Here is a 115,343-nt window from a genome sequence, read left to right as displayed (position 1 = left end):
CTTCGCATAGATTTGTTTTACTTCTGGCTTATGCCTCAAGTGGTCTGCCTCTTCCACATACTCCTGCCAGATATGACGCGTTACTACCTTTTGGTGATCCTTGCTTTCTGTGCATTACGCTAAAAAAGGGCAGATGGCGCAAATCTGTTTGGGGGATTTATATTCACGATATCCCTCTTTCGTTGTGGTCGAATACTTCAGGACCTCTCCGGCAGGACACAAATAACAGTCGTAAAATTCGTCATAAACATAGTCATATTTACGGAAGAATCCATCCTTCGTCCTTTTGGTCGGGTATAAGGCAAAGCCGTTGAGAGTTTAATCAAGATAACAGGGTCAATGCTTGGGCGTCCTACTTCCGAATACACATCCTTCACCAAGTCATAAATGAAAGAAAAATCAATGGCAGCTTCCATCTTACGGACTAAATGTTCCTGAGGAACTAGCTGGTCTAAAGCAACCATTTCTAATTGATCACTTGGATTGGATTATTTTTCGAAAGGATCTTTATCACCTCAAGCGTTATATATCTCTATTTTAAAATAGACTTCGGTATAGTTCTACGTTAAGTTGAGAATACACTGTTGATTGGAGTGGAAGGCGCGTAGACTCCTCCGAAAATGCTACCGCATTTCCATCGTGCGTGGGTCTATTCGGAGAAGCTCTTCAGGTCCTGCGGGATCAGCTGGACAGGTGAGACCCCGCAGACGCCAACGGCGGTGAGGAGGCTCACCGCCAGCCCGGCGGAAAGCGAAGCGCCTGGAACGGAAATCAACATCCCCCATTGCAGCTCAACCAAAAAAAAAGACTGCAGACAAGCTCGATTTCCATCGAGTTTGTCTACAGTCTGAGAGAAAGGGAAAAGCCTTTCTCTTTTCTGATTATCTTTCTAAGCCTATATTAATTATTTGGTGCTGTTTTCGTTGCTCAATCGGTCTTTCTCCGATTCCTCTGCTGCTATTCTTAACTCCGCAAAAAATAGCTGGTCATTGCATACCATGCTATGCTCCTGCTCGTCATTCCTGACCTGGGTTTGTTGCTCTCGTTCATGTCGATCCATTTTGTTGGTCCTCCTTCATGGTGTTTCTCTTTCATTTCCCTTTTTGTAAGTATTCATGCAGTAATCTTGAGTTTTCTTGTGTGAACTGAAATATGTAGCTTTTCACGTTCACTTTTATGTAAGTATTTTACATAGAACGGCTTTTCATTCAGAACCTTTTCATGAACCGTAATGAAATGGGAACGCTAAACAAAAAACTTGAGGGAAATAATGAGTGAACTAAAGTCTATTTATCAGTTTAATGATGACGAACAGTACTTGAAAATTGAATTTGAGAACCAGCATTCCAATTTGAATTGGTCTGTACTCGTTTTTGATGAAAATTGGAGTGATCTTATCTCCACAGCAGCGGGGCTATCCGAACTTATGGCTGAGAGTGTTGCGTATGCTTATGAAGCCCTGGGGATTCGTGGAAGGATTGCCATCATGGTTGGTCTAAAGCAGGATGCCCTGGCAGAAATGATTGAAACATCATTGTTCCATTTGCAAGCTTTGCTTTTCTCTTCGGCCGTTGTTTCCCTTGAAGGTATGAGTTCTCTTGAAAGCTACGGTTTTACTACAGTGAATCTGGAGAATGGGCAGGATATCTTCATTCTGTCTTCTAATGAAGGAGGCAGTGATGCTTGCCGTTTTTTGTAGAATGCAGACTCGTATATAAACATACAAAAAGGTGAAATGATGTAGGAGTAATATAAAGGAGTGATACAATGGGTGAAAAAGAGCTTCAGAGTATGTTTGAATGGGCCGGTCTGAGTGATATATACGAACAACACGGCTATAAAATGTGGCTTAGCGGTCTTGAGGATAACATTGACTCTGAATTATTGGATCGGTTTGCAGATGCCTATTCTTTCGAGAATGCTGAGTCGATGTTCTATGATGAGTTTTTGTTTCATTTAAGGATCTTTAAGGGAATCAGCAAACATAACGAGCTTCCGCCACGGTATTGGTGAGCTGTTGCTGAATAGAAGAAGCCGGAGAGGAGATGGAGCGGTGAATACGATCTTAGACCATTTGCGGGAAGGGCTTGAAGTGATTTTTGTTGGCTTTAATCCAAGTATCCGATCATCGGAAACGGGCCATCATTACGCAAATCCGAATAATCGATTTTGGAAAATTCTTTTTGAAGCGGGGATTACCCCGAGAAAATATGATTCTGCTGAGGATTACAAGCTTCTCGAAATAGGTTATGGAATGACGAACATAGTGGCACGCCCAACGAAGGCTGCGGATGAAATCACAAAGGAGGAATACCAGGAGGGAAGAGAAGAGCTAAAGCGGAAAATTGAGGTTTACCGGCCTAAGATCGTCTGTTACGTCGGAAAAGGGGTTTATCAGCAATATAGCGGCAAGAAGGATATTCCCTGGGGGGAGCAGGAGTATTCTGTCGTTCCGGGGACGATTGATTTCGTCGCCCCTTCTTCAAGCGGGCTTGTAAGGATGAAGATGGAAGAAGTGGTTGGCATCTATAGCCATCTTCCGCTTCTGGTCAATCGTTAAAAAAGTAAATATACGAAACAATGCGAAAACAATCTTTAAAATCAGCCTGAAAAGACCCCGTAAATAAACCCCAGGGTCCTTTGTGCAAGTTGGTTCATCCTGAATCGGACAGGGACATCGATAACCGGATCATATCCCTGCACTGAATCCCATTTTCATAAATGGGTTCAGCGTAATTTCTTATGAAAAAATCACGCTCAATTCCAGTAATACGGAAGCCGGCTTTTTGGTATAGGGCGAGCTGATTGATGCTTGAATTGCCTGTCCCGATCTCGATTTGCTGATAACCTGATTTCCTCGCTACCTTCACACCATGCTTCAAGAGACTTGTTCCGATTCCTTTCCCCTGCATCGTCTCCTTGACTGCTAGATTCACAATTTCTAATTTTCCATCTGTCAGCGGCAGAAGAACGATCACCCCTACAGGTGGGCCGGTCTGGGCTTCTGCAATATAGCATGTACCGGCCTTAACATAGGCTGACACCAACTCTTCGGAAGGGTCGGCAAGCAGGAGCAGGTCCCAGGGAGGCTGCTCGTGATTACTCAGTTTTCTGATTCTCATCATTTTTCACCTTTTTTACAGCGAGCATATAGAGGAGTAAAAACAACAAATATCCAATCGCTCCACCTATTGTATTTAGGATGATATCATCAACATCGAAACTTCCTACATGGGTTGCAAATTGCAGCCCTTCCACAAGTGAGGTGGCCAGGAATACGGATCCTAGCGTTCGCCAAAAACCAATGCATCTTTTAAACAGCAAAGGCAGGAAAAATCCCAGCGGCATGAAAGCGAGGATGTTGCCAAAAAGGTTGGAAATCCAGATGCTTTGATTGATATGGGAAGATGCCTTTATGTAGTCTGAAATTGTTTTAAACGGAATGAGGTTATAGTTTTCAGCTCCTGCGGTGTTGATTTCATATGCAGCCTGTCTGTATGGACTTAAAAACAGAAGGGTCAGCGCCAGGAGAATATAGATGATAAACAATGTGTAGGATAGGTAAATTGCCCATTTTCTATACTTAAAATCTATTAAATTCAGCATGTATACTCCTTTACAGAAAAATGTAATTTTACCAATCTATTAAATGAGCAAACATAAATAAAAACCTTACGAGAGCAAGGTTTGAAAATTTCATCATTCAGCCTGCAAAAGCAGGGCCCCTGCCGTCCGTACAGTGGTTAAGTGTCCCGCAACAAGCGAAGGTTCGGCAGAGGCAGTTATATTTTAACACACTGGTGTTGAAAAAATACAATTCAAAGGTGTGGAAACTTTTATTTTTATTTTGAAAAGTGTTATGATAACAATGATTTTATCAAAGGAGATGATTCACATGGCTAAAAAAGGATACATACAAATGCAAAATGGTGAGAAAATCGAATTCGAACTTTATCCAAACGAAGCACCTGGAACAGTTGCTAACTTTGAAAAGCTCGCAAACGAAGGTTTCTATAATGGCTTGAACTTCCACCGTGTCATTCCTGGATTTGTCAGCCAGGGAGGCTGCCCGCACGGAACAGGGACAGGGGGACCGGGTTACACAATCAAGTGTGAAACAGAAGGAAACCCGCATACACACGTTCCTGGCGCGCTTTCAATGGCACACGCAGGAAAAGATACAGGCGGAAGCCAGTTCTTCATCGTTCATGAGTCACAGCCGCATCTGAATGGTGTTCACACTGTATTCGGTAAAGTGACTTCCGGTCTGGAAGCTGCCAAAGCGATGAGAAATGGCGATGTAATGGAAAAGGTCGTCGTAACAGAAGAATAAGCAACTGAAAAGAGCCGCGTAGAAAGGGTACAATTATGCCCCTGATCTATGGGCTCTTTTTGTACTTATTTACCCATTGAACCGAACGTATGCTCTTGTTAAAATGAAAAGGAAAGTCTTAATGAAGGGAACAGTCTAATTTTGAAGAGATTTGACTATACTATCTAATTTTAATAATATTAGATTATATAATCTAAAATCTAATGTTGGGTGGTATGGCAATGGTGCCTGCTTCTGTTTTCATCATGGATATTTCCAAGTCCTCTTCGGCAGCATCCGGGGATGAATTAAGCAATTATATATCGGGATTGGAACACTGGGTGAGGGATTGGTTCCAAGGAAATCGATCCATCCAGGTGAAGCATCGATCCGGGGATGAGCTGATCCTGATTGCCGAAGGGTATGCTACAGCGTTTACCGTCGCTTTTTATATCAGTCGTATTTGGAAATATGAGAATCACCAGCCGTACTTCGGTCTTGCTTTTGGGAGCATTGAAAAGAACGTGGATCAGATTGATATCGAAAAATGGATCCACCCTTTGGTTAAACAGGCTAGAATCGCCAACGACAAACTGAAAAAGCAAAAAGACAGAGAGTCATTTTTGTTTAAGGTTGAGCATCCGGAGGACGAGCTTTTAATCCTGCTGAATGGTATGGTTTCGCTCCAGCATGAATTGACTATTCAGCAAACGGAAATCCAGCGGCTTGTTTGCTCCCTTTACCTAATATATGGGAAACAGAACGCTGTAGCCGAACTTTTGGGCCGCTCTGCCCCAACGATATACAGCCACTTTAAAAAAGGGCACAGTGAGCAGATCCTCAATAGTTATCGGAAAATTAAATTGGCATTGAACTTGATTCAATCAAGAAGTAACAATGTTACAGAACCACACGATCAAGAGGATGACATAAGAAAGTATATCAGGGACAGGGTGGAAAAAATCTTCAGCCTTTAGTGGAAAGGAGCTATTATGCTTTTTTTGAGTTTAATCATAGCGCATTTACTAGCTGATTTTTACCTTCAGACAGACAAAATGGTACAAGAAAAGCTGAAGAATATTAAAAAGCATATTCTCCATCACTACCTGTTGACCACAGTTGTTTTGTCAGCAGGCTGGTTTCTTTCAGGTGATCACCAGCCTCTGCTCAGGGCTGTTGTTTGGCCTGCCATGTTCATTGCAGGAACGCATTTAGTCATTGACCTTGTAAAAATAAAAATGGTTGATGAGTACACAAACCGGGAAAACTTCAGTAAATTATGGTTTTTTATTTTGGATCAGCTGCTCCACCTTGTGATGATTATGATTGCCATTCAGTTATTCTACGGAATGCCGCTTGTTTCAAATTTTAGCAGATTCATAGAATTGCTGTTCGAGGAAGGACGGCAGTTAAGCACGGGGAGCTCAATCTTGTTTTTTGTGGTTATTTTAATTTTAGGAACTTCTGTCAGCGGACATTTGATTAGGATTCTGCTGGGCTCATTGCCTGGACAGCTGTTGACTTTTGAAGGGAAATACACGTTTAAAAATGAATTGAAGGAATCTGGGTATCCAAAGAAAAGAATGAGTGATCAAGGTCTTTCAGAGCAATATAGCTATATGGTTTTCAATAAACACGATATGTCTCGCGGAAAGCTGATCGGCTATATTGAAAGGCTCCTGGTCATCCTGCTCACGTACTATGGATCCTATCCGGCAATCGCCTTCATTGTTACCGCAAAATCAATTGCGCGCTTCAAGCAAATGGATGATCGGGACTGGGCTGAATATTTCCTGCTGGGGACATTAACCTCTATGTTCCTGGGAATCGTCTTAGGAATCTTGTTACGAGAAGTGTTGAATTAAAGGAATAAGGTGGCAGCCATATTGGTGCGCCATTTTTTGTTATTCGAAGAAGGAACATGTAATGGAGTTGGTGCTGGATGAATATCATTCTTTTCCATAGAGATTTGCGAATTTCTGATCATCAGCCGTTAACTGCGGCAGCTGACAGGGGTGAGGTATTGCCGTTATATGTTTTTGAGCCTTCCGAATGGGAAGGGTCCATTCTTTCAAAAAGACATTATCAATTTGTTGTTGAAAGCCTTGCTGAGCTGTCAAAGCAGCTGCAGCAACGTAACGGCCAGCTTTTTTTTGCGCAAGATGAACTGGAGGCAGTTTTGGGGGTTTTGCTGGAGACATATGAATCGATCCATGTATTTTCCCATGCCGACTCCCTGGTTCTGGATAAAGTCACGAAATGGGTAAAACAACACACCCAGACTTTGACAACCTATGGTCTGGAACCCAAAAAGGGGTCAGCAAGGGGCTTCAAAAGAGTCTATGAAACCTATATGGCTCAACCGCTGATACCTGCTCCTGAGGAAATCCATTCACCTTCGCATGTTCCGGAAATCCTGTTTACCGATTTAAAGAAGCTCAAAACAATGAATAGTAAAGGCAGCAAGATCCGTTTTGGGCAGCAGGGTGGAGAACTGCAGGCAGTTGAAACCCTCGATACATTTCTCGATCAAAGATATTTAAGCTATATGGAAAACCTTCAGAATCCTTTAGCCTCATCCCAATCATCCTCCAGGCTTTCTGCCTTTATCGTCTGGGGGAATATATCGGTGAGGACGATTTTCCAAAAAACAACACAAAAACTAGATATGATTGAGTGTGACAAGGAGAGGCTGCAGCTTGAACAGTTTTTATCGGGGCTTTATACGCGGGTGAAAATCTGCAGCTTACCTCAAGCAGAGGTTACTGGCGATAGCAAGATTGAAAGAATATGGAATGATGAATGGTACCTGCGTTGGCTTGAAGGTAAAACAGGTATTCCGATCATCGATGCTTCGATGAGATGTTTGTATAAGACCGGATGGCTCAATTTCACGCTGAGAGGGCTGGTGATCTCATTCGTATCCAATATCCTCCTGCTGGATAGTGAGAAACCATCCGCAAAACTGGCTGGATTATATTTGGATTACGAGCCGGCGATCCATGATTTCTATTATCAGCAAATATCAGGGTTGAAAGGCTGGCCGAAAATTCAAAATCCGGTGAAACTCGGCCGTCAGCTGGATCCGGATGGCTCGTTTATCCGCAGGTACATACCGGAATTGGACGGGATTTCAAGTAAGTACATCCACGAACCATGGCTCTATCCAGGCTTCTATAAGCTTGGATACGAGGCGCCGATGGTGGATGTGATCAAGGCAATGAAGAACGCTAGGATTCAGTCCAAGGAAATGAAGAATACGACAGCATCACGTGAAAAGAAGAAAGGTGAAGCAGAGCAATTATCCTTTGACCTCTGAAGAAGAGTTTTCTGCTTGGATTTTTGCATTTAAGTACGTTAAGGAAACCCCTATAAGAGTAATCACACCACCTATTACCGTCAATGGTGATGGGACCTCTCCAAGCCACATCCAGGCGATAAGGAAGGCAGCTGTTGGTGTCAGATATAGAGAATTTGCTGCTTCCGCTGCACCGGATTCCGCTGTTATATAAGCTATAGCAAAATAGGCGATCACGGTTGGAAACAGCCCGAGGTAAATAGTGCTAAACGTAGCGCCAGGGGATGCTGCAGCAATCTCCTGGCCCAAACCACCGGCAAAGAGGCTCATAAAGATTGTTGCGGCCCATATAGTGTAAGCAGTAAACGGCAATGCTCCGTATTTAGCCAAATAGTTCTGTTGAAACACGAAGTAAATGGATTCTGATAGGGAAGCAATCAAAATCAAACTGACCCCGATTCCTAATCCAAATCCTCCGCCCGACCCAAAAGAGATCAAGAAGATTCCTATCATACTGATCCCAGCTCCGAACCAGTAATTTTTACCGGTCCGTTCCCCGAAGAATAACCTCCCTAGAAGTCCGATAAATAACGGGGAAGTAGAGACCAGCAGGCTGGCAGCACCGGCGCTGACACTTTTTTCCCCGAAACTCAGTGCTGTTTGGTATACCGCGAAACCGAGAAACCCAAACAGGAATATGACTGGCAAGTCCTTTATTTCAGGAAGTATCATTTTTGTAAGAACTGCATAGAAAACAAGGGCAATGGAACCAATCAGCAACCTTAAGAATGAAAGGTGTTCTGGAGAATATCCTTCAAGTCCATGCCTGATTCCTGCGAATGCCGAACCCCAAAATAAAATGACAAGAACATGTGCTGCTGCTATTTTTACATTCAAGTGAATCACCTCTCTAAAACCATCCAATTTAATCCTGATACAACTTTTTCTTTTAAATATAACGGGGTCTTGTTAAAATGTATCCAACCAGTAGGGGTATTATAAAACCAACCAATTTTGAATGGAGCTTAGAAATGAAAACACCTAAATACAAGGTGATTATTGAATATATCAAAAGTCAAATCACAAATGGAACCTGGCCTGTGGGCAGCAGGCTCCCCAGCCAGCGGGAACTTGCCAGGCAATTTGAAGTAAACAGAAGCACGGTCATCACTGCGCTGGATGAGCTGGCAGCTGATGGCCTTATAGAGGGCATGCATGGCATGGGAACGATCGTTGTGAATAATACATGGACCCTCATGTCAGTAAATGCGCCGGTGAACTGGAATGAACAAGTGCAACTGGGTACCCATCAGGCGAGTATTGGTACAGTACAGGCCATCAACAAGGCAGAATCTGACGGAAACTTGATCCAGCTCAGCAAGGGGGAATTATCAAGAGACTTGTTCCCTTTGGAAGAAATGAGAGCTGTGATGACAAAGGTCGGTCAGGAGCTCCAGCCTTTTGGGTATGAAGATCCTAAAGGAAATCCGGAACTAAGGAGAGCGATCAGTACGCATCTGAAATCAAAAGGCATTGAGGTGCCTGCCTCGTCCGTTCTGGTGGTGTCAGGCGCATTGCAGGCGCTGCATCTGATTTCCATTGGCTTATTAGAAAGAGGATCAACCGTATATCTTGAAAACCCTTCATACCTATATTCACTTTCTACGTTCCAGTCTGCTGGAATGAGGCTTCGTGGGATCACACTGGACAAGCAAGGGATCATACCTGAGCTGTTAGAAGGGACTCAAAAATCTGTATTGTACACTCAGCCAACGTTTCATAATCCAACAGGTATATTGATGGAGGAAGAAAGAAGGCTCGAATTGCTAAAGTTTGCTGAAAGTGAACAGCTCCCTATTATCGAGGATGATGTGTATGGCGATTTATGGATAGACTCGCCTCCACCACCGCCAATCAAGTCCAATGACAGGCACGGAAATGTCTTGTATCTTGGAAGTCTGTCAAAGAGCCTGAATCCAGGTTTGCGAATTGGATGGGTTGTTGGTCCGGAAGCGGTAATTGACCGGCTGGCTGATTTGAAAATGCAAACGGACTATGGCTCCAGCTCATTATCACAGCGAGTGGCCGCTGAGTGGCTGTCAAGCGGGTTATACGAACGGCACGTGTTAAAGGTGAGGACGCAGCTGAAGGAGAGGAGAGACGCGGCATTATCAGCATTGGAAAATAATTTGTCTAAATATGCTGAGTGGGAAGTACCAAAGGGCGGATTTTTTATCTGGGTTAAAATAAAGAAAGAAATCTCCTTGCAGGATCTGTATCGGAAAGCACTCTCGGAGGGAGTCTTAATCAATCCCGGGCGGATTTATACCACACAGAACATGCCCTGTTTCCGCCTTTCTTTTGCCAACGCTCCGATTGCAGATATAGAAAAAGGAGTCGCCATATTAGAATCCCTGCTCGAAGACTGATAGAATGGTAGAATATGATTTTTTCAGCAAAAAGGAGAAATTGCATAGATGAAATTTGTATCCTGGAATGTCAATGGAATAAGAGCTTGTACAAATAAAGGGTTTTTGGATTATTTTAAGGAAGCTAACGCAGATATCTTCTGCCTGCAGGAAACGAAACTGCAGGCAGGTCAAATAAATCTTGAATTAGAGGGCTATCATCAGTTCTGGAATTATGCAGAAAAGAAGGGCTATTCCGGGACAGCTGTTTTTACGAAGGAAGAACCCATTTCTGTAAAATATGGCATTGGTTCAGTTGAACACGATCATGAGGGCAGAGCAATCACGCTGGAGTTTGAAAAATTTCATCTCGTAAATGTTTACACTCCAAACTCCCAGCGAGATTTGGCAAGGCTTGGTTATCGCATTGCCTGGGAAGACAGGCTGAGAGAATATTTGCTTGACCTGGACCAGGATAAGCCGGTGATCTTGTGCGGAGATTTGAACGTGGCCCACCGTGAAGTCGATCTTAAAAATCCTAAACCGAACCGGGGGAATTCCGGATTCACTGATGAAGAAAGAGGAAAAATGACTGAACTTCTCAGCAGCGGATTCGTTGACTCCTTCCGCCATCTTCATCCGGACGCCACGGATGTCTACACCTGGTGGTCCTATATGAACAAGGTAAGAGAAAGGAATATTGGCTGGCGAATTGATTATTTCATTGTTTCAGAGAAGCTGGCTCCTGCAATCACAGCAGCAGATGCAGCATGCTTCGTGCTGGGCAGTGACCACTGTCCTGTTACACTCGAATTGAATATCAATGAATGAAGATCACCCCTGGGACTTGGACCAGGGGTTTTTTGTTACACTGGAAAAGCTGTGTGCAGCAGAAGGAAGGAGGATTTTATGGGAATTGCCAAACAGATGAACCAGACCTCCATTTGCATCATCTCAGTCCTCCAATTTTTTAAGTATGGCTTAATGCCTTAGGGTGTCATTTGAGTATAACCTTTATGGATACACTATTTTTGAAGAATTTAAGAATTATTGAATCATTTTCTTTTGATTTTCATTTAAATGTTATATACTATAAATCAATAAGGATAACACATTTAAAAATTCCTTGATAATGTAACATAATTATTATTGGGGGTACGTTGGTGGTGAGTTCTATGAAACTAACAAAACGGCAGGAAGAAATCGTTCAAATAGTAAAAGAGGATGGTCCGATTACCGGAGAGCAGATTGCTGAAAAGCTGAAGCTTACCAGGGCAACACTCCGTCCGGATTTGGCTATCCTTACGATGGCGGGGAGCCTGGAGGCAAGGCCGAGGGTAGGCTATTTCTTCAATAAAGAGAAAGAAAAGCGATTCGAAGCATCAGCAATTCTTGATATGAAAGTGAATGATTACAAAGGCCATCCAATTGTCGTCCAAAAATCATCTTCTGTTTACGATGCGATTGTGCAAATGTTCCTGGAGGATGTAGGTACCCTGTATGCTGTTGACTCTGAAGGATGCCTGGCCGGGGTGATTTCCAGGAAGGATTTGCTCAGGGCGGCAATCGGGAACAAGAACCTGGAGGATCTCCCTGTAAGCGTGATCATGACAAGGATGCCGAATATTATTATGGTCAAACCTGAAGAGACTTTGCTGCAGGCAGCCAAAAAGCTTGTTATGAACAGAATCGATTCTCTGCCAGTTGTCCGGGAACTCAACAACAAGCCAGATACATATGAGGTCATCGGACGTATTACGAAAACGACCATTACAAAGGTTTATCTGGAAATCGCTGAGCAAAAATCTGTCTAGGATGTGAGTGTATTTTGGAGATGAAGGAAGTTGTCTATGTTGTATCCGATTCAGTCGGGGAAACAGCAGAATTTGTTGTAAAAGCTGTGGCAACACAGTTTAATGGCGGTCAGGTTGATATTAGAAGAAATTCCTATGTCGAGGATGAAGAGGACATTGAGGATATCATCATGGTTGCCAGGCAGGGCCATTCCATCATTGCTTACACTATCGTTGTCCCAGCTCTAAAAGCATATCTGGATAAAAGGGCCAAAGAAGAGGGGATTTATGCAGTCGACTTGTTGAATCCGCTGATGAATGCTTTTGAAAAAAAGTTCAACAAGGAGCCAAATCATCGTCCTGGCATGATGAGGAAGCTTGATGATGAATACTTCAGGAAGATCGAAGCGATTGAATTTGCCGTTAAGTATGATGATGGCAGGGACCCCCGAGGTATTTTAAGAGCTGATATAGTCCTGGTCGGCGTATCAAGGACCTCAAAAACGCCGTTATCGATGTACCTGGCGCATAAGCGTTACAAGGTAGCCAATGTGCCGATTGTCCCTGAGGTAAAGCCTCCTGATGAATTGTTCCAAATCCCAAGAAGCAAATGTGTAGGGTTGATTATTTCTCCGGATAAGCTGAATGAAATCAGGACAGAGAGACTTAAAGCACTCGGGCTTGGTGCAAGGGCAAATTATGCAAGCTACGAACGCATTTTAGAAGAATTGGATTACGCAGAAAAGATCATGAAGCGTGTCGGCTGCCCGGTCATCAACGTTTCAAATAAAGCGATTGAAGAAACTGCAGGATTAATACTCGATATTCTAAAAAGTGAGAGGAGTTTTGGCTGATGTCTAAATTTGTTTATCTTTTTAATGAAGGAAACAGCGGAATGAAAGAAATCCTTGGAGGTAAAGGTGCCAACCTCGCGGAAATGACACGCATTGGCCTGCCTGTCCCATTTGGTTTCACCATTTCTACGGAAGCATGCAATGCATATTATGATGCAGGGAAGACCATTCCAGCTGAAGTACAGGCACAAGTACTGGAAGCGCTTGGTGAGCTGGAAGAAAAGACAGGCAAAAAGCTTGGCAATCCAGAAAATCCTCTGCTGGTTTCAGTCCGCTCCGGTGCGGTTTTCTCAATGCCGGGCATGATGGACACAGTCCTGAATCTGGGCATGAACGATGAAACAGTTGAAGGCATGGCGCAGCTTACGAATAATGCTCGATTTGCCTACGATTCTTATCGCCGTTTTATCCAGATGTTCAGTGACGTAGTTTTGGATGTCGATGTCTTCTTCTTCGAACGCTTCCTTGAAGAAACAAGGGAAGCAAAAGGATATTCAGCTGATCCTGAATTGTCAGCCGAGGATTGGAAGGAAGTCATCGAAGGGTACAAAAATATCGTACAAAAACATACAAGAAAGCCATTCCCTCAGGATCCTAAGGAACAATTGTTTCTTTCCATTAATGCTGTATTCGATTCATGGAACAATCAGCGGGCGATTGTATACCGCCGCTTGAATAAAATTCCTTCGCACCTTGGAACGGCTGTCAATATCCAGAGTATGGTCTTCGGTAATATGGGTGACGATTCAGGAACAGGTGTGGCCTTCACACGCGACCCGTCTACAGGTGAACACATTCTGTACGGCGAATACCTGATCAATGCCCAGGGAGAGGACGTCGTAGCGGGAATCCGTACACCTCAGCCAATCCAGACCCTCAAGGATGAAATGCCTGAAGTCTATCAGCAATTTGTCGAGACATGCCAGCGGCTTGAAAAGCATTACGAAGATATGCAGGACATAGAATTCACGGTTGAACGCGGTAATCTCTTCATCCTGCAGACCCGAACAGGAAAAAGAACAGCGCAAGCAGCAATCCGGATTGCTACTGAATTGGTGAAAGAGGGCATTATCGATAAAAAGTCTGCCCTGCTCCGAGTGGATCAAGAGCAGCTGGACCAGCTTCTTCACCGCAGGATCGATGAGGATTTTGAACGTAATCAGCTTGCCAAAGGGCTGCCAGCATCACCTGGAGCAGCTACCGGTAAGGTTGTATTCGATGCAGATGAAGCGGAGCTGCTTGCAAATGAAGGTCAAAAGGTCATCCTTGTCCGCCCTGAAACGACTCCGGATGATATCCACGGCATTATCGCTGCCCAGGCAGTGGTTACGAGCCGAGGTGGAATGACCAGCCATGCTGCCGTTGTAGCACGCGGAATGGGGAAAGCTTGTATTTGCGGATGTGAAGCGATGAAAATTGACCTTCACGAGAAACAATTCCTCGTTGGTGAAGTGATTGTGAACCATGGCGATATCATTACTATTGATGGAGGAACTGGCGAAATCATGCTTGGTGAGATTCCGATGATCGAGCCTGAACTGTCTGATGAATTCCAGCTTCTCCTTTCATGGGCGGACGAAGAACGAAAAATCGGAGTGCGCGCCAACGCCGATAACCCGGAGGATTCTGCCAAGGCGCTTGAATTTGGTGCTGGCGGTATCGGTTTGTGCCGTACAGAGCATATGTTCATGGACGCTGCCAGGGTGCCGATCGTCCAGAAAATGATTCTTGCCGAGACTTTCGAGGAGCGGAATGCCGCTTTGGATGAACTACTCCCAATGCAGCAGGGTGATTTTGAAGGCATCCTCGAGGTTATGCAGGGACTGCCTGTGACCATCCGTTTGCTGGATCCTCCATTACATGAGTTCTTGCCTGATAAGGAAGAACTGCTGGTAGAGATTACAAAGCTGCAAATCCTGAATCCTGAGGCAAAGGAACTCAAGGAAAAGGAAGCGCTGCTTAAAAAAGTAAGACAGCTTGATGAATTTAACCCGATGCTTGGCCACCGCGGCTGCCGTCTCGGCATGATCCATCCTGAAATCTATGAGATGCAAGCGCGAGCCATCTTCTATGCTGTAGCGAAGCTGGCTGAGAAAGGGATCGAGGTCCAGCCGGAAATCATGATTCCGCTTGTAGGACATGTAAATGAGCTGAAGGAAATGCGTGAACTAGTCAATGCTGCGGCACTTAGCATCAAAGAGGAAACAGGCAAGGATTTTGAATACACTGTGGGCACAATGATCGAGATTCCGCGAGCAGCACTGACTGCGGACCAGATCGCTGAGGAGGCTGATTTCTTCTCATTCGGTACGAATGACCTGACTCAGACGACATTTGGATACAGTCGTGATGACGCGGAAGGCAAGTTCCTTCAGGCTTATATCGAACAGAAAGTCCTTCCTGAAAATCCGTTTGCGGTCCTTGATCGTGAGGGTGTGGGCAAACTAGTTGAAACGGGAGTCCAACTTGGCCGCAAGACAAAGCCGGGCCTCAAGACAGGTATTTGCGGTGAGCATGGCGGAGAGAAGAGTTCGATTGAATTCTGCTACAACGCCGGACTTGACTATGTCAGCTGTTCACCATACCGTGTACCGTTAGCCCGGTTGGCAGCAGCACAGGCAACAATCCGACACGAAAAAAATAATGAAAGAGAAGTTGTTTCTGCAAAATAACCCGATAAATAGGAGCACGTGAAAAGGCGTGCTCCTATTAATTTTTTGGCAATGTCTCCTCTAACTGTCCTTATCAATAGGTAACTGATGGAAAACAGGGTATACTATAAAATATAAGTTAAATCCTTAGGTCTTCTGGTGTTTCAACTCACCGTTTAGAAGGCGTGAGACCAAACCAGAAAGGATGAAGGATATGAATATGCATTTATATCAGGCAAAAGCAGGAGATGGCAGTAAAAAGAAAGGCTTAAGGAGGACAAAATCGTATTTCACGACTCCAGAAGAAGCGGTTTCGGAGGCTTTTGCTTTGAAGGGTGAAATGGACTCCAGGTATGCAAATGAAATTGAATGGGATTATAAAGGATCGATCACGGGGAAATCTGATAAATTAAAATTTCTCAAAGGGTACTTGAATGGCAATAAGGAAAGCACTGCGTTTTATCTGGAGATTCTCCGAGTTGAGCATGATGAACAGATTGTACCGGCCTCTCCTATCAAGCCGAAAAGTGTAACGAAAGAGGATCGGAAAGTATTTAAAAAGGTAGTGGAAATGATACAGTTGAAGAACGCATAAGTCAAGCCGTTCCTCTTTTTTTATTGAAGTATATGATTGTGGAAGGGCACGCACAGAATTTGTGCGGCCTTTTCTTTATATTTTACCATCCAGGGTGATCAGAGATGAAGGAAATGGAAATGATCCATCAGCAAGCTGTAGAGAACACAAAGAATAAAATCATGGAGGATATTGAGAGGTTCCTTGGCGAACAGGACTCCTTGCCTCAATTTGAGGATTATATGGAAAAAAGAAAAACGTATATCCGCCAAATCTGGCATAACGTCTGGTTGACAAAGGCAACGAACGATTTCTCCAAACGGGACAAGAAGGCTTTTTTAAGTGAGAGAGGGTTTGTGGTAGAAGGAGTGGACCGCAAATTAATCAATAAGCTGTTCAGAAATGAAGTGAGGGACTTTGACCCTTTTGATACGGAAAAATGGGCGCGAAAGTCGATCAGCTTTGAGAAATGGAATGACCAGTATGAACAGGCAAGAAAAAATTTTAAAAGGAAACAAGAAGAAAACCGCCTTCTCGAAAAGAAAGCAGGTATACGGGAACAGATTTATGATGTCGCCAGGAGGGTTTTAAACGAATATCAAGAGTCAGCTTACCTGAAAATCAGATATGAGATGGCAAAGGAACTGCAAAAGGTTTTAAGGGAGAATCCTAAATATCAAGATATTGAAACCTACATGCTGGAAGAGAGGTTGACTGAGATCGGTCCTTTCGTTCCAGAGGATTACAGGACGATGGCAGATTTCTTTGATGAATTGACTGGCCAAATCCATCAGACGAATGAATGGGGAAGGTACCACTTTGAATATGAAACTTATTATTATCATTTTGAAAACAGGCTTGTTCAGTATTTCGCAGTAATAGGAGCGGAGAAAGTTCTGGCACATCTCCCGGACAGTGTCTTTAAAGAATATGAAGAAGTTCTTGAAGACAGGCTTACTGTACCGGAAATGAAAAAGATCATTCAAGATTTCACTGATGCATACATTGATGGTTATCTTTACAAACTTCAGGAAGAATACATCAGCGAACTGCTGGGCTTGGCGGAAACTGATTTTGATGAGCAAAAGCATCGGGATATGTACGAACACGATCTGTCTGAGCGGGAACGTAGGAAGGCAGAGGAAGAGGCCGAACTTGAAAGGATACGTGAAGAAGAGGCCCGGATGCTCGAAGACATCTTTGGAAGGGAATATAACCCTTCTCTCAGGAGAAATGTAAGGTATATCCTCCATATTGGTGCAACAAATACAGGTAAAACACACCACGCACTGGAAAGGATGAAAGAAGCGGAAAGCGGACTTTATTTGGCTCCTCTTCGCTTGCTGGCACTTGAAGTTTATGAAAAGCTGAACGCAGACGGTGTTCCATGCTCACTGAAAACGGGTGAGGAAGAGAAACCTGTAGAAGGGGCTTCCCATATTTCTTGTACAGTAGAGATGTTCCATGAGAAGGAGTATTACCATACAGTCGTCATTGATGAATCACAAATGATCGCAGATAAGGACAGAGGATTTTCCTGGTTCAAGGCAATCACAAAAGCGAATGCTGAGGAAGTACACATCATAGGAAGCAAAAATATAAAAGGAATGATGCTCGAGCTCCTCAACCAAGGAGTGGATGAAATATATGAATATAGCCGGGACATTCCTCTCCAGGTAGAGAACAAAGAATTCAGCCTTAAGCATACAAAGAAAGGCGATGCTCTTGTCTGCTTCTCGAGAAAACAAGTGCTTGAGAATGCCTCCAAGCTGCAAAATAGCGGAAGACAGGTGAGCATGATCTATGGAAGCATGCCTCCGGAAACCAGGAAAAAGCAAATAGAACGCTTCATCAAAGGAGAGACCACGGTAGTAGTGGCGACCGACGCAATCGGTATGGGTTTGAATTTACCAATCAGAAGGATTGTGTTTTTGGAGAATGAGAAATTTGACGGGACGAGAAGAAGGAGGCTGACTTCCCAGGAAGTAAAGCAAATTGCGGGTCGGGCAGGGAGAAAAGGAATTTATAATGTCGGCAGGGTTGCCTTCACATCTGACATAGGGTTGATGGCCAGGCTTCTGGATAAAGAGGATAAACCTGTAGAGACATTCTCGATCGCGCCAACTTCAGGAATCTTTGAACGTTTTCAAAAGTATCACCGGTCACTAGCTGTCTTTTTCGAGTTATGGGATCAATTCGAAAGTCCGAAGGGGACAAAGAAAGCTTCATTGTCAGAAGAGAGAGAGCTATATGAATATGTTAAGGGGACCGAAATTGAAGCGAGACTGCCAATGATGGAATTGTACGGTTTCCTCCATTTGCCCTTTTCTTCAAGGGAACCAGCTCTGATCGAGCAATGGCTGGAGACCATGAAAGCCATTGTGGCAGGGGCAGAACTGCCTGAGCCGGTTGTTAAGACTGGTACACTCGAGGAACTTGAATTATCCTATAAAGCAATTGGGCTCCATTTGTTGTTCCTCTATAAGCTAGACAGAAAAACAGAGGCCGTTTACTGGGAAAGAATTCGGACCGGTTTGAGTGATGATGTTCATGAATATCTGAAAACAGAAGTGAAGAATTATAAAAAGAAATGCAGGCATTGCGGGAAGGGACTCCCTATTGATTCACCTTTCCAGATCTGCGAAGCTTGCCACTCAGCTAAATACAGGAACAGGAATGACCGTTGGAATCGGTAAGTCGAAAGCAGGGCAGCAATTTGCCCTGCTTATTTTTGATTGGCAGTAATATCTGGGCGATGCTGTTCCATATGATGTGTAGTAAGAAATGACAAAAAGGTGTGATAAGATGGCTGTCCATGTAGTGAGAACAGGTGAGAACCTTTGGACGATCGCAAGAACATATGGTGTAACAATTGAGAGTATTGTCGAGTCCAATGGACTTGCTTCAGCCAGTTTAATTCCAGGGCTGGCGCTTTATATCCCTGATCAGCAGCCAATCATGCGCTATTATAAAATAAAAGCCGGAGATACTTTGTGGAAGATTTCCTTGCAGTTCAGGACATCTGTAAATAGTATATTGATCGCTAATCCGGGGATTGATCCAAACAGATTGTATATTGGCCAAAACATCAATATTCCTTCTCCGCTAAAGCCGCAATTTTCCACACTTGGTTTTATTGTCCCTGGTTCCCCTCGATTTCTGGAGCGATTGAACACGATCGCACCCAATCTTACTTTCATCGCTATCGTAGCTTTTTCATTTACTGATGAAGGTTACGCATATGTGACAGTGGACGACACGGCAATTGTCCGACGAAGTTTGGAGTTGAATGTGGTTCCGCTCTTATTGGTCCAGAATGTTACAGCACAGGGTTTCAGCAAGGAGCTGGCAGGAAATGTACTTGGGAATCCTGCTTACCGCAGAAATCTGGTAGCCAGCCTTGTGAACCTGGCTAATCAAAGAGGGTATGGCGGGATCAGCATTGATCTGGAATTCATCCCGCCGCCTAACAGGGAAGATTTTAATTCTTTTCTCAGGGAATTGAAGGCTGCGAAAGGCAACCTTATCTTACATGTGAATGTTCATGCGAAGACAGAGGACATTCCGACAAATCCGATTATTGGAGCATACGATTACAAAACGATTGGTGAACTTGCCGACATAGTCGCTGTGATGACAATTGACTATGGCTATCCTGGCGGTCCCCCTGACCCAGTTTCACCTCTTTGGTGGATTGCCCTTGTGGTTAGGTATTCGCTTACTCTCATCCCGCGTGAAAAATTGCAGATTGGTCTTGCTCTTTACGGTCATGATAAGGTCGTTTCGACAAATCAATATCGTGCGCTTTCAGTCTTGGATGCACAAAACCTCGCCATTTCTACAGGTTCTGTGATCCAGTTCGATACAGCAGCACGCTCACCATGGTTCAGGTATTGGAGGGGAACGGAAGAACATATTGTCTGGTTTGAAGATGTACGCAGTTATTTGGAAAAATATCGACTAATGGATCTGTACCAGTTATACGGAGCAACGTATTGGCAGCTGAGCCTGCCTGCACCTCAAAATTGGGCATTGTTAGATAAAATTGATGTGATAAAACTTTGATTAATTCTATTGCATTTCCCGCCAAAGTGCCGGTTTCTAAAGCAGAAACCTGCACTTTTTTTGGAGAAACAGGTGATTCACTCCTGTTTTGGGGTATTAATAAGGAAATAGACTCATATCTATATTTTTTTATTGTGCCGAGTCTGGTACTGACGCGCATTTTTGTTTAATTATGAGAATCCAAATAAAACGAGTCAAAAAAGTTTCAGGAGGTTTTTAATATGAATGATTTTTTAAAAAGTGGTTTTTTACTAGGGTTAGGTGCAGCAGTGACAGGGAAGGAGAAGCTGGAAGAAACCATCATGAAACTGATCGAAAAAGGCAATATGTCTCAGGCAGAGGCTGATACGCTTTTCGATGACTTTTTCAGGAAGGGAGAAGAAAAAAGCGGGGAATGGAATGAAGACTTTATGAAAATGGTGAAAAATCAGCTGAAAGAGTATGGTTTTGTGACACGCGAAGAACTTGAGACAGTGCAGGCACAACTGACATTGCTAAAGGAAGAAATCGCAAACCTTCGAAACAGCAATTTAAATAAAGAATTGGATCAAGTTGAAAGAGGGATGGAGAATATCCCCCCTGGATTTTCAAAAGATGTTGAGTAACAGCAGGTGATGGAATGTTGACTGAGAGTTTGAGACGATTAAACAGATATAGAGAAATAGCCTCAGTATTTGTAAAGTATGGATTTGGCTATGTATTGGAAGAGGTAGGGCTGTTCCATATCCTATCCATAAAAGACCGGATGAAAGCGGAGGTTAAAAACGGGAACACCCAGGAAGCTGGATACAGAATCAGATGTATGCTGGAAGAGCTGGGACCTGCATTCGTGAAACTCGGGCAGCTTCTCAGTATCAGGACTGACATGCTGCCGGAAGAGATTGTCAAGGAATTGGAACTGCTCCAAGACCAGGTACCTCCTGTTCCAATCGAGGAAATAAAAGCAAAAATCCAGCAGGAGTTCAGTAAGCCTGTCGAGGAAATATTCGACTCTTTCAATGAGGATTGTATTGCGGCAGCATCAATTGGCCAGGTGCATGAAGCGGTGCTGCCGACCGGAGAATCGGTAATGGTGAAAATCCAGCGTCCAGGGATTAAACATATTGTCCATACAGATCTTGAAATACTGAGAGATATAGCTAGATTAATTGAACAGCGCTATGATTGGGCACGATATTACAACATTACAGATATGGTTGAAGAATTGTCTGAATCGATTCGAAGGGAACTGGATTATACAGAAGAAGCACGCAATACGGACATTGTTCAACAGCAGTTTGAGGATGATGATTCAATCAAGGTGCCAGTTGTCTACCATGACTATTCTACTTCTCAAATCCTTACATTAGAAAAGGTTGAAGGAATCAAACTTAACGAGCTGGATAACATCGTTGCAGGGAAAGAAGAGAAAGAGATGATCGCCGACTTATTAGTCCGTGCTTTCGTTACCCAAATCCTGAAAGAAGGTCTATTCCACGGTGACCCCCACCCAGGAAACATCCTCTATATCCCTGAACAAAAACAACTGGTCTTCATTGATTTTGGACAAGTTGGCAGACTTTCCGCAAGCATGAGGTATGACGCTGCCTCCATGTTGATCGGAATCATGCAGGAGGATACCCATAAAATCGTCAAATCCATTTTCAGGATGGCCTATGTGCCATCCGATATAGACGAACAGCATTTTTACGACCATGTAGATGGGATTAGAATGGCAATCGGGCATACGTCAAACAAGGGGCAGAGCCTGGGCTTCACTGTCCGGGAATTGTTTGCAGCCGCACAGGAGCACAAGATCCTTCTTCCAAAAGAACTGACTATGGTGGGGAAAGCTTTGATCACCATCGAAGGCATCATTTCAGAGATTGATCCGGATTTGGACATGATTGAACTTGCCAAACCCTATGGCGAACGGATCATGAGAGACAGGTATGATCCGGTGAAGCTGGGTAAGAGGATGTGGGATAAGGCAGAGGACTTATCCGATACTATCACGAATATACCAAATCAGGTAGAAGATGTGTTGGACCAGGCAGCCAAAGGAGACTTGAAGTTTGAAATCAGTCTATCTGAAATTAACCGGATTCTTCATAAATTTGATCGGATCAGCAACCAGGTTTCGTTCAGTTTGACGCTGCTTGCTTTCAGTATTGTTGTCCTGGGGCTGATTGTTGGAGCAACGTTTGGCAATAATACGGTGCTGACTAGTGTCCCGGCAATCGAAATCGGTTTCGTTATTGCATTTGGGATGTTTTTGTGGATCATTTATTCCATCTTGAAATCAGGGAGATTTTAAAGGCAATGTTGATTCATTGCCTTTTTTCATTGGTTTTATATGGGTAAGTTGAAGATGATTGGGTAATTGTAAACTATATCGGAATCATTTAGTAATGGAGGATTCTATTATGCCATGCAAATCTACAGACGAATTAATTGATTTAGTGAAAGAAGCGAAGAAAGTCACTGGCAATGGGAAGGTGGCAGATTATATCCCTGCGCTTGCCAAAGCGAATCCGGAGGAATTGTCTGTCGCAATCTTTCATGATGACGGGACTTGTGTTTCAGCTGGAGATATCCAGCAAAAACTTACCTTGCAAAGTGTCTCTAAAGTCCTGACTCTGGCCCTTGCTCTGATGGATTATGGTGAGGAAGCTGTTTTCAATAAAGTGGGATATGAACCTACAGGAGATCCATTCAATTCAATCGTCAAGCTGGAGTTCAGCCCTTCTAAACCGCTGAACCCTATGATCAATGCCGGAGCATTGGCTGTCACTCATATGATCAAAGGGAAGGACCCCGATGAACGGTTCAAGCGCATTCTCTCTTTTATACAGGACCTTGCCGGTAATTCTTCCATCGGCTATTCAGAGGAAGTCGCAAACTCGGAATATGAAACGGCAGACCTGAATCGGGCACTTTGTTACTTCCTGAAGCAGCATGGCGTGATCGAAGAGGATGTCGAGGAGCTGCTCCTGGTTTATACAAAGCAATGTGCGATCGAAATGGATTGTCTTGACCTGGCAAGAATCGGGTGTGTGTTTGCGATGGATGGTTTAGAACCCGTCACGAACCGCAGGATTATTCCCGCGCATGTTGCCAGACTGTGCAAAACCTTCATGGTGACATGCGGGATGTATAATGCGTCAGGAGAATTTGCAGTCCGTGTTGGCATTCCTGCGAAGAGCGGTGTTTCAGGGGGCATCATGGGTTCCGTTCCCAACCGGTTCGGCATAGGGATTCTCGGTCCCGCATTAGATGAGAAGGGAAATAGTATTGGCGGGATAAAACTGCTGGAAATGATGTCAGAAAAATATAAAATGAGCATGTTTTAAATCGGTAATTTATATGTAAAAATCCAGACAAATATTACCTGGGGTGGTATCTGGTTTTGTGTTACTATAGAGAGGCAATATACCTACTTTGAAAGGAGAATAGTATGTTTGCCCAACAAAAAGTAGTTTCCATTCAGGAAACATTAAAAGGTGCGGCATTCGATGAAATTGGAGAGTTATTTTACTTTGCCAATGAATATTATGGAGAATACCTGCTTGATTTGGTAGATGAATTCACAGGGAAAGCCAGAATGGATGAGAACATATCGTCGATGTTAATACCCCATTTTTTATCCTGGGCGGTTTTTTCTCATCAGCTCCCAAATGCGAAGGAAACAATTTTGCAGTTATATCTCGAGTCCCCACACTATAAAATCAGGAGGAGACCAAGAATTCATCGCATTATCAGTCAGTGGAAGCATTCAATGCCAGGCATCTATTTTATAGAAGAACTTGTCGGTGAAAGGGTCCTCGTTGTGACGGATGTATTTCAAATGAAGGAAAAGGTTGTCGGGATCTACAATGAAATATACCAGCAGCCAAAGGAACGCGATCTTGCCCTGGGATATCTGCTGCCGGCAGGAGATGCCACCCATTCTCCAATCATCGATTTCTTCCACATCCCAATCACCCACAAAAAAGAAGTCTTAATGCAGGTTGTAGATTACTACTGTGAACACGTAACAGACGATGATCATGCATTCTTCGTCACCCACTACCCGGCTCTTCTTTCAATTGTTTCCAAAGTTCTTCAATCCTGAACTGAAATCCCAAAAGTAAAGGACGTGTACTTGTGTACCGTCCTTTTTGTTGTTTCATGATTACCCTCCGAAAGCTTCCAGTATGTCCTCGACGTCCTTTATGTTCAGCAATTTTACTGCATCTGTCTCTTCCTTATTACTTCTTTGTTGGGCAGCAGGCTTGAACTGGTATACCCCATGTTCAAGAATTGATTTAATGTCAGCAAGCTGGCGAAGAATTTCACCCGCACCGCCATTCACAGAAGGCCTAGGATTCAAGTAAAAATGGAGAGCAGCAAACACCAGATGGTTCAATGTGCTGTTTTCGGCATGATATTCAATTTGATCCACTATTTTGGGTGAAACAGAGTATGACTCGCCGGTCTTGACATCAATATATCGTTCAGGGACGGTTATCGCGATCTTATTCTCATAATCTGTATATGTGTTTGACATACCGATCACCCTTCGATAGAGATTAGTTCCTCGGTATTCTCATGTTGTTTTTTTAGTTGATTCATTTTTGCCAAAATCATGAGTCCGAAGACATTCAATTTTTCCAAATTTTCAGGGAAGGTCAGGTCAATAGGCCGGCCCTTGTCTGACCATCTCACTGCGGCTTCCTGGATTTGCTTCTGGGCTAGCTTTGCAGCACCTCCTACAGCAATGTATCTCGAAGCTCCTTTTATCTCACTTGAACTGCTTCTTGCCCGGTCAAAGTGCTCGAGGTATTTAATCGCCATAATCCTCAATTGGGGAATCACATACTTGCTGATATCCTTCTTGACTCCTGCGAAGGGTTCTACATACCATTCGGATTGGCCGGCAAAAAGCTTTTCTTCAAGCTCAGACCTTGAGTCGAACGTGTAAAGTTCATTCTTGCTTACTTTTTTTATAATTGTATCCAGGAATAAGTTGATCCCGAAATGATCACCTTCAACAGAAGCTACTGGTTTATTGTTCTTGATTCCGACAAAGTCGACGGAATCACCTCCGAGATCGCCAATGATGATTCCTTTTTTTGAATCCTTCATCAAGCTGTCATCTTTGATTGCAAGTGTTTCAACATCGCGGATAAGTCCCAGATAAGCACAAGCCCCTTCAGCGCCGATAATCACATCCTTGATCTCTAGCTTTACACTCAGTTCTTTCGGTTCAGGGATTCCAGCTACTTTATGGAGGGTAACTATATGGCTTCCAATCAGACGCTGCTTCAATAATTCCTTCTTTTCCTTATATTGCGTCGTTGGGAGAGATACAGCCAGTTGGTCTATACAATAATTAAGTTCCATGTCATCCGGGTTGATAATCGATGCATGGTAAGCTGCGGCAGCAAAGAGAAGGATATAGGTGCGATCCTCGTCTGCTTTTTGGTTATTGCTTGCAGTCAAGCTGACGTTCCTTTGCTTGGCAGCCGCTTTTCCTGCATAGAAAATCTCTCTTTTATTTGTGACCGCCGGGCTTTTTACCTCTACGATCAAATTTTCTTCGAGGTCCATATCTTCCTCGTCATAGGGCTTTTCATAAAATTCATCATCGTACAATGCGATAGCGTTTGGCATCTGGTATTCGCTCAGTTCTCCTTGATCAGAGGCCAAAACTTTATACCAGCTGTTGCCTATATCGACAGCAAAGTAATTGAAATTGTTCATTTTATCCTCCTCCTTTTGAATTCTATGCACTACGCATGTTCAATTGTGCGTGTACCTATAGATAACAGTTCAATGGAAAGAAAAAGACACTAAACTCTCTCAAAATAATAAAAATCCGCATTTGTTCTGATTCATTTATCTATGCCAAATAATCTAGTAGGAATAGGATAAATTGTACAAGAAATTTTAAAGGAGGAAAAATGAATGACTAATGAGCATAAAGGTCCCCATAAAGGTCCTCGTGGATGTGTTAATGTAAGAAAGTCTGCTTCCATGAATGAATGCGTAAGTACACCAGCAGAAACAGTTGGAAATCCTGCGAATATTGCTGTAACCCTAGCTGATATCAATGTAACGGATCATCTGGTTGCAGAAATCTCATTCCCTGATCCAGTTCTAGAGATTAAGGATATTAAAAAGCGGGTGAAAATTGTTCAGTGCAGATTGCTTTTAGCTCCGCTGCCTGAAAATGGTGATTTCCCTGCAGCAGGAATCCCATTATTCCTTAAAGGCTTCATTCGGAAGAATATTCAATATGCGACACCTTGCTATCATGCAAAAAGCGATTGTGTTTCATCTGAAATGCGCTCTTTGACTGTCGATGTTCCATTTGAGTGTGTTACAGTACTCACCGAAGACGACTTCTTAACTTTACCAGTATTTCCTTCATCCAACACTCGCGCCGAATTCGACTTCTTCAGGTCCCAAAAGCTTGGTCATGGATACCCTGAAAAGGATCATTTACTGTCAAGTGACCTGTCTCAGTTCCATCAAGTCAGCACACAATTCTACAATCAAATCCCGTTTTGTGAATTAGTGAGAAGCGATATTATACAATGGGATGAGTCAATTGATCGCTATCCGCTTCCTGAAAATGGACCATTTGAAGAAGGTACATTCCATACAATTGTAGAAAAAACCTTGCTGCAATTCCGAGTAAGAATATACCAAAATCAGCAAGTAGACCTGAATGGTTTAATAAATGGTTAATTCCTAAAAAGTAATCAACGACTGATCAACGACTGATTAAGGAGAAGCATGAAATACCCATGCCTGTACATGGAATTCATGCTTTTTTCTATATATTCCATACATATTCATGGACACTCCTGTTTGCCAATTTCAATAGAAGAAAAAAATCGCCGAAAAAAATTTTTACTTTCACTGGATGCAAGTACATTGCAAGAGGAATAAAGGGGAAAGAGTGGGTACTTGCCTCAGATTCCGCTGATGCCCACGGGCATATGCCTAGACCCGAATAATCAAGGTGCATAGGATAGAACATCTTCACTATAAGGAGTTTTAAGGAGGAGCCTAATAATGTTTGAACTAGATAAAAATAAGAAAGCCGATTATGAGTGTGCACCATCAAAGGACCATTTTGAATGCAAGCCTCACCATCATCATCCACATGTAAGCCTGGGAAAGATGGTGACAAAAGTGCCGGTGGTTCTTGCTGAATTATGCCTTCAAGCGAATGTTGACACCAAGATTCATTTTCCGGAGCCAGTGTTGGAAATCAAGGATATCAAGAAAAGATTAAAATTAACGCAGTGCAGATTACTGCTGCCGACAAGCAAGCTTTTTATTAAGGGTTTTGTAAGGAAAAATATTCAATATGCAAGCCCTAGCATGGAGATTCAGGAATCAACTTCCTCTACAGTAGCTTCCGATCTTCACTCATATACTGTAGACATCCCATTCCAGCTTGTTACTGATATAAAAGATTATTTGTCAAAGCCTGTTCAACCGAATATGAACAATCGTAAAGAATTCGATTTCTTTGTTTCCAAGCCATTGTCAACGGGATATCCTGAAAAGGATGAACTGCTAACAAGTGATTTATCCCAATTCCACCAGGAAAGCACACAGTTTTATAATGAACTGCCTTTCTGCGAACTGGTATCAAGCCAGATAATTGAATGGGATGAGGCTATTGACCGACAGCCCCTTCCAACATCCTCGCCGATTGATGAGGGTTACTTTAATACAATTGAAGAAAAGATGGTTATCGACTTTACAGTCAGAGTCCTTCAAAATCAACAAATCCGTGTATCTTCTGCAACAAATGATCACTCATACTACGACGAGTCTGAATAATATATCAGTTTCAACTGCGGGGGATTATACTAAGATTTCTATAGTATGTCCCCTTTTGTACTTGAAAAGAGCTGAAAGGAGGGGAGAAGAGAATGCCACCTGAAACGCCTCCCTTTCGAGGCAGATGGACAGCAAGCCTATCAAATCCGCCGGCGCCTATAACTGAAAGACCTGGTCAATCGCAGAAAAAAAATGAAAAAAAGACTGCAAGTCCATTGATTTTGCAGCCCCCAAAAGTTAAGGACGTTGATTTGAAACAATCACTTCCCAGAAAACAATTGTTCCGGGCTGAACCAGAGGAAGAACTAGTCGAGTCTTCGGAATTTGAAACTGAAGAACCTCTTGCCAACAGTGAAAAAAAACCAGGGGAATTCATTCCTTATGAGGATATTTCTGAACTTAACATGAGTAAGGAGGAGGCCCTGGAGGCTGAGGAAAGCTCGGAACACATATTCAGTAACGAAGAAAGTTCTGAAGATTCTTTTTCTCAAGACGAAAGCTCCGATCTACAAGGTACAGTGAAAAGTGAAAAATTTAACAGTAAATCTTATAAATATCCCTTGCTTGACTCAGTATCAGATTTACTCGATGAAAGCGAAAGCTCCGACGAAGGCGAACGTTCCTTGGATTCTTTAGAATCACTGGAGAAAATGCACATGAGGTACGGGGAAAGACCTCATGAAATCAAGGTTAAACTGCCTGTCAATTTAGCTCATGTAAATCTAGAAGTGGATATATTTGATATATTTCCAATAAGCAGACCTATTGAGTCTGTGACAAATGTGGAATGGTCCATTCATTCCATAGATATGGACATTGTTCTTCCCACTGCGAATTTTTTCTCAAAAGGTATATTACTTTTAGATTTAGAGTATGTAGAGAATGCAGGAGATCAAGATTCCGGAACAATGCATTCTTTAAAAATCCATGTTCCTTGGAGTAAGATTTTAAAAGTTGAGTGGCTCATACAGCCTGAACTGTCTTGCAACCATAATAAGGAGTATATGTTTTCTGACCATGATGGCAGTGATCCGACCTTCCACAGGGAATTCAGTGAGAAATTAGTGGATAAACTTAATTTTCAATTGACAAGTCTTAACTGTATCTGGAATGAGCAACTAATAGAAAATGAGAAAATCTTAGTACAGGGAACTGCAAACATGCAAATCGATATCTACCAAAAGCAATGTGTAGATTTAAGAGATTTAGTGTGTCTGCATTGATATATAGGGTGCCTCGCTGGAGACACCCTAATTTGGTTTTAGTCTCTCATCATGTCATAAATTCTTGCATTCATGCTTTTCGGACCTTTGTATTCTTCCTGATAGGAACAAGAGTCTTTGCATTCATCCTTTTTTTCATACTTAGAAGGCAATTCCACCTGCTGCTCCTGCAGTAATTTAATAAACAAGCCAACTTCCATTTTTTCTGTGATGCGAGTGAATCTTCCCCAGGCATCATGATCCTTGTAAAGATCTAAGTCGTTTACAAAGGAGAATAGTAGTTTGCAGTCAATTGGCTGATTATAATACTCGTACGTGTAAGCACCAGAAGTGCAGCTATCTGCTCCCATACCGTACTTGTCAATGAATCTTCTTTCATACTGTGTATTTTTTTGGCTGAATTTTTCATGGTCCGGATGATTTTTTACATATACCGCCTGATTGCAGCTAAATGGTACATCCACACTGTAATCTTTAACATTTCCACTGCAGCTTTCTACATATTGAATGTTTTTGTGGACAACACCTGTAATAAACAACTTGACCTGATGGGGATTCATCTTAGAAGGGATTGCTTTACATTGCTTCAGAGAAACATTTCTGCGCATATGTTTAATCTCTCTTGCTGCTGTTGGAAGGTAAATATCTGCCTCTACTTCAGCTTGTATTTCCACTTCCGCCAATGGGACAGGTACATCCACAACAGGGTATTTAAGATTTTTACCTGTAGGTGGATAAGAATTGTTATCGCAGTCTACCCGTAGAGTTTTTGCTTGGTCACATTTAGGCTGAGGCGGGCAGCCATAACTAGAATTGCATCCTGTATTTCTTTTCATTTTTTTCACTCCTTTTTTTTTATCAAAAGGATCGAGAAACTAGTTAACCTAGCTTCTTTCTTTTGACTTACTATTTTTATATGCCAATTTAAAAATAATGAATAGACGTATGATAGAGGACAAACACATATTTTTAATATTTGTAGACTTGAGTGTTGAGGAAACAAGTAAAAACCCCACTTCCTGTATGAGTGAAGGGGGTATGTGTCTAGCATTTTTGTTAGAAAATAGAGAAATAGTCTATTAACGGGCCTTCTTCTTATATCCGCCGTTTAAAAGTCTATGAGGGTCCATTTTTTTCACAGCAACAGGCGGGAAGCATGTAATGCCTGTAAAATCATTCAGGTCTACTTCAAAGCATGCTCCTGTGGCGACAAATCCTTGTATGCCATGGTTTTTTTCACATCGCTCTGGACATAATAATTCCAAAATAACACAACAATCCGAACCTTTAACAAAATCTACAACTCGGAAAAAGCTAGAACGGATATCAAAAAAACAGCCATTAATATTGACAACTCCAGTGCCTACAAAGGTTTCGCACTCACCTATACATCCGCAAAGCAGTTTAAATGGAATGGTATCATTGTCAGAATGCTTGCAATGGTTGAGCAGCTCTTTTATTGAACGTTCACAGCTAACATCACAGCCGCGTTTCTTGCGTGCTACTTTCTTTTGGGCTTCATTAATTTCTCTTACTTTGTCACAAACACAGCTATGGTCTTTGTGTTTGTAGTCTTCCATGGTATCGGACTCGTCAAAGTGATGCCAGTCATAATCCTTGTGCTTTTTCTTCTTAAAGTCATGACATTCGTGGTGGTCATGACATTTGTGGTCTTTTTGCTTTTTGTGATTCCAGTCATCACTTTCCTCGTGGTCGTGCCGCTTATGGTGTTTATGCTTTTTGTGATTCCAGTCATCACTTTCCTCGTGGTCATGGCACTTATGGTCTTTATGCTTTTTGTGATTCCAGTCATCACTTTCCTCATGGTCGTGCCGCTTATGGTGTTTATGCTTTTTGTGCATCCAGTCATCGCTTTCCTCGTGATCGTGCCACTTGTGGTCCTTATGCTTTTTGTGTTTAAAGTCTTCGCTTTCTTCATGGTCATTATGCTTGAAATATTTGAAGTCTTTTTTTGTTTTGCATTTGCTGCACTTACAATTATGATTTTGATGATCATGGTGAATAAACATTTGGGACTCTCCTTTCATACATAATAGTTGGTCTATTATCAGCATATGGGGAAAAGCCGTTTTCGTATGGGGAAATAACCATCTTCAATAAATTCTTATCCTGCAGAAATCAGTGCGGAATTTGCTATTTCTCTCTTTTACATTCAAAATTAAAGTACAAACTAAAGTTAAAACTGATTCATGGAGGGAAGCCCAGGTGTTAAAAAAAGAAATGGAACGTTATTTCCAAAAGAAGCTTAGTGAAAACAAGGACAGCATTGAACTTTATTACGAGGAGAAAGAGTATGCTCTTAAACATGATTTGATCGATGTGGACTTGATTTCGATCCGCGAGTTACCATCTGAAAATCGATTCCGTAATGCTTATATTGAAAGAGGAAATAAAGAAACAGAGGAGTTTTTGTCCCAGGAAGAGGACGACTTCCTTAAACATAAGATAAGCTATTTTGATGAACATAAAAATGAATTTATCTATATTGAGTCTGAATGGTGGTCAATCGTTGGTATCGATGGTGTTGCTTTTGAAAAAGACGATGTCTTTGGAAATTATGACGTCATGCTTGGTTTGAAGTTGCAAAAGAAACAGGACTCAGCAATCAGGCGATTTCTGAGTGATAATCTAAAAGGTGAACAGGCAACCTACGACTTAATGTTCGATGGAAATGAAGGAGTGTGGAGTCTCAATTTCGCACTGAATGATTTAGAGGATTTCAATGAAGAACTTACAATAGATGAAGCATTCCGGATAATATACAGCTTCTTGATCAAACTGGCAGAAACAATTGAAGGTCTACAATAATTTTTCATAGACGTCTGCGCGGGTTATTTTAAAAAGATTAGAATGTATAAAAGCTAATTCGAGCTATCCAGCGCTAAGCAGGATTGCCCTTATGGACTTCCTTAGTATATTGTGAATCGGGGGTTATTTTTAAAAAAATCCCTTTAGTGTAGCAGTATATCACTATGGTAATATACTAAAATTTACCAAAAGAGGTTGACAGGTGGGGAGTCATGCACATAAAATGAGGGTAGTTATTAGTCAATAGACAAAATTCTGAAATCGGGGTAAGTTATGAACCGAAGTATTTCCATAGGGAAGACAGCGATACTGCTGACGACCTTGTCAGAACAAGAATTGAAGTTATTAAGCCCGACTTTGGATAACGTGAAATTTTGTATTGGCCAGGTTGGATCTATGAATATGCAAAAAGTAATCTCTGCAGTAGAGACAGCAGCTAGGCGGAACGAACTGATCCATTCTGGATTGTACCGCGAAACTCATGCACTCTATCACGCCATCATGGAAGGCATGGAAGGTGTAACCAGAGGTCATTTGGCTATTGGAGATATGAGCAGGACAGTAGGTCTCCGATTTGCTGTTGTTAGAGGAAAGCCTTTTACAAATGAAGGCGAAGGAGAATGGATCGCAGTCGCTTTTTATGGGACAATTGGGGCTCCCATAAAGGGCTCAGAGCATGAAACAGTTGGTTTAGGTATTAATCATATATAGAGTTGCATTGCCTATAGTCAATAGTCATAAGGAGGCGATGATGGTATAACTATGCCATTGTCGTCTCCTTTTTAATTTAATTATTTTATCAGGAGGCAAGTTACATGGTCATTTTAACCGGGTCAGCATTGAATCTTGAACAAGTTAAGCGGGTATGCTTTGATGGGGAATCAGTTTCCGTAAGTCCGGAAAGCATGCAGAAAGTTAAAAAGAGCAGAGATGCAGTAGAGAAAATTGTCAAAGAGAAACGGACAATTTATGGAATTAATACTGGTTTCGGTAAGTTTAGCGATGTAATTATTGATGAACAAGATGTGAATGCACTTCAGTTAAATCTGATTCGTTCGCATGCTTGCGGAGTGGGCGATCCTTTTCCTGAAGTCGTTTCCAGGGCAATGGTGTTATTGCGTTTGAATGCTTTGTTAAAAGGGTTTTCCGGTATAAGGCCTTTAATTGCTGAGCGTCTTGCCGCTTTGTTAAATAATCATATACATCCTGTTGTTCCCCAGCAAGGTTCACTCGGGGCTTCTGGGGACCTTGCACCCCTTTCTCACCTTGCCCTCGTTTTGATAGGAGAAGGGAGTGTTTTTTACAAGGGCAGGATTTGCACGACTGAGGAAGCAAATAAAGAAGAAGGGTTGGAAGCAATTTCTTTGCAGGCTAAAGAAGGTTTAGCTCTGATCAACGGAACTCAGGCTATGACAGCCATGGGAGTTGTCAATTGGATTGAAGCGAATGCACTGGCACTGCAAAGCGAGTGGATTGCCGCTTTAACAATGGAGGGGCTGGAAGGTGTTCTTGATGCATTCCACCCAGCTATACATGAGGCCAGAGGGTATAAACAGCAAATAGAAGTTGCAGAGAGAATGAGGGGATTGCTGGATGGAAGCAAGCTTACAACGAGACAGGGAGAAAAACGAGTCCAGGATGCCTACTCATTAAGATGTATCCCCCAGGTACATGGGGCATCCTGGCAGGCCCTTGATTATGTGAAGGAAAAATTGGAGATTGAAATGAATGCTGCAACTGATAATCCTTTAATTTTTGAAGATGGTGATCTGGTCATATCAGGAGGGAATTTCCATGGTCAGCCTATAGCGATTGCCATGGATTTTATGAAGATTGCAGTGGCAGAATTTGCAAGCATTTCAGAGAGACGGATTGAGCGTTTGGTAAATCCGCAGTTAAATGATCTTCCTCCATTTTTAAGTCCACAGCCTGGGCTGCAATCTGGCGCGATGATTCTGCAATACAGTGCTGCGTCGCTAGTTTCTGAAAATAAAACACTTGCCCACCCTGCCAGTGTTGATTCAATTCCATCCTCCGCAAATCAGGAAGACCATGTCAGCATGGGGACGATAGCGTCTAGACACGCGTACAGTATCATACAAAATGCCAGGAGAGTGTTGGCTATCGAGTGTATATGTGCCCTTCAAGCTGTTCAATATAGGGGCATTGATAAAATGTCTCCTCAAACTAAGAGTTTTTATGAGGATGCGAGACGAATAGTTCCTTCTATCACCGAGGATAGAATCTTCTCTGAAGATATTGAAAGACTTGCAGATTGGTTAAAAAAAAATAATAGACAATGGACAGCTATAGAACAGCGAGAAGTAAACGCTGTGTGAAACAAATAGCTTGCTGTTCAAAGCCATGGTGATTCTTAGAGTTAAGGGCAGTTAATAGATTTTCACTAATAGTACGAAGCATTTATTTGCTTAAAGTTTAGTAAGCTAGCATTCTTTTCAACTAAAAATACTTAAGGGAGTGTAAGAGGATGAAATTAGAATCTACCAGAAAAATACAGGCCAAGATAGGGCTTGAGCTAGAATGCAAAGGGTGGGAACAGGAAGCAGCATTAAGAATGCTCTACAATAACCTGGACCCCGAGGTAGCGGAGAGGCCAGAAGACTTGGTGGTATATGGCGGAATCGGGAAAGCAGCGAGAAATTGGGAGGCATTTGATGCGATTGTAAATACTCTGCGCCGCCTTGAGAATGATGAAACGTTGCTTGTTCAATCTGGAAAGCCTGTAGCTGTTTTTAAAACTCATCAAGCTGCCCCGAGAGTATTATTATCCAATTCTGTCCTGGTGCCTAAATGGGCTAATTGGGAGCATTTCCATGAACTCGATCAAAAAGGGTTAATGATGTATGGACAAATGACCGCAGGAAGCTGGATTTATATCGGCACCCAAGGGATTTTGCAGGGAACGTATGAGACGTTTGCTGAGGTAGCAAGACAGCATTTTGGAGGTTCATTGAAAAATACCATTACTTTGACAGCAGGTCTTGGAGGAATGGGAGGTGCACAACCTCTTGCTGTCACCATGAACGGTGGTGTCTGTATTGCAGTCGAAGTTGATCCTAAGAGAATCCAAAAGCGGATTGATACACGTTATTGCGATAAAATGACTGAATCGATTGAAGAGGCAATTAGCTGGGCGACAGAGGCGAGGCACAAAGGAGAAGCCTTATCAATCGGATTGGTTGGAAATGCAGCAGAAGTGCATTATGAATTGCTGGAGCGGAACTTTAAGGTAGATATCGTAACCGACCAAACCTCGGCTCACGATCCCCTAAATGGTTACATTCCAGTTGGATGCACCCTTGAGGAAGCTGAAAAACTTAGAAGAGAGAATCCTGATGAATATATTAAGCAAGCCTCTTTGTCAATGACTAAGCATGTGGCTGCGATGCTCGAGTTCCAGAGAAAAGGGTCAGTTACTTTTGATTATGGAAATAACATTCGACAGGTTGCCAAAGACCAAGGTGAAGCAAATGCTTTTGACTTTCCTGGGTTTGTCCCTGCATATATCCGTCCGCTTTTCTGTGAAGGAAAGGGACCCTTCCGCTGGGCCGCTTTGTCAGGGGACCCTCAGGATATTTATCGTACCGATCGGCTCATCAAGGAACTCTTCCCCGAGAATGAACCGCTTCAGCGCTGGATTGATATGGCCCAGGAAAAAGTAGAGTTCCAGGGGCTTCCCGCTCGTATCTGCTGGCTTGGTTATGGTGAAAGGGTAAAAATGGGATTAGCGATTAATGAATTAGTGCGCAATGGGGAGTTGAAGGCGCCAATCGTAATAGGAAGAGACCATTTGGATTGCGGTTCAGTGGCCTCGCCCAACCGTGAGACAGAAGCCATGAAGGATGGCAGTGATGCGGTAGGGGACTGGGCAATCCTTAATGCTCTTGTAAATGTCGCTGCTGGCGGATCGTGGATTTCAGTTCACCATGGGGGCGGGGTAGGAATGGGCTATTCTCTGCATGCCGGCATGGTAGCAGTAGCTGATGGTACCGACTTGGCGGAAGAAAGGTTAAGAAGGGTTTTGACAACGGACCCAGGGATGGGAATAGTGCGCCATGCAGACGCCGGGTATGAAAAAGCAATAGATGTTGCTAAGGATAAAGGTGTCGACATTCCCATGTTGAAATAAGGCCAATAGGAAAGGATGGTTAATATGAACTTTGATTTGCTTGTCTACAATATTGGGCAGCTTATTCTGCCCAGATTTACTGGAAATGCTTTAAAAGGAGAAGAAATGAAGCAGTTGGCTGTAAGGGAGTCGGCAGCTTTTGGAGTAAACGATGGAAAAGTGGCCTGGATTGGAAGCAGCACAGAAGCAGAAGGCTACAATGCAAAGTTAAAGTTGGATGCTGAAGGAAAGGTTGTATCCCCGGGTTTAGTGGATCCGCATACTCATTTGGTGTTCGGCGGTTCTCGGGAGCATGAGCTGGCACTGAAGCAAGAGGGAGTACCCTATCTGGAAATATTAGCTCGAGGCGGAGGTATCTTATCTACTGTTGAGGCAACGAAGAATGCTGCACTTCAAGACCTTGTAGAAAAGGCAAGCTTCCATTTGGAGCGTATGGTCTCGCATGGTGTGACAACAATGGAAGCTAAAAGTGGTTATGGCCTGGAAAGAGAAACGGAATTAAAGCAGCTAAGTGTAATCCATAAATTAAATGAGAAATATCCCATCTCCGTAGTCTCAACGTTTTTGGGACCGCACGCCATTCCTCCAGCTTATAAAGGGAAAGAAAATGAGTTTTTGCTGGAAATGTTGGATGTACTTGAAGAGATAAAGGAAAAGAAGCTGGCAGACTTCGCAGATATTTTCTGTGAAACGGGTGTCTTTACCATTGATCAGTCGAGGGTATTTTTACAAAAAGCAAAAGAGAAAGGATTTGGATTAAAAATTCATGCAGATGAAATCGATCCTTTGGGTGGGGCGGAATTAGCTTCATCCTTAGGGGCAGCGAGCGCAGATCATTTAGTTGCAGCATCGGATGAAGGAATCAGAATGCTGAGTGAAAGTGACACGGTAGCTGTACTCTTGCCAGGAACGACCTTCTATTTAGGAAAAGACCAATATGCCAGGGCTAGGAAAATGATTGATGAAGGTGCTGCGGTTGCACTTGCTACAGATTTCAATCCTGGCAGCTGTGTGACCGAAAACCTTCAGTTCATTATGTCCCTTGCAGCTTTAAAATTAAAAATGACAACCGAAGAAATCTGGAATGCAGTCACAGTTAATGCAGCATGCGCAATAGGCAGGGGCAAAGAAGCAGGTACATTGGATGTAGGGAGACAAGCAGACTTCGTCATATGGGATGTGCCGAACTACAAATATATTCCTTACCATTATGGCGTTAACCATGCGAAAAGAGTATTTGTTTCTGGAGAAATGATATGGGAGAGGATACCTTTTGGGGAATTTCAGTTATCTGGAGCCAGGTAAACCTGCGATCTTCAAAGATCAATATGTAACTAAAGTCAACGAATGTATCGTTCCTTTTACGGAAGGTGAAAAAGGAGAAATTGGGTTGATTGGCCTGCCCTTTTCGAAAACATCCATTTCATTTTCCCAGGCAGCAGAAGCACCAAAAGCAATCAGGGCTTGCTTGAGTGGTTTTTCCACTTACTCAGGGGAACAGGAAAAAGACTACAAGGATGTAAAAATGATTGACTTCGGGGATGTGCTGACACATCCAACCAGTACTGATGAGACAATCAAGCGACTGTATACGAGTGTCAAAGAAATGGTTGATAAGGATGTATGTGACCGCTATATCCTGCTGGGAGGAGACCATGGAGTAAGCTATCCAGCGATAAGGGCGTTTCAAGAGAAGTATGGAACTGTAGGTGTCATACAATGGGATGCTCACCACGATGTCCGAAATTTGGAAGATGGGGGCAGAACGAATGGAACCCCATTCAGAAGCTTGCTGGAAGGCGGTTTTATTAAAAGAGATCACCTTGTCCAACTTGGTATAAGGGACTTTGCCAATGCAAAGAAATATCATGAATATACCAAAGAAAAAGGCGTGGCTGTCTATACAATGGCAGATATAGAGTCAGAAGGTATTGTTCACATTATTAAGAGGGAGATTGAGCGGTTGTCAGGACTTGTTGATTTCATCTATTTATCAGTAGACATGGATGCAGTTGACCAGGCTTTTGCACCCGGCTGCCCTGCTATTGGCCCAGGTGGACTTACAAGCAGGGAGCTCTTGTGCAGTATTTCAGAGGCTGCCAGTCATGAAAAAGTTTTAGCAATGGATATTGTGGAAATTGATCCGTCAAAAGATTTTAGGGATATCACCAGCAGACTGGCAGCAAGTTCTATGCTGCACTTTATGTATGCCGCCAAATAAAAAATTGCCAAATATTTAGGCCTGTAGACTTTTAAAAAGTTACAGGCCTTTTTGTTACTTATTATTTAACAATTTATCAAGCATGTTGGAGAGAGAAGAGTTTGGCTGAATGTTTTCCGGAGAAAATTGTTGCTTCAACGCCTCTCTCATTTTCCCCTGGCTATTGTTTAAATTGTCTTGAAGTTTTTTGTAGTTTCGCTTTGATTGTCGTTGCCTCATCAGGTTGTCCATGAGCTGTTCATTCATTTTGCGCATTTGTTCGACCATATCTTTGGTGTTTTGATTATCCATCCCTTAACCTCCTTCTCAGCTGTCTGGCTATTAAAGAACATCCAATTTGACGACTACAGCAATCAGGATTTGCAGAAGGGCTTGAATGTTGACAGCAACATCTGTATCAGTAGTTGTTACCTTTACATGTTTGGAGCTTTCAATAATTGTTTTTTGAGTGTTTCTTTGTTTAGTCTTCATAACTTGTTTGATATCCTGCACAACAGCATTTCCACGATCGGTATCGCCGATAGTGATGCTGATGACTGCTGCAATAGCAGCTTGAAGTCCTAACTGTAAGGAGACAGCCGCTTGTGTATCAGTCGTTTGTACATCAACACCTTCAGAATCTTTAATAATGATCCATTCGAAGGACTGTTGGTCAGTTTTCATAATTTGGTCACCGTCTTGCAAAACTGTTGCTCCGTCATCGCATTTGTCTTTTCCTTTATCGCAGTGATCCAAAGCTCTCCACTTTTTATCTTCACTCATTTTTTTCACCTCTTTTTTTAAAAGTTAAATTACAATACGTCCAGCTTTACTACAACAGCAACCAAAACTTGAAGCAACGCCTGGATATTGACTGCCAAGTCAGTATCAGTAGTAGTTACATTGATATCCTTAGAGTTTTTAATGATGATCTTTTGCTTGTTTGTTTGCTCAGATTCTAGTTTCTGGGAAATCTCTTGTGCAATTTTGCGGCCGCGGTCTGTATCTCCAACAGTAATGCTTACGACTAGTGCGATTGCTAATTGTAAGCCCACCTGAAGAGAAACTGCTGCCTGTGTGTCTGTTGTTTGGACACAAATGTTGCAGGAATCCTTAATCCAAATTAGTTCGTCAGAATCCTGCTCAATTCCGGAAAACTGGAATCCATCCTGGACTACGTCTCCATCTTCTTTATTAGACTTATGTTTACCATCGTCGTATTTATCGCCGTGGTACCCATAACCCTGAGGTTTGCCAAATTCATGGTAATTCTTACTTGCCATTTATCTCACTCCCTTTTTCTTGGTATGGAATATCATATTAGCTTTACTGGAGGATAGATTGTGTATATTCACTAGAAGCCTATTAATTTTTTAAAAAAAAAACGCCCTTTTTTAAGAGCGTTATATTTAGGCTACTTATCAGTATTCTTTTTTGAATTACTTGTGTTTAAGAAAGTGTCTACCTGTTTACTTAAATCCTCAACTAAGTCCCTGATTGCTTGTTTTTTATCTTCTGTTATTTTACTCTTGACATCTTCTGTATTGATGCCGTTTTTCTTGAACAGGTCATTTACGAGCAAGTCAATAATACTGTTTGGAATTCCGTTAGGCTTTTTATCATCTGCCATCTCCATCTCTCCCTTTGTAAATATCGTCGTATTAGACTATGCTGACCAGTTCTGATAAGTCACAAGAGTTTATATATATACCTACAAAGGAAGGCCTTTTTTCTGAAAATAAAAAATATGGTGAGAACCCGTGTAAAAAGAGAATGAAAATAATTGGAGTTTGAAGTATAGAGAGAGGGGATATAACATTCTTTTTTTGGAATTAAATGATTGCAGATAGGGCCTTTCTGATATATGGGGAAAAGAGAAGGATCTAGATGCCCTTCTCCTTTAATATTTTTCTTTAAAAACATCGGCTATGATTTCAAACGACTTCAGCCTTGCATGATGATCAAAAATCTGGGCATTGATGATCATTTCATCTGCCTGTGTTTCGTCAAGGAATTGCTGGAGCTTTATTCTTACCGTTTCACGGCTGCCGACGATAGAGGCCCCGATCCTGCTGTCAAGGAGCATTTTTTCATGCTCGCTCAACTGATTTTCCAAATTTCTGACCGGAGGGAGCAGAGGGCTTGGATTATTCCTGAACAGATTCAAGAACTGTTGTTGCATGGAGGTTGCCAGGAATTGCGCTTCCTCATCCGTTTCAGCGGCAATGACATTTACTCCTACCATGGCATACGGTTCCTGCAGTACCTCTGATGGCTGGAAGTTCCTGCGATAGAGTTTTAATGCACCCAATGTATTCTCTGGTGAAAAGTGGCTGGCGAATGAAAAAGGCAATCCGAGTTGTCCTGCAAGCTGTGCGCTATAGCCGCTTGATCCAAGAAGCCAGATCGGAATGTTCAGTCCCTCACCAGGTATGGCCCTGACACTGCGGTATTGGGAATCAAGCTCAGGATTAAAGTAAGCTCGTAATTCATCAAGCTGTTCTGGGAAATCCTGGCCATCATTGCGCCTTTCCCGCCTTAAAGCATAAGCTGTCACCTGATCGGTACCAGGTGCACGCCCGAGTCCAAGATCAATCCGTCTAGGAAATAAAGATTCAAGCGTCCCAAATTGCTCAGCAATGACAAGTGGTGCATGGTTTGGAAGCATGATTCCGCCAGAGCCGACCCTGATGGTGCTAGTTCCAGCTGCGACATGACCAATGACCACCGAAGTAGCTGAGCTGGCGATTCCAGGCATGTTATGGTGTTCCGCCAGCCAATAGCGATTGTAGCCCCATTTCTCAGCATGCTGTGCAAGGTCCAATGTATTCTTGAAAGCATCTCCTGCTGTGCCGCCCTCAATGATTGGCGAAAGATCCAGGATTGAATATTTTATATCGTTCAACCGTTTAGAGTCTGTCATTTTCATCTTCCTTTTTTGAATAAATTGAAGCAGGAAAGAAACATTTTTACTATTCCCTGTATCTGTCTATATCATAGTATCAATTATCTTTCGGTAATCAAAATAAAATGATTCGAGATGTGTGAAATGAGGATAGGGTGGAGGAAGAAGCGGAAAAGGGGTTTTGCTATCTTAACCTGGAAAGGTATTCGTACACCTCCCGCAAATTTTTATATCCCTTTTCCTCGGCCATTCTTAAATCATGGGACCACAATCGTGCGGCCATTTTAGCATCAGCGAGGGCATGGTGCCGATTGTTCGTCTCAAAACCGTACTCTTCGCAGATTTTTTCCAACGGCTTGGAGGGAGCAAAAGGATGATGTATTCTCCTTAAAAAAGATGTATCAATTATTCTGCGATCGAATTTGAAAGGGAGGAGGCTGCGGTAAGCTTTCTTCATAAATGCTTCTTCATGCTTTGCGTGGTGGGCCACTAATACATTGCTGCCTATGAAATCGAGGAATTTCAGCAACACCTCAGCCTCATCAGGGGCTGTCTGCAGCATGCCGTCGTTTATTTTTGTTAAAAGGGACACTTCTTCTGGTATGGTTCTATGCGGATTCACTAAAGAATAGAAAACTTCATTTTCTTTTATAAGAGACCCTGTCACCTTCACTGCCCCTATGGAGATGATTGCATCTCCTTTTTCAGGGTAAAAGCCTGTCGTTTCGAGATCAAAGACTGTAACCTGTAATTTATCCAGGGGGCAATCAAGTACGTCTTTATTTTTCATCTCTTTTTGCAGCTGCCTTAAGAATGAAAGTTGCTGCGGGTTTGCAGAAACTGGCACTCCTGCGTAGATGTTAGACCCAAGCCTGCCGGTCATCTGACTGAAAAAACGGATCATATTATTCCCTAACAATCACTGTATCCTCCTTTCAATCAGTCTGCTGGTTTTATCATGTAACTCTTTCCCTGCCTTAAGGATCTGCTTGAGTTCCTTTTTATCTTCCTTGGATAAATGTTCTACCCTTATAAAATGGCCGCTTTCATAATCCGTTTGAAGAGCATGGGCAAGTCTGAAAGATAGTAGTGCGTTGAAGTTTTCGATATAGTATTTTTTCTCCTGGGGAGCAATAATGGAATCAGGAACGGAGCTGATTCTAGTTCGAGTATCAGTTGATTCTATGCCGCAGTAAAAGGAGAGCAGCCTGGCTGCATTGACAAATGGTAAAATAGCCGTTTCCTTAATATTGATACAGCCAGAAAAGGGGCCATGGGTCTCAACAAGCAATTGGCCAAGCACCCCGATTCCTTTTTTGGAATGCATCGTATTTTCAAGCATTCTTGTTAGCAGCTTTTCACTTTTTACAGAGTTAGCTGTGTTCTCTTTTATTAAATGGAGTAAACTTGATTCTCCAAAAACAGGCCTGGCGTCGGCAAGAATAAGCAAATGCCTGATAGACTCCCAAGAAATGGTGCTGGTCCAGTGCTGGACTTGTTGTTGCCATTCGGCACGGGATTTACACCAAAGTGGATTGCTCGCCATTACATCTCCACTGCATTTTTTATACCCGGCTTGCTCTAATCCTGCAGAGATTTCTGAACCCAAGTGCAAGAAATACGTAAGATGGTGTTTTGAGTCATCTTCAAAGGCAATTCCATGGTCCTGATCACTCCAAATGGATTGCTCCAATCTTCCTGCGCTTCCCATCACAAAGAAACAGAATGGGGAAGGAGGCTTGCCGTGTCTCAAGGTAAGCCTTGATATTGCTGCTGATATGATATAGCCATAGATGACATCATGGAACTTATTCAGGTTTTCATGCTCCAAAACCAAATCGTTGATTGTTTTCCAGCGAAACTCACTTATTTCCTCAAAAGTTTTCATTTCCATCGACTGTTTATCCCGCCTTTCACTATAAAAAAATACGGCTGGCCCATACGAGGGACCGCCGTATCATGCCGACCCTAATTGACTGTTGACTGCTGTACAGCTAGAGGGGAAGGGGTGTTATTTGCGTTTTTAATGCTTTTGGCGGCTTCATTATTCACCAATTCAGGATAACCGTAGCTTCCGTGCTCGCTGAGATCGAGACCGATGATTTCTTCCTCTTCGGTTACTCGCAGCCCGTTCATGGCTGTTTTCATGACCAATAGAATAATGAACGAAACAAGGAAAGCGAAGGTACCGGACGCTGCTACACCCAGTGCCTGAACCCCCAGTTGCGCTAATCCGCCGCCATAGAACAAGCCTGGTTCCCCAACAGTCGCCAGCTCAGGGGTGGCAAACAAGCCTGTCGATAATGTACCCCACACCCCAGCTGTTCCGTGCACAGATAACGCAAAGATTGGGTCATCTATCTTTCTGCTTTCAAAGAACCGGATACTGTAGAATACAAGGATTCCAGCAACCAGACCAATGACAACTGCCGCCCAGGTATCAACAAATGCACAGGAGGCAGTGATGGCGACAAGTCCTGCCAGTGCGCCGTTAAGCATCATGGGTACATCTGCTTTGCCGACGACAATCCATGAAATCAGGAGGGCTGCGACTGTTCCTGCTGCTGCGGCAAGATTTGTGTTAAGTGCGACAAACCCGAAAAATGCACCATCCACTGAAACCGTGCTTCCTGCATTGAAACCGAACCATCCTACCCATAACAACAGAACACTTAAGGCCGTAAAAACCTGATTATGTCCCTCGATATTATTTGCTGAACCATCTTTGTTGAATTTGCCTATGCGGGGCTTAAGCAGAATGGTCGCTGCCAGTGCTGCCATAGCCCCGGTAAGATGGACAACGGTCGAGCCTGCGAAATCCTGTTTCCCGTGTTCTGCAAGCCAGCCTCCGCCCCAGATCCAATGAGCGACGAAAGGATAGACAATAATAGAGAAAAGAAGTGCGAAAATGAGATAGACCGACAGTTTAGCTCTTTCAGCAAATCCGCCAAATGCAATGGTCAATGATATTCCGGCGAAAGCAAGCTGGAATAAAAAGAAAACGGAACCAGAAAGCCCTAACCCTTCAACTTCATAGCCGGAATAGAAAAAGTCGGAAAAACCAATGATCGAGTTTCCTTCTCCGAAAATAAGTCCATAGCCCACTGCCCAGAAAACAAGCGAGGATATTCCGAATGTCAGGATGGTTTTTCCGGCAATATGGCCTGCGTTCTTCATTCTTGTCGAACCAGTTTCTAACAGGATAAAGCCTCCGATCATCAAAATGACCAAAACACCAGAAATCATGACCCACATACTGTTCATCAAAAACAATGTATCCATTTTTGTTCCCCTTTCAAATAGTGATTTGTAGTTTGTATTCTCGCATTAAAAGTACTGGATAACTACAACCGTGTAAGGAAACCTAACATTGTTTTTGAAAAAATAAGACCTTCCATTCCGGAAGGTCAGTGTTTGCGGACGCCAAATCTAGCGTTGAGCTGGCCTTGAATCATTTTCTTGTGTGCTTCTGCATCTTTGTGTTTCTTATCCCTGATCATTTCCTGACGTATTTCATAGGTTTGGACGCCATCTTCAATTTTATTTGCTATCTCTACAAGCTGCTCTACATCAGCAAAAGAATATCTCCTGCTGCCGCCTGGAGTGCGGTCAGGGAAGATTAATTTCCGTTCCTCGTAATAACGGATCTGCCGTTCAGAAAGTCCGGTCAATTCCTTGACGATTCCAATTGTTATTACTTTTTTCTCTTTATAGGAAGACTCATTTGCCAAGCTTAACACCACACTTTAGTAAAGTTGTTTTAGTTTATGTTATATTTTCTCACATGAAACTGATTTTGCAAAGATTTTTAATTTTTCGTGCACTTAATCTCACGATTGAGTAGATCTTTAAGTTCAGTAACAGTCATCTTTTTTAATTCCGTTTCACTCATATTCGTCATACCTGAATTAAGCAAGTGCTGAATATAATGTTCCTTTAGTTTATCTATGGCAGACCGCAAAAAGATAGACATTGGCAGCGCCTCCTTATTAAAGTTCATTTTGAACATTGCGCAACAACTCGATTGCCTCATTGCCATGCTTCTTTAAAAGTTCCTCGTAAATTTCATCCCTTAGGAGATCAAGAAAGACCAGCAAATGTGCCAGGGTAAAATCATCTTTTTGTGTATTCATGTTAATCCCACCTAACTCTTGATTTACCAATCGTACTCAATTCCCCAGGGAAAATCAGTGAATGTGTGAGGATTTCTGACCGGATTTTGCATTCGAGGTAATGAATGAATGAGAAAAAGGAAAACCTATAATGATTTGTCAAAGGAGGAATGAGGATGGAACACAACAGCCAGCCTGAAAATAGAGGATGGGTCAAAAATGAATACGATGTCCTTAAGAAGGTCATCCTGTGCAGTCCCCAATATATGACAATCCGTGAGGTAATAAATGAAACGCAAAAACATTTTAAGGATGAAGGGATACATATAGAGGTGGCCTTGGAGCAGCATAATGAATTCGTCAGTACCCTGAGAAAAAATGGAGTGGAAGTCATCTTGCTTCCATATCATAAAAAGTACCCTGAGCAAGTGTTTACACGAGATATCGGGTTTACCCTGGGGCAAACCATTTTCGTGGCCGAAATGGCGAGTGAAGTTCGTAAAGGAGAGGAAGACGTACTGAAGCAATGGCTTGAGGACGAGGAAATTTCCTATTATAATCTGCTTGGCGACCAGGTTGAAGGCGGAGATGTTGTCATTGACCAGGATACGGTCTATGTTGGACTAAGCAATCGGACGAATCAACAAGCAGCTGATCATTTACAAGCACTTCTCCCGCAATTCGAAGTGCGCGCAATTCCTTTCAAAGCTGAATATCTGCATTTGGACTGTGTCTTTAATGTGGTGTCCCAGGATGTTGCATTGATCTATCGCCCTGCTTTAACTCAGGAAGATATTGAGCTGTTCAGTTCAAAATATGAGTTGATTGATGTAAGTGAAGAGGAGCAGTTTACCTTAGGAACAAACGTACTGTGCATAGGTAATAAACGCATATTCAGCCTTCCCGTCAATAAAGGAGTAAATGAACAGCTGCGAAATAAGGGATTTGAAGTGATTGAAGTGGATATTACCGAAATCATAAAATCCGGGGGATCATTCCGCTGCTGTACAATGCCAATCCTCCGCGAAAAAAGCACCATGTAGTGTATTCTAAATGACCCAGTCGCACCCTCTTACCCAGTGAGAGGGTGTTTTTGTACAGGCGTAAAAATAGTTTTCTGTTAAATATCACATTTTGATTGTCCTTCCGAGATAATTGTCTTATAATTCAAAATAGAAAGAAATCAATTTTGTAAAGGGGGATTCATTTGGAAGCTTTTATTAATTGGTTAAATGGGGTTTTATGGAGCACACCAGTCATCTATACCATTTTGGGAATAGGGTTGCTCTTCTCCATCCTGACACGATTCTTGCAGGTAAGACACATTAAGGACATGGTTATGCTCATGTTCAAGGGCAGAAGTTCCGATGCGGGTGTTTCATCTTTTCAGGCCTTATCTATTGCTTTATCTGGCCGTGTAGGAACTGGTAACATTGCTGGTACGGCAACAGCAATTGCGATGGGTGGTCCGGGAGCTGTTTTCTGGATGTGGACGATTGCATTTATCGGTGCAGGAAGTGCATTTGTGGAATCAACTTTAGCGCAAATCTACAAGGTAAAACAAGATGGTCTTTATCGTGGGGGTCCAGCCTATTATATTGAAAAAGGGCTTGGAATCAGATGGTTCGCCATTGCGTTTGCCATTGCTGCACTTCTGGCAATGTCGCTGTTAATGCCAGGCATCCAGTCCAACTCCATTGCATTAGGTTTGGAAAACGCTTTCGGCATCAGCAAGACAGTAACAGGATTGGTCGTAATCGCTCTTCTTGCTCTGATTATTTTTGGCGGTGTCAAAAGGATCGCTACAGTAGCACAGTATACAGTTCCATTCATGGCTGTCGGCTATATTCTGGTTGCTCTTGTTATTATCGGTATGAATATCTCTGAAGTTCCAGCTGTCTTCAGCTTGATTTTCAAGAGTGCATTTGGTGCTGACTCTATGTTTGGCGGTATTCTTGGCAGCGCAATCGCGTGGGGCGTAAAACGCGGTATTTATTCCAATGAAGCAGGACAGGGTACTGGTCCTCACGCAGCAGCAGCAGCGGAGGTTTCTCACCCTGCAAAACAAGGTCTTGTCCAGGCATTCTCTGTTTATATTGATACTTTATTCGTATGTTCGGCAACAGCATTCATGATTCTCTTCACAGGCATGTTCAATACTGTCGGTGCAGACGGAGGCTTCCTTGTTGAAAACTTGAAAGGTGTGGAGGCAGGGCCAGGATATACCCAGGCAGCGGTTGATTCCGTTCTTCCAGGCTTTGGAGCAGAATTCGTCGCAGTAGCACTATTCTTCTTCGCTTTCACAACAATCATGGCTTATTATTACATGGCTGAAACAAATATTGCCTACCTTCTAAGAGGAAGAAATGGCAAGGTGCCAATGTTTATTCTGAAGGTAGTTATCCTAGCAGCTACATTCTATGGAGCGGTAAAGGAAGCGGCACTTGCATGGGCGCTTGGGGACGTAGGACTTGGATTGATGGTATGGCTTAACCTTATTGCCATTGTCCTTCTGGCCAAACCAGCCTTGCTGGCTCTCAAGGATTATGAGGAACAGAAAAAACAGGGACTTGATCCAGTTTTCAACTCCAAAAAACTTGGCATAAAAAATGCGGAGTTTTGGGAAGAGGAGTATTCCTACAAGCCGGATAATGAGAAAGTTTCATAAGCAGTACAACGAGGAGCTGGCCCTGTATAGGCCGGCTCTTCTTTTATGAAGGCTCTCTTGGTTAACTAGGGATGCGGTTATATGTTCAAAAGCAACAGTTCTTGTGAGAAAAGCCTTATTAAAAGGATTCTTTCATATTGTTCGGCATGATAGGGAAGGATGAAAATAATATGGACAAATCGGGGGATTCACATGAAACTGTTATGTATTGATGGCGGTGGGGTAAGAGGTGTGTTCCCGATTGCAATTTTACAGGCAATAGAGGAAGAGTACGGAAAGCCAGTGGGGGATTTATTTGATTTGATTGCAGGTACCAGTACCGGGGCCATCATTGCAGCCTCTGCTGCTTTAGGTAAACCAATGCAGGAAGTGATGGAAAGTTATCAGACGTATGGGGAGAAAATCTTCGATAGAAAAGCGAAGGTAGGTTATTTCAAGAGTGTGTACAGCGATCGTTATCTGAGAAGATTGCTCAAGAAAGCTTTTCATGAATTCGCGCTTAGTGACATAAGGAAACCACTCGTCATTCCGGCGGTAGATATTACACATGGAAAGCCGTATGTTCATCGGTCGGATTATGGATTTGCAGAGGAGGAAGAACTCTCAATAAAATTATGGGATGCGGTTTTATCCTCCTGCTCTGCGCCCATCTATTTTCCGCCTAACAATGTCAATAATCAATATCTGTCCATCGATGGCGGGTTGTGGGCCAATAATCCATCACTTGTGGGGGTTACAGAGGCACTGCATCATTTTAAGGCAGATTTGGCTGAAATTAAAATCTTTTCCATTGGAACAGGATTGCAAAATATCGATTTCACCAAGGAGCAAGAATCCCATTGGGGAATCCGACAGTGGCTGCCATTTCATTTTCCATCCATGAAGGTTACGCCAAAATTGTTGGACCTGGCAATGGATTTATCTTCCGAATCTGTGTCATACCATTGCCGGCTGTTGCTTGGCGGCCATTACTTGCGCTTGAATAAAGAGCTCTCACAGGAAATCCCTTTTGATGACTTTACTTATATGGAGGAGTTGGCAGAACTAGGAAGGAATGTCTATCAGCAAAATAAAAAACACATTTCTGCTTTTTTATTTAGGTGATCTTTCGTTTTGAAGTCCTCAGTTTAGGGGAAAATGTCAATGATAGTCGTTATGCTTGCGAACATGTACTTGTTAGTGCGGGCAGGCATTTCATAAAAGATAGGGGGAACAATCATGGAAAAAATCGAAGTCGGGGAAGTTTTCCTGATCAGTGACGAAAATGATGCAGAACAGGAAGTTGAAGTGATTGGAACGGTGACAATTGAAGGGACAGACTATGCAGCAGTAAGTTTTGTTGAAGACCTTCAGGAAGAAACAGACGAGGACATCGATATCTTTTTTCTGAAAGTGGATGAAGAAGGTGACCTGGCCGCGATTGAATCTGATGATGAATTTGAAAAGGTGTCGGCTGCATTTGATGAGATGATGAGCGAAGAACAGTAGAAGGGGGAGGGTGCAACCCTCTCTTTTTTATATGGATTTTTACCTTCTGTAAAACTTTTCCTTTATTTGTTATGATAACTATACGAGGAGAGAGGGGGATATAGGATGAAAGAAAAAGAAGCTGTTAAAGCTCAATTCGGCAAGAATGCAAGCCACTATGTAAAGAGTAAATCACATGCGAAGGGTCAGGACCTGGCCATGGTCGTCGACCTTGTTCGGGAAGCTGGAGTTACAGGAAACCTTTTGGACATTGCAACAGGCGGGGGGCATGTAGCAAATGCACTCGCTCCATACTTCAGCAATGTCACTGCCTATGACCTTACTGAATCTATGTTAAAAGAAGCTGAGAAGTACATTACCTCAAATGGCCATGCAAATGTTTCGTATGTCCAGGGAGATGCAGAAAGCATTTCCTTTGCAGAAGAGTCATTTGAAGTAGTGACCTGCAGGATTGCTGCCCATCATTTTCCCCATGTCGACCGTTTTGTGGGAGAGGTATTTAGGGTATTGAAAACAGGGGGATTATTTATATTGATTGATAACAATGCCCCCGAAAATGATGTCTACGATCACTTCTACAATAAGATTGAAAAAATGCGGGATCGAAGTCACTTCAGGGCATATAAAAAATCTGAATGGATTTCTTTATTGGAGAATTCCGGTTTTAATATCAAGAGGATGTACACCTTTGAGAAAAAATTTCATTATGACACATGGTGCACAATGATGGACCTTCCAATACAGGAGAAAAGTGAACTGACTACATACATGGTTGCTGCTCAGAAAGATCTAAAAGATTACTTTTCTATTGAAATTGCAGGAGGAGAGGTCATTGCGTTCCAAGGTGAAAGCATGCTTCTGTCGGCATTTAAGAAGTAAAAGAGGGAAATGGCTGCTGCCCGTCGAATAGGTTTTTAAAGGAGTTGATAAAATTGGATAGCGTCATACTAGTTACCTTCAAAATCAAGGGTATCCCAATTCCCATTAAAATAGCATCAACAAATGAACCAACGCGGGAGCAAATCCTCAAAAAAATCTCGGATTTGGCCAATGGATATGACTTGACTGGCGAAATCCAATTTAAGAAGCTTCTTAAAGAAAATGGCCATAAAATGTATATATATGAAATCGGTAACCGCAAATGCATGGTTCTTGTCGAAAGACTCGAAAAAATAAAAGAGTTTGAAGAAATAAGTTCATAGTCAAACAATAAACCCAGGAGATGACACTCCTGGGTTATTTCTTTAAAGACAATTGCATTTCAACCCACCACCGTAGTTTTTACTGCCAGCTTATTCAAGCAGCCCATAAACGGTGTCCACCGACCAGAATGGAATCCACTAAAAGAAAAATGAAGCCCTTGGAGGCTTCAATGTTCGTTGCGAGTGTAATAGCGGGGATCACTTTTGTTTTTTAGTTCTGAGGCGATCAATGCAGCAGCACTGTTTCCTCCTTTCGCATCCAGCCCTGCTTCCCACAGCATCAGCCCGCCCAGCTGGTAGACGTTGGCCAGTTCGGTCTTCTTTTTCAAAGTGGAATGGCCATTATAATGATACGTCGTTCCATTCAACTTTGCTTGATCCTTTTTAGCATGTTCAGGATTGGTCTTCATGAGTGCATCGTATGAAATCTGTTTGATGGCTGGATCCTCTGGCTGGGCGTACAATGGAACACCAAGGGTGAGTTTGCTTCTTGGAAAGCCATGCTGATCAAACAGGCTGGTCCAATACGCTGCTATATTTTCAGAATAGGAGTAAGGGGATAGATTTGCCGCATTGTAATCCCCGTCCCAATGCCCGTCATAAGCCATCACATTGACGTGATCAAAGTACTTGAACATGCCGGGATCGAACACAACGGAATGGATTTCGGTTCCCGTCACACTGTGTACCTTAGCGTTTACTGCAATGGAAAGTTCTTTTCCTTTAGGTTTGAGTTTCTCGCTCAGTTCTTGGGCGAAAGCAGTCAGGAATTTAGCGTCTTCCTTGGAACGAGGGTGCTCAAAATCAATGTCGATTCCATCGAGCTTTTCTTGATCTGTTAAACTTGCAAGCTCTTGAACTAATCTTTTTCTGGAATCAGGCTTGGAGATCGCCGTTTTAAAATATTCATAAGATTCCCCGCCATTTATATGAAACCATCCACCGATGGCCAGGATCGCTTTCGTATTGTTCTTGTGTGCCAACGTTACGATGGTGCGTAAGTTCTTAACAGCCTGGTCCCCATTCAGGAGCAAACCGCCCTCTGCTGTAGGATGGGCGAAAGAAAAGATGACATGTGTCAAACTTTTATAATCGATTTCTTGAGGATTCCTGAAATCCTGGACATAACCAATCAGAACCTTTGAATCTTGCTCTTGCCTCTGAGGTTCGAGTTTCGCTTCAGGGTTTTTTAATGAATAGGAAGCAAAGGAACTGCCTGGGATGTTTTTAGGTTTTTGTATATTCGTATATTGAATGCCTGATATAAAACCCCCAATGAAGGTCAGGAAAAGGACCATCAAGAGCAGCATGCGTTTATTCATGTGGATTCCTCCCGAGTTGTATCAACCTCAAAATTGTACCAGAGATGAACGGTCAATTGAGGTGGTAATATCCGCCTGTTACTTCATTCATTCCATTCATAAGGTGTTCTTCAAGAGATTATTAAGCTTGTTTGTGGGAATATATAAATAGATAGAATAGATAGGAGCGGAAAAAATGGAATCCAAAAGTTTACATGCAGGCAATACTGAAATTAGCTTTTACGACCAGGGAAGCGGAAAGCCTGTCGTCCTGGTCCACGGTTTTGCAGGGAGCAAGCTTTATTGGGAGAAGGTTCTCCCGGAGCTGGCGGTTCAGCACCGGGTGATTGCCCTGGATTTGCCAGGTCATGGCGAGTCTGGTATGGGCCAGGAAAAGTATAGTATTGAAGAGATGGCAGGAGTTATAAAAGACATGATTGAGCAGTTAGGGCTGGAGAAAGTGACCATGTTCGGTCATTCGCTGGGAGGTTATATCACCCTCGCTTTTGCGGAGCTTTATCCAAAATACCTAAATGGATTTTCGTTAGTGCATTCGACAGCGAATCCGGATTCAGAGGAAGCTAAAGCAGCCAGAGGGACGAATGCCGACAAGGTACAGGCTGAGGGCCCAAAAGAGTTTATCGACGGCCTTTCCAAGAAGCTTTTCGCACCGGATTATTCTGAAGCGGGTGCTCAAGATATAGCAGAGGCAGCCGAAATTGGCATGAAGACTTCAATAAAAGGTATGGTAAGTGCTTTGCTGGCGATGAGGGACAGGGCAAATCGAAACCATGTCCTGGAGAAAACAGGCTTGCCTGTCCTTCTTATTGCTGGTGAACAGGATCAAATAGTGCCGCCCGAGAAGAGTTTTACAGTGGAAAAACCTAATATCGGGAAATATATTATCGAGGGTTCCGGCCATATGAGCATGTATGAAAAGCCGGATGATTTGGTTCAGGCAATGAAGGGGTTTCTTGAGAAAATATAGCTCGAAACAGTCTGTCCATTCAGGGCAGACTTTTCTATTATTCGATAGAAGAAAGGAATGAAGTCGAGTGGGCAGCCAGTTGGTTCTAGATGGTCAATCGATCCTTTTAAAAAGTATAGATATTAAGCAAGTTGAAGGTAAAATGAGAATTTCTGCAGAATTCAATGTAATAAGCGAGAAGTACCACGAGATTACTACGTTATTGTATAAAGGTATATTTGATATAGAGATACCAGAAGCTGAAATCGCTTTTAGAGGTAAAATCATTGAGTATTCCACATCTGTCACCAATTTATATAAAAGTGACCAGGTGGGAGTTTTTAAAGTGGATTTTTTGGAAGAAAAGGAGTAAGCCATGAAATTGAGTATTCTGGATCAGGCGCCGGTCTCATCGAATCAGTCTGCAAAAGACGCTTTGGAACAATCAATCATGCTGGCACAAGCAGCAGAGGAACTTGGTTATTCCCGTTATTGGATCGCGGAGCATCATGATCTCCAGGGACTAGCCTGCCCTGCGCCTGAAGTGATGCTAGCTGCAATTGGAGCACGTACGAACAGGATTCGGATTGGGTCTGGGGCGATATTGCTGCCCCACTATAAACCTTTTAAAGTAGCAGAACTCTTCAATTTACTCGCGACTTTGTTTCCGGGAAGGATTGATATCGGAATTGGCAGGGCACCAGGTGGAGCGGCAGAAGTGACCGGTGCATTATCTGATCATTTCTTGCAAAATGTCTGGAAGTATCCCCAATCGATAAAGGAATTGCTGCATTTTTTGAACAATGATCATCCCGAAGGAAGTGATTTGGCAAAAATCAAAGCAGCCCCGCTCCCTGATATAAAGCCTGAACCGTGGCTGCTGGGCACAAGCAGGAAAAGTGCTTTGCTCGCAGGAGAATATGGGATGGCCTACGCTTTCGGATTATTCATGAGCGACAAAGATGGCGAGGAGATCGTCAGGTACTATCATGAATCCTTCAAGCCCGGCAGTATCCAAAAACCAGAAGTGATTCTAACCATTTCAGCAATATGCGCTGACACGTTTGAAGAAGCAGAAGACATTGCTCTAAGCTCGCTCATCTGGAGTATCCAGACAGGGAAAGGTGACGGTGGTGCAGGTGTCCCTTCAATTGAAGAAGCAAAGCAGTATAAACTTACAGGTTCGGAAAAAGAAACATTAGAGGACTTGAAAAGAAAAATGATTATCGGGGATCCGCAACAGGTAAGAAAAAAATTGCTTGCCTTGCAGGAGCAATATGGCACAGACGAAATCATGATTGTGACGATTGCCCATTCACCAGAAGATCGCTTAAAATCATATAGGCTAATAGCCGAAGGACGCTCTATCTAGGATTAATCTTAGTTTAGATGAGCTTGAAAAATGGGAATCCCTCCATGGAGGGATTCTGGGACCTGCCATTTAATAACACGATGGCTCAGTCTCCTTCAGAATCTTTCCCCTTAACAAATCCTCCATTTAATGTATAATATTATCTGTGAAAGACTGTGTCCACATGAAACATGTGTGGAACGGGATCTGATATAAGTGAAAGAGAGTGGGAAATATGGGTCGTAAATGGAACAACATCAAGGAGAAGAAAGCGTCCAAGGATGCAAATACCAGTCGTGTTTATTCTAAATTCGCTCTAGAAATCTATGTTGCAGCCAAACAAGGAGAGCCTAATCCTGATTCCAACCAGCCATTGAAGTTCGTCTTGGAAAGAGCCAAGACATATAATGTACCACGGGTGATTATTGACCGCGCGATCGAGAAAGCAAAAGGCGGCGGCGATGACAACTATGACGAGCTACGTTATGAAGGATTTGGCCCTAATGGTTCCATGCTGATTGTCGATGCCCTGACGAACAATGTTAACCGAACAGCATCCAATGTCCGTGCGGCATTCGGAAAAAATGGCGGAAACATGGGTGTGAGCGGATCGGTTTCCTATATGTTCGATGCCACAGCTGTCATTGGTTTCGAAGGAAAAAGCGCTGAAGAGGCACTTGAAATTCTGATGGAAGCAGATGTGGATGTCCGTGACATCCTGGAAGAAGACGATTCTGTCATCGTTTATGGTGAACCCGATCAGTTCCATGCGATTCAGGAAGCTTTCAAGAATGCAGGCATTACTGATTTTACGGTAGCTGAATTGACAATGCTTGCCCAGAATGACATCAAACTTGATCCTGAAGCACAGGCCCAGTTCGAGAAGCTGATCGATGCATTGGAGGACTTGGAAGATGTTCAGCAGGTTTATCATAATGTTGAATTAGATTAAATATTAAAGAACCCATTCCCTTTCAGGAATGGGTTTTTTAGATTCTCTTGCAAATGGTTTGGGTAGATTAAGGGATAAGAAAGGTTCTGAATGGCTTGTGTTTACCCAAAAACGTCTAGATAACTTAACAGAATCATCCGCTCTCATTAAAAGCCGAACGAAAGAAGGTGGTACAGCATGGACAGGCAAGAAAAGCTCATTGAATCGATTAAGAAGCATGGAGTAAGATTCGACACATATGACGATTTGGACGCAATCGTGGAAGCTGCTGGGTATAAGGAGTTTGTATTACTTGGCGAGTCCTCCCACGGCACTTCCGAATTTTATACCATCAGGGCAGAGATCACCAGGAGACTTATTGAGGAAAAAGGCTTTGCGATTATCGCAGTAGAGGGTGATTGGCCTTCATGTTTTACCGTTAATCAATATATTAAAGGCTTTATCCAGGGTGATGCCCGTTCATCATTGAAGGACTTTGATCGCTGGCCAACATGGATGTGGGCAAATGAAGAAGTTCTTGAATTGGTCAAGTGGCTCAAAGACTATAATGATCTAGCAAAAACAAAAGTGGGATTTTATGGGCTTGATGTATATAGTTTGTGGGAATCGATGGAGGAAATCATCAACGTTCTGGAAAAGATTTCGCCTGAAAATGTTGAATCGGCTAAAACCGCCTTTGCTTGTTTTGAACCTTTTGACCGGCGTGGTGAGAACTATGCGATTTCTTCCGCTTATTATGGAGAGGACTGCACTGAAGAGGTCATCAGGGTATTGATTGATTTGCAAAAAAAACGAAAAAGCTATCCAAAAGACAAAGAAGGCGACCTTAACCTCGAAGTGAACAGCCTTGTAATGCTGGACGCAGAGCGATACTATCGGGCAATGGCCAAGGGAGGAGCGGAGGACTGGAATATCCGTGATACCCACATGGTAAGTGCGCTGGAAAAAATCATGCTTGCCCATGGGAATGGTGCCAAAGCGGTTATCTGGGAGCATAATACGCATATTGGTGATGCAAGGGCGACAGATATGGCGGAAGAGGGCCTCATCAATGTTGGGCAGATTTTAAGAGAGAAATATGGCGAGAAAGTGTTTGCGCTCGGTTTTGGCACCCACCATGGCACCGTAATAGCTTCAAAAGAATGGGGAGGCGCTGTTGAGGCAATGGAATTGCCAAATGCACAATCAGGAAGTTGGGAGGATTCCATGCATCGTGCAGCTGCACACGATCAATACTTACTTTTTTCTAAGGATAATGAAATGGAATTTAGTGAGGTTATTGACCATCGTGCGGTAGGCGTTGTCTATCACCCTGAAATGGAGCATTTGGGCAATTACGTGCCATCAAGGATGGCCAAAAGGTATGATGGCTTCATTTATATAGATGAAACATCTGCATTGGTTCCCCTGAAATATTAACGATAAAAAACGTCCCTTGCTTCAGGGACTTTTTTCCTGCCGAGGAAGGCAGCCCTTTTTATGTAAGTTTATCATCTGGGCTTTTCAGGAATAGACTGGTATAACGATTAAATAGGTGGTTGTATATGATTGATTCTTTTATCAGGGATATTTCACGTGATGATATTATCAGACTTGCCATATTTTTGGCATTCATCATGATCGGCAACTGGCTGATCAAAAAAATCGCGAAGCATACAGGTGATAAAGATACCAAATTCCAGCAAAGGGTGCTTCCAGTTATTGATTCGCTTGCGGATTGGGTAACGTTTTATGGGATTATCATCTTGCTCCTGTTTACCTTTTCAAAGACACAATGGCTTTTTTATCCGTTATACACGCATGGTGAAGTGGATGTAACAATTTTGCTTTTGGTCATAGCGTTCTTGATTGTTTCGCTTGCACATAGACTTGTGAAATTGTTCAACAGGTACGTTTTATCTTCCGTCTATGAGTACTATGGGGTAGACAGAGGGTTAGGCTATACGTTCAATCGGATCATTTACTATACCGTGATGTTCGCAGCTATGGCAGTGAGTTTGACAAGTGTTGGCATTAACCTGACTGCGTTGGGTGCGATTCTTGGCGTCCTTGGAATCGGAATAGGTTTCGGGATGAGGAATATCGCAGGTAACTTTGTTTCAGGCCTGATCATTTTATTCGAACGGCCGATTGAAGTAGGGGAAGTCATTCAGATCAATGATAAGATTGGCCGTGTTGAAAGGATACGGCTTCGCTCAACTGTCATCCGCACAGCCAAGGAGGGAGTATTGGTCGTCCCTAACCAATATTTTATCGAACAAATTATCAAGAATCGGACCAGTGCCAAAATGACTGCAGAAGTGAAGGTAAGTGTCGCCTTTGGCATCGACAGTCATCTGGTGGAGAGTCTTCTTGAACGAGCTGTTAAAGACATCAAGGAAAGTTCTCCCGGCATACTCGATTTTCCAGAGCCCAATATTCGCTTCGTAGATTTTCACAGTAAAGCAATGGACTTCCTGATAGAGATCCCAGTAGAAAACTTTGAAATTAAAGAAAAAATAGAAAGCCAGTTAAGACACACGATAGCCAGCATATTCGTTGAGCATAATATCCAGCTGCCGAGTATAAAAGTTCAGGTAAAAGAATGAAAAAAGGGGCGGTTCTGCTGTTTTAACAAAAACAGGAGAACCGTCCCTCTGTTTCGTTTCTCGGCAGATACTTTCCATTTGGAAGCTTCTCTACTAGGTCGAATTCGACCAGTTTTTTTAAAGACAGGTTGCAATATGCTGCGGCATCGTACTTGTCTCTGCCAACTTTCATTCCGATTTCCCTGGGACCGATACCAGGATAATCAAATTCATTTCTTTCTCCATTGGATAATTCACATAGAGCGGCAAAGATCTTTTTATCCTTTTCAGTCAGCTGTTTTTTTGAATGCTTGTTCATGAGGACCTCCAGGAAAATATGTGTTAGGTACTATATATACATAATTCCGGCAAGTTCTCAATTGAACGCTTAAAAGGGAAAACAGTGAATCCATTATTTTTCCCAAATAGCATCCCCTCATTCCGGGAAGAGGAAGCTATTTGGTGTTGAAATAAAAGGGAATCGGGATAATGCTTAAGAGAATTTCCCAATAAATCTAAAGCTTTTTCAGTGCATCTTTAATTTCTACATCTCCTGAAATGAGATCAAACGATTTCCAGAAAGTATTCTCTTCATTAAGCGCTGCGAAAATCGTCTTCGCTACATCACTTCTTGGTATGCTGCCTCTATCCAGATTCTCGGCAACTTTTACTTTGCCGGTTCCTGTTTCGTTGAGAAGTCCGCCCGGCCTGATGATTGTATAATTTAAACCGCTTTGGAGGAGAATTCTGTCTGCGTAGTGTTTAGCTGCGTAATAAGGCTTGATTGCTTCAGACCAGTTTTCCCGATTGTGCGCCTGGAGTGCGCTTACCATAATGAACCGTTTGATTCCTGCTTTCTCTGAAGCCTCTACGGTTTTCGCGGCACCATCCAAATCGATCAGCAATGTTTGATCAAGCCCGGTATGTCCTCCTGAACCTGCTGTAAAAACAATCGCATCGCATCCACATGCAGCGGCAGCAATTTCATCCACCGTGCCTTCAAGGCTGGCGAGTACTGTATCAATTCCTTTTTCCCTGAATGTTGCTTCCTGTTCCTGTTTCCTGATCATTGCCCTGACTTCATGGTGTTTACTATCGTGTATCATCTCGACCAGCTGTTTGCCTATTTGTCCATTGGCGCCTACAACTAAAACTTTCATATAGAATCCCTCCAGACATATAAAGAAGAGCAAATTTAGGCTCTTCTACGACTATACTCTACCCTTTAATTGTGATAATAAAAATGTTACGGATAATATGACGGCTAAGATAGGCGTAATAGGGGATAACAAAAGAAAAGATAGGCTGGAGGTTGATTTTGTTTGGGAGCAATCGAACGCAATGGCTATGTTTTTGAGCCTGAATACAGTGTAATCAGCCAGGATGGAGCCATTCATGTATTGGCGAGTTTATCGAGGAGGTCAAGTTTTCTTTTAATGGCAAGGCACCCGATCTAGATGAAATTCAGCGATTAATTGATGAATACTGCCATAACAATAAGATATAAGAAAAAAACAGCGGCTCTAGAATATAGAGCCGCTGCTTCGTGTTAAGCTGTTACATTTTTTTCCTCTGTATCGATCTCCAGAGTTTCTCCTTCAGAGCGGGCAACATAGACTGCGCATGCGGCGTCACCAGTGATATTTACAGCTGTCCGGCACATATCGAGTAATCGATCAACACCAAGGACAAGAGCAATGGCTTCCACAGGGAGCCCGACGGAAGTTAAAACCATGGACAGCATGATCAGTCCAACACCCGGGACTCCCGCAGTACCGATGCTGGCGAGCGTGGCTGTCAAGATAACGGTCAAAATCTGTGCAATGCTTAAATCTGCGCCATATACCTGAGCAATAAAAATGGTCGCAACACCCTGCATGATTGCTGTACCATCCATATTAATCGTAGCTCCTAGCGGCTGAACAAATCCACTAACACTTTTGGATACCTTCAGGTTATTCTGCAAGGTTTTCATGGAAATCGGCAATGTTGCAGCGCTGCTGGATGTACTGAATGCCACGATCATTGCAGGAGAGAACTCCTTAATGAAGCGGATTGGATTCATTTTACCTAGTAAGGATACGGCTGAGCCATAGGTGATAATCAGGTGGAGCAGAAGGACGAAGAGTACCACGAACATATATTTCCCCATCGCTGCAATCGCTCCGAATCCCTGTCCGCCTATTGCCGTTGCGATCAGAGCGAAGGCACCATATGGAGCGAATTTCATGACAGCCTGAACGAGGTACATCAGCACTTCATTAGCCTGTTCGACAAGCCTGATCAGGCCTGATGCTTTTTCACCGATCCTGGCTATTCCGAAGCCGATAATGATTGAAAATGCGATAACCTGCAGCATAGAGCCTTCTACCATAGCACCAAGCGGGTTGGCTGGAATAATGTTCAGCAGGGTTTCAATAACAGGAGGGGCTTCAGTTGCCTCGAATGTTGCACCGTCCAGCTGGAAGCTGCCAGTTCCCGGTTTAATAATCATCGCTGTTCCAATTGCTAGGACCAGGGCAATTGCAGTTGTAATCAGGAAGAAGGAAATGGTCTTGCCGCCAATCCTTCCGAGCTTCTTCGGATCGCTGATACCGGCAGTTCCAAGGATCAGGGATACTATGACAATGGGTACAACGAGCATTTTGATAAGATTAACAAAGATTTTTCCTAGCGGAACCAAAACATAATTATTGACTGTTTCGAAAGCTGAAGGGAAGGCTAGATTAAAAATAAGTCCGACAATGATACCAAGAGCCATACCATACAGGATTTTCTTAGTTAATGACATTTCATCTCCTCCTAAAAAATATAATGAAAGCGCTTACTAAAACTACCGTTAATTATTAATATTTAGTTGTAGTTAAAGTATGACTTGTTTAGGGTATATTTTCAATATATTTTCTGAATATTTAAAAATCAAAAATTGCTAGATAAATAAATGATATAGTCGGTATATAAACTTCGATAAGGATGGTGCGATATGGTGGATACCAGTGAAAAATGGAACGATAAATACTCAAAGAAAGTATCAGTTGGGCATATACCGATGCCAAATAAGAAACTTTCAGGATTAAAGCCAGTATTAAAAGGGGGAAAGGCGCTCGACCTTGCCTGCGGTCTTGGAGGGAACAGTTTCTACCTGGCCGAAAATGGCTACGCAGTCACGGGGCTGGATATTTCTGAGGTGGCAGTTAACTTTGTAAATAAGGAAGCTGGCCGGCGAAGTATGCAGGTAAAAGCTTACTCTGCGGACTTGTCTAACCAGTTAAAAAATACGGATGACCAATATGACCTTGTCATTATGACCTACTTTTTGGCTCGGTCTTTGTTTCCTACGATCAAGCAGCTGGTGAATACAAATGGTTACTTTTTTATGGAAACTTACTTTAAGGCGGGTCCAGGTTCTAAGGAAACGATATCTGACGCGTATAAGCTGGAATCTAATGAATTGCTGGAGGTGTTCAGGGATTGGAGGATTATCTTCTTTGAAGAAGCTGAAGAGGAAGGCAGGCAGACGATTCTTTGCCAGAAAAAATAAAATAAGAGCAGAAACTGGTGATCCACCTATTTTTGCTCTTATAACTTTTAGTCTATCTCTAAAATGCTTCAGAAACGATCTTTCTTTCTATCTTTAATGCAACGAACAAGAATGAGAAAGCGGCAAGCAAGCGAAAAAGTGAAATTAGGTTCATTGCAGCTGTCATGCCGAAACCATTAAGCAGGTAAACACCGACCAGTGGTGCAATAAAACCAACAATAGAAAGCAGGAAATTATAATTCGCAATGCAATTCGTCCGGTCGGCGTCCGGAGATACCTTAAGGAGCTGGTTGAATAATAAAAGATTTGTTCCCGATACGAATAGGCCGATCCACAAATTAATTAGAGTAAGGTAGATCAGGTTGGTAGATAGCATCGTCAATGCTGGTGCAGTTGCCATCCCAGCGGCTGCAACAAATAATACAAAGGAGTTGCCGCGGCGGTCTGCTGCTTTTGCCCACCATTTAATACTTACGATCTGAGCCAATTGATTTGTGACGGAAAACAGGCTTAGCCACAATGCGGTCGCGTTAGCCTCCTTGATTTGATAGATGCTGAACAGAGACCAAGCCATCTGGGCAGTGAAGCTGAACAACAGGGCTGCTATGACAAACGCTAAAAAGGGCTTATGTTTGTACACATGAAGCGATAGATTGCCCGACTCTACATTTAATACGGCAGCTTTTTTCTCGCTAGATTGCAGCTCTCTGTGTTTCATAAGGAAATAGATTTCTATTAAAGCAAATAAAAATGCGGCAAAAAATAAAATCTGATATGGGAAGGCACTGTCTTTGTCGAATTGCTGCAAGAATAAGCCAGTAGCAAATGTAACAGCCATGGCAGCGATCGTATTATACCTGTTCCTTGAACTGAAAAATTCTCCTCTTCGTTTCTCAGGAACCAGGTCGCCAATCATCGATTGCCAGGACAGGCCTGATAAAGCGCCTGGGAAATTAAGCAGTGCGATCAAGGCGACAAGCGCCCATGCTCCATGGGGAGTTCCCAAAAATGGGACAAATAGAATCAAACTGAACAACAGCCTGGTGAAGAGAGTCGAGACGACTGCAAAATTCCTTTTGCTTTTAACTCTGTTAAGCCAATAAGCTCCAGGAATCAGAGCGAGCATTCCAATGATCGAAGGGAGGGAAATAATCAAGCCGATTTGCTGGTTCGTTGCTCCAAGGACACCTATCGCAAAAAGCGGAATATATCCGTTGACCATGTTAGTTGAAGCCGTTGTTGCCAGGCCGTTATATATACTGAACTTTTCATTTTCGTTAAACTTCAATCCAAAAAATCTCCTCTCAAATAAATCACACGAAATGGATTGTACGATTTTGCTTCTATGCTGACAAGATAATCAGGCAAAAACAGTTCATTCGACATACCTTCTCGATTAAGAACAACCCTATAAAGCACAATGTGAATGAATCATATAAGGAGAATCATATACTGTACATATAGGAAGTAAGGAGGCTGGCTATGTACAACATCTTGTTGTTCACTGATTCAGGCGTCGATGATTCACTTGCGCTTATGTATGCCCTGCTGCATCCGGAACTGAATGTTGTAGGTGTCGTAACAGGATATGGGAATATCAAGAAGCAGCAGGCAATTGAAAATACAGCTTATCTATTGAAATTGGGCGGGAGAGAGGATATTCCGATCATTGCCGGTTCATCCGGACCTCTATCAGGTGAACTTGCCACATTCTATCCGGAAATACACGGACCTGAAGGGCTTGGACCGATCAGGCCTCCAGAAGGTCTCGGCGAAGTGGAAGTCTATGATATCAATAAAATTCTGGAGATTGTCAATCAATACCCTAATAACCTCGTGATTGTAGGGGTAGGGAGGCAGACAGACCTTGCAATCCCTTTTATACTGTATGGCCAGGAAGCTTTTGAAACGGTTGATGCGGTCTATATCATGGGAGGAGCTTTCCTTGTACCTGGCAACGTGACGGCTGATGCAGAGGCGAATTTCTATGCTGATCCGATTGCTGCTAATCAAGTGCTTGAGAAGGCAAGGAATGTATTCCTTCATCCTTTGAATATAACCAATAAAGCAATTATTCCGCCGGCTGTGATTGATTACCTAGCGGAGAACAGCCAATCGCCTTTCAAGGATTTGATCAAGCCTGTATATGATTATTATTTCGAAGCTTACAAAAAGAACGTCCCGGGCATCCAGGGAGCGCCGCTTCATGACGTGATTACATTAAGTGCGCTTGTTAATAAAAACCTGGTGAAGTACCTGCCGAGGAGGGTAACCGTCGAGCTAGCCGGACGTGCAAGGGGAATGAGCATGGCTGATTTGAGACCAAAACCAGAGCCTGAACCAGAGGAAACTCTGGACTGGATTGGAATGGAAGCGGACATTCCTGCTTTTATTGAAGATTTCACTTTAATCTTCATGGGGGCGGGCAAAACAAAAGGCTAAACCAAAAAACTCCCTGCATTTGGGAGTTTTTTATGATATCAGATACTTTGATTTATTTCTTTTATTTTTTTTCTGCCCATGCTTGAATAGAACATTACCAATATACTTGTGGCAATTAAGGTGCCGTGGAAGATCCAAACCATTTTAGGCAGCGAAAAGGCTTCAAGCAGGATGGGGGCGACAACGAAACCCAGAGCAAAGCCCAGTGATTTCAACAGCATACCCACACCAAATATCCTGCCTCTGATGTGATTATCTGTCTTTTGGAGGATCGTAGCATGCAATGTGGTGAAACATGCGTCAAATATGCCAGTAAGGAATGCGAACGCCAATACAATATAGACACTGGTATTCGACAAAAAGGTTATAAAACCGGCTGACATCAGCATTGCTGATAGGAAATAGGTACGGTAAAGACCTGGTCCCTGTAAATTTTTCATTTTTGGAAGGATGGTTGTTGCGAGTACAGCGCCAATCCCCCATATTCCCCAAATGAAACCATAATATAAGCTTTGTTTATCAGGATTGATTGATTCTGCCAATAAAGGTATCCCAAGATTATGCGAAGCACCTGCAAATGCACCAACAAGGAAGACAATATTTACATTTAGCAGCTTAGGGACTGAAAGGATAAAAGAATGGACTTCTTTTAAATCCTTGCCAATCTCCAGAACTTTGTCTTTCAAGCCATTTGATACGGCTTTTGTTGCGGGTACAGAGGTTTGCCATTTCATTTTTAGAAGGACTAGAGCAGAGATGAGATAGGTGGCTGCGTCGATCATTAAGGTTACTTGATACCCGAGAAAGTCCGTAATTACGCCAGCACCGATAAAACCAAACACCAGACTGATGGATGTCAGCCTTGAAATTAAAGCGTTTGTTTCCAGGACTTTATCCTGCCCGAAGATTTGCGGAATTTCAGCACTGTAGCTGACAGCAAAGAAGCTGCTGGTAAGTCCGATCAGGAAGCACACAATCAGGATCATTATTGGGCTAGGGAAGGGGATCAGGCTCAATATGATTATCGCCCGGAAAATATCTGTCCAAATCATAATTTTGCGCCGGTCAAAACGGTCAGCAAGTACGCCTGAAAAAAGGCTTGATAACACACCGCCCAGAGTACGGAAAGCCATTGTGGCAGCAAGCCACGCCGTACTGCCGGTGGCAATATACATCAGCACGTTGATGGCGATCAAGTCCATGAAAGTGCCAAGGTCGGAAAATGCTTTTACATAAAGAAAAATTTTACGATTCATATGTTCTCCTAGTGATTACTCATTGAGTTGTATGAATTCATTTTAATGACATTCAGATTATTTCGCAATACGAAATTGTTAAAAAATTCAAAAACAATAAAATAGACATACCTGCAGGATAGGATACAATGGAATCAAAACTATTACAAAAGGAGAGATTAACCGTGATTGAGGCAACGAATAAAACTGTAATGCACAGTTACCCTGGGATGGTGGCGTTAATAACGGTCTCCCATCAGGATCAGATTAATATCATGGCTGCCGGATGGCACACGTACATTTCCTATGAGCCGCCCATCTACGGAGTAGCCATCGGCCGTGAACGCCATACATATCAGTTAATGAAGGATGCAGGCAGCTTTGCTGTCAATTTTGTTCCATTCGAAAAGGCTGAATGGATTCAGCAAGCTGGTGTTTATTCAGGAGCCAATGTAGATAAATATCAGAGTGCAGATATTGGTTTTATAAAAGGTTCAGCTACAAATTCACCGATTTTAAAGGATGCATATGTAGCGTATGAATGTGAGACAATTGATATAAATACATACGGAGATCATGATTGGTTCGCCGCAAAGATTATTCTGTTTTACAGGGATCATGATAAGTTTCTCGAAAACGGACTTCCAAACTTCGAAGAACTGGCGATCCCGCTGTATATAGGCCGTTCATTGTATACAAAAGTGGATAAGGACAGTAAAATTATCTCATTGAAGATTGAAGAGCATTGACGAAGGTTTAAACGGAGTTAAAAAGAGGGGCAGGTTCTGGTATGTAAAAATCATTTTCCTTAGTTTACATAACCTAAATACAGACGACATAGTTCGACTATTGTGCGAAGGTACCTATATTAAATTGGCTAAAAAAAACCGAGTTATGTGCAGAAATATGTTTTTCTCAGACTTTGGGTTTTCCACTTGCAAGTGCTTTTAGCGCTTTAAATTATAGTTATTTCAGAAATACCAAAACCGCGTAAAGTGGTAAACTTGCTATGTTTTAGTCTTATGAAAATAAATCTAATAATAATTAATTAAGTAGCGGAGTCGTATTTTTTATCGACTCCCTTGTTTTATTTCAAATCAATTTTTTGTACTGCATTAACTCACGTATAAAATGCTAGTAAAGTTTTGCCTATATTAAGGCCTCCAACATACAGCCAATGGATAAATTGTTACAGATAGAAGACCGTTTAACATTGGGTGCCAATACAAAAAAATCAAAGAATAAGCTTTGAATTCGCATCAGGACTTTACGAAACCAAGAGCTTTAGCCCTATGTATAAACATCTAGATAAATTAGGATCTTTTTTAATATTAAGGAGTTTTAAATATACACAAAAATGAAATGATAGTAAGCTGATGTCTCACTATCACTTCATTTATCATAAAAACCTTAAAAAAGTGATGATCATTTATGGATGCAACAAGTGGTAATATTGCTTAAAGCGGAGTGGGCAAGGTCTCTGCAGGCAACCTTGCCCTTTGAGAAAATAATCCGTTCTAGAGGTCGAATTACTATGTCTCAGGATTATGATTGCCGATCTTCGAGGTCAATATCCTAAGAACCAGGCTGATCATTTTTTGCGTGTCGTTAAATCCTAGACGCTTAACTGGCTTTTTATATTAAATCTGTTTTTAGAGTAGAATTAGAAGGATTAAAGAGGAATCATAAGCGCATTTATCGAATAAGGAAAAATAATACATTATAAAGGAAGGTGTAAGTTATGCCAATCCCTACTAATTCAAGCTATCAAGGAATCAAAAAAATCTCAAACATACAGACTGGAGTACATGAAATTCTATCTTCTGAGTTACACATAGAAAATTAGTCAATTACCATGGCTCAAAGGATGGCTTCATACTGTGACGCTATGTAGGATTCAATAGAAAAACATTAAGGTGATGATATACTCAAAAAGCCATCTAAAGGCCGTGGAGCCTCACTAAAAGTTAGATATTATCTATAAGATACAATATTAATCAAACGTGGTAGAATTCTGTAATAAATCTTTGATTGAAGCAATTATAGAAAAATTCCCCTTATACTTTAGTGTGCATTTATCCAAGGAGGATTAGTGCGCATTATTGTTGAAGAAATAATTGAAAGAAGCATAGCGTTTTTACTGAAGGATGGACATTGTGGCACTTTAAGCTGAAACATAAATAGAAGAATGGTTTAATAGAAATGGTTATTTTACAATTAAAGGAATTAAGAACAAAATCAATAAAATGGTTATCCTGGCAATTAAAAAGAAATCAGTTTCTTACTCTACTAAATGGTAATTTTGTTTAGCTAAAAGGTACTTTGAATAGATCTATCTATTTATTAGTAAAAAAATTTTTTAGTGAGGTATAAGATGAACAAAGAAATTGAGTATATTGGCAGGAAGTTTAAAGAACTCAGTGAAGATATTTTTAAAAAAATCAAAACGCCATTAGGTGAAGAAAATTTTAATAACCCTATATTTACCAAAAAAGATTTTTCTGGGATTTCAGAAAAAAACTTATTTATTCATTTAGGGCAGTTTTTAATTAATCCGAATGAAAGACACAAAAATAACTTAATTGCCTTTGTAGAAGCCTTTGGCCTGAAATTAATCAAATCTAAAGCCTCCCTGGATCAATCAATCAATTTTGTTTATCTGACTCGTTGCTCAATTATGGATTTGCTTGAACAAGAATTGCTACAAAATAGGATTTCTATAAGCAGCTTTTTTGAAGTGCTTAAAATAATAGAATACTCCTACCAGCTTATTTCCAAAACACTTTTGAATATCTACAATGAGGAATTGTTATTCATTAAGCTTGCTTTAGATGAGTCTAAAGAGGATTTAAAAATGACACTAAGAGAGCTGGCGGATTTAGAGAGAGTCTTAAATGAAGCAACCATTTTTGCTATTACGGATCGTGAAGATAAAATTTTATATGCAAATGATAATTTTTGCGATTTATATAAGTATACCAGGGATGAATTGCTCGGGAAAAAACATGAAGTATACTCTTCTAACTTTCATCCTCCTTCATTTTTTCATGAAATATGGGAGACGATACAAGGGGGAGAGGTTTGGAAAGGGGATATTCTTAATCAAGCGAAGGATGGGACACAATATTGGTTAGATACAACCATCGTTCCGTTTGTAGATTCAAATGGAGAGCGTTATAAACATATTTCAATTCAATATGACATAACTGAAAAAAGAAAAACTGAAGAAACATTGCGTAAAACAGAGAAACTTGCAATGATTGGACAATTGGCAGCTGGCTTCGCCCACGAAATACGGAATCCGTTAACAACCATTCGTGGATTTGTACAGCTTCTGTCTGCTAATGAGATTGAGCCAAATTATGCAAGCACGATCCTTGATGAAATTGATCGTATCAATTTTATTGTCAGTGAATTCATGGTCTTTGCAAAACCTCACCAGATTTACTTCAGTGAATGTAATATAAAAAGTATTTTAACCAGTGTTGTTAAATTTATCGAGCCTGAAGCAATCATGAAAAATGTAAAAATTAAATACCATTTCCCAGCAGAAGATGTAGTGATTTATGGGGAAAAAAATCAATTGAAACAAGTATTTTTAAATATAATTAAAAATTCCATTGAGGCAATGCCTACTGGTGGCAAAATAGACATTATGATCGAAAGGACAGACCAAAATATATCTATTACAATAAAGGATAACGGTATGGGGATGGAATCCGATCAGGTAAAAAAACTGGGAGAGCCTTTTTTTACGACAAAGCAAGATGGAAATGGATTAGGGCTTATGGTGAGCTATAAAATTATTCAGAACCATAATGGGAGCGTTGAAGTTAAAAGCAAATCGAATACTGGGACAACTTTTAAAATAACATTCAAAACTCAAATGAATAAAGAAAAAACTTATAGTTCCAATATAACTGAGAATGAATAAGTGAAATTCATTAATCAAAGACTCGAGAAAGTAGAATGCCAATCATAAGGCATTCTTTTTTATTTCAGAAGTTTAATTATGCATTTTTCCAGATGGTTATTCCTCTATATAAATGTCCCGGAAAAGCAGCATGAAAATATAGAACATATGGGTAGGATTTAAATGAATTGGTCTGGGTTATTCCAATTATTCTTTTAAGTTCATTTAACATAGTAATTACATTTCTTCCATCAGGTCCGGTAGAGTGGGTTTTAAGTAAATTTGAATGGCATTTAACGTTAGATAAAGAAAGCATCAATTTTACAGCGTTAAAGTGAAGAAGGCAGTGAAAAAGCTTGATTAGATCACTCATTTATGAAGCAACATTTTTAGAGAAATATCATATTTGGCTGGGGACTGAGGATTTGTATTTAATCCAGAGAGCAATAAGACTCCAATCATAATCCAAACTCACAGAGGCAAGACTGATGTTAAGTTTTGGTTTATTTTATAACGATTGCGTTGATATAGTAAAAAAATTCAAAAAGAAAGTAGATGCATATATTCTTCGGTCCTATATTCTTCATGAGGGAATGTCCGCAAGCCGAGGGGGTTCTAACACTGTAAAGTGAGCAAATCAATTTTTTAATACTGATAAAAGGTTTGAGGGAGTGAATTATATATCGCTCCTTCTATCTTTTATTAACATTTTGCATCTAGTATTTATTTGTAGGAGAAACTAACAAATATTGATTTTGAGGAGTGATACCATGTTTATGCAAGGTACAATTATTGCAGGTGAATTTGATTCCTCCATGAATGAATTTTCCTTACAGAAAGTAAAAAATTTAAATACAGAATCTGTTCTTAAAGAAAACCAGTTAAACAATATTTATCATTATTTAAAAAAACATCAGCATGAAATTGATGGGCAAATAATTACCCTTTACGATCAAATGCCTTTACACCTGACACAAAATGAAATTAATGAGTTGATTTGTGATTTGGAGAGAGTAATGTCCATGTACCATCAATGACGGATGCGGCTGCTAATGGTGTGAATAAAAAAGAGGCAAATCCAAATGGATCTGCTTCTTTTTAGATTAAGGATTGGTTGACCAAAGCCCGGCAGTTTTAACGAATACCCTTGGATTTAATTTTAGGCCGGCTACGATTAATTCAGCAAGGTCTTCTGGCTGCATAACATGATCTTCCTTACCGCTGACAAGGTTAGTATCAATTGCCAGGTCTGTTACAACCGTACTTGGTGTTAAAGCTGTTACACGGATGTTGTGCTTCCTAACTTCTAGCATGAGTGATTCTGTTAGTCCTAAAACAGCGAATTTAGAAGCACTGTAAGCACTTGTTACAGGAGCACCTTTTTGTCCGGCAGAGGAAGAGATATTGATAATATCACCTGTTTTTCTTTCAATCATGCCGGGAAGTACAGCTCTGGTTGCATTATAAACTCCCATTAAATTCACCTGGATGATTTTCTCCCATTCTTCAGGAGTTAAATCAAGAAAACCGCCAAACTTGGCAACTCCAGCATTGTTAATGAGGATATCAATTGGTCCGTGATCAGCTTTAATATGTTCAACTGCATTAATAACTGATTCCAGATTGGAAACATCTGCTGTTGCTATAGAAACTTTCACATCAAATTGTGCTAGTTCAGCCGCTACTTTTTTAAGGTTAGACATATTCAAGCCAAGCAATCCTAAATTAACCCCTTCTTTTGCTAAGGCGATAGCAGTAGCTCGTCCAATTCCTCTGCCTGCACCAGTAACTAAAGCAGTTTTGCCATTTAATGAATTCATTTTTTCACTCCTATAAACAAGGTTTTTACACAAAATTAAATAGAAAGACCGCAATCTTGCATTGATAGTTTGCGGTCTTTCATAGACAATCAACGTTTTATTCTAAATTGGCGTGTTTGCCATACATCTTAGTCGTATCCAAGCCCTTTTTCTCCATGAACCTCAGAATGACAGCATCGCAGAATAGTAAAAGAGTTTGCTCGAATAATGAGCCCATAGGCTGAATGGTATTATAATCACCTTCCGATTGATCCTTAGGTGAACCAGGTAACTTAATCTTTATATCCGCTATTTTTCCGATTGTAGATTCGGGAAAAATCGTTACGGCGGCAATCGTTCCACCTATACTTTTTGCTTTCTCTGACATGGAAACAAGGCTTTTCGTTTCTCCTGAACCTGAAGTGATGATCAAGATGTCATCTTTTTCAAAGTTAGGGGTCACCGTTTCACCTGGTACATAAGCATCTATGCCCATATGCATCATTCGCATCGCAAATGACTTGGCCATAAATCCAGATCTACCTGCGCCAGCTACAAACACTTTTTTTGCTTCAAGAATGCCATTAACCAATTTCTCAGCTTCTTCATCCGGAATGTGGTCAGTTGTTCTGATTAACTCTTTTAAGATCTTAGCTAAATATTGCGACGTATGCATGCTTGACCTTACCCTTTTTTAATCATTTCTTGCATTGTTGCGGCTGCAACTTTTTTATCAACTTGACCTGTAATACCGCCGCCAACAATGACAAGGTCTGGATTTACTTTAATAGCTTCTGGAAGTGTTTCTAATTTAATGCCGCCTGCGATTGCAGTTTTTGAATTTTTTACAACACTTTTAATCGTTTGCAGATCTTCAAAAGAGTTTTTTCCTATTGCTTGAAGGTCGTAGCCGGTGTGGACACAAATATAGTCTACACCCATTGCATCGACTTCTTTAGCGCGAGCAGCCAGATCTTTTACAGCGATCATGTCAACAAGGATTTTTTTGCCTTGTTTTTTCGCTTCTTCTACAGCACCTTGAATAGACATATCTTCGGCTGTGCCTAGAATCGTAATAATATCAGCACCTGCTTCAGAGGCTTTCATTACTTCATAACCAGCAGCGTCCATGATTTTCAGGTCTGCTAAAACTTTTAAATTAGGGAATGCTTCTTTTACTGCCTTTACTGCATGGAGACCCTCGTTGATTACGACTGGGGTACCGATTTCAACGATATCAATATGTTCCCCCACTTCTTTAACAAGCTCAATTGCTTCTGGAATATTGACTAAATCTAAAGCTAATTGTAATTCCATATATGTTCACTCCTATTAATTTTATTCGGATTTTTTGTACAGTTATACTGTCTCCAAAATTAAATAAATCCTCTTCAGGAATATTATCCTTTTGGAGTATTATCTGTGCCAGCAGTCGGAATCGTTCCCAATCGCTGAACAATTGCAAGTATACAACCTATAACATTTTAGTGGAAGTACGCACTTTTATTTTACATAGTGCTAAAAAGTATACTATGGGATATAATAACCGATAGAGGTGAGTGAAATGTCACGAATGCAGGAAAAGATCTTTAACTGTGAAAAGGAATTGACGCTATCAGTTATCGGTGGTAAGTGGAAAATGCTGATTTTATGGCATCTAGGGAAAGAAGGAACCAAGCGATTTGGTGAATTGAAGGCTCTCATGCCAGGAATCACGCAAAGAATGCTTGTGAACCAATTGCGAGAACTGGAAGAAGACTTGATAGTAGATCGGAAAGTGTACCCGGTTGTTCCTCCAAAAGTGGAATACACCCTTACTGAACAGGGGAGAAGCTTGATGCCGATTCTTGATGCTATGTATAATTGGGGTAAAAACTATATGGAGACTGTAGGGTTAAACCCTAAGAAAGAGTCAATTAATTAAAACTTGACTATATAAATCGAGGCAAATAGCACCACAATATAGAAAGGGGCAATGTATATAGCATTGCCCCTTTTTTTTGTTTGCCTTGTAAAAGGCTGACAAAACATATCTATTAAATTGTAAATGCCAATTGTAATGACATACCTTTATTAAACTATGACTAGATGTTAATTTATTTTTTCTTTTTCAAGCATATCCTTAACTACATACTCGATGGTTACATTTCCTAAGACCTTTTCCATCGCTAATTGTGCAGCAGACAATATAGGAATGATCGTATTTTGAATGTTTCTTCCTACAGGACATTTAGGATTTGGGCTTTCATGAACATTAAACAATTCATTATCCTGTACAACATTAACTGCCTTATATACATCCAGCAGAGTAATGTCAGATAAACTCCTTGCAAGCTTAGTTCCCGGAATACCAGGATGTACCTCTACTAACCCTGCTTTCTTTAGCATTCCAATAATTTTCCTGATAAGTGCTGGATTTGTGTTTACACTTTCTGCTAAATATTCAGATGAACTTACACCGTCTTTATTAAACTCTATAAGAGATAATATATGAACGCCTACAGCGAATCGGCTGCTAATGGACATTATTCATCACCTTTCTTGCATCTTCATAAGGATAAATCTTTTCTTGTAATAAAAGTGGTTACACCCTTTATATTATACCTTAAAAAATGACCATTTATAGTTATTGACAAAATCTTAAATTGTAATTATTATGATTACATGTAACCGAGTTGGTTACAGATAATTTAATGTATGCAACTGAAGGATGTAACTATAAACAATTTTATTGGGAGGAATGGAAGATGAGATTGTTAGTAACTGGAGCTACAGGGAAATTGGGCACCAAAATTGTTGATGCTTTGTTGAAAACAGTTCCAGCAAATCAACTTGCAGTTAGTGTTCGGAATCCGGAGAAGGCAGAAGGAATAAAAACCCGAGGAGTAGAAGTTCGCCAGGGAGATTTTGACCGTCCAGAAACTTTAGATACGGCTTTTAAGGGAATAGATCGCTTATTGATTATTTCTGCGGATGGAGACAATGAAACAAGAATCCGTCAGCACAAGAATGCGGTTGCTGCAGCAGAGCGTGCCGGTGTTAAATTTATTGTATATACTAGCATTGCAAACGCACAGGAAAGTAAAAACATGCTTGCACCAACACATAAGGCAACAGAAGAAGCTATTTTGAAAACAAGGATTCCTTATTCTTTCTTACGTAACAATTGGTACTTGGAGAATGAAAGTTCAAGCATTCAAGGTGTACTGGCAGGAGCCCCATGGGTAACTTCTGCAGGAACCGGAAAAGTTGGATGGGCATTACAACAGGATTATGCAGAGGCTGCAGCGGCAGTATTAGCTGGTAACGGGCACGAAAACACTATTTATGAGCTCTCTGGCAAGTTATTTACACAGGAGGAGTTTGCCTCTGCACTTGGCGCTGTATTGGGTAAGGAAGTACCAGTACAACAGGTTGATGATGCTTCTTATGCTGAGGTAATGAAGGGTGCTGGCGTTCCAGAATTCCTCATTCCTTTTCTAGTTGGTATCCAGAAAGATATTCGAGAGGGTACACTTGAAATCGAGAGCAGCGATTTTGAAAAACTACTTGGACGTTCTGCTGCACCACTTAGCGAAGGGTTATCTCAAATCGTTCAAAGTATCCAATAAAGTGATTTTGGGATTTTATTTTGAACCCGCAAATAAAAATCGCCTTTTAATAAACAAATAAACAACATAATGCAGAAAATAAGGAATAGGTCTGGTTTTTGAGTATAAAAATTAAATTAGCATCCGAAGAAGCAGTCCAATTCGCAACTGAATTGGTCTGCTTCTTTGGGTTAATGAGAAATTTTGAATAGGAATGGTATATTAGGCGGCCAACCTATTAATGTTTAAAAGGAGGTAATGATAAATTGTGAAACTGACTATAAAAAATTAGCTTACTAAATTGCCATGGTACAATTTTTAGGCTTTTTTGCATCAGCATTATCTTATATATTTCTTAGAAAATATCAGCCTTGAAGAATAGGGAATGGTTCGAATTTCCGAACATCCATCATCTTTTCGAAAAGGAAAATTTGTTACAAAACATGCACTAGAAAATATATAAATCATATATAGGTGATATCCCGTTTTAAATGGTTGAGGAGGATATCATGAAATCTATGCTGCCTAGTGAAAAATATTTCGGTAATTTAGAACTGGTTCATACATTTTATGGGGCTATGCCTACAGGTGTTAGTGTTTCGGAAAAAGGTCGTATTTTTATTTGTTTTCCGAAATGGGGAGATGATGTTAAATTTACGGTTGCGGAAATTGTTGAGGGTCAATTGCAGCCGTATCCTAACTTACAAACCAATTTGGTTAACCCCGCAAATATCAGAATGACTTTCATCAGTGTCCAAAGTGTAGTTGCGGATGGCAGGGGAACGCTTTGGGTATTGGATACAGCGGCACCCAATTTTTCTGAACCCATAAAAGGTGGGGCAAAATTAGTCGCTGTCGATTTAAAAACCAATACAATTAGAAGAGTATATACCTTTACAGAAGATGTGGTCCTGCCAACAACTTATCTGAATGATGTCCGATTTGATTTTCGTGTTGGAAACGCAGGTTATGCATATATAACGGATTCATCTTCCAAAGGACCCGGAGCTATTATCGTTGTAGATTTAGAAACTGGAAACGCGTTTAGACGGTTAAATGGGGCAAATTCAACTTCACCCGATCCTTATTTTTTACCGAAAGTAGAAGGTGAAATTTTAATGAACCGAAACAAAGATGGTACCACATCACCATTTAGATTGGCGTCTGACGGTATTGCGATTTCTCCCGATGGAAAGGTATTATTTTTTTGTCCACTAACAAGCCGTCATCTGTTCTCGATCCCAACAGAAGCCCTGAGAGACAGAAATATACCGGACATTGATTTACCCTATCAGGTGGGGTACTGGGGAGAAAAAGGTGCGTCTGATGGAATGATCACTGATGCAAAAGGAACCATTTATGCCGGAGACTATGAAAACAACAGTATTCGAAAGATATTGCCAAATGGCACAATGGAAACCATCGCACATGACCCGAGAATTTTATGGCCGGATACTTTTTCGATTGGTCCGGATCAATACTTATATGTCATTGTGAACCAATTACATCGGCAGGCAAGATTTCATTATGGAAAAGACCTGCGACAAAAACCTTATAGTTTAATTCGTATGAAAATTGGTGAATTTCCTGCTCCTACCATTTGATATAGTTGGTTCAATTTTTTTGTAAAATTTGAACGGGTAAGCTTATTATAGCTCTATTCATAAAAGCAAGACATCAAATTTGTAATTGTTAAAGAAAATGGTGGTCGCAAAAGGAGGGAAATCGTATATTTTAATTATTTAAATATAAATGGTTTATTAGGAACAGTTTAGGTGGGTAATGCTAAACTGCTCCTATTTTATTTTTTAGAGTGGGTAAGTTCAATGCTGTATCGATATTACTCAAATCTAAATTGATTTGTTCGTTTGTATCCCAAGCATGATACCATCCTTTTTCTCCCATATATAAGGAAACTTGTTCATGCATATCAAGAGCTTCCGTTAAATGGCGAGTGAGCATTTCAAGTTGGAACCTTTTGACCTATTTAAATTTCTACAAAAGCTTTGCGAAAATGTGGAACGGTCTAATTAACAGGAGTTTATGGGGGCCACTATAATGTGTTTCCATTGGGTTGGGTTAAAAATATCAATATGAGAATGGGACGGGCATCAGTCATACATTTTCTTCTTAAGTTTTTTGAGAAAATAACGAATAACGAGTTTGACCCACGCACAAAGTGGCCTAGGATAAGCAAGTGATGTTTCTCATATGTCTAAAAATGTAGGAACGACTGTATAGAAGTCTTTTTGTAAGTTATCACTAGATTATTGGATAATTCAGCACGTAACTTGGGTAGCAATAGTATGGTGGTCTAAGTGCTATTTTAGACATTGGCCAGGAATCCTCCATATAGACCATCGTTACTTTTTCATTTGAATGGTTTATTAGCAATAACTTTACTTCTGGATTAAATTCATATCTCAAAATAGTAACCCCCTTCCATTAAGAATGTGTGGATTCTCCCCCATCAACATGAAGAACTTGACCAGTAACAAAACGAGAATCATCAGAAGCAAGATAGACAAAGGTTGGTGCGAGTTCAAATGGATGGGCAACTCGTTCCATTGGATTAAATGCTCCATACACAGCGACTTGGTCTGACGAGAAACTTGCGGAAATAAGTGGGGTCCAAATTCGACCGGGAGCGACGGCATTGACTCGGATCCCTTGTTTCACGACATTTTTAGCCAAGGCACGTGTCCATCCAACTATTGCGCCTTTTGTGGCCGTATAATCAATCATTTGTTGCTCACCTACATACGTCACCACTGAAGAAGTGCCAATGATTGAGCTGCCTGGTTTTAAATGAGGAAGCGCTGCTCTTGTTGTGTAAAAATGAGAGTATATATTAACTTTAAAGGTGTCATCGAATTGCTCATCTGTAATTTCAAGCAGACTTAGTTGTTGGAATTGGATACCAACGTGGTTACAAAGAATATCGAGACCCCCAAACGTAGCTACTGTTTGTTCTACAATGGAGATACACTGTTGTTTGTCTCGCAAGTCACCAGGCATTAGAAAACAACGTTGTCCGAGTTGTTCAATCCTCGTTTTTGTTCTATTTGCGTCCTCATGTTCATCTAAGTATGAAATAGCAACATCTGCGCCTTCTTTAGCAAACGCAATTGCTACTGCTGCACCAATACCACTGTCCCCCCCTGTAATAAGTGCTACTTTTCCTTTTAACTTTCCACTCCCTTTATAGTTCGGGTTTTCGATAATTGGAAGGGGAACCATTAATTTTTCCACACCGGGATGTCGCAGCTGGCGCTGTTCGGGTAAACTTATCGGAATTTCTTCGTAACGTGTGATTTTCCCATAGTTTGGGTATATGGGGTAAGGTTGAATTTTCATGTTCGCTTTAAACATTTGTTGCATTTGCTTTATTTGGTCTAATTGACGACTTTTATCCTTTTGATCCATGGAAACCTCCTATAGAAATAATTTTCTTCTATAGAATGTATATTGTCTTAACTGCAAATAAAGTAATAAAAGTGTGAAAAAGTTGTTTACATTCAACACAGAATGTTCCTTACAGTTCTTTAATCCCGTTTTTTCGAGTTGTCAGAAATTAAAATATTAATATAAAAATTAACGCTTCATTAAAAATGGTGATATAAATGCCCGAACCCTTGGGATATATGGGTTTGGTAATTGTTAAATTAGACCCTATTTTGCTTTAAGAAGGATTATCGGCCTTTTTTATTGAATCCCTATTTAAACAATCGAAGCATGTTGGACAAGAGGCAGAAAAAAACCGCAAAATTATTTGCGGTTCACGGAAACAAAATCTATTTTTGAGATTTTTTTACGAGCAATGTCGACTATTTCTGAATTTGCTATTCCCTCTATATACAGCATTACAACCTTTACTTTAGTAAGATATCCGGCAGAAAACTTTTCCGTTTTGAGTTCTATCAGTGGAAGCCTTCTTCTAAGCAGGGTGATATTTTGGTCAATCTGCTCCGTAAAGCTGTCCTTAGGACCGTATAAAATGGTTTCTGATTCCAAATTGTTCAACATATATCCCTAAAGGATTTTCAAGCGGACGGCCCCTTCAGGGACCGGTAGCCAGTATAAATAAGAGAACCGTTCCTGTTGGTTTAGCACGATGGAGGTTAAATGAGAGATACACAAACACCAATAAAAGAAACACTCGTTCAGCTTAATGGCTTTAAATTATTTGCAAAAATATATGGAGAAAAAACGAATAAACCCACTGTCGTAATGGATGCTGGATATGGAGACTATTCAAGGCGCGGGAATCCATTGTGCCTGAAATTACTCCACTTACTCAATTCTCATCTACGATAGGGCAGGATTAGGAAAAAGCGAGAAAAGACCTAACCCTAGAAAGCATATATTTGGTCCAAGAATTAAAAGAGGCCCTTGTAACATTCAAGAATAAGCCTTTCTTTGTAGGGCCTTTTTTTGGCGGAGTGGGTCTTTTATACTATCCTGTCAATGCATGTTTTTGTGTCAGCTGTTGTAATGTATTCTTGCTAAAAGTAAGAAACCACAAAAGTAATTTGGATCATATACAATGATTACGGTGTGAAAGAGTAACAGTGACTGGCTGCTTTTCTTCTTCAACTGACAGGCTGGTTGAAGATCTACCCTTGTAATATATTGAAGGAAAAAATCAGCTGTTTATAGCAGCTGATTTTTTTTGCATTAAACGTACGATACTGCCCCTATTGATCTTTAAGCTTTAAAACAGTATGTGCATCCTGCAGTCTCACATTTATTTGTTCACCTAAATGATTAGGATGATAATATCCATTTGCAGTCATAAAATCCGTTATCTTGGCATGTGTATCCACTGCATTTCTTAATTGCTTGCGAAGAGCTGATTTCAGTTCAGGAGTAGCTGTTTCCGTAATAGCAAATGCGAGATTTCTGACGGCAGATTTAGATGAAATCAGGAAATCCGAGGCGATCGCCTGTTCTGTTAATCCTCCCATCCCAGCTATATTTTGCAGGATATTAGTCATTTTGAGTCTCCTCCCGGTTTGTAATAAAGGTCTGAAGTTGCTTCAGACCTTGACTTCCTGATTCTAAATCACCAGAAAGAATCGTTTTAAGATTTCCATCAGGAAGCAATTTGCTCATAGTTACAGCTTTTGTTAAACATACTGTTTTAAAAGCAATTAATTCGAGTGTCTCCAGCGTTTCATGAAGTCCTAAATATTTTGTCAAGAGTATCTCTCCAATCTTTAAAAACTTCTCTTATCTTGCTTCAGACAGGAGATTAACATTCCACCAAAAATATTCCATAACCAGTAATATTCCTTTGAATAATATTCACATATTAAAGGGATTTTAATTTCAGGAGGTGAAGTCATGGAGAAGAAAAGCTTAGCTTATCATGAAACAATGGAAACACATGAGGTATTAAACCTGAAAACTGTATGCTTATTGAAATCAAAGCTTATGCAGGGACTTTGTTTCGATAATGATTTAAAAGCACTGATGGAAAAAGATGTTCAACAGTCAATTGCAGCGATAAATGAACTTAAAGATTTTTATAAAGGGGCAAGAACCAATTATATAGAATGAGGTGAAGAAAAATGGAAATGGATTATTTGGATCCCCAAGGAGCCGAACATATGCCAGAAATGGCAGATTCGGGCATTGCATTGGAATTTCTTCTTTCAGTTAAAACGGGCATTCATACATATGCCATTGCGTTAACTGAAACATCAAGCCTGGAGTTAAGAGAGGCATTATACAGGCAAATGGAACTATCTATTGATTTGCACACCGAGATATCTGAATTGATGATAAGCAAGGGCTGGTTGTATCCGCACGATGTTGGTAAGCAAGTTGAGTTAGATCTTAAATCTGCCGACAATGCTTTAATGATTGCCGGGATGAACTTATTCCCGAATGATACGGATAGACTCGGAATGTTCGCAACGCCTAATAAATAAGGGAGGTTAGAGAAAAATGAAAGCTGTCACGTACCAGGGGAGTAAAAATGTCCAGGTTAAAGAAGTAAAAGACCCAAAAATCAAAAATGGTGATGATATCATTGTAAAAATAACATCTTCTGCTATATGCGGTTCTGATTTGCATTTGATTCATCAAATGATTCCCAATATGCCAACTGATTATGTAATAGGCCATGAACCCATGGGGGTAGTCGAAGAAGTAGGACCGGAAGTAACAAAATTGAAAAAAGGGGATCGAGTGATTATTCCCTTTAATGTAAGCTGTGGGCAATGCTGGTACTGTAACCATGACATAACCAGCCAATGTGATAATTCAAACCCTCATGGTGAAATGGGCGGTTTCTTTGGATATTCAGAAACAACCGGTGGATTTGCTGGCGGACAAGCTGAATATATGCGAGTTCCATATGGCAACTTTACTCCCTTTAAAATACCGGAGAATTGCGAAGTAGAAGATGAAAAGTTAGTGTTACTTGCAGATGCAGCCTCAACAGCCTACTGGAGTGTAGATCACTCTGGTGTCAAAGCTGGTGATACTGTTATCGTTTTAGGATGTGGTCCAGTAGGTCTCCTTGCTCAAAAATTTGCCTGGTTTAAAGGTGCTGAACGTGTTATTGCGGTCGATTACCTCAACTACCGGCTTGAGCATGCGAAACGGACCAATAAAGTGGAGACTGTGAATTTTGAAGAACATGAAAACGTTGGAGAATATTTAAGAGAGATAACACAAGGCGGAGCAGATATCGTTATCGATTGTTCAGGTATGAGTGGCAAGATGACACCTCTTGAATATCTTGCATCCGGAATGAAACTACATGGCGGAGCAATGGGTGGTCTAGTTATTGCGTCACAGGCTGTACGCAAAGCAGGGACCATTCAAATTACAGGAGTATATGGGGGACGTTATAATGGTTTCCCGTTAGGAGACATTTTTCAAAGAAATGTTGACCTAAAAATGGGTCAGGCCCCAGTTATTCCGTACATGCCTTTTCTTTATAATCTTATATCTGAAGGAAAGGTTGATATTGGTGATGTAATCACACATGTACTTCCATTAGACCAGGCCAAGCATGGATACGAAGTTTTTGACACAAGGACAGATAATTGTATAAAAGTCATTTTAAAACCTTAAATTGAATAAATCCAAGATGAATTCCCATAAATCCCTTTAGAAATGGAGGTTTGTTATTTTGAATAACAAGGACTCAATATTTGGGATGGCAGTTTTTGGCATACTATTAACAACTATCTACACAGCAATACTTGCATCCCAACTAATGGCCACAAAACAAAAGGTTGATTATCTTTATTTCAAAAATAAAATTAACTGAAAGATAAAACAATCAATTAAGGCGGTGATTCCATCGTCTTTTTTGTTGAATCAATGATTTCTTAATATCCGTTAATTATTATGTTTATGTCCATTTTTCAAAATACGAACTAGCCTTCATCACTATAGGGCGCGTTGAACCTGGAAGTATTAAGGAACCTTTTTGCTGAATTCCTTATTAAACAAACGGGGCAGCATTCCTGTAATAAATTTAAGTTTGGGAAGAAATGCACGAAGAGAACAGTGATGAAACCCGGTCCTTATATGGACCAGGGTTATTCCAACTTTATATGAAACCTATACATTATCAAGATCCAAGTATGTTAAATTACCAAGATCCGGTTCAACAAAATGGTGTAATCATGAATCCATTCCATGATAGCGATACTACTTACATGAGTAAAGCTATTTTCCACCCGCAATCCATGTATATTCGGGTGCACGGAAGATTAGAAGGAATCAGTACATCAGGGTAAACAAGCGAATCATGTAGCACAGGGGGATTATCAACAAACAGGATTTTATTCGGGAAACGAAAAACTCGGTCACATCAATCAAAATGTCCAAAGTACAACCATTCAATGTCTTTAACGGAACCACTTTACTATTGGCCCTTCCCACGGTTTACAAATGGGGGAAAGGCCGAATAGTAATGAGAAGCGCTCCCAACAGTTAGGTAAGGTTCCAACTTCTAAGGATTATGTAATGATTAATGGTTTTACGGAAAATGAACAGAAAGGAGTTAAAAAGTGATCTGCTTATTAGGCTCCTTCAAGAACGTTTCGATGGGTTTCTTTTTCTGCTCAAAATCCACGTGGGTATAAATGGCTTTTGACGCAATGCTGTCATGAAACAACTCCTGAATAAGGTGGATATCCACCTTATCCACATGTAGATTTAAGTTTCATGACGTTGAAAGTGATGGGCAAAGGGAAGAATTCCAGCAAAGATCAACGAGTTCCTGCCTTTTAAGGCGCGTAGTGGCCAGGAATTTGAATAGCAACTCATTTTTAAGGGGCAGAGGGCCGGAACCATTTTCTAGGTATTTAAAGAGCATCTTAAGTTCATCAAGGTTCATGTTGGCAAACGCTTGTCGAATTTAGGGTTCTGATATCTTCCTGGCACAGTACAGGCTTCAGATTCTTTTTGAGTACCAATTTCTGGATGAATCAACGGACAGTCGATGGACTGTGATCCTCGATTTGCTGCGAGCGATTATGACGGATCAAAAAGTCCTGGAATGTCATTTGATCGAGTTCATAACTGGATAACGTATTTGTAGATAAATTCCGTTAGACTTGAAGGTACATTAAAAATTCATCACAAGCTTCAGTGAACATCATAAAAACAACCTCATAGAGTGTTGATGAGTGAACGAGAAAACAAATTATTGGTTGAGATAAAGGAATTATCGTTCAAAGTTTTAAAACGATAATCAACGGAAGGAGACAATGATTATGAGGAACAAGAGGGAACGTAGTTCCAATTATTCATTATTACGGAAATTTAAAGGGATAAGTCTCCATTCAACAATAAGTTATTGTTAGTTTACATAACATAAATTCTAGGAAGTTATAGATCGAATTTATGTTGCTGTCTCAATAACTAAGTATACTTAAGTTAGTGAGATGGGATTTGAAATTTGAGTAATGGTTTATAGTTTGATCATTTTGTTAGTCGTAATCTAAATTTCTGTTTATGGTTGTCTGTTGATTTATTTCTTAAAGTTTCTGTTTACTTTTTTTCTCGAGATCTATTTCATGTGTTTTTTGTTTTCTTGATGGCTTTGTATGGTCAATATGCTTTAGATTTAACCCTCGGCTACAATTTGCTGAATTTCCGTTTCACTATTTTGCTGTACCCAGTAATTACGGCCACTTATTCGTTATTCTGCAATTCTCTATTATGGAACCCTTATGGATTTAAAATCCAACATTAGTTTACATAATATAATTATGTTTTTATTTTTCGCTTCTGCCTCCCACGTCTAAAAACACCAGAAGCACAGGCTTATGCCTGTGCTTCTGGTGTTATTTCTTTGTTGACCAAATTCAAATACTTTCTCGGAGTGCCGTAATATGCTACTTTATTAAACTCCGGATAAATGGATGAAAATTGAACGTAAATTGGTGCGTCAAGCAGCCACGGATAGTTTGTGAAAAAGGTTCTGTCTCCATAGATGATCCCTGTTAAAGCTAAATCAAGCTCTCTCTTGAAGATCATATACCTGATTCTCGACATATTTGGGTCGTATTCTCCATTACTGATATAAACCTTACCGTACAGCATGTATTCACCGTTCATTGTTACCCAATCGGCTAAAACTTCATCGCGCATTTTATAGTTGATGGCTTGATAGTCATACACATTGCCGATGGATAAAAACAGTTCCCCTGTCATGTCAGAATGTGTAAGCGTGTATTTTCTGCCTTCAAGAGGCAGAAATCCGGTTGCTGGAGGGATAAAACAAACGTTTAACTTCTCAGGATTGAATTTGCTCATGGCATAAGGCTCCTTCCACAAAAGAATCCTTTTACCCTTAGCATATGTTGATCATATAAAAACGTGACAAACGCCTAGATCATGGTGTATCCAGGCTTTTCACCTTCGTATCGATCAGATTCCATTTTCCTTTGTCATAGAACCATGTGGATTCGACCTCTGCAATTCCATCTGCATTGTATGCTCCGTTGATTCGCTGGCTGCCTGCCAATTCATATTGGTTTTCTTTGACGATTACAGGTTTCAAAACCCCGTATGGCAGGACCATTAGTTCTGTTGGTTCATTCAGCTTGCCATCCTGATAGAGTCCGAGACGGTCATAATCCTCTTTCCTGTCGCTCAGGTCAAAACTGTATGACTGCCCCGTTTCCGCAATCGTTATGGACGCCTTATAACCATCTTCAAACTGGCTGGTGATTGCAAGAGGCTCAGGTACGGTCAAATCCTTTACTTCAAAATCCTTCAGAGTATATAAATAAAAGTTGGATAGGCCTCCACTGCCTCCAGTCGGTATGCTGATGAACATATCTTTTACCTTGTCATGGTTTAAGTCTTTATAATCAATCGTAGGATCATATCCACCCTCAAGCTCAATTTTGTAGGTTTTCCCATCAGATGCCTTCACCTTGAGGAAGATTCTTTTCAGGAATTGAGCTCCTTCCTCGAAAGGAACACCTTTAACATAAATCAGGTCCCTTTTCCCATCCCCGGTTACATCTACTTGATCTTCGGATAAGGTCACGGTTTTCTCAGTAGATTCACCGGCATAAACACCGGTCAGCGCAGTTAATGACATAAGAAAAAAAGCGGAGAAAGTAAGTAAAAGCTCCCTTTTCATATGCATCCCTCCAATCTATATACACTTAACATGTCCAATAATGGAAAAAAGATGCAAAAAACCCTCTGATAAGCTTCAGAGGGTTTTTTACCGTATTATTTAGTTTCTTGTCCTTCAGTTCTATTTTTTGGTTCCCATGATTCAATGCCGGTTAAACCAGGAATAGAATCCGAATAAAATACTGGGTCCTTTCCTTGTTTGCGCTGATCCCTGTAATCCCTCAATGCTGCCATGGCAATTTTGGCGAGCAATGTGATCGCTGCAAGGTTGATCAATGCCATCAGCCCCATGAATAAGTCGGCCAGGTTCCAGACTATTGATAACTCAACGATTGAACCGAATAACACCATCCCGATTACGGCCAAACGATAGATCAAAAGGGCGGTCGGGCTTTCCTTGATGAACTCTATATTCGTTTCACCGTAATAGTAGTTCCCGATAATTGAGGTGAATGCGAAAAGGAAAATTGCTCCGCCAATAATCGCTGGTGCCCAGTCCCCTATATGAGCTGAAAGAGCAGTTTGGGTTAACTGGATCCCATCAAGATCGGGACTCGTATAGGCTCCGGAAAGAATGATAATGAACGCTGTAGCAGTACAGATTAAAATAGTATCAGTGAACACGCCGAGGGTCTGGATCAACCCCTGTTTAACCGGGTGAGTGACTGCTGCCGTAGCAGCTGCATTAGGAGCACTACCCATTCCGGCTTCATTTGAGAACAAACCCCTTTTGATTCCCATCATCACGGCCGCACCCATTCCGCCCCCAACTGCCTCCTGAAGGCCAAATGCATTCTTGATGATCAAGCTCAGCATGGCAGGGACTTCGCCGAAGTTCATGATTACAATGATGAATGCGAGAATTACGTATAAAACAGCCATTATTGGAACAATGATTTGGGAAACAATAGCAATTCTTTTTATCCCTCCAAAGATGACTGCAGCTGTCATAACAGCTAAAATGATTCCCATCCAGAAACGGTCAAAACCAAATGCCTGGTCAAAAGCCAGGGAAATCGTATTCGATTGAACAGAGTTGAATACTAAACCAAATGTAAAAATGATAATTACTGCAAACAGGATTCCCAGCCAGCGCTTATTCAAACCCCGCTCCATATAGTAAGCAGGACCCCCACGGTATTCATCCTGGTCTTTAACTTTATAAATTTGTGCAAGTGTGCTTTCTATGAAGCTGGAAGCTGCACCAATCAACCCGATCAGCCACATCCAGAAAACAGCTCCGGGCCCTCCTGCAGCAATGGCAGTGGCAACACCGGCCAAATTTCCTGTGCCCACTCGGGAAGCCAGACTGACAGTGAATGCCTGAAAAGACGATCGCCCCCGTTTTCCTTCGGCTGAAACGGTCGCTGGATCTTTCAGTACCCTGATCATTTCAGGGAAGTATTTGAATTGCACGAATCTGGTTCTGAAGGTGAAGTATGTACCTAGTACGACAAGTACGGCTATTAAGATATAGCCCCACATAAAGTCATTTAGCTGTGAGATTATGTCGTTGAAAATCCCCATTGAAAAACTCCTTTTCTATTTTAATTTTTTGCGCGAAGCTATTTTGATATAGTGTTTAAGATACCAAAAATAGCACAGCTTCACAATGGCAGAGAACTTCCAAGCTGGCTTTTCCAGGGGCGGTTCAGGAAGTTCCAGGTTTATTTACCCTTATTATGGTTAAAAAAACGAAAAAACACAGGAAAACTCCTGTGTTTTTTCAACTTTCTATTCTGCTTCCTGTTTGTTCCCGCTTTTCCAGATTTCTATCAACTTTCCGGATTCACTTTCATCCACGAGGAATGATCCATTCGTATAACGATCACTGAACCTCAACTCTGATGCTTTAAGTGATACGATCTGCTGCTTTTCAGACTGGAAGAAGATTTCATCCTGATCTTCTACAACCTCTGCGCCAATGATTCTGTGCGGGTTGGCTTTTAGTTCCCTGAGTGTCACAACACCGCGTTTAGCACGTGTGGTTTTTTCGAATTCAGTAAGCTTCATCTTCTTCACAGCACCACGCTGTGTTGCGACGACAATGGATTGCATCTGTTCAGGATCAATGACTTTGCCACCAACGACATAATCGCCGTCCTTCAGGTTCATTCCTTTAACCCCAGCAGCCCTGACTCCAATTGGGCCCACTTCTTCTTCACTGAACCATAGTGCATAACCAAGGTTTGAAACAAGGAACAGGTCTTTGCTTCCATCAGTGATATGGACATCAATCACCCGATCATCGCCTTTAACATTAATGGCTGTCAAAGGCTTGGAGTACCGCTGAGCTTTATAGGCATTTAACTCTGACTTCTTCACCATGCCGTTCTTTGTCACGAATGTCAGGTACACGCTTTGGTCAAAATCCGTGACTTGGATTGCTTTTATGATCTCCTCGTCGCGATCAATCGGAACAAGGTTTGCTACATGCTGTCCGAGATCCTTCCAGCGGATATCCGGAAGTTCATGGACAGGCAGATACAGATAGCTGCCTTTATTGGTGAACAGCAGGAGAACGTCCTTTGTATTCATATTTAGCTGGGAAAGGAGCCTGTCTGTATCCTTCATCGCAAAATCCTGTCCATTTGATGCGGCATACGAACGCTGGCTTGTCCGTTTAACATAGCCATCCTTTGTGACAGTAACAATCACGTCTTCACTTGCGATCAATACCTCGAGGTTGATTTTGATTTCTTCAATTTCTTCCTCGATTCTTGTGCGGCGTTCATCGGCAAATCGCTTTTTGACGTCTTTTAATTCTTTTTTGATAACGGATAAGAGCTTTTTCTCGCTTGCGAGAATAGCAGTGAGTTCGTCCACTTTCTTCGCGAGCTCCTGTGCTTCCGCCTGCAGTGCCGTTATATCGGTATTCGTTAATCGATATAGCTGCAAGGAAACGATCGCTTCAGCCTGGACCTCTGTGAATTCGAACTTCTTGATCAGGTTATCCTTTGCATCCCGCTTGTCCTTTGAAGATCTGATGGTTGCGATGACTTCGTCAAGGATGGACAAGGCTTTCATGAGACCTTCCACAATATGCTGACGGTCCCGGGCTTTTTGCAGGTCGTATTGGGAGCGCTTTGTCACTACATCCTTCTGGTGGTCGATGTAGGCATCCAGCAACTCGGCAAGCCCCATCAATACTGGTCTTTTTTTGTTGATTGCGACCATATTGAAATTATAAGTGATTTGCAAATCACTATTTTTATATAAGTAGTTCAAGACTCCGCTGGCATCCGCATCTTTCTTCAGCTCGATAACAACACGCAGCCCTGTTCGGTCTGTCTCGTCACGAACCTCGGAAATGCCCTCAACTTTGCGGTCAAGGCGGAATTCGTCAATTCGTTTGACCAGGTTCGCCTTATTGATCTCATATGGGATTTCAGTGACGACGATTTGCTGCTTTCCGCCCCTTACGTCCTCGATCTCAGCCTTTCCGCGGACGATGATTTTTCCTTTACCTGTCTGATAGGCTTTCTTGATGCCTTCGACCCCCTGGATGATTCCCCCTGTTGGGAAATCCGGGCCCTTGATGACATTCATCAAGTCTTCGATCGTACAAGCAGGATTATCCATCCTCATGATGACACCATCAATTACCTCAGCCAGGTTGTGTGGCGGAATATCAGTAGCATAGCCTGCGGAAATCCCTGTCGAACCGTTGACCAGCAAATTCGGGAACATAGCTGGAAGAACAGTTGGCTCGCTGGAGGTGTCATCGAAATTAGGAATGAATTCAACGGTCCTCTTTTCAATGTCCCTTAACAGTTCGCCAGCAATGGCGGATAACCGCGCCTCGGTATAACGCATAGCTGCAGGCGGGTCACCATCGATACTTCCGTTGTTCCCATGCATTTCAACAAGATAGTTCCGTACTTTCCAATCCTGGCTCATACGGACCATAGCTTCGTATACAGAAGAGTCACCGTGCGGGTGATAATTGCCAATTACGTTTCCGACGGTCTTGGCAGATTTCCTGAAGCCTTTTTCGCTTGTATTTCCTTCCACATGCATCGCGTATAAAATCCTGCGCTGAACAGGCTTTAGTCCATCCCTGGCATCAGGGAGGGCACGTTCCTGGATAATATACTTACTGTAGCGTCCGAACCGGTCGCCCAGTACGTCTTCTAAAGGGAGGTCACGAAACTTTTCAACTGAACTCATTCGCCAGCAACCTCCTCTGTAACTGAAATGTTTTCATTTTCTAGAATGTTTCCATCTTCCTCGAGACCGAATGCCACGTTGGATTCAATCCATTTCCGCCTCGGTTCGACTTTATCGCCCATAAGAGTCGTGACTCTTCGTTCTGCTCTTGCAGCGTCATCGATCCTTACGCGGATCAGGGTACGGGTCTCAGGATCCATCGTTGTTTCCCACAGCTGGTCTGCATTCATTTCGCCCAGACCCTTATAGCGCTGGATGATATAGCCTTTTCCCACTTTCTTCATCGCATCTTTAAGCTCTTCATCGCTCCAGGCATACTCAATGACTTCTTTCTTGCCTGTTCCTTTGCTGACTTTGTATAGCGGCGGAAGGGCAATGAATACCTTGCCTGATTCAATAAGCGGCTTCATATAGCGATAGAAAAACGTCAACAACAGGACCTGGATATGGGCACCATCCGTATCAGCATCTGTCATGATGACAATTTTGTCGTAATTGATGTCATCGACATTGAAATCCGAACCTACACCTGCGCCAATGGCATGGATGATTGTATTGATTTCCTCATTCTTGAAAATGTCCTGCAGTTTGGCTTTCTCGGTATTGATGACTTTACCCCTCAGAGGAAGTACAGCCTGGAACTTCCTGTCACGCCCCTGCTTGGCTGAACCGCCGGCAGAATCTCCCTCTACAAGATAAAGTTCATTTTTGGCAGGGTTTTTAGATTGCGCCGGTGTCAATTTACCGGAAAGAATTGCATCAGAGCGTTTCTTTTTCTTGCCGCTCCTCGCGTCCTCGCGTGCCTTTCGGGCAGCTTCTCTCGCCTGGTAAGCTTTGATGGATTTTTTGATCAGCATCGTACTGATATCCGGATTTTCCTCCAGGAAGTAGGAAAGGTGCTCAGAAACGACAGAGTCAACCGCCGACCGTGCTTCACTTGTTCCAAGCTTTCCCTTAGTCTGGCCCTCGAACTGAAGAAGTTCTTCAGGAATGCGTACTGACACGATTCCGGCTAGTCCTTCACGGATATCCGCGCCGTCGAGATTCTTATCCTTGTCCTTAAGGAGGCCGACTTTACGCGCATATTCATTGAATACACGTGTCATCGCTGTTTTGGCGCCTGCCTCATGGGTCCCGCCATCTTTCGTTCGGACATTGTTTACAAAGGACAGAACGTTCTCTGAATAGCCATCATTGAACTGAAAGGCAAATTCCACTTCGATTTTGCTGTATTCCCCTTCAAAGCTGACAACAGGATGAAGGACGTCCTTTTCCTCATTCAGGTATTCAACAAAAGCCTCAATGCCTGTTTCGTAATGAAAAACATCCTTCGCATCATTGCGTTCATCGATTAGTTCTATTTTTAACCCTTTTAACAGGAAAGCGGACTCTCTAAGACGTTCAGAGAGTGTGTCGTAGTTATAAGTCAAGGTTGAAAAGATTTCAGGATCAGGTTTAAAGTGAATTGTTGTTCCTGTCTGGTTTGTCTTTCCAATCTTTTCAAGCGTAGTGACCGGTTTTCCTCCATTTTCAAACCGCTGTTCATAGACGAAGCCATCTCTTTTAATCGTCACAACCAGCCATTCGGACAATGCATTGACAACCGATGCACCTACACCATGAAGGCCTCCGCTTGTTTTATATCCGCCCTGCCCGAACTTTCCGCCTGCGTGCAAGACGGTAAGGATGACTTCCGGAGTAGGCTTGCCTAATTTGTGCATCCCTGTAGGCATGCCTCGTCCTTTATCCTGGACGCTAATGGAATTATCTTTATGAATTTTAACTATGATCTGGTTTCCGTATCCGCCGAGCGCTTCGTCAACCGAGTTATCAACGATTTCGTATACGAGGTGATGAAGTCCTCGCGTATCAGTACTGCCAATATACATGCCTGGTCTTTTACGTACGGCTTCCAGGCCTTCTAATACCTGTATGGCATCATCATTATAATCAAAAGCTTGCTGATTTCTTGCCACGAACATACCCCTTTCATTTCTTGCAAACAACATTGACGGTTTTTATGTATAGTGTCAATGAATCCGTTAAGTATTCCTCATTCAGTAAAAAGAAGCGGCTGTTTTAGTTGCTTTTCTTCCGATGCGGAACATCTGTTCTCTTTTTATTTTACCATAAGAATGGCGTCTATGCTTAATTGTAGCGATTAATTCAGATTTGGCAAACGGATTTAAAGAATTAATTGGAATTTTGTCATAAAAAATCGGCTTTTTGGAGACTTGCCTGATTGTTTTTTATGTCATTTTACCCATTTTTCTCGATTAGTCTGCCTTTGGCAACTACCAGTGATTCCCGTCATTATTTTCGCAAGCTGAACTGCAATATAAGAACAAACTCATTTTTACGGGGGCTACTGATATGAAGAGAACGAGGGTTATTATACTTGCGGTGTCATTCATGCTTCTCCTGGCCCTTACAGCAGGAGGAGTATTCAGAAGTGATTCGAAAGGCAGACAAAACGCAGGGCAGTCTGCCGGACAGCGAACCATGGCAAACTCAGACAGCCTAGGCAGGCCCATAGCTAAGATCAATACTGTTCAAATCAATAATGTGCAAATGGGAGAAAGAATCAAAAACCAGCTGGATCAACAAAATGAGGTCACCCTCATTTATCATAATAAAAAGAACACCAGCCACTATTATGATCATGAGGCTGCAGTTGATTTTGTCCATCAGCCAAGTGCGGAGGAAATTGATGAAATCACTACAGGCATAAAAGGCTGGGTCATAAAACAGCATCAAGATGACATTTATGTATTCAGGTCGACATCGATGGAAACTCCGGAGATGATTGATTACTTTCAGCAAAGACCAAACATTGAGTATGCAGAGCCCAACTACATTTTAATGCAAAATCAAGTGAATGGGCCAAATGATTTACTTTATCAGGAAAAATATCAATGGAATTTGCCAGTCATCGGTACAGAACAGGGCTGGCAGGTGACTCGCGGTAAAGAAGAAATAGAAATTGCGGTAGTGGATACTGGAGTTGACCTTGATCATCCTGATTTAAAAAATAGGCTTGTCAAAGGATACAACGTCATAAATGAAAGAGCTGAACCAGATGATGACAATGGCCATGGAACACATGTAGCCGGGATCATCGCTTCTGAGACGAATAACAATGAGGGCATTGCCGGCATGACTTGGTACAATAAAATCATGCCCATTAAAGCAATGGGAGCTAAAGGATATGGCACGACCTTTGATATTGCAAAAGGGATTGTCTGGGCGGTAGACCATGGAGCGGATGTCATCAATTTAAGCCTTGGCAACTACCAGCCATCCAAGGTACTTGAGGAGGCCGTCCGATATGCTTACGACAAAGGTGCAGTCATGGTCTCGGCTGCCGGGAATGATGGCTCCGATCAGCCGACCTATCCATCAGCTTTCCCTGAAGTGTTAAGTGTGGCTGCTGTGGATTACAATGGGAACAGGGCGGAATTTTCAAACCATGGCGATTATATCGATATCGCAGCACCTGGTGTGTATATCCCGAGCACCTACTTTAACCAGGAATACGCTGCACTGTCAGGAACCTCTATGGCGGCACCCCATGTGGCCGGCCTTGCGGCATTGATTAAATCCGCAAATCCAGATTTGGATAACAAAGAGGTCATCAGGATTATAAAAAGCTCAGCAATTGATCTTGGCAGGAGAGGAAAAGATACTGATTATGGAAATGGCTTGATCGATGTAAATTTCGCGCTGCAGGAAGCGAATACCGAAGGTTCAACCTTCAACCAGCGAGATAAAACCATGCTAAGATGGTTCAGATAACAAGAACGCCGCCAGATCATTAATCTGGCGGCGTTTTCTATCTAATTTCATAAAGATTTTTGTCAACCTGCTCAATGAGCGGGCTCAATTGCCCGGCAGACAGAATGTATAGTTCATGCATGGCCCTTGTGCAAGCTGTATAAAACAATTTTCTTTCTTCATCTCTTGTATAAGAGGATGAATCATAAATGATCACCGCATCAAACTCAATCCCCTTGGCCAAATAAGTCGGTACCACATTAGTTCCATTCTCGAAAGTCAATGTTCCCTTCTCGATCAGCCGTACATCATGGGTTTGCTTGATTGCAGTGAATGCAGTCCTGCTCTCTTTTGCTGTTTTGCATATGACCGCGATGTTCTTGTGACCAGATTTTTGAAGCTGTTCTATCAAATCATTCACTTTGTTAATGTGGCCTTTAGGGTCACGTGTTTGTATGGCGACAGGTTTTGGACCAGGCCTGTTGAAGGGCTCGATCATATCGCCTCCCTCGATGAGCTGACGGGTAAACTCAACGATTTGCCTGGTTGATCTGTATGTCTTGGTCAGACTGTAGGTCTCCCTTTCCCCAAAGTCAAGTTCAGGTTGGGCGAGGATGGCCGGTGCCCCTGTAGGCCCTGAATAAATGGCCTGGTTTATATCCCCAAGCAGGGTCATCTTACTGTAAGGGAACAGCATTTTTATATAGGCAAACTGGAAAGGTGTATAATCCTGGGCTTCATCAATGAATACATGACGGATGGATGTATTGGACTTCCTGCCTTCGATTAAATCCTGAAGATAAAGAAAAGGAGTTGCATCCTCATATGCGATGAAACGATTTTCGAGATTAGCAATGGTTTTAGCGCATGAAGTAGACCAGTTAACAGGCAGGTTATCTGTTTTATGTTGGTACTCTTTAAAAAAGTCAATATAAATCGATCGTATGTTAATGAATTTCAATTTCTTCACTAGGTTGAACAGTGGTTTGAACCGCCTTTTCACAACCACTTCAGACAGCCAGCGCTGTTCTCTGTCATAATCATGGAAGGTATCATCGTCGTTTCCCTGCTTTTGCTGGCTGTGTTTGAAGGACTCAAGATAATCTTCTTTTTCAAGGAATTGGATTTCCTTTTCAACCCATTCTTTTGATTGTTCCACCTTGGCTTTCTTCTTAAGCTGTATGAGAAGCCATTCCTTTACCAGCTGAATTCTGTTTGGTATTGAAATATTTCCGTCAAGTGAATCGTAGTACTCAGCAATTTCTTGCCCGGAAATGATGGTCCTTTTTTTAAAGCCAATATTTTTAAAACTAAGGGTTTCCTTAGTTAATTTCTCAATATAAGTGTCCAGCAACTCTTTAAATTCAAGACTGGATTTAAAGCGGATACTTTCAACCCTGTTGTAAAAATGTTCATCTTTTTTTGCTTCAAGCAAATATTCCATTTGTTCAAACGGATCTTCCAGTTCATACTGGCCTCCGAATCTCGTTGCCAAATACTCCTGGAACGTTGCCTGCTGCATATTTTCCTCGCCAAGCTCGGGCAATACAGTGGCAACATAGCTATTGAACAAAGGGTTAGGTGAGAATAACATGATGTTTTCTGATTTGATGATGTTTCTGTACCGATACAGCAAATAGGCGACCTTCTGCATGGCGGCTGACGTCTTGCCGCTGCCTGCGACACCCTGGACGACGACCAGGCTGCTCTTATCATTTCGGATTATTTGGTTTTGTTCTTTCTGAATCGTGGCAACGATTGTTTTCATTTGAGTATCAGCATTGTTCCCCAGTACTTCCTGGAGCATTTCGTCTCCAATGGTAACTCCTGTTTCAAACATTGCTTTGATTTTGCCGCCTTTGATGACAAACTGGCGTTTTAATTCCATTGTACCCTCAATGGTCTCAGTTTCGGTCTGATATTGAGCCGGTCCTGGTGAGTAATCGTAATAAAGGCCGGAAATCGGTGCTCTCCAGTCGTAAATCAGAAAATTCTCCTCGGTCTCGTCCATTAGGGAAGCGATGCCAAGATAGATTTTCTCTGTATTGCTTTCTCCTTGTTCTTTGAAATCGATCCTGCCGAAATACGGAGAGAATCTTAAACGCGATAAGGTCTCCAGCTGTTTGATCATCTGGGTCTGAGTCCGCTCACGTTCGGAAAGAAGGGCTGCCTGCTGCTTGATGCTGGTAAAGGTTTCTGCAACATCATCAGCCTCATCAAAATTGACCGTTACATCTTCCCAGAAGGTCTTCCTGATTTCCAGAGCATCTGAACCAACCCCGGTAGAGCTCTCTTTCCATTTAGCCGCTTTTTTATCGATTTCTTTAGTGATCGCATCGACGCGATTCTGCTCCTGTTTTAGCGCAGTCCTCTGTTTTTCATCCATAAAATCACTCCCAGGGTTATGCTGATGAGTCTCAATTGACAATTAAGTAATTTTGTGTTATTGTTATGTTAGAATTTTTGTGTCTAGACTAACTTTGGTTTTTAAGCCAACTTTCATTTTACTATGTACCAGATCTTAATACAAATACTTGCAACCAAAGCCACCTTTAAAGGTGCTTTTTTAGTTTTAGCAATTACCTAGTTTATATTTATTCGAAATCAGTTCTTATTAAACATCAAAAAGCCGCAAAGCTGATTAACAGCTTGCGGCTTTTCGTTTTTACTTTTACATAAGCTATTTACTTAGTTTGATAACAGATGCAATATTTGTTGATAGTCTTTCTACATATATGTTTGCATTTTCAAACGCATTTGCTAAAGTGACAACTCCCGGGACGATACTAAAAACAGCATCGATTCCATGCTCGTGTACTACATGGCTGTCAGGCGAGACATTTCCCGCAATCGCGATGACAGGAACCTGGTGTTTTTTAGCTGTTTTCGCTACGCCAATTGGTGTTTTGCCAAAGATCGTCTGGCCGTCAATCTTGCCTTCCCCGGTAATGACAAAATCAGCATCCTGAATATGTTCTTCGAGTCTGGTCGCTTCAATGACAATATCGACTCCGCGTTTCAGTTCGGCTGACAGGAAGGCCAGGAGTCCGCCACCAAGGCCTCCTGCAGCCCCTGCCCCAGGGATGGGTTCGATATCTTTTCCTAAGTCTCTGCGAATGATAGCAGCAAAATGATGAAGGTTATCATCCAGTTCTTTTACCATAAGAGGTGTCGCTCCCTTTTGCGGTCCGAAAATCGCAGAAGCACCTCTTGGACCTGTCAATGGATTGTCGACATCGCAGGCGACCTCTATTTTTACCGATGCCAAACGTGCGTCCGCACGGGAAACATCAATCCTTGCCAGGGAACGAAGAGAACCACCGCCTTCTGCGATTTCCTCTCCCGAAGCATCAAGCAATTTTATGCCTAGAGCCTTTGCCATTCCTGCGCCCCCATCATTGGTGGCACTCCCTCCGATTCCGATGATGATACGCTTTACACCATAGTCAAGAGCAGCAGCGATCAGTTCTCCTGTACCTCTTGTTGACGTTATCAAGGGATTTCTTTTTTCTGCTGGAACAAGATGAATTCCGGAAGCGGCAGCCATTTCAATGACTGCTGTCGATTCATCCCCTGAAATCCCGAAAAACGCTTCAGCCGGATCCCCGAGTGGTCCTGTTACAGTCTTTGAGATGATTTTGCCTCCGGTAGCATCGACAAGGGATTGTACGGTCCCTTCTCCCCCGTCAGCCATTGGAACTTTGATGAATTCCGCTTCAGGAAAAATCTTTTTCATGCCATTTTCTATTGCCAGTGAAGCCTCAAGCGCTGTCAGGCTCTCTTTGAATGAATCTGGTGCTATTACAATTTTCATGCTCCTCTTCTCCTTGTCTGAAATGATGGAGTGTTATGAAAGGAACAGCCTGGAGATCAATCCAGACTGTCTGTTTTTTATCCAAAAAACTTAAAAATACCAAAGATGAAAGTTGAGACGATTGCCAGTGTCAGACCAACTGCAGTTTCGTAAGGGATTAACTTTAATCGTTCCTTGATGTCCATGTTGACGCTTCCGCCAGTCGCATGGAAGAAGCTGCCGTGCGGAAGGTGGTCAAGGACAGTTGCACCCGCATGTACCATTGCTGCCCCAGCAAGTGCTGTTACGCCCATTTCAAGGATGGTTGAGCCAAACACCTGTGAAGCCACTGCCGTGCCTGCAGTAGTGGACGCAGTCGCCGCTGACATGAAGATACCGGATACGGGTGCAAGAACGAATGCAGGAAGACCAAGTGCATCAAGTCCATTGATCAAGACATCCTTCAATCCTGAATTTGCGATGATGCCTGCCAGGGTGCCTGTACCAAGCAGCATGATGGCTACGCCTGACATTTTCCCGAGACCTGCAATGGCATAATCATTGATCTGCCTGATGCGGCCCATCGCCAGCGCACCTGCAATGCCGCCTGCCGGGAGTGCAATCATCGGATCGATGTTGATATCGAATAACGGTCTAAGTGCGAGAAGGAAAATTGTCACCAATGGTGCGACAATAGCCGGAACTATAAGCGGGTGCTTGCCTTTGACTGCTGTTTCGCTTTCCTCTGCAGTCACTTTTGAACCTTTGTTCACAAGCCTTTTAGCTAAAATGTAGGTTACGGTCAATCCGAATACAGCCGGTATGATTCCTGCCGCCATGACTGATGTCAGTGGGATTTGAAACGCATCAGCCGCTGCGATGGCATTTGGATTAGGTGACATGATATTGCCGGCCTTTCCGCCGCCAATCATTGCCAGCAATATAGCTGTTTTGGAAATTCCTGCTCTGTTTGCGATCGCCAGGGCGATTGGTGCAACTGTGATCACTGCAACGTCAACAAAGACTCCAACTGTAGTAAGGATCATGGTCGCGATTGCCAGTGCAAGCAACGCCCGAGTCTCCCCAACTTTTTTGACGATTGTTTCTGCAATTACCGCGGCTGCTCCTGATTCAATCAGGACACCTGCAAGCACACCGGCTGCCAGGATTCTCAGTACAGCGGGGATGATCCCTTTTGCACCCTCCATCATCAAAGTAACGGTGTTCGTGATATCAACTCCGCCTGCCAGGCCGCCAATAAGGGCACCAGCGATCATTCCATATGCTGGTGATACTCTCTTTAAAATTAGGAAAATTGCAACGATTAGGGCTACGATGGCACCGAAAGCGCTTACCTGAATATCCACGATGTTTCCTCCTTTAATCTGTTTGTACCTCCATTGTAAGCGCTGCCTTTGGGTTTTACATTAGTCAAATCATCAAAAAAAGACCTGTATTAGTACAGGTCTTTTGTGCATTTGCACAAATTTCATTGCAGCTCACTGGTCAGGTAGGATAAATAAAGATGCAGCAAATCAGTCGTTTTGCGCGGATCCTTCCCTGTAATTTCGGTGATTTTATCAAGCCGGTAGCGAAGCGTATTCCTGTGGATATACAGCTTTTGGGCAGCTGTGTTCATATCTCCGTTTGTCTCGATCAATATCCTTAACGATTCTGCGAGTTCTCCCTTTGAATCCTTCTTTTTCAACTCCTGAAAAAGAGGATGGATTCCTTCCGTAAGCCCGGCTTTAGATGCAGTCAGCAAGAATACCGGAAGATAATAATGCTCAAAAGGATAGATGCTTTCTTTTGAAGCAAGTTTTCGGCCGGCTGCCAGAGAATGGTCCGCTTGCTGATACGACTTTGCCAGGCCAGCTAAGCCGCTCTGATATTGACCAATGCCGATCTTCACCTGCAAACCGGTTGTCCGGCTGATGCCAGTATGCCAGCCTTCTGCTATTTTAAGAAGATATTGCCCCGACTTATAAGGAGGCAGACTTTTTAAAATGATGATTCGATCCTGCTGCATTAGCAAAAGATCTTCTTTTTCAAGTCTGCCCTTTATATAGGAATAGGTTTTCTTGCGGTCAGAAGTCAATAGGACGATTGCCGCCCTTGGCAAATCCAAATCGATGCCAAGCCGGGCAGACCTTTCAAGGAAAAGCGGATCAAGCTTCCCTTCAAAGTGGATGATTTGGCTGACAAGCTCTTCCTTAAGGCGCTCATCCCACTGGATTTCATTCATCAGTACGGCTTGCCGTAGGCTTAATTCAGCAGCCATGCGAACAAGTTCTCCAAAGCTGCGGATTTCTTCGGGCGGTCCTGTAATGCCTATGACACCGACGATTTTTTCATCGAAAAAGATAGGCAGGTTAATACCAGTTTTGACGCCATGCAGTTGTTCAGCTTTCTCTTCCGTTATTTCGAATCCTGTCCCCTGGCTGATGACAATTTTCGCTCCTTCATGGATGTCATCAATACGAGCCTGATCGCCTGACCCGATAATTACGCCACGATGGTCCATGACATTGATATTCCTGTCGATGATTCTCATCGTCCTGTCGACGATTTCCTGGGCCAGCTGTTTATTCAGAAATTCCATATCTATCCCCCTGCCAACACGATATAGGTATCTATTCATTATGGACCATAATAATCCCAGTTAAAAGAGAATGCGTGAGAACATATGTCCTCACGCATTAAGGTGATTATTTTGTTATTGCATGCTCTACCTTGATGCATCTGTCCATGATCACGGTATAGCCCTTTTCCTTTAAATAGTGATACGCTTCTTCGTCTTCAAGTCCCAGCTGTGCCCAGTAGACATCTGCATCAATCTCAGCAAATTCCTTTGCAACCCCCATTAGATATTCAGAGCGGCGGAAGACATTGACAATATCCACGTGTCCTTCAATTTCTTTCAATGTCTTGACAGCCTTAACACCAAGTATTTCATCAGCAGTTGGATTGACTGGTATGATTTCATAGCCGGCTGCCTGCATCGCTCGAGATACCATGTAGGAAGTTCGTTGAGGATTATCGCTTAATCCGACGACTGCAATTCTCTTGGCCTTTTTTAATATTTTGCCAATTTCCTCTCTGCTTGGATTTTCAATTGCCATTTTCCATCACTCCTGTCCAATTTGCTCAAAACCTATCTATATTTTAGCGTACCAGTCCTCAAACACACAAAATCTTGCTTATCTTTCTGAGGCATATTGGTGATTAGACAGATTTGAATTCAGCCATTTTCCGTTTCTTAGCAAGTGTATATTGATCCGTGATGACCGCAATCAGAGTTCCCAGAATAAGTCCATTATTTAATATGGACACAAGGGCTGGAGAGACATTGCTGAACGCCGCCCCTGGAACGAACATCACTCCTACTCCTGCCAGGAGCGAAATTCCAATGACCATTCTGGTCCTGCCTCTGTCTTGTTCCCTGTCAAACTCAGAAAAAGCGATTCCCATCATATTGGCAAAAATCACGAAAGTTACTGAGTAGCCAACCGGTGCAGGTAGCGAAGCGAAAAAAGACATTACATGGGGCAGCATGCTGGCCGCTATAATCATGATTGAACTAATGATAAAGGGCATAAGCCTGGTGATACCTGTGGTGGCGATAAATCCTGCCGCCCCTGAAATTGGTACCGAACCTATTGCCGAGAAGATACCTCCAAGGAATTGGTTTATTCCGGCTGTAAAGCCGCTGGCTCGGTAGCGGAGCTCACCGCTTTCTGAGTCCATATCTTTTAACACCTGTCCCGTTACCCTGATGCTGGCAAGCATATTGGTGATTAGCAAAAATGTGATGAAAATTGAGGTTACCATCAGGCCTGAATCGAAGGTGGGCATGCCGAAAGCAAATACTTCCGGCAGCGCAAAGGCAGGTCCTTGATAAGGGTGAAATGTTTTTCCTAAACCAAAAATGGAGAAGAGCACCCATCCAGCTGCAAGGCTGATCAAAATTCCATACTGGCTGACCCACTTTTTCCGGTGGCGAGTTAAGTAAAAGGTAATCCCAACAAGAGTGATGCTGAACAAGGCGACAGGAAGATTCACTTTGTTCTGTCCGCCTCCAATCCCCATCATTCCATTCAGGAACGAACCGCTCAGCTGGATGATTAATAACAAAAGGTAAATTCCGCTGACAACTGGTGTGAAAAGCTTTGCCAGTTTATTGATCAGCTTGAAAAAGCTTAACAGGAAGAAAACCAGGCCGCTGATGATCATGGCCCCTTCAAGAGCCTGCAAGGTTTCCAGATTGGAAGAAAATAATGCTGAGCTTAAACCGGCATAGATAGTAAACACTCCCCACCATAATCCTGCCGGACCTTCATTAATGGGCAGCCGATGTCCTATGGTTGCCTGTAGCAGGCCCGATATGCCCAAAACAAACATGGTCCGCTGCACCAAGCCGGCGGTCTCCATTTCACTTAGATTAAATAAATCGGCAATCGCGATCGGAGCAACAATGGAACCCGCAATGATAAAGGCCATCCATTGAATGGCTGAAAGAAAATTTTTCATGTGATTAACTCCATTTATGTAAAATTACAGGCACATTGATTTAATGCCTATTAATATATCGTACTTAAATGGATTGGAAATGAGAAGAATTATTTAGCGCTTCAAAGTAATTCACAGAAAAAAGCATCCTATTACGGATACTCCCTTCAATCCATAGCATTAATAGCTAGTAAACCTTAGTGCTTTTTGTATCCAATAGACTAAATACTTGACGACAGTCATGCTGTCCTTATTCTCTTCATAATCTAATGTGTATGTCGCTCCCTCGTTATCCCAAAGGCGGTTGAAGTAACGAGCCACATCGGTACCAACCTCACTATTGTCAGGAGCTGTAATCTTTAAGTTCGTTTCAAGATTAAAATCATCCAGATTTCTCCGGGTGAAATTAGCAGAACCGCCAAGAATAACGTGCTCCTTATCGCGATCAATATAAATCATTTTCGTATGATATTGTTCCTCCCCAGCGTTATACCATTTTATCTCAATGTTCTCACTGCCGAGCTGTTGTATTTCAGCGGCGACCGGAATGTTGGGAAGTCCGGTCTTTTGGTTACCGAATGCGTTCGTATTCGGATCCAGAATAATTTTAACTTTGGCGCCTCGGTCAGCAGCCTTGTCAATTTCATCAATTACACTCCGTTCGGCAAGGTAGAACATGCCGATCCAGATTTCGTCGTCTTTCCCAGTTCTTTTTAGCTCGTCCAGCAGATGATTAAATATTTTGCCCTCTGTCAGGATTTGCACCTTTATAGGTCCGTTTTCTTTCACAGGCTTGAATTCCGGAAGTTTGCTTCCTTCCGAGAAATCAGCAACAGCTTGTTCAGATTCCAGGATATCACCGATGATATTGCCGCTTGTCTCAAATGCAATATTGGAATGAAAGCCGCTTGCGTCATGTGGATTAGCCGAAGCAATGATTGCGGTTTTTTCGGTCACGAAAACCTTTCGGTGATTGGCTTTTAGATTCATCAGTTCAAGATATGAGCGCAGGGTAACATCTGGAGCGTTTTTTGCCATTGGGTTAGGGATCCATCCCTCGCCTGATTGGCCGAACCACTGGAAGAATACTCGCCAAACCCCTGTATAAAGCGGATTCGAGTCCCGCAATGGGTCAAGGTTTGTAAAGGTAACCTCTATGTCATTGTCGCGCAAATCTTTTAGCAATCCTGACCGATGTGCTCCGTAAGTCAGGTTTATTTCATCTGTAATGAAAACCACTTTAAGGTCCTTATGCTTTTTTTTCTGCTGAATCAGCTTCTCTCCAATACTTTGGCTGATTTCCGGATAGCCCATGTCTTCCTTGTAATAGCCGTTGAACAAAAACATATCCAGAACAATGAATTGTTCTGCTTCCTCTATTCTTTTTAGAATAGTATCAAATATTTCATGCTCGAATTTTTTCTCTCCATCTTTACCTGTATAGGTTAAATCATATAAAAAGCGGACATCCTTTACCCTGTGGACCTCTCCTTCATAGGACAATCCTTCTGGAAGGTCTTTATGTGTATGATGGTAGACCGTAACGCCAACCACAAAAGCAAGAATCAGCAGGATCACCAGTTTCTTGCTCCTTAAAATATTTTTAGCCATCCTCATTGATAGGACTCCTTAATAACATGATGTAATACTTATTCACTAATTGAGCTGGTTATAAACTTAGCAAGCAATAGCGTTTGTTTAAGATTTACATGGAGTTTTTGATAGAACATGGTAAAATAAAAGAACCGTAATTTCTTTAAAGGAGAATATTTCATGGCATTAAACGCAATTATTATTATACTGGCTTATTTGCTTGGATCGATTCCTTCAGGCCTGATTGTTGGGAAGATTTTCTATGGGAAAGACATTCGCGAACATGGGAGCGGGAATCTTGGAGGAACAAACACCTTTCGGACACTGGGAGTAAAAGCGGGAATGGCGGTCAGTATCGCAGATGTCCTCAAGGGGACGCTTGCAGCATCTTTGCCGCTATTGTTGGACTCTGAACTTCATATGCTGCTTGTCGGTATTTTTGCTGTCATTGGCCATATGTATCCTGTTTTCGCGGGCTTCCGTGGCGGTAAAGCGGTTGCTACCTCCGGCGGAATTCTTTTGGCTTATGCCCCATTATTATTCGTCTTCATGCTTGTTTTCTTTTTCATCAGCCTGTACATAACCAAATATGTTTCACTGTCTTCGATTCTGACCGCGATCGCCACTTTGATTTATGCGCTCTTCACAGGCGATCCCCCACTGATCGTGGTCGTTGCTGTACTGGCGATTTTCGTCATTTACAGACACAGGGCCAATCTAACAAGAATTCGAAATGGTACAGAGCCTAAAATCAAATGGCTGTAATGTTACCATCAATCAAGCCGGCATACCTAAAAGGTATGCCGGCTTTTATTTTCGTACAATTCCGAATGCCTTCAATGCCTGCCCGAGATTATTATACATTTTCACATTATCGAAATGGATACCAAGGGTAACGACGGAATGGGCTAATTCTGGACGCATTCCTGTCAGGTTCACGTCGACCCCTGTCAGCTTCAGGCTGTCGATGATTTTGAACAGCTCCTGAGCAACCATCGTATCCACGATGAATACCCCAGAGAGGTCCAGGATCAAACAATCAACTTCAAGCCTCTTGGTTTCATGCAGCGTATGTTCCATTAAATGTCTTGCTCTATGGGTATCGATATCTCCAATGACCGGAAGTACTGCTACGCCATCAACAATTGAAATGATCGGGGTACTTAGTTCATCGATCACTTCTTGTTGTGCCCTTAGTCGTTTATTGGCAAGCCCTGTATAAGAATGAGCGAAAATGAGAATCAGTCTGTCGACAAAATTATTGACGATTTTTCCGAGCTTCAAAATCTGGCCAGGATTTATGAGATGATCTTTCTCACCTATAACAGAGAGCTCCTCCCATAAAACGCTGCGAATCAGATTAAAATGCTCGACAGATTGATTAAGAGAAAAGCCAAGGCGGACCTTATCTTCACTCACCCTTTTACCCCAGTCCTCTATTTCCTCATCAGAAGACTCTCCAATCGTAAATTTACCAAGCATATGGATGAGCTGTTTTATTTGTTCCATGTAAATAGCTGGTTTTGTTTGGTTGGTAAGTTTAATGAACGCCTCAGGCTGGTACTGATCAATGGTATCAAGAATCTTGGTAACTAGATCGTCATCTCTCTCCATGATAAAATCTTTAAAAAATCTCCCTGTGTTTTCCATAGCTGTCTCCTTTAGTAATCGCTCTGTTTGTTCTTTATAAAATATTTTTTGTTCTATATATAAAAAATAGTGTTTTTATTGGTATAATTTAAAAGAATATGTCATATACATTCGAAAGAAATCGAATTTAGGTTACCCACATTCCAGGATGTGCATCCCTGTTGAAAATTACCCGGTTGTGTATCGGTTGAAACTAATCCATAGGTAAAGAAGGAGTTTGGATGATTAAAATGACTAACACTGCTAAATATGAAGGTGCGAATATTATGATTGAAGGAGTCTGCTCGTCAAGGTACATGCTTCATCCACTGAAAATGGCGGCCAACGACCATATCCAGTCAGATGGTGACACAGCTTTCAGGAAACAGACATGGATTGATTTCACAGCTCTCGTGAAGAAAAAGGCTGAGTTAGAGCGTGAAGCATCCCTTCTCGATCAGGAAATCATCCGCAAACAGGAAATACTGGTTCAAATGCAAAATATGCTTCAAACTGCCGGCCGGGAGCTCCATGGTCAATCTGCAGTCCAGTTGGCTGCAGGTTTGGCGCATGAGATCAGGAACCCTTTAACCACTATTAAAGGATTTATCCAGCTTCTGCAGCCAGAACTTGAATCCTCCGTTAACCAGGAGTTTGCTGCTGTCGCATTAGATGAAATCAACAGGGCAAATAATCTCCTGACAGAATTCATTTCCGTCTTGAAACCCAGATACTCAGAAAAAACGAAACTATGCTTCAATCAATTAGTAAGCAATATGGTAAAGTTGTTTTTAAGTGAAGCTTTGCTGAAGAATATCGAAATAAAACTTCAAAATAACGCAAAGGACCTTTACGTATTTGGAGATGAAGACGCACTCAAACAAGTCATCATCAATTTATTGAAAAATGCAATTGAAGCAGTGGAAGTGTCTCCAGCAGGAAAAGGAATGGTTGCTGTAGAGGTACGCGAAGAACAAGGGTATGTCGGCGCATGTATTGTGGATAATGGAACCGGGATTGATGAATTTTCTTTAGTAAAAATTTTTACACCTTTTTATACAACAAAAGTAAATGGGACCGGCATAGGTCTGACCATCAGTAAACAAATCATCGAAGAACATGGCGGAGAAATGGAGATTCATACAGAGCCAGGCAAAACTTCCTTCAAGTTTAACCTGCCGAAAATGGCTGAATAAAGCCTCGTGATCTAATATTCAAAAAATTGTCATAGTGGTTCCATTCATATACCTGCCATCGTTGATAAAATATAGGTAGAACAAGATGAAAGAAGGCTGGCTGAAAATGGAAGAAGTGATAAAGTCCACCGACAATCTTATATTCACTACCTCAACTGCTGAGGTGAAGTCGCCAGATGACTTCTTGGTTGAATTTCTTGTTGATTTGCCAAATCAGGAACAAACTCCTGTAAAAGTTAGAAATGTAGATGAATTGATGGATTTCCTGGATAAAATGGATTGGTAACAAAGAAAAATGCGGATTGCTGAATCCGCATTTTTTTCGGTAATTAAAATTGCCTACACCCTAATTAATTTAAATTTCCCCAACCCGAATGGATCGCGTACATAGTCCAGCTCTGTACCAGTGAAGTAGTCGTTATCACCTTCATGGATCAGGATCGAGATTCCGTTAAATGAATGGATTTGGTCCTTTGTCAATGGCTGCTCCTCCAGAGCAACTCTCAGCTGGGGCCCTCCTCAGCCGATGCCCATTGTGAGGCGGATATACAGGTTCTCTCCCTCATTGCTTTCCTGGATGACTGCTTTTCTTAGGACTTCGTGTGCTCGATTACTTATGCTGAACATTTGAATCATCCTCTCTCTTTCTTTTGAAACTTTTCCCATTTTGTCGAGAAAATAATCGAATTATGACAAAAGTATGAAATTATACCTGAAATTTATACATTTATCATCATACTTATAATATATTATCCTTAGAGGCTAAAAAATAAAGATGCCTCATAATAGATCTGGGGAGATTATTATGAGAAAAAAGAAGAAAAAAACGGCTTTTGGTTTATCCATTGCTGCCGGGTTAGGGGTTCTGGCTTCGGTTTTGACTTTCCAAATGTATCATGAAGCCCAGGCAAAAGAGCCTGTGGTTTCGGTCAAAACACTAAAGCCTCATATTGAGAGGAATGTAGATGTTTCAGGAAAGAGTTTTACAGAAAAAATCACATTGGGTGCCATCGGTGATATCCTGATTCATGATACCGTCTATGAGGATGCATATGTTCAATCAGGATACGACTTCAAACCTATGATCAGCAATGTGAAGGATTTTTTACTAGAACCTGACCTGTTGCTGGCCAATCAGGAAACCATTCTTGGCGGAGTGGAGATCGGGCTGTCAAGCTATCCTATGTTCAACAGTCCTATTGAAGTGGGAGATGCTCTTTTGGATGCCGGTGTTGACATTGTTTCGAATGCAAATAACCATTCCCTTGATAAATCAGTAAGAGGTGTCATGACTTCAATCAGCAACATGGAAGCTGCCGGCCTCCCTTATGTCGGTTCCTTTAAGGATGAAGCTGACAAAGACAAGCTGCGCATACTGAATAAAAATGGAATTGAAGTATCGTATCTGAGCTATACTTACGGAACAAATGGCATTCCTGTGCCAATCGGTAAAGACTACTTGGTCAACCTGATTGACCGGGAACTAATGAAAGCTGAAATCCATCGTGCTAAAGCCGATTCGGACCTCGTCGTGATGAGCATACACTGGGGAAATGAGTATCAGCGCTTCCCTACAAATGAGCAAAAGGAACTCGCCCAGTTCCTTGTCGACGAAGGAGTGGATATTATCTTTGGTCATCATCCCCACGTCCTTCAGCCGATGGATTGGGTGACGGCTGCTGATGGAAGGAAGGCATTGGTTGTCTACTCTCTTGGAAACTTCCTATCAGGTCAAATGTGGGACTATAAGGATATCGGGGGACTTGCTACTGTGGAGGTCACGAAACAGATTTCCCCCGAAGGAACAGAGATCAGTCTAGAGAATCCTGGATTCCTCCCTACTTTCGTTTCCAGCAGCAGGCAGCGCAATTATCGGGTTGTTCCTTTAAGAGATGCCGGCAGGTTTGGCCTTGCTGACGCTGAAAATAAATATAATGAAATCATGAATCATATGACTCAATTCATAAAAGAATAGGATTGCAGGTGCCCGGCCATGATGACCGGGCATTGCTTATGGTATAATCGGGCTATCTGATATGGAAGGAGAACGATATGAAAATTACAGTTAATGATGAAGCTGCAGCCTGGTATGAGAATGAGATGGATCTGTCTACCGGCAGCTATCTGCGTTTCTTTGTCCGCTATGGCGGCTTCAGTACAATCCAGAAAGGCTTTTCATTAGGAGTCTCCAAGGAAGAACCTGATCATATTGGGGTAAAAACCGAAAAGAACGGTGTCACTTATTATATTGAAGAAAAAGATATCTGGTATTTTGATCAGCATGACCTGATTGTAGGACTTCACCCGGTTGGGAACGAACCAGAATTCACGTTCGAAAAAAATGAGGCAGACGCATAAGCGCCTGCCTCATTTTTTTAGCAGCGGAGTCAGTACTCCCTCTAGTTCCAATACTTCTGCCTGCTTTTCGCCAAAAAGATCGTAATGCGGATAATCCTGTCTCCTCTTATCAATCCATTCAGGCTTCAAGCCATATTTGCTGCCCCATTCTGCTAATTTGACCAAATCCCTGCAGCCTACTTTTGTTACCGTCGAACATCCTGGGAAACGATCATCAATCCAGTAATGGGTCAGAAAGGCGATTTCTCCTCTTTCAATTTGTGCTTTCCACTCTTTCAACTCATGCCGTTTGATGCCAAATGCCAATCAGACCTGCCCCATTTCATCTTCGGGCTTTTTCATCGCATTCAAATAGGCTTGATGCCAGTCCGGATAGGTCCTTTTAAGGGAAATCGGTCTGAAGCTGTCTTTTTTTACACAAACATGCTTCGAACTGCCAGTAAGAGCGAGCTCTCCAGCTCCGTTGAAAATTTCATAATGATAAACTGCACGAATTCCATCGTATTCTTGCACCCATGTTTTAATTGTCGCAGTGTCACCATATCTTAAGGGCTTTTTGTAGGAAGCTTGAATATCAAGTACCGGTGAGATGATTCCGTCCTTTTCCATTTCAGCATAACTGAATCCAAGATCCTTGATCAGCTGTGTTCTGCCAAGTTCCATCCAAACGAGGTAATTGGCATGATACACGACGCCCATTTGATCTGTTTCTGCATAACGAACCTCAATTTCCCTTGATGCTATTTTCATCTCTATTCCCCTTTTATTTTTGTTAGTGCTGCCTCGAAATCCTGTTCTTCCAGATGAAGAACGTTTTCATCAAAAGCACCTTCGTGTTCAGCGCCGATCAGTCGAAACGCCTGTGATTGGATTGCTTCATCAACCAGATTGGTGGCAAAACGTCCATTGCCGTTAATTTCAGTCTTAGTTAACTCCACAGATAAGAACTTAACCGCTTCGTCTGTTGGTTTATATTGATATTTACCAGCATAATTCCTGATGATGACAATTAATTCCTCAACACTATAATCAGGAAAATGGAAGAATTTCTTGAAGCGTGAACGAAGACCAGGGTTGCTTTCAAGCAGCCTTTCCATCTCATTCGGATAGCCGGCGAGGATGACCACAAGATTTTCATTATGCCGTGTCATTTCATCGACAAGTGTATCGATCACTTCTTTTCCGAAGTCCCCGGATGTTTGTCCAAGCAGTGAATATGCTTCATCGATGAAAAGGACGCCTCCAAGGGCTTCGCGAATCTTCTTTTTTGTTTTAATGGCTGTCTGCCCGACATAACCGGCCACGAAATCAGCCCGGCTGCTGACGATTAAATGCCCGCGTTTCAGCATTCCGCATTCCTTAAGCAGTTCTGCATAGATTTTTGCAACTGTCGTTTTACCTGTTCCCGGATTTCCGGTAAAAACGGAATGGAGCTGAATTGGAACAGCTGGCAGCCCTTTCTCCTTCCGCAGCTGCTGCATTCGTACAAATGAAATTAGTGTTGTGACCTCTGATTTGACAGTATCCAATCCGACGAGGTCATGCAGCCTGTCCAAAGGTTTCTCTGCTGTAGTCGAGGAAGCTGATTCAAAATCTTCTTTTTCCAATAATGTATAGATGGAGAAATCGTCTTCCTCAACCGGCCGTGCGCCTTTTTTGAAAATAGCCTCCAAAACGAGGTTGCGGACTGTACGTGCGTTTCCGAACGTTTCATCCACCCGTTCTTTTTCGATTCTCTCCTTAAGCTCAAGCTTTGCACCTTCTGTCATGGCAAAATCATTATCTTGTGCAGCCTTTTCGGCAATCTCCATCAATTCATCGTCTGTGTAGTCAGGCAGATGGATGAAGTTCGATTGAGGAAAACGTGAACGAAGGCCAGGATTGGCATCGAGGAATTGTCTCATTTCCTCGGGATACCCTGCAAGGATCACCGCAAATTTTCCTCCATACTCTTTACCTGTCATCAGCGAAACAAGGGTATCGATGGCAGTCTGTCCGTAATCATTTCCCGTTTGTCCTTCCCTTTTCAAGCTGTACGCTTCATCGATGAACAGTGCACCCCCCAATGCCTGCTCGACGGTCTTGCGGACGTTTTCTTCTGTTTGTCCTACATAGGCACCGACTAGCTGGGAACGGTCTGCTTCGATGATCTCCTCGCGCGGCAAGACACCAAGATGGTGATAGATTTTCGCCAGAAGTCGTGCGAGCGAGGTCTTTCCTGTTCCTGGATTCCCGGTCAGGACCATATTCAGGCTTTGGTCATCCTTTGTTTGCAGACCAAGTTCTTTCCGCTTTTGCTGATATTTAAGGTAACGATAAAAGTCGTTCACTCGTTCTTTAACGGTTTCAAGTCCAATCATTTTGTTAAGCTCTGACAGAGGGTCCCCATCCGTCTGTTTGGTGTCGTCCTGTTCGCTGGAGAATTCAGATTCCCACACTAGCTTCAACTCATCCAGGTTCTTCAAGCGGTTCTTGATTTCCTCATAATGGACGGCTGTATGGAAAACTCCGGTCACAGACTCCTCGTAGAGTTCTGTGGCTTTAAGGAGTGCAGCAGCTTCTTCGATCGCTTCTTCAAGTATTTGAATCAATTTTCCGAATTTCGCTGCAGATTCTGATCCAGTATCCATCGGCTGGGCTCGAAGCTCATCCAGCTCTTCTTCAGCATTGGATAGGAATTGCTGAGAAATATAGATATACTGCTCTGCTGTTTTCTTTTTCAACGCCCTGTTGTCAGTTTCTCTAATTCGCGGAAAAACAAGCTGTTCAAATATACCGCCTTTATTTTTCCAGTGATTGCTTGCCAGCAAGGATTTAGCTTTTTGGTTTGCAGGGTTGAGCTGTACTGCTTTTTTTAGCCATGCCACTACAAGCGTGTCGAAACCATTCCTTAACGATCTCGATTGCGCAGCAAGCGTAAGCAGTCTGGATAGGTTTGTCGTTTCATCCGCTTTTGTCAGCAGCTTCATAGCTTTTATCAACTCTGCTTCATCACGGATATAACCGTCTTTTTCTATTTCGTCTTCCCATAAATCAAGCTGTTCATTGAGGGAAAGCAGTCTTTTTTGTTGGTCCATCATATCACTTCTTTATTCATTTTCTATGTAAGTCGTATTCATTTGGTACTTTCCACATCTTATCACATTTTACTGTAAACAGAAAAAAACCCGCCTTGTACAGCGGGTTTTTCTCTGTTTTAATGTTGCTGGTTATGTGCTTCGTCTTTAATCTCGGCCCTGAATGCATCGATGCTATCCCGGCGGCGTTCATTCTTCGCCTTAATTCTTTCCTGGTCTTCGGGGCTGGAATTGACCATTGCTGCTTCGGCATCCTCCATATTCGCAATCGTATGGTGGATCATGGATTGCAGCTTCTCGACATTATCGCTGCGGTCATCTGGCTTAGGTGTATGGTTTGCCATTTGGTTGTACCTCCTTTTAAAAAGTACATCAATAGTATGTGACCAATCATTATGATTATGAGCGGAAAACTGTGGATTCGGTACGATTGTTCTCAAAGTTAAAGGCCTGCCGAGTTGCTGGCAGGCACATTCCATTTTGGTTATTCACCTTTTGTCTGCATGACCTGGGCATGTTCGCCAGATTTATCGTTCATCTTCTTCCCTTTGTTTCCGCTGAAGCCGCGCGGCTGGGTACCAAGATGGCTGGGAACATGGTGCTTGCTGTCCCTTTTAGGATTGCTCATGAAAATCCCCTCCTCTATAATCAGTTTGACCTAAAGAAGGGGGATTCATTTATGGAAATGTATGATATTACTCAGCTTTTTCTAAACGTTTTTCTTCCAGCCGGGCCTCGATTTTTTCGAGTGCGTCACGATCATTCAAAAGCTGACGTTTATTTTCCATTACTAACTCCTGAAAAGAACGTTTTCTTGGTTTCCTCATCGTGTTCACCATCCTTTATCATCATTGTAACAGTTATTATGTCCGGAAACGGTTGCAATTATTACAACTTTTTGAAAATTTAATCGTATTTTATTCTTACCCCTTCTTTTCGTGATTGTTCCATGTATTTTTTTCCATAAAAAAAGCACCAGTTCAATACTGATGCTCATTTACTGAGTTCAACCATTTGATCATAGGTCATGGATCCGATATGTTTTTTCTCAATAACCCCTTTTTCATTAATGATGAATGTAGTTGGAATGGATAAAATAGAGTACGTATTCTGCATCGCCCCGTTTTGATCCAATAAGATTGGAAAGGTCAAACGGTATTCTTTTACAAACGAGGAGACATCATTTTGTGGATCAAGGTTAACGGCAAGGATTTCGATATCTTTTGAGTAGTCCTGATAAAATTGCTCCATAGCAGGCATTTCTGCTTTACATGGCGGACACCATGTTGCCCAAAAGTTCAGCATGACCTTTTTCCCTTGGTAATCCTTAAGGTTCACTTCCTCACCAGCTAGATTTTTCAAAGTAAAAGCAGGTGCGGCCATCCCTGCCCCAATTCCTGAAGAAACTTGGGAGGCCTCAATCGCTTTGGGTTCTTCCTCTTTATAAAAATGCTGGAATACAGCAACCAGGACAAGACCAGCAAGGATTCCGGATGCAATCGCTTTTTTGACCATCAGAATAACTCCTTTATATACTTGTATTACACGTAGTTTAACCCAAGTATACTAAGCTAATGAAAGTGGAAAGGTTATAATTTTTGAGGATTATGTGAATTTTTCAAATGGAGATGGATTCGAATTATAATATAAAAAAGCCATGGAATTGGTACTCCATGGCATCTCGACTTAGTTTTCGAACAATTTAGGCAGTTCTTCAGAGTAATTGCCTCGCAAAATGCCTTTTTCAGTAATGATGGCCGTGATCAGGTGATGTGGTGTTACGTCGAATGCTGGGTTAAAGACTTTGACCCCTTCTGGTGCAGTTGATTTTCCGAAGCCTGCGGTGATTTCTTCAGCTGCGCGTTCTTCGATTGGAATTTCCTTCCCTGTCTCAGTCTCAAGATCGATGGTGGATAAAGGTGCTGCCACGTAGAACGGAATGTTATGGGCCTTAGCCAGCAAGGCTACACCGTATGTCCCAATTTTATTTGCTACATCTCCATTCGCGGCAACGCGGTCACAGCCGACAATTACTGCTTGCACCATCCCTTTTTGCATGACCATCGCTGCCATGCTGTCTGTAATCAACGTAACATCGATGCCTGCCTGCATCAATTCCCAGGCAGTGAGTCGTGCTCCCTGAAGCAATGGGCGGGTTTCATCAGCAAACACCTTGATATCCATCCCTCTTTCTTTTGCGAGGTAGAATGGTGCCAGAGCTGTTCCGTATCTGGCAGTCGCGATGCCGCCAGCATTGCAATGAGTCAAGACAGTCATTCCATCTTCAAACAAGGTGAGGGCATTTTCGCCGATTGAGCCACAAACGTTTTCATCTTCCTGGCGAATCAGGTGTGCTTCTTCGGTAAGTGCCACTTTGATTTCGGCTACTGGTCTGCTGAACTCTGCCTTAGCTCTTGAATCCATCCTTTTTAGCGCCCAGAATAGATTGACTGCGGTAGGCCTTGATGTAGCTAGGTAATCTGCCTGTTTCTTGAAGAAGGCATAGAATGAATCGGAATCCTGCTCCGGAGCATCCTTGATTCCCAGTACAAGCCCATAAGCGGCAGCAATTCCAATTGCAGGGGCACCCCTTACCTTCAATTGTTTGATCGCATCCCATACATCCTCAATATTTGTGATCTCAAGAAATTCTGTTACTTGAGGAAGTTTCGTCTGATCTAAAATATATAATTTCTCACCGTCGTATCTAACGGATTGCAAGTATGTTTCTTCCATGCTGCTCCTCCTTTGCCTTTTAAGACAATTCTGAACTAAATATCATTTTATCAATTATCTTAAGATGAGCAAATAAAAACTTGTTTTAAAAGTTTAAAGAAGAGTTGCCTCGCCAGGACATTTTCAAGGAAATAGAGTCATTCACAAATTAAAAATAAAAAAACAGCGTCAGAGACACTGTCTTCTATTCCTTTCCGGTCATGTAATACGGAGGCACTCTCAGCCAGCCTTTTTCCTGCATTATGACTTTAAAGGTCAATGAAAAAGTAACTTTCATCATGTGATACTTAGCGAATAGATAGCCAACATCCGAGCGGACGGATTCAGTGATTCCTCTGGTTGCGGCCGTGATGCCAACAACCAGATTGTAGGCAATCAGGTTGGCGATTTCCTCATCATTTAACTCTGCACCCTCCGGCATACCCTTATATTCTCCGATGATCTTTTCTGGACCGACATAAGGAAGCGGTATTCCTTCGTCTTTAAAGAATTGAGTAAGTTCTTTGATCATAGGTCTGTGGACATTCTCAATAATATCCTCTATTTTTTTCTTTAAATCAGGATCCTGAGCGAGATTATATGCATGCTGATCATAGCGAAGTGTTTGTTCCGTACCGTGCAGGTAAAACCACAAGTTCATGACTTCACCGACATGCAGCGGCTTTTTATCGCCATCAATGAAAGGCATAAAAGCGTCCTTCATAACTTCAAATAGATTCAACTTAGACAGCTCCTATTTTTGCTGAAATATTTGCTGTTATTGTTTGGACTTTTTAACAAATTTATTCGGAGTCATCTAACTGAAGATTTATCTTAACAAGCTCAATGAAATTCCTTGCTGGACGCGAAAGGTGATGCTGATGAAGCCAAATTAAACCAACAGATGATTTTAGTGTAGAATTGTTTATTTCCCTGGCATAAAGATTTTTGTATCCGTATGAATCGAAAACTGATTTTGGAATGATGGTCGATCCAATTCCAGAGGAAACCAACTCCATAAGTACCTTCATATCGGAACATTCACAAACAACCTGTAGCGGGAGCTGGGCTTTCGTGAAAGCTTCATGAATGATATTGTAGCTCCCTAGGCCCTCCGTACTGGGCAATATCAAGGGATACCCACTTATTTCCTCTATGGTGATCTCCTGGTCTTCTTTTTTTCTGCTGACGAAAACAAAAGATTCCGTATAGAGCTGCAAATAACTTACATCGTGATTTGGCAGCGGCAGCCGAATTAGTGCGAGCTCGATCGTGCGGTTTTTTACCAGCTCGGCTAAATAGGCAGAATCATTCTGGACAACCCGCAAATAAACAAGTGGGAATGCAGCATGGAAATCATCAAGCCAGCCAGGGAATTGTGGGACGGACAAAGTATTGATGCCAATCGACAAGTTCCCTTTCTTGCCCTCCGCTGTTTCCTGGAGTTCATTCTTAACCTCCTCAAATGAATGGACAATATTGAGAGCGTGCCTGTAGAGAACCTCTCCCTTGTCCGTCAGCTCCAGCTTCTTGCCTTGTCGTTCCACAAGCATGACGCCCAGCTCTTCTTCCATTTGTTTCAACTGCAGGCTTAACGGCGGCTGGGACATATGCAGTTTATTGGCCGCGGCAGTTATATTCTTTTCTTCAGCGATTGCGATAAAATATCGCAGTTGTCTAACATCCATG

116 protein-coding genes and 4 pseudogenes (1 of these 120 running past the window's edge) are annotated in these 115,343 nt (G+C 42.0%); 62 read left to right on the top strand and 58 right to left on the bottom strand.

What is annotated here, in order from left to right; genetic code table 11:
• Together EJA10_RS15035 and EJA10_RS23435 are read right to left on the bottom strand one after the other, a co-directional pair.
• Positions 1-401 (bottom strand): annotated as a pseudogene (locus tag EJA10_RS15035) (transposase); its annotated part reaches 171 nt to the left of the window's first position; the annotation flags it as partial.
• 503 nt (positions 402-904) lie between these two features.
• Entirely contained in the window at positions 905-1,060 is a 156-nt protein-coding gene (locus EJA10_RS23435; protein WP_170169158.1) for a hypothetical protein, read from the bottom strand.
• A 210-nt stretch (positions 1,061-1,270) separates the two neighbouring features.
• Between EJA10_RS23435 and EJA10_RS15030 the strand changes: the two genes are divergently transcribed.
• The 3 genes from EJA10_RS15030 (at position 1,271) to EJA10_RS15020 (ending at position 2,560) form a co-directional block, all read left to right on the top strand.
• Positions 1,271-1,699, top strand: coding sequence for a hypothetical protein (locus EJA10_RS15030; RefSeq protein WP_125480838.1), 429 nt, complete (start codon positions 1,271-1,273; stop codon positions 1,697-1,699).
• Between the two features lie 68 nt (positions 1,700-1,767).
• Entirely contained in the window at positions 1,768-2,013 is a 246-nt protein-coding gene (locus EJA10_RS15025; protein WP_125480837.1) for a hypothetical protein, read from the top strand.
• A 40-nt stretch (positions 2,014-2,053) separates the two neighbouring features.
• Positions 2,054-2,560, top strand: a complete 507-nt coding sequence (locus EJA10_RS15020) for a mismatch-specific DNA-glycosylase (protein WP_125480836.1) — start codon at positions 2,054-2,056, stop codon at positions 2,558-2,560.
• A gap of 94 nt (positions 2,561-2,654) precedes the next feature.
• Here the strand turns inward: EJA10_RS15020 and EJA10_RS15015 are convergent, their stop codons facing one another.
• Both EJA10_RS15015 and EJA10_RS15010 read right to left on the bottom strand, forming a co-directional pair.
• On the bottom strand, positions 2,655-3,122 hold the full coding sequence (locus EJA10_RS15015; RefSeq protein WP_125481013.1) for a GNAT family N-acetyltransferase: 468 nt from the start codon (positions 3,120-3,122) through the stop codon (positions 2,655-2,657).
• A complete protein-coding gene (locus EJA10_RS15010) occupies positions 3,100-3,606 on the bottom strand; it encodes a VanZ family protein (protein ID WP_125480835.1) in 507 nt (168 codons plus the stop codon). Before EJA10_RS15010 ends, EJA10_RS15015 begins: the two co-directional genes overlap by 23 nt.
• Positions 3,607-3,895: 289 nt before the next feature.
• Between EJA10_RS15010 and EJA10_RS15005 the strand changes: the two genes are divergently transcribed.
• The 4 genes from EJA10_RS15005 (at position 3,896) to EJA10_RS14990 (ending at position 7,631) form a co-directional block, all read left to right on the top strand.
• Positions 3,896-4,333: a peptidylprolyl isomerase gene (locus EJA10_RS15005; protein ID WP_125480834.1), complete on the top strand. Its 438-nt coding sequence runs from the start codon at positions 3,896-3,898 to the stop codon at positions 4,331-4,333.
• Positions 4,334-4,554: 221 nt separating this feature from the next.
• Positions 4,555-5,289: a hypothetical protein gene (locus EJA10_RS15000; RefSeq protein ID WP_125480833.1), complete on the top strand. Its 735-nt coding sequence runs from the start codon at positions 4,555-4,557 to the stop codon at positions 5,287-5,289.
• A 24-nt stretch (positions 5,290-5,313) separates the two neighbouring features.
• Positions 5,314-6,177 (top strand): DUF3307 domain-containing protein, encoded by an 864-nt coding sequence (locus tag EJA10_RS14995; RefSeq protein ID WP_170169157.1) that lies wholly within the window; start codon positions 5,314-5,316, stop codon positions 6,175-6,177.
• Positions 6,178-6,254: 77 nt separating this feature from the next.
• Positions 6,255-7,631, top strand: a complete 1,377-nt coding sequence (locus tag EJA10_RS14990) for an FAD-binding domain-containing protein (RefSeq protein WP_125480831.1) — start codon at positions 6,255-6,257, stop codon at positions 7,629-7,631.
• On the opposite strand, the gene EJA10_RS14985 is transcribed toward EJA10_RS14990, so the two are convergent.
• Positions 7,614-8,516 (bottom strand): DMT family transporter, encoded by a 903-nt coding sequence (locus tag EJA10_RS14985; RefSeq protein ID WP_125480830.1) that lies wholly within the window; start codon positions 8,514-8,516, stop codon positions 7,614-7,616. The genes EJA10_RS14990 and EJA10_RS14985 overlap by 18 nt on opposite strands.
• 125 nt (positions 8,517-8,641) lie before the next feature.
• Between EJA10_RS14985 and pdxR the strand changes: the two genes are divergently transcribed.
• The 12 genes from pdxR to EJA10_RS14925 all read left to right on the top strand — a co-directional run bounded on the left by pdxR (position 8,642) and on the right by EJA10_RS14925 (position 24,048).
• Positions 8,642-10,039, top strand: a complete 1,398-nt coding sequence (pdxR, locus tag EJA10_RS14980; protein ID WP_125480829.1) for a MocR-like pyridoxine biosynthesis transcription factor PdxR — start codon at positions 8,642-8,644, stop codon at positions 10,037-10,039.
• A 48-nt stretch (positions 10,040-10,087) separates the two neighbouring features.
• Entirely contained in the window at positions 10,088-10,849 is a 762-nt protein-coding gene (locus tag EJA10_RS14975) for an exodeoxyribonuclease III (RefSeq protein WP_125480828.1), read from the top strand.
• Between the two features lie 344 nt (positions 10,850-11,193).
• Complete coding sequence (gene ccpN / locus EJA10_RS14970; RefSeq protein ID WP_125480827.1) at positions 11,194-11,832, top strand: transcriptional regulator CcpN; 639 nt, start codon at positions 11,194-11,196, stop codon at positions 11,830-11,832.
• 14 nt (positions 11,833-11,846) lie between these two features.
• A complete protein-coding gene (locus EJA10_RS14965; RefSeq protein WP_125480826.1) occupies positions 11,847-12,665 on the top strand; it encodes a pyruvate, water dikinase regulatory protein in 819 nt (272 codons plus the stop codon).
• On the top strand, positions 12,665-15,337 hold the full coding sequence (gene ppdK / locus EJA10_RS14960) for a pyruvate, phosphate dikinase (RefSeq protein WP_125480825.1): 2,673 nt from the start codon (positions 12,665-12,667) through the stop codon (positions 15,335-15,337). The genes EJA10_RS14965 and ppdK overlap by 1 nt, the downstream gene beginning before the upstream one ends.
• 193 nt (positions 15,338-15,530) lie before the next feature.
• Positions 15,531-15,911 carry a hypothetical protein gene (locus EJA10_RS14955; RefSeq protein WP_125480824.1) on the top strand — a complete coding sequence of 127 codons (381 nt, stop codon included), beginning with the start codon at positions 15,531-15,533 and terminating at the stop codon, positions 15,909-15,911.
• 104 nt (positions 15,912-16,015) lie between these two features.
• Positions 16,016-18,586 carry a DEAD/DEAH box helicase gene (locus EJA10_RS14950; RefSeq protein ID WP_125480823.1) on the top strand — a complete coding sequence of 857 codons (2,571 nt, stop codon included), beginning with the start codon at positions 16,016-16,018 and terminating at the stop codon, positions 18,584-18,586.
• Between the two features lie 109 nt (positions 18,587-18,695).
• Positions 18,696-19,955 (top strand): LysM peptidoglycan-binding domain-containing protein, encoded by a 1,260-nt coding sequence (locus EJA10_RS14945; RefSeq protein ID WP_125480822.1) that lies wholly within the window; start codon positions 18,696-18,698, stop codon positions 19,953-19,955.
• 221 nt (positions 19,956-20,176) lie between these two features.
• Complete coding sequence (locus EJA10_RS14940) at positions 20,177-20,560, top strand: phasin family protein (RefSeq protein ID WP_125480821.1); 384 nt, start codon at positions 20,177-20,179, stop codon at positions 20,558-20,560.
• 14 nt (positions 20,561-20,574) lie between these two features.
• Entirely contained in the window at positions 20,575-22,251 is a 1,677-nt protein-coding gene (locus EJA10_RS14935; RefSeq protein ID WP_125480820.1) for an ABC1 kinase family protein, read from the top strand.
• 109 nt (positions 22,252-22,360) lie between these two features.
• Positions 22,361-23,287 (top strand): glutaminase A, encoded by a 927-nt coding sequence (gene glsA, locus EJA10_RS14930; protein ID WP_125480819.1) that lies wholly within the window; start codon positions 22,361-22,363, stop codon positions 23,285-23,287.
• A gap of 104 nt (positions 23,288-23,391) precedes the next feature.
• Positions 23,392-24,048 (top strand): hypothetical protein, encoded by a 657-nt coding sequence (locus EJA10_RS14925; protein ID WP_125480818.1) that lies wholly within the window; start codon positions 23,392-23,394, stop codon positions 24,046-24,048.
• A gap of 60 nt (positions 24,049-24,108) precedes the next feature.
• Here EJA10_RS14925 and EJA10_RS14920 read toward each other — a convergent pair whose 3' ends face one another.
• Both EJA10_RS14920 and EJA10_RS14915 read right to left on the bottom strand, forming a co-directional pair.
• Entirely contained in the window at positions 24,109-24,483 is a 375-nt protein-coding gene (locus tag EJA10_RS14920) for a hypothetical protein (RefSeq protein WP_170169156.1), read from the bottom strand.
• A 5-nt stretch (positions 24,484-24,488) separates the two neighbouring features.
• Positions 24,489-25,679 carry a ParM/StbA family protein gene (locus EJA10_RS14915; RefSeq protein WP_125480817.1) on the bottom strand — a complete coding sequence of 397 codons (1,191 nt, stop codon included), beginning with the start codon at positions 25,677-25,679 and terminating at the stop codon, positions 24,489-24,491.
• 204 nt (positions 25,680-25,883) lie between these two features.
• On the opposite strand from EJA10_RS14915, the gene EJA10_RS14910 reads away from it, so the two are divergent.
• From EJA10_RS14910 to EJA10_RS14900, 3 genes are all read left to right on the top strand, one after another.
• A complete protein-coding gene (locus tag EJA10_RS14910; RefSeq protein ID WP_125480816.1) occupies positions 25,884-26,669 on the top strand; it encodes a CsxC family protein in 786 nt (261 codons plus the stop codon).
• Positions 26,670-26,999: 330 nt separating this feature from the next.
• Positions 27,000-27,779, top strand: coding sequence for a CsxC family protein (locus tag EJA10_RS14905; protein WP_125480815.1), 780 nt, complete (start codon positions 27,000-27,002; stop codon positions 27,777-27,779).
• A gap of 92 nt (positions 27,780-27,871) precedes the next feature.
• The gene (locus EJA10_RS14900; RefSeq protein ID WP_125480814.1) at positions 27,872-29,002 is read left to right on the top strand and encodes a hypothetical protein; all 1,131 of its coding nucleotides are present in this window, start codon (positions 27,872-27,874) and stop codon (positions 29,000-29,002) included.
• A 38-nt stretch (positions 29,003-29,040) separates the two neighbouring features.
• Here the strand turns inward: EJA10_RS14900 and EJA10_RS14895 are convergent, their stop codons facing one another.
• Positions 29,041-29,838 (bottom strand): CsxC family protein, encoded by a 798-nt coding sequence (locus EJA10_RS14895; protein WP_125480813.1) that lies wholly within the window; start codon positions 29,836-29,838, stop codon positions 29,041-29,043.
• A 243-nt stretch (positions 29,839-30,081) separates the two neighbouring features.
• A complete protein-coding gene (locus EJA10_RS23430; RefSeq protein ID WP_170169155.1) occupies positions 30,082-30,582 on the bottom strand; it encodes a CotY/CotZ family spore coat protein in 501 nt (166 codons plus the stop codon).
• 18 nt (positions 30,583-30,600) lie between these two features.
• On the opposite strand from EJA10_RS23430, the gene EJA10_RS23425 reads away from it, so the two are divergent.
• The 7 genes from EJA10_RS23425 (at position 30,601) to EJA10_RS14860 (ending at position 38,202) form a co-directional block, all read left to right on the top strand.
• Positions 30,601-31,056: a hypothetical protein gene (locus EJA10_RS23425; RefSeq protein WP_170169154.1), complete on the top strand. Its 456-nt coding sequence runs from the start codon at positions 30,601-30,603 to the stop codon at positions 31,054-31,056.
• A 172-nt stretch (positions 31,057-31,228) separates the two neighbouring features.
• Complete coding sequence (locus tag EJA10_RS14885; protein WP_246017810.1) at positions 31,229-31,831, top strand: branched-chain amino acid aminotransferase; 603 nt, start codon at positions 31,229-31,231, stop codon at positions 31,829-31,831.
• Positions 31,832-32,104: 273 nt separating this feature from the next.
• Positions 32,105-32,542, top strand: a complete 438-nt coding sequence (gene hutP / locus EJA10_RS14880) for a histidine utilization transcription antiterminator HutP (protein WP_125480811.1) — start codon at positions 32,105-32,107, stop codon at positions 32,540-32,542.
• A 104-nt stretch (positions 32,543-32,646) separates the two neighbouring features.
• The gene (hutH, locus tag EJA10_RS14875; RefSeq protein ID WP_125480810.1) at positions 32,647-34,170 is read left to right on the top strand and encodes a histidine ammonia-lyase; all 1,524 of its coding nucleotides are present in this window, start codon (positions 32,647-32,649) and stop codon (positions 34,168-34,170) included.
• Between the two features lie 149 nt (positions 34,171-34,319).
• Entirely contained in the window at positions 34,320-35,981 is a 1,662-nt protein-coding gene (gene hutU / locus EJA10_RS14870; RefSeq protein ID WP_125480809.1) for a urocanate hydratase, read from the top strand.
• Between the two features lie 24 nt (positions 35,982-36,005).
• Positions 36,006-37,286 (top strand): imidazolonepropionase, encoded by a 1,281-nt coding sequence (hutI, locus tag EJA10_RS14865; protein WP_125480808.1) that lies wholly within the window; start codon positions 36,006-36,008, stop codon positions 37,284-37,286.
• Entirely contained in the window at positions 37,255-38,202 is a 948-nt protein-coding gene (locus EJA10_RS14860) for an agmatinase family protein (protein WP_125480807.1), read from the top strand. The genes hutI and EJA10_RS14860 overlap by 32 nt, the downstream gene beginning before the upstream one ends.
• Positions 38,203-38,256: 54 nt before the next feature.
• On the opposite strand, the gene EJA10_RS14855 is transcribed toward EJA10_RS14860, so the two are convergent.
• From EJA10_RS14855 to EJA10_RS23420, 10 genes are all read right to left on the bottom strand, one after another.
• The gene (locus EJA10_RS14855; protein ID WP_125480806.1) at positions 38,257-38,493 is read right to left on the bottom strand and encodes a hypothetical protein; all 237 of its coding nucleotides are present in this window, start codon (positions 38,491-38,493) and stop codon (positions 38,257-38,259) included.
• Positions 38,494-38,523: 30 nt separating this feature from the next.
• Entirely contained in the window at positions 38,524-38,964 is a 441-nt protein-coding gene (locus EJA10_RS14850; RefSeq protein ID WP_125480805.1) for a spore coat protein, read from the bottom strand.
• Between the two features lie 29 nt (positions 38,965-38,993).
• Positions 38,994-39,464 (bottom strand): spore coat protein, encoded by a 471-nt coding sequence (locus tag EJA10_RS14845; RefSeq protein ID WP_125480804.1) that lies wholly within the window; start codon positions 39,462-39,464, stop codon positions 38,994-38,996.
• A gap of 131 nt (positions 39,465-39,595) precedes the next feature.
• Positions 39,596-39,811 carry a spore coat protein gene (locus EJA10_RS14840; protein ID WP_125480803.1) on the bottom strand — a complete coding sequence of 72 codons (216 nt, stop codon included), beginning with the start codon at positions 39,809-39,811 and terminating at the stop codon, positions 39,596-39,598.
• Positions 39,812-40,081: 270 nt separating this feature from the next.
• Entirely contained in the window at positions 40,082-41,104 is a 1,023-nt protein-coding gene (locus tag EJA10_RS14835; RefSeq protein ID WP_125480802.1) for an LLM class flavin-dependent oxidoreductase, read from the bottom strand.
• Between the two features lie 166 nt (positions 41,105-41,270).
• Positions 41,271-42,005, bottom strand: a complete 735-nt coding sequence (locus EJA10_RS14830) for an exonuclease domain-containing protein (RefSeq protein WP_246017809.1) — start codon at positions 42,003-42,005, stop codon at positions 41,271-41,273.
• Entirely contained in the window at positions 42,006-42,980 is a 975-nt protein-coding gene (locus EJA10_RS14825) for a DUF294 nucleotidyltransferase-like domain-containing protein (protein WP_246017808.1), read from the bottom strand.
• Positions 42,981-43,054: 74 nt separating this feature from the next.
• On the bottom strand, positions 43,055-44,368 hold the full coding sequence (locus EJA10_RS14820; RefSeq protein WP_125480801.1) for an ammonium transporter: 1,314 nt from the start codon (positions 44,366-44,368) through the stop codon (positions 43,055-43,057).
• 125 nt (positions 44,369-44,493) lie between these two features.
• Positions 44,494-44,817, bottom strand: coding sequence for a MerR family transcriptional regulator (locus tag EJA10_RS14815; protein WP_125480800.1), 324 nt, complete (start codon positions 44,815-44,817; stop codon positions 44,494-44,496).
• Positions 44,818-45,075: 258 nt separating this feature from the next.
• Positions 45,076-45,219 carry a hypothetical protein gene (locus EJA10_RS23420; RefSeq protein ID WP_170169152.1) on the bottom strand — a complete coding sequence of 48 codons (144 nt, stop codon included), beginning with the start codon at positions 45,217-45,219 and terminating at the stop codon, positions 45,076-45,078.
• A gap of 155 nt (positions 45,220-45,374) precedes the next feature.
• Here EJA10_RS23420 and EJA10_RS14805 point away from each other — a divergent pair, with 155 nt between their 5' ends.
• The 6 genes from EJA10_RS14805 to EJA10_RS14780 all read left to right on the top strand — a co-directional run bounded on the left by EJA10_RS14805 (position 45,375) and on the right by EJA10_RS14780 (position 50,556).
• Positions 45,375-46,241, top strand: a complete 867-nt coding sequence (locus EJA10_RS14805; RefSeq protein ID WP_125480798.1) for a dimethylarginine dimethylaminohydrolase family protein — start codon at positions 45,375-45,377, stop codon at positions 46,239-46,241.
• A 164-nt stretch (positions 46,242-46,405) separates the two neighbouring features.
• Positions 46,406-47,866 carry an alanine/glycine:cation symporter family protein gene (locus EJA10_RS14800; protein WP_125480797.1) on the top strand — a complete coding sequence of 487 codons (1,461 nt, stop codon included), beginning with the start codon at positions 46,406-46,408 and terminating at the stop codon, positions 47,864-47,866.
• Between the two features lie 192 nt (positions 47,867-48,058).
• Positions 48,059-48,970, top strand: coding sequence for a CBASS cGAMP-activated phospholipase (locus tag EJA10_RS14795; RefSeq protein WP_125480796.1), 912 nt, complete (start codon positions 48,059-48,061; stop codon positions 48,968-48,970).
• A gap of 114 nt (positions 48,971-49,084) precedes the next feature.
• Entirely contained in the window at positions 49,085-49,354 is a 270-nt protein-coding gene (locus tag EJA10_RS14790; RefSeq protein WP_125480795.1) for a DUF1292 domain-containing protein, read from the top strand.
• 105 nt (positions 49,355-49,459) lie between these two features.
• Positions 49,460-50,233: a class I SAM-dependent methyltransferase gene (locus tag EJA10_RS14785; RefSeq protein ID WP_125480794.1), complete on the top strand. Its 774-nt coding sequence runs from the start codon at positions 49,460-49,462 to the stop codon at positions 50,231-50,233.
• A 53-nt stretch (positions 50,234-50,286) separates the two neighbouring features.
• Positions 50,287-50,556, top strand: coding sequence for a hypothetical protein (locus EJA10_RS14780; protein ID WP_125480793.1), 270 nt, complete (start codon positions 50,287-50,289; stop codon positions 50,554-50,556).
• Between the two features lie 167 nt (positions 50,557-50,723).
• On the opposite strand, the gene EJA10_RS14775 is transcribed toward EJA10_RS14780, so the two are convergent.
• Complete coding sequence (locus tag EJA10_RS14775) at positions 50,724-51,878, bottom strand: glycoside hydrolase family 18 protein (protein ID WP_125480792.1); 1,155 nt, start codon at positions 51,876-51,878, stop codon at positions 50,724-50,726.
• 175 nt (positions 51,879-52,053) lie between these two features.
• Between EJA10_RS14775 and EJA10_RS14770 the strand changes: the two genes are divergently transcribed.
• The 6 genes from EJA10_RS14770 to EJA10_RS14745 all read left to right on the top strand — a co-directional run bounded on the left by EJA10_RS14770 (position 52,054) and on the right by EJA10_RS14745 (position 57,715).
• Positions 52,054-52,845 (top strand): alpha/beta fold hydrolase, encoded by a 792-nt coding sequence (locus EJA10_RS14770; RefSeq protein ID WP_125480791.1) that lies wholly within the window; start codon positions 52,054-52,056, stop codon positions 52,843-52,845.
• 67 nt (positions 52,846-52,912) lie between these two features.
• Positions 52,913-53,197, top strand: coding sequence for a DUF3219 family protein (locus EJA10_RS14765; protein WP_125480790.1), 285 nt, complete (start codon positions 52,913-52,915; stop codon positions 53,195-53,197).
• 3 nt (positions 53,198-53,200) lie between these two features.
• On the top strand, positions 53,201-54,196 hold the full coding sequence (locus EJA10_RS14760; protein ID WP_125480789.1) for an LLM class flavin-dependent oxidoreductase: 996 nt from the start codon (positions 53,201-53,203) through the stop codon (positions 54,194-54,196).
• Between the two features lie 214 nt (positions 54,197-54,410).
• Positions 54,411-55,127: a YebC/PmpR family DNA-binding transcriptional regulator gene (locus EJA10_RS14755; RefSeq protein ID WP_125480788.1), complete on the top strand. Its 717-nt coding sequence runs from the start codon at positions 54,411-54,413 to the stop codon at positions 55,125-55,127.
• Between the two features lie 177 nt (positions 55,128-55,304).
• Entirely contained in the window at positions 55,305-56,546 is a 1,242-nt protein-coding gene (locus EJA10_RS14750; RefSeq protein WP_125480787.1) for an erythromycin esterase family protein, read from the top strand.
• 125 nt (positions 56,547-56,671) lie between these two features.
• Complete coding sequence (locus EJA10_RS14745) at positions 56,672-57,715, top strand: mechanosensitive ion channel family protein (RefSeq protein WP_125480786.1); 1,044 nt, start codon at positions 56,672-56,674, stop codon at positions 57,713-57,715.
• 22 nt (positions 57,716-57,737) lie between these two features.
• On the opposite strand, the gene EJA10_RS14740 is transcribed toward EJA10_RS14745, so the two are convergent.
• Entirely contained in the window at positions 57,738-58,013 is a 276-nt protein-coding gene (locus EJA10_RS14740; protein WP_125480785.1) for a hypothetical protein, read from the bottom strand.
• Positions 58,014-58,209: 196 nt separating this feature from the next.
• Entirely contained in the window at positions 58,210-58,854 is a 645-nt protein-coding gene (locus EJA10_RS14735; protein WP_125480784.1) for an SDR family oxidoreductase, read from the bottom strand.
• A gap of 162 nt (positions 58,855-59,016) precedes the next feature.
• On the opposite strand from EJA10_RS14735, the pseudogene EJA10_RS14730 reads away from it, so the two are divergent.
• A pseudogene (locus EJA10_RS14730) lies at positions 59,017-59,201 on the top strand (YbxH family protein).
• Between the two features lie 42 nt (positions 59,202-59,243).
• Here the strand turns inward: EJA10_RS14730 and EJA10_RS14725 are convergent.
• Positions 59,244-60,485, bottom strand: coding sequence for a dicarboxylate/amino acid:cation symporter (locus tag EJA10_RS14725; RefSeq protein ID WP_125480783.1), 1,242 nt, complete (start codon positions 60,483-60,485; stop codon positions 59,244-59,246).
• 192 nt (positions 60,486-60,677) lie between these two features.
• Between EJA10_RS14725 and EJA10_RS14720 the strand changes: the two genes are divergently transcribed.
• Positions 60,678-61,235: a class I SAM-dependent methyltransferase gene (locus EJA10_RS14720; RefSeq protein WP_125480782.1), complete on the top strand. Its 558-nt coding sequence runs from the start codon at positions 60,678-60,680 to the stop codon at positions 61,233-61,235.
• A gap of 58 nt (positions 61,236-61,293) precedes the next feature.
• Here EJA10_RS14720 and EJA10_RS14715 read toward each other — a convergent pair whose 3' ends face one another.
• The gene (locus EJA10_RS14715) at positions 61,294-62,523 is read right to left on the bottom strand and encodes an MFS transporter (protein WP_125480781.1); all 1,230 of its coding nucleotides are present in this window, start codon (positions 62,521-62,523) and stop codon (positions 61,294-61,296) included.
• A gap of 194 nt (positions 62,524-62,717) precedes the next feature.
• Between EJA10_RS14715 and EJA10_RS14710 the strand changes: the two genes are divergently transcribed.
• On the top strand, positions 62,718-63,677 hold the full coding sequence (locus tag EJA10_RS14710) for a nucleoside hydrolase (protein ID WP_125480780.1): 960 nt from the start codon (positions 62,718-62,720) through the stop codon (positions 63,675-63,677).
• A 38-nt stretch (positions 63,678-63,715) separates the two neighbouring features.
• Here EJA10_RS14710 and EJA10_RS14705 read toward each other — a convergent pair whose 3' ends face one another.
• Complete coding sequence (locus tag EJA10_RS14705; protein WP_125480779.1) at positions 63,716-64,933, bottom strand: MFS transporter; 1,218 nt, start codon at positions 64,931-64,933, stop codon at positions 63,716-63,718.
• A 128-nt stretch (positions 64,934-65,061) separates the two neighbouring features.
• Between EJA10_RS14705 and EJA10_RS14700 the strand changes: the two genes are divergently transcribed.
• The 5 genes from EJA10_RS14700 (at position 65,062) to EJA10_RS14680 (ending at position 69,862) form a co-directional block, all read left to right on the top strand.
• Positions 65,062-65,661 carry a flavin reductase family protein gene (locus EJA10_RS14700; protein WP_125480778.1) on the top strand — a complete coding sequence of 200 codons (600 nt, stop codon included), beginning with the start codon at positions 65,062-65,064 and terminating at the stop codon, positions 65,659-65,661.
• Positions 65,662-67,286: 1,625 nt separating this feature from the next.
• A complete protein-coding gene (locus EJA10_RS14695) occupies positions 67,287-68,846 on the top strand; it encodes an ATP-binding protein (RefSeq protein WP_125480777.1) in 1,560 nt (519 codons plus the stop codon).
• 167 nt (positions 68,847-69,013) lie between these two features.
• Positions 69,014-69,163: a YfmQ family protein gene (locus tag EJA10_RS24080; protein ID WP_125480776.1), complete on the top strand. Its 150-nt coding sequence runs from the start codon at positions 69,014-69,016 to the stop codon at positions 69,161-69,163.
• Between the two features lie 150 nt (positions 69,164-69,313).
• The gene (locus EJA10_RS24075; protein WP_425462098.1) at positions 69,314-69,457 is read left to right on the top strand and encodes a YfmQ family protein; all 144 of its coding nucleotides are present in this window, start codon (positions 69,314-69,316) and stop codon (positions 69,455-69,457) included.
• Positions 69,458-69,601: 144 nt separating this feature from the next.
• Positions 69,602-69,862 carry a hypothetical protein gene (locus EJA10_RS14680; RefSeq protein ID WP_425462103.1) on the top strand — a complete coding sequence of 87 codons (261 nt, stop codon included), beginning with the start codon at positions 69,602-69,604 and terminating at the stop codon, positions 69,860-69,862.
• A gap of 66 nt (positions 69,863-69,928) precedes the next feature.
• Here the strand turns inward: EJA10_RS14680 and EJA10_RS14675 are convergent, their stop codons facing one another.
• The 3 genes from EJA10_RS14675 to hxlA all read right to left on the bottom strand — a co-directional run bounded on the left by EJA10_RS14675 (position 69,929) and on the right by hxlA (position 71,941).
• Positions 69,929-70,645, bottom strand: a complete 717-nt coding sequence (locus EJA10_RS14675) for a 3-ketoacyl-ACP reductase (protein ID WP_125480774.1) — start codon at positions 70,643-70,645, stop codon at positions 69,929-69,931.
• A 97-nt stretch (positions 70,646-70,742) separates the two neighbouring features.
• Entirely contained in the window at positions 70,743-71,300 is a 558-nt protein-coding gene (gene hxlB, locus EJA10_RS14670; protein ID WP_125480773.1) for a 6-phospho-3-hexuloisomerase, read from the bottom strand.
• Between the two features lie 8 nt (positions 71,301-71,308).
• Positions 71,309-71,941, bottom strand: a complete 633-nt coding sequence (gene hxlA / locus EJA10_RS14665) for a 3-hexulose-6-phosphate synthase (RefSeq protein WP_125480772.1) — start codon at positions 71,939-71,941, stop codon at positions 71,309-71,311.
• A 247-nt stretch (positions 71,942-72,188) separates the two neighbouring features.
• Between hxlA and hxlR the strand changes: the two genes are divergently transcribed.
• Entirely contained in the window at positions 72,189-72,548 is a 360-nt protein-coding gene (gene hxlR / locus EJA10_RS14660) for a transcriptional activator HxlR (protein ID WP_125480771.1), read from the top strand.
• A gap of 167 nt (positions 72,549-72,715) precedes the next feature.
• Here hxlR and EJA10_RS14655 read toward each other — a convergent pair whose 3' ends face one another.
• The gene (locus EJA10_RS14655; protein ID WP_125480770.1) at positions 72,716-73,150 is read right to left on the bottom strand and encodes an Rrf2 family transcriptional regulator; all 435 of its coding nucleotides are present in this window, start codon (positions 73,148-73,150) and stop codon (positions 72,716-72,718) included.
• A 221-nt stretch (positions 73,151-73,371) separates the two neighbouring features.
• Here EJA10_RS14655 and EJA10_RS14650 point away from each other — a divergent pair, with 221 nt between their 5' ends.
• Entirely contained in the window at positions 73,372-74,235 is an 864-nt protein-coding gene (locus tag EJA10_RS14650) for an SDR family oxidoreductase (protein WP_125480769.1), read from the top strand.
• 488 nt (positions 74,236-74,723) lie between these two features.
• Positions 74,724-75,818: an L-dopachrome tautomerase-related protein gene (locus EJA10_RS14645; RefSeq protein WP_125480768.1), complete on the top strand. Its 1,095-nt coding sequence runs from the start codon at positions 74,724-74,726 to the stop codon at positions 75,816-75,818.
• 181 nt (positions 75,819-75,999) lie between these two features.
• Here EJA10_RS14645 and EJA10_RS14640 read toward each other — a convergent pair.
• A pseudogene (locus tag EJA10_RS14640) lies at positions 76,000-76,179 on the bottom strand (spore coat protein); the annotation flags it as partial.
• Between the two features lie 26 nt (positions 76,180-76,205).
• Between EJA10_RS14640 and EJA10_RS23810 the strand changes: the two are divergent.
• Positions 76,206-76,388, top strand: a pseudogene (locus EJA10_RS23810) (glutathione-dependent formaldehyde dehydrogenase); the annotation flags it as partial.
• A gap of 271 nt (positions 76,389-76,659) precedes the next feature.
• Here the strand turns inward: EJA10_RS23810 and EJA10_RS14630 are convergent.
• The 4 genes from EJA10_RS14630 to EJA10_RS14615 form a co-directional block, all read right to left on the bottom strand.
• On the bottom strand, positions 76,660-77,640 hold the full coding sequence (locus EJA10_RS14630; protein WP_125480766.1) for an SDR family oxidoreductase: 981 nt from the start codon (positions 77,638-77,640) through the stop codon (positions 76,660-76,662).
• 342 nt (positions 77,641-77,982) lie between these two features.
• The gene (locus tag EJA10_RS14625) at positions 77,983-78,228 is read right to left on the bottom strand and encodes a spore germination protein (RefSeq protein WP_246017807.1); all 246 of its coding nucleotides are present in this window, start codon (positions 78,226-78,228) and stop codon (positions 77,983-77,985) included.
• Positions 78,229-78,911: 683 nt separating this feature from the next.
• Positions 78,912-79,211 (bottom strand): spore coat protein, encoded by a 300-nt coding sequence (locus EJA10_RS14620; RefSeq protein ID WP_125480765.1) that lies wholly within the window; start codon positions 79,209-79,211, stop codon positions 78,912-78,914.
• The gene (locus EJA10_RS14615; protein WP_125480764.1) at positions 79,204-79,416 is read right to left on the bottom strand and encodes a hypothetical protein; all 213 of its coding nucleotides are present in this window, start codon (positions 79,414-79,416) and stop codon (positions 79,204-79,206) included. Before EJA10_RS14615 ends, EJA10_RS14620 begins: the two co-directional genes overlap by 8 nt.
• A 144-nt stretch (positions 79,417-79,560) precedes the next feature.
• Between EJA10_RS14615 and EJA10_RS14610 the strand changes: the two genes are divergently transcribed.
• Genes EJA10_RS14610 through EJA10_RS14600 form a run of 3 tightly spaced genes read left to right on the top strand, consistent with a single transcriptional unit; the run spans position 79,561 to position 81,303 of the window.
• Complete coding sequence (locus EJA10_RS14610) at positions 79,561-79,776, top strand: spore coat protein (protein ID WP_125480763.1); 216 nt, start codon at positions 79,561-79,563, stop codon at positions 79,774-79,776.
• 11 nt (positions 79,777-79,787) lie between these two features.
• On the top strand, positions 79,788-80,150 hold the full coding sequence (locus EJA10_RS14605; protein WP_125480762.1) for a spore coat protein: 363 nt from the start codon (positions 79,788-79,790) through the stop codon (positions 80,148-80,150).
• Positions 80,151-80,166: 16 nt separating this feature from the next.
• On the top strand, positions 80,167-81,303 hold the full coding sequence (locus EJA10_RS14600) for a zinc-dependent alcohol dehydrogenase (RefSeq protein ID WP_125480761.1): 1,137 nt from the start codon (positions 80,167-80,169) through the stop codon (positions 81,301-81,303).
• A gap of 2,208 nt (positions 81,304-83,511) precedes the next feature.
• On the opposite strand, the gene EJA10_RS14595 is transcribed toward EJA10_RS14600, so the two are convergent.
• From EJA10_RS14595 to parE, 5 genes are all read right to left on the bottom strand, one after another.
• Positions 83,512-84,003, bottom strand: coding sequence for a staygreen family protein (locus EJA10_RS14595; RefSeq protein ID WP_125480760.1), 492 nt, complete (start codon positions 84,001-84,003; stop codon positions 83,512-83,514).
• A gap of 79 nt (positions 84,004-84,082) precedes the next feature.
• Positions 84,083-84,841: a hypothetical protein gene (locus EJA10_RS14590; RefSeq protein ID WP_125480759.1), complete on the bottom strand. Its 759-nt coding sequence runs from the start codon at positions 84,839-84,841 to the stop codon at positions 84,083-84,085.
• 95 nt (positions 84,842-84,936) lie between these two features.
• Positions 84,937-86,367, bottom strand: coding sequence for an alanine/glycine:cation symporter family protein (locus EJA10_RS14585; protein ID WP_125480758.1), 1,431 nt, complete (start codon positions 86,365-86,367; stop codon positions 84,937-84,939).
• Positions 86,368-86,574: 207 nt separating this feature from the next.
• Positions 86,575-89,010 carry a DNA topoisomerase IV subunit A gene (parC, locus tag EJA10_RS14580; RefSeq protein ID WP_125480757.1) on the bottom strand — a complete coding sequence of 812 codons (2,436 nt, stop codon included), beginning with the start codon at positions 89,008-89,010 and terminating at the stop codon, positions 86,575-86,577.
• Positions 89,007-90,986 (bottom strand): DNA topoisomerase IV subunit B, encoded by a 1,980-nt coding sequence (parE, locus tag EJA10_RS14575; protein WP_125480756.1) that lies wholly within the window; start codon positions 90,984-90,986, stop codon positions 89,007-89,009. The genes parC and parE overlap by 4 nt, the downstream gene beginning before the upstream one ends.
• Positions 90,987-91,383: 397 nt before the next feature.
• On the opposite strand from parE, the gene EJA10_RS14570 reads away from it, so the two are divergent.
• Positions 91,384-92,805: a S8 family peptidase gene (locus EJA10_RS14570; RefSeq protein WP_125480755.1), complete on the top strand. Its 1,422-nt coding sequence runs from the start codon at positions 91,384-91,386 to the stop codon at positions 92,803-92,805.
• A gap of 37 nt (positions 92,806-92,842) precedes the next feature.
• Here the strand turns inward: EJA10_RS14570 and helD are convergent, their stop codons facing one another.
• The 7 genes from helD to EJA10_RS14535 all read right to left on the bottom strand — a co-directional run bounded on the left by helD (position 92,843) and on the right by EJA10_RS14535 (position 102,703).
• Entirely contained in the window at positions 92,843-95,170 is a 2,328-nt protein-coding gene (gene helD / locus EJA10_RS14565; protein WP_125480754.1) for an RNA polymerase recycling motor HelD, read from the bottom strand.
• Between the two features lie 294 nt (positions 95,171-95,464).
• Positions 95,465-96,598: a glycerate kinase gene (locus EJA10_RS14560; protein WP_125480753.1), complete on the bottom strand. Its 1,134-nt coding sequence runs from the start codon at positions 96,596-96,598 to the stop codon at positions 95,465-95,467.
• A gap of 77 nt (positions 96,599-96,675) precedes the next feature.
• Entirely contained in the window at positions 96,676-97,944 is a 1,269-nt protein-coding gene (locus EJA10_RS14555; protein ID WP_125480752.1) for a GntP family permease, read from the bottom strand.
• Between the two features lie 122 nt (positions 97,945-98,066).
• On the bottom strand, positions 98,067-99,179 hold the full coding sequence (locus tag EJA10_RS14550) for a sugar diacid recognition domain-containing protein (RefSeq protein WP_170169151.1): 1,113 nt from the start codon (positions 99,177-99,179) through the stop codon (positions 98,067-98,069).
• Positions 99,180-99,285: 106 nt separating this feature from the next.
• Complete coding sequence (locus tag EJA10_RS14545; protein WP_125480750.1) at positions 99,286-99,699, bottom strand: CoA-binding protein; 414 nt, start codon at positions 99,697-99,699, stop codon at positions 99,286-99,288.
• Between the two features lie 103 nt (positions 99,700-99,802).
• Positions 99,803-101,107, bottom strand: a complete 1,305-nt coding sequence (locus EJA10_RS14540) for a purine/pyrimidine permease (protein WP_125480749.1) — start codon at positions 101,105-101,107, stop codon at positions 99,803-99,805.
• 159 nt (positions 101,108-101,266) lie between these two features.
• A complete protein-coding gene (locus EJA10_RS14535; RefSeq protein WP_342773928.1) occupies positions 101,267-102,703 on the bottom strand; it encodes a phospholipase D family protein in 1,437 nt (478 codons plus the stop codon).
• Positions 102,704-102,859: 156 nt separating this feature from the next.
• On the opposite strand from EJA10_RS14535, the gene plsY reads away from it, so the two are divergent.
• Positions 102,860-103,444, top strand: a complete 585-nt coding sequence (plsY, locus tag EJA10_RS14530) for a glycerol-3-phosphate 1-O-acyltransferase PlsY (protein ID WP_125480748.1) — start codon at positions 102,860-102,862, stop codon at positions 103,442-103,444.
• Between the two features lie 45 nt (positions 103,445-103,489).
• Here the strand turns inward: plsY and EJA10_RS14525 are convergent, their stop codons facing one another.
• A complete protein-coding gene (locus tag EJA10_RS14525; RefSeq protein WP_125480747.1) occupies positions 103,490-104,329 on the bottom strand; it encodes an STAS domain-containing protein in 840 nt (279 codons plus the stop codon).
• A 221-nt stretch (positions 104,330-104,550) separates the two neighbouring features.
• Here EJA10_RS14525 and EJA10_RS14520 point away from each other — a divergent pair, with 221 nt between their 5' ends.
• Together EJA10_RS14520 and EJA10_RS14515 are read left to right on the top strand one after the other, a co-directional pair.
• Positions 104,551-105,504 (top strand): ATP-binding protein, encoded by a 954-nt coding sequence (locus EJA10_RS14520; RefSeq protein ID WP_125480746.1) that lies wholly within the window; start codon positions 104,551-104,553, stop codon positions 105,502-105,504.
• Positions 105,505-105,589: 85 nt separating this feature from the next.
• Complete coding sequence (locus EJA10_RS14515) at positions 105,590-105,790, top strand: hypothetical protein (RefSeq protein ID WP_125480745.1); 201 nt, start codon at positions 105,590-105,592, stop codon at positions 105,788-105,790.
• Between the two features lie 53 nt (positions 105,791-105,843).
• Here EJA10_RS14515 and EJA10_RS23415 read toward each other — a convergent pair whose 3' ends face one another.
• Positions 105,844-105,984 carry a hypothetical protein gene (locus tag EJA10_RS23415; protein WP_170169150.1) on the bottom strand — a complete coding sequence of 47 codons (141 nt, stop codon included), beginning with the start codon at positions 105,982-105,984 and terminating at the stop codon, positions 105,844-105,846.
• Between the two features lie 325 nt (positions 105,985-106,309).
• On the opposite strand from EJA10_RS23415, the gene EJA10_RS14510 reads away from it, so the two are divergent.
• Both EJA10_RS14510 and EJA10_RS14505 read left to right on the top strand, forming a co-directional pair.
• Positions 106,310-107,479 (top strand): CapA family protein, encoded by a 1,170-nt coding sequence (locus EJA10_RS14510; protein ID WP_246017806.1) that lies wholly within the window; start codon positions 106,310-106,312, stop codon positions 107,477-107,479.
• 77 nt (positions 107,480-107,556) lie between these two features.
• A complete protein-coding gene (locus EJA10_RS14505) occupies positions 107,557-107,862 on the top strand; it encodes a HesB/YadR/YfhF family protein (RefSeq protein WP_125480744.1) in 306 nt (101 codons plus the stop codon).
• Positions 107,863-107,871: 9 nt separating this feature from the next.
• On the opposite strand, the gene EJA10_RS14500 is transcribed toward EJA10_RS14505, so the two are convergent.
• The 10 genes from EJA10_RS14500 to EJA10_RS14455 all read right to left on the bottom strand — a co-directional run.
• Entirely contained in the window at positions 107,872-108,168 is a 297-nt protein-coding gene (locus EJA10_RS14500) for a hypothetical protein (protein ID WP_125480743.1), read from the bottom strand.
• The gene (locus EJA10_RS14495; protein WP_125480742.1) at positions 108,169-108,612 is read right to left on the bottom strand and encodes an acyl-CoA thioesterase; all 444 of its coding nucleotides are present in this window, start codon (positions 108,610-108,612) and stop codon (positions 108,169-108,171) included.
• Between the two features lie 2 nt (positions 108,613-108,614).
• The gene (locus tag EJA10_RS14490) at positions 108,615-110,939 is read right to left on the bottom strand and encodes an AAA family ATPase (protein ID WP_125481006.1); all 2,325 of its coding nucleotides are present in this window, start codon (positions 110,937-110,939) and stop codon (positions 108,615-108,617) included.
• A 119-nt stretch (positions 110,940-111,058) separates the two neighbouring features.
• Positions 111,059-111,283 (bottom strand): small acid-soluble spore protein Tlp, encoded by a 225-nt coding sequence (gene tlp, locus EJA10_RS14485; RefSeq protein ID WP_125480741.1) that lies wholly within the window; start codon positions 111,281-111,283, stop codon positions 111,059-111,061.
• Between the two features lie 140 nt (positions 111,284-111,423).
• Positions 111,424-111,567: an acid-soluble spore protein N gene (locus tag EJA10_RS14480; protein WP_102262870.1), complete on the bottom strand. Its 144-nt coding sequence runs from the start codon at positions 111,565-111,567 to the stop codon at positions 111,424-111,426.
• Between the two features lie 67 nt (positions 111,568-111,634).
• Positions 111,635-111,766 (bottom strand): FbpB family small basic protein, encoded by a 132-nt coding sequence (locus tag EJA10_RS14475; RefSeq protein ID WP_125480740.1) that lies wholly within the window; start codon positions 111,764-111,766, stop codon positions 111,635-111,637.
• A 166-nt stretch (positions 111,767-111,932) separates the two neighbouring features.
• Positions 111,933-112,454 (bottom strand): peroxiredoxin family protein, encoded by a 522-nt coding sequence (locus EJA10_RS14470; protein WP_125480739.1) that lies wholly within the window; start codon positions 112,452-112,454, stop codon positions 111,933-111,935.
• 171 nt (positions 112,455-112,625) lie between these two features.
• Positions 112,626-113,675 (bottom strand): S-methyl-5-thioribose-1-phosphate isomerase, encoded by a 1,050-nt coding sequence (gene mtnA / locus EJA10_RS14465; protein ID WP_125480738.1) that lies wholly within the window; start codon positions 113,673-113,675, stop codon positions 112,626-112,628.
• 184 nt (positions 113,676-113,859) lie between these two features.
• Positions 113,860-114,396, bottom strand: coding sequence for a DUF3231 family protein (locus tag EJA10_RS14460; protein WP_125480737.1), 537 nt, complete (start codon positions 114,394-114,396; stop codon positions 113,860-113,862).
• Positions 114,397-114,457: 61 nt separating this feature from the next.
• On the bottom strand, positions 114,458-115,343 hold an 886-nt coding region (locus EJA10_RS14455), incomplete at its 5' end, for a LysR family transcriptional regulator (RefSeq protein ID WP_125480736.1).

This window comes from Mesobacillus subterraneus (assembly GCF_003937825.1).
Lineage (GTDB): Bacteria > Bacillota > Bacilli > Bacillales > Cytobacillaceae > Mesobacillus > Mesobacillus subterraneus.
Note: the sequence above shows the minus strand (reverse complement) of the source record. Positions and strands in the feature narration are given on the sequence as shown.

Bases quoted from the DNA above. Each gene is read 5' to 3' on its own strand.
- EJA10_RS23435 (WP_170169158.1), bottom strand. From the start codon at position 1,060: ATGGATCGACATGAACGAGAGCAACAAACCCAGGTCAGGAATGACGAG.
- EJA10_RS15030 (WP_125480838.1), top strand. From the start codon at position 1,271: ATGAGTGAACTAAAGTCTATTTATCAGTTTAATGATGACGAACAGTAC.
- EJA10_RS15025 (WP_125480837.1), top strand. From the start codon at position 1,768: ATGGGTGAAAAAGAGCTTCAGAGTATGTTTGAATGGGCCGGTCTGAGT.
- EJA10_RS15015 (WP_125481013.1), bottom strand. From the start codon at position 3,122: ATGAGAATCAGAAAACTGAGTAATCACGAGCAGCCTCCCTGGGACCTG.
- EJA10_RS15010 (WP_125480835.1), bottom strand. From the start codon at position 3,606: ATGCTGAATTTAATAGATTTTAAGTATAGAAAATGGGCAATTTACCTA.
- EJA10_RS15005 (WP_125480834.1), top strand. From the start codon at position 3,896: ATGGCTAAAAAAGGATACATACAAATGCAAAATGGTGAGAAAATCGAA.
- EJA10_RS15000 (WP_125480833.1), top strand. From the start codon at position 4,555: ATGGTGCCTGCTTCTGTTTTCATCATGGATATTTCCAAGTCCTCTTCG.
- EJA10_RS14990 (WP_125480831.1), top strand. From the start codon at position 6,255: ATGAATATCATTCTTTTCCATAGAGATTTGCGAATTTCTGATCATCAG.
- pdxR (WP_125480829.1), top strand. From the start codon at position 8,642: ATGAAAACACCTAAATACAAGGTGATTATTGAATATATCAAAAGTCAA.
- EJA10_RS14975 (WP_125480828.1), top strand. From the start codon at position 10,088: ATGAAATTTGTATCCTGGAATGTCAATGGAATAAGAGCTTGTACAAAT.
- ccpN (WP_125480827.1), top strand. From the start codon at position 11,194: ATGAAACTAACAAAACGGCAGGAAGAAATCGTTCAAATAGTAAAAGAG.
- ppdK (WP_125480825.1), top strand. From the start codon at position 12,665: ATGTCTAAATTTGTTTATCTTTTTAATGAAGGAAACAGCGGAATGAAA.
- EJA10_RS14955 (WP_125480824.1), top strand. From the start codon at position 15,531: ATGAATATGCATTTATATCAGGCAAAAGCAGGAGATGGCAGTAAAAAG.
- EJA10_RS14950 (WP_125480823.1), top strand. From the start codon at position 16,016: ATGAAGGAAATGGAAATGATCCATCAGCAAGCTGTAGAGAACACAAAG.
- EJA10_RS14945 (WP_125480822.1), top strand. From the start codon at position 18,696: ATGGCTGTCCATGTAGTGAGAACAGGTGAGAACCTTTGGACGATCGCA.
- EJA10_RS14940 (WP_125480821.1), top strand. From the start codon at position 20,177: ATGAATGATTTTTTAAAAAGTGGTTTTTTACTAGGGTTAGGTGCAGCA.
- EJA10_RS14935 (WP_125480820.1), top strand. From the start codon at position 20,575: ATGTTGACTGAGAGTTTGAGACGATTAAACAGATATAGAGAAATAGCC.
- glsA (WP_125480819.1), top strand. From the start codon at position 22,361: ATGCCATGCAAATCTACAGACGAATTAATTGATTTAGTGAAAGAAGCG.
- EJA10_RS14925 (WP_125480818.1), top strand. From the start codon at position 23,392: ATGTTTGCCCAACAAAAAGTAGTTTCCATTCAGGAAACATTAAAAGGT.
- EJA10_RS14920 (WP_170169156.1), bottom strand. From the start codon at position 24,483: ATGTCAAACACATATACAGATTATGAGAATAAGATCGCGATAACCGTC.
- EJA10_RS14915 (WP_125480817.1), bottom strand. From the start codon at position 25,679: ATGAACAATTTCAATTACTTTGCTGTCGATATAGGCAACAGCTGGTAT.
- EJA10_RS14910 (WP_125480816.1), top strand. From the start codon at position 25,884: ATGACTAATGAGCATAAAGGTCCCCATAAAGGTCCTCGTGGATGTGTT.
- EJA10_RS14905 (WP_125480815.1), top strand. From the start codon at position 27,000: ATGTTTGAACTAGATAAAAATAAGAAAGCCGATTATGAGTGTGCACCA.
- EJA10_RS14900 (WP_125480814.1), top strand. From the start codon at position 27,872: ATGCCACCTGAAACGCCTCCCTTTCGAGGCAGATGGACAGCAAGCCTA.
- EJA10_RS14895 (WP_125480813.1), bottom strand. From the start codon at position 29,838: ATGAAAAGAAATACAGGATGCAATTCTAGTTATGGCTGCCCGCCTCAG.
- EJA10_RS23430 (WP_170169155.1), bottom strand. From the start codon at position 30,582: ATGGAAGACTACAAACACAAAGACCATAGCTGTGTTTGTGACAAAGTA.
- hutP (WP_125480811.1), top strand. From the start codon at position 32,105: ATGAACCGAAGTATTTCCATAGGGAAGACAGCGATACTGCTGACGACC.
- hutH (WP_125480810.1), top strand. From the start codon at position 32,647: ATGGTCATTTTAACCGGGTCAGCATTGAATCTTGAACAAGTTAAGCGG.
- hutU (WP_125480809.1), top strand. From the start codon at position 34,320: ATGAAATTAGAATCTACCAGAAAAATACAGGCCAAGATAGGGCTTGAG.
- hutI (WP_125480808.1), top strand. From the start codon at position 36,006: ATGAACTTTGATTTGCTTGTCTACAATATTGGGCAGCTTATTCTGCCC.
- EJA10_RS14855 (WP_125480806.1), bottom strand. From the start codon at position 38,493: ATGGATAATCAAAACACCAAAGATATGGTCGAACAAATGCGCAAAATG.
- EJA10_RS14850 (WP_125480805.1), bottom strand. From the start codon at position 38,964: ATGAGTGAAGATAAAAAGTGGAGAGCTTTGGATCACTGCGATAAAGGA.
- EJA10_RS14845 (WP_125480804.1), bottom strand. From the start codon at position 39,464: ATGGCAAGTAAGAATTACCATGAATTTGGCAAACCTCAGGGTTATGGG.
- EJA10_RS14840 (WP_125480803.1), bottom strand. From the start codon at position 39,811: ATGGCAGATGATAAAAAGCCTAACGGAATTCCAAACAGTATTATTGAC.
- EJA10_RS14835 (WP_125480802.1), bottom strand. From the start codon at position 41,104: ATGACAGACTCTAAACGGTTGAACGATATAAAATATTCAATCCTGGAT.
- EJA10_RS14825 (WP_246017808.1), bottom strand. From the start codon at position 42,980: ATGGAAATGAAAACTTTTGAGGAAATAAGTGAGTTTCGCTGGAAAACA.
- EJA10_RS14820 (WP_125480801.1), bottom strand. From the start codon at position 44,368: ATGGATACATTGTTTTTGATGAACAGTATGTGGGTCATGATTTCTGGT.
- EJA10_RS23420 (WP_170169152.1), bottom strand. From the start codon at position 45,219: ATGAATACACAAAAAGATGATTTTACCCTGGCACATTTGCTGGTCTTT.
- EJA10_RS14805 (WP_125480798.1), top strand. From the start codon at position 45,375: ATGGAACACAACAGCCAGCCTGAAAATAGAGGATGGGTCAAAAATGAA.
- EJA10_RS14795 (WP_125480796.1), top strand. From the start codon at position 48,059: ATGAAACTGTTATGTATTGATGGCGGTGGGGTAAGAGGTGTGTTCCCG.
- EJA10_RS14790 (WP_125480795.1), top strand. From the start codon at position 49,085: ATGGAAAAAATCGAAGTCGGGGAAGTTTTCCTGATCAGTGACGAAAAT.
- EJA10_RS14785 (WP_125480794.1), top strand. From the start codon at position 49,460: ATGAAAGAAAAAGAAGCTGTTAAAGCTCAATTCGGCAAGAATGCAAGC.
- EJA10_RS14775 (WP_125480792.1), bottom strand. From the start codon at position 51,878: ATGAATAAACGCATGCTGCTCTTGATGGTCCTTTTCCTGACCTTCATT.
- EJA10_RS14770 (WP_125480791.1), top strand. From the start codon at position 52,054: ATGGAATCCAAAAGTTTACATGCAGGCAATACTGAAATTAGCTTTTAC.
- EJA10_RS14760 (WP_125480789.1), top strand. From the start codon at position 53,201: ATGAAATTGAGTATTCTGGATCAGGCGCCGGTCTCATCGAATCAGTCT.
- EJA10_RS14755 (WP_125480788.1), top strand. From the start codon at position 54,411: ATGGGTCGTAAATGGAACAACATCAAGGAGAAGAAAGCGTCCAAGGAT.
- EJA10_RS14750 (WP_125480787.1), top strand. From the start codon at position 55,305: ATGGACAGGCAAGAAAAGCTCATTGAATCGATTAAGAAGCATGGAGTA.
- EJA10_RS14745 (WP_125480786.1), top strand. From the start codon at position 56,672: ATGATTGATTCTTTTATCAGGGATATTTCACGTGATGATATTATCAGA.
- EJA10_RS14740 (WP_125480785.1), bottom strand. From the start codon at position 58,013: ATGAACAAGCATTCAAAAAAACAGCTGACTGAAAAGGATAAAAAGATC.
- EJA10_RS14735 (WP_125480784.1), bottom strand. From the start codon at position 58,854: ATGAAAGTTTTAGTTGTAGGCGCCAATGGACAAATAGGCAAACAGCTG.
- EJA10_RS14725 (WP_125480783.1), bottom strand. From the start codon at position 60,485: ATGTCATTAACTAAGAAAATCCTGTATGGTATGGCTCTTGGTATCATT.
- EJA10_RS14720 (WP_125480782.1), top strand. From the start codon at position 60,678: ATGGTGGATACCAGTGAAAAATGGAACGATAAATACTCAAAGAAAGTA.
- EJA10_RS14710 (WP_125480780.1), top strand. From the start codon at position 62,718: ATGTACAACATCTTGTTGTTCACTGATTCAGGCGTCGATGATTCACTT.
- EJA10_RS14705 (WP_125480779.1), bottom strand. From the start codon at position 64,933: ATGAATCGTAAAATTTTTCTTTATGTAAAAGCATTTTCCGACCTTGGC.
- EJA10_RS14700 (WP_125480778.1), top strand. From the start codon at position 65,062: ATGGAATCAAAACTATTACAAAAGGAGAGATTAACCGTGATTGAGGCA.
- EJA10_RS14695 (WP_125480777.1), top strand. From the start codon at position 67,287: ATGAACAAAGAAATTGAGTATATTGGCAGGAAGTTTAAAGAACTCAGT.
- EJA10_RS24075 (WP_425462098.1), top strand. From the start codon at position 69,314: ATGTTAAGTTTTGGTTTATTTTATAACGATTGCGTTGATATAGTAAAA.
- EJA10_RS14680 (WP_425462103.1), top strand. From the start codon at position 69,602: ATGCAAGGTACAATTATTGCAGGTGAATTTGATTCCTCCATGAATGAA.
- EJA10_RS14675 (WP_125480774.1), bottom strand. From the start codon at position 70,645: ATGAATTCATTAAATGGCAAAACTGCTTTAGTTACTGGTGCAGGCAGA.
- hxlB (WP_125480773.1), bottom strand. From the start codon at position 71,300: ATGCATACGTCGCAATATTTAGCTAAGATCTTAAAAGAGTTAATCAGA.
- hxlA (WP_125480772.1), bottom strand. From the start codon at position 71,941: ATGGAATTACAATTAGCTTTAGATTTAGTCAATATTCCAGAAGCAATT.
- hxlR (WP_125480771.1), top strand. From the start codon at position 72,189: ATGTCACGAATGCAGGAAAAGATCTTTAACTGTGAAAAGGAATTGACG.
- EJA10_RS14655 (WP_125480770.1), bottom strand. From the start codon at position 73,150: ATGTCCATTAGCAGCCGATTCGCTGTAGGCGTTCATATATTATCTCTT.
- EJA10_RS14650 (WP_125480769.1), top strand. From the start codon at position 73,372: ATGAGATTGTTAGTAACTGGAGCTACAGGGAAATTGGGCACCAAAATT.
- EJA10_RS14645 (WP_125480768.1), top strand. From the start codon at position 74,724: ATGAAATCTATGCTGCCTAGTGAAAAATATTTCGGTAATTTAGAACTG.
- EJA10_RS14630 (WP_125480766.1), bottom strand. From the start codon at position 77,640: ATGGATCAAAAGGATAAAAGTCGTCAATTAGACCAAATAAAGCAAATG.
- EJA10_RS14620 (WP_125480765.1), bottom strand. From the start codon at position 79,211: ATGACTAATATCCTGCAAAATATAGCTGGGATGGGAGGATTAACAGAA.
- EJA10_RS14610 (WP_125480763.1), top strand. From the start codon at position 79,561: ATGGAGAAGAAAAGCTTAGCTTATCATGAAACAATGGAAACACATGAG.
- EJA10_RS14605 (WP_125480762.1), top strand. From the start codon at position 79,788: ATGGAAATGGATTATTTGGATCCCCAAGGAGCCGAACATATGCCAGAA.
- EJA10_RS14600 (WP_125480761.1), top strand. From the start codon at position 80,167: ATGAAAGCTGTCACGTACCAGGGGAGTAAAAATGTCCAGGTTAAAGAA.
- EJA10_RS14595 (WP_125480760.1), bottom strand. From the start codon at position 84,003: ATGAGCAAATTCAATCCTGAGAAGTTAAACGTTTGTTTTATCCCTCCA.
- EJA10_RS14590 (WP_125480759.1), bottom strand. From the start codon at position 84,841: ATGAAAAGGGAGCTTTTACTTACTTTCTCCGCTTTTTTTCTTATGTCA.
- EJA10_RS14585 (WP_125480758.1), bottom strand. From the start codon at position 86,367: ATGGGGATTTTCAACGACATAATCTCACAGCTAAATGACTTTATGTGG.
- parC (WP_125480757.1), bottom strand. From the start codon at position 89,010: ATGAGTTCAGTTGAAAAGTTTCGTGACCTCCCTTTAGAAGACGTACTG.
- EJA10_RS14570 (WP_125480755.1), top strand. From the start codon at position 91,384: ATGAAGAGAACGAGGGTTATTATACTTGCGGTGTCATTCATGCTTCTC.
- helD (WP_125480754.1), bottom strand. From the start codon at position 95,170: ATGGATGAAAAACAGAGGACTGCGCTAAAACAGGAGCAGAATCGCGTC.
- EJA10_RS14560 (WP_125480753.1), bottom strand. From the start codon at position 96,598: ATGAAAATTGTAATAGCACCAGATTCATTCAAAGAGAGCCTGACAGCG.
- EJA10_RS14550 (WP_170169151.1), bottom strand. From the start codon at position 99,179: ATGGAATTTCTGAATAAACAGCTGGCCCAGGAAATCGTCGACAGGACG.
- EJA10_RS14545 (WP_125480750.1), bottom strand. From the start codon at position 99,699: ATGGCAATTGAAAATCCAAGCAGAGAGGAAATTGGCAAAATATTAAAA.
- EJA10_RS14540 (WP_125480749.1), bottom strand. From the start codon at position 101,107: ATGAAAAATTTTCTTTCAGCCATTCAATGGATGGCCTTTATCATTGCG.
- EJA10_RS14535 (WP_342773928.1), bottom strand. From the start codon at position 102,703: ATGAGGATGGCTAAAAATATTTTAAGGAGCAAGAAACTGGTGATCCTG.
- plsY (WP_125480748.1), top strand. From the start codon at position 102,860: ATGGCATTAAACGCAATTATTATTATACTGGCTTATTTGCTTGGATCG.
- EJA10_RS14525 (WP_125480747.1), bottom strand. From the start codon at position 104,329: ATGGAAAACACAGGGAGATTTTTTAAAGATTTTATCATGGAGAGAGAT.
- EJA10_RS14520 (WP_125480746.1), top strand. From the start codon at position 104,551: ATGATTAAAATGACTAACACTGCTAAATATGAAGGTGCGAATATTATG.
- EJA10_RS14515 (WP_125480745.1), top strand. From the start codon at position 105,590: ATGAAAGAAGGCTGGCTGAAAATGGAAGAAGTGATAAAGTCCACCGAC.
- EJA10_RS14510 (WP_246017806.1), top strand. From the start codon at position 106,310: ATGAGAAAAAAGAAGAAAAAAACGGCTTTTGGTTTATCCATTGCTGCC.
- EJA10_RS14505 (WP_125480744.1), top strand. From the start codon at position 107,557: ATGAAAATTACAGTTAATGATGAAGCTGCAGCCTGGTATGAGAATGAG.
- EJA10_RS14495 (WP_125480742.1), bottom strand. From the start codon at position 108,612: ATGAAAATAGCATCAAGGGAAATTGAGGTTCGTTATGCAGAAACAGAT.
- EJA10_RS14490 (WP_125481006.1), bottom strand. From the start codon at position 110,939: ATGGACCAACAAAAAAGACTGCTTTCCCTCAATGAACAGCTTGATTTA.
- tlp (WP_125480741.1), bottom strand. From the start codon at position 111,283: ATGGCAAACCATACACCTAAGCCAGATGACCGCAGCGATAATGTCGAG.
- EJA10_RS14480 (WP_102262870.1), bottom strand. From the start codon at position 111,567: ATGAGCAATCCTAAAAGGGACAGCAAGCACCATGTTCCCAGCCATCTT.
- EJA10_RS14475 (WP_125480740.1), bottom strand. From the start codon at position 111,766: ATGAGGAAACCAAGAAAACGTTCTTTTCAGGAGTTAGTAATGGAAAAT.
- EJA10_RS14470 (WP_125480739.1), bottom strand. From the start codon at position 112,454: ATGGTCAAAAAAGCGATTGCATCCGGAATCCTTGCTGGTCTTGTCCTG.
- mtnA (WP_125480738.1), bottom strand. From the start codon at position 113,675: ATGGAAGAAACATACTTGCAATCCGTTAGATACGACGGTGAGAAATTA.